Source organism: Microbacterium sp. PI-SA-G (genome assembly GCF_057215335.1).
Window position 1 is genome coordinate 2,812,431 of sequence record NZ_CM170103.1, and the last position, 113,133, is coordinate 2,925,563.

Here is a 113,133-nt window from a genome sequence, read left to right on the forward strand (position 1 = left end):
TGAACTACTCCATCAACCCGTGGATGGAGCCGACGAAGCCGACTGACACCGCCCGGGCCGTGGAGCAGTGGCAGAAGCTGCACGACCTCTACGTGGAGCTGGGTCACGAGGTCGAGCTCATCGAGCCGCTGGCCGACTACCCCGACATGGTCTACACGGCCAACGGCGGATTCCTCATCGACGGACGCGCGTACGTGCCGAAGTTCCGGTTCGAGCAGCGCGCCGGCGAGGCCCCCGCGTTCGCCGACTGGTTCCGCGCGGCCGGCTACGACACCGTCATCCCCGAAGAGGTCAACGAGGGCGAGGGCGACTTCCTGCTCGTCGGCGACGTGATCCTCGCCGGCACCGGCTTCCGCTCGACCGGCGACAGCCACCGCGAGGTCGGCGAGGTCTTCGGCCGCGAGGTCGTCTCGCTCACCCTGGTCGACCCCCGCTTCTACCACCTCGACACCGCCATCGCGGTGCTCGACCCGGTGCAGGGCATCGGCAACGGCGGCCCCGAGCGCGCGAACATCGCCTACCTGCCCGGCGCCTTCGACGACGCCAGCCGCGCGATCCTCGAGGAGCGCTTCCCCGACGCGATCCTGGTGTCGGATGACGACGGTTCGGTGTTCGGGCTGAACTCGGCGAGCGACGGCTACAACGTCGTCATCTCGCCGCGTGCCACCGGCTTCGAGAAGCAGCTGCGCGAACGCGGCTACAACCCGATCATGGTCGACCTCTCCGAGCTGCTGCTCGGCGGCGGCGGCATCAAGTGCTGCACGCTCGAACTGCGTGGTGCCCAGTGACCCACGTCGCGCACAACTACCACCCGCTGCCCGTCATGATCGCCCGGGGCGAGGGTGCCTGGGTGACCGATGTCGAGGGCAAGCGCTACCTCGACCTGCTCGCGGCGTACTCGGCGGTGAACTTCGGCCACCGGCATCCGGCCATCGTCGCCGCGCTCACCGAGCAGCTCGGGCGCGTGACGCTCATCAGCCGCGCGTTCGAGAGCGACCGGCTCGAGCCGTTCGCCGCCGCGCTCGCGAAGCTCGCGGGCAAAGACCTCGTGCTACCGATGAACACCGGCGCCGAAGCGGTCGAGACCGGCATCAAGGTCGCCCGCGCCTGGGGCTACCGCGTCAAGGGCATCGCCGAGGGGCGTGCGCGCATCGTCGTCGCCGCAGGCAACTTCCACGGACGCACCACGACGATCGTCAGCTTCAGCGACGACGACTCGGCGCGTGACGACTTCGGTCCGTACACGCCGGGGTTCGACGTGGTGCCGTACGGTGACGCCGAGGCGATCGCCGCCGCGATCACCGACGACACCGCGGCGGTGCTGATCGAGCCGATCCAGGGCGAGGCGGGAGTGGTGATCCCGCCCGAGGGATACCTGCGCCGCATCCGCGAGATCTGCGACGACAGAGGCGTGCTGTTCATCGCCGACGAGATCCAGGCCGGCCTCGGTCGCGTCGGTGAGACGTTCGCGTGCGACCGCGAGGGCGTCGTGCCCGACCTCTATCTGCTGGGCAAGGCGCTCGGCGGCGGCATCCTTCCCGTCTCTGCGGTCGTCGGCAACGAGGACGTGCTGGGCGTCATCCGCCCGGGCGAGCACGGCTCGACGTTCGGCGGCAACCCGCTCGCCGCGGCCGTGGGGCTGCGTGTGGTCGAGATGCTCGAGACCGGCGAGTTCCAGGAGCGCGCGCGAGCGCTCGGCGCTCACCTTTCTGCCGCACTCGAGCCGCTGATCGGCGACGGCGTCACCGCCGTGCGCATCGCAGGACTGTGGGCGGGCGTCGACATCGACCCCGCGAAGGGCACCGGGCGCGAGATCGCCGAGAAGCTTCTCGCTCGCGGTGTGCTCGTCAAGGACACGCACGGCCAGACGATCCGCATCGCACCGCCGATCGTGATCCGCGCGACCGAGCTCGACTGGGCCGTCGAGCAGCTGCGCGTGGTGCTGGCGGCGTAACGCATGACATCGCGAATCACCCCGTCGAGGCTGCCTCGACGGGGTGATTCGTTGTTCGGGCCGGGGGCCGGGTCACTGCGCGGTGAGTGTGCCGTTCGTGGGGGCGAGCGTGTACGTGCGGCTGTGCCCGGGCGCGGTGAGGGTGAACGTGTCGCCCGGTTGGATGTTGTCGATCGTGCAGGCCCCGTCAGCGCGGGTGGTGCAGGTGTTCGTCCGGCCGAAGGTGGTGACGGTGTTCACGACGGTGCGTGGCGCCGCGTGGATCGTGATGCCGCGCGGGAGCGCGCGATTCGGCGTGGCGAACAGGGCCGATGTGAGCGGGGGAGTGAACACGAGGGTGCGTGTCGCGTTCTCCGTGGGGTTGGCCGGCAGGTAGCTGGTCAGCGTCACGCTCGTGCCGGCGGGCAGAGGCTCGGCGAGGGTGAGTGTGAACTCGCCGGTGTTGCGGTTCGCGGATGCTTCGGCGAACCGCCCCTGGTGGCCGGGAACGTCGATCTTCACGTCATGGGACGTGGTCGTGACACCCCGGATGGTGGTCGCGGTGACCTCGATGATCTGGATCGGGCTGCCGGCGGTCGTGGTGATGTCGGCCACCGGGGCCGGGGGTGCGGGCACGGCGGCGAGCGTGACCTCGGAGCTGACCCTCTTGTCGCCGTTCGTGACGACCAGCTGTGCGGCGCCCTGTCGGGCGGCTGGGTTCGCCGTGACGGTGAAGGTTCCGTCGGCGGCCGTGATGACCGGTTCGCTGAACGGCTCGCCTGTTCCGGTCGAACCGGAGCGCGCGGGGTCCAGACTGAGGATCTGCGCCTGCGCTCCGGCCACAGGGGCACCGGACTCAAGCGCGACCTTCCCGGTCACGGTGCGGCCGGTGGTGGTGAGCGCGGTCAGCACGAGCGGGTCCGGAACCGCAGGCATGTCGGCGATCCAGGCGAAGTGCTGACCGGTCGACGTGTATCGATCGGACGGGGTCGAGGCCGTGGTCAGCTCGAATGTCGCGTTCGGAACCCGGTCGGCGTCGTTCGGGGCCAGACGCAGGAACGTGGTGCGGATGCTGTCGGCGCTGGAGACTGCGGCCGGAAGCGCATCGCTGTCGCATCTCCACATGCCGACCGCGTTGACGCGGGTCACGCAGCGGGCGGTGGCGGCGCCGTCGGTGATGGTGACGTACTTCCCGGGTGCTCCGGTGCCCGTGATCGCTGTGAACGGGGCGATCTTCTGCTCTGACACGGCGCCGGTCTTCGACACGACCGGTGACGTGATGCGCCATGGAGCAGACACCGTGGTGGCCGGCAGCCTCGCGATGGTGTCGGCCATCGTCACCCGCGGCACCCTGTACCCGCTGGTGGTGGTGTTGTACTTCGGCATCGCCGGGTCGGTGCTGTCGTTCTTGGTGAACAGCACCGGTTCGAGCACGTTCCGATAGGCGGGGAACATCGCATCCGACGGGCGGGACTGGCCGTAGAACGCGGCCGGATCGAACGGGATCGATGTCGATTTCGCCAGTGTCGAGGTGTCGGTCGGAGGAACGTACTTCCACCCGGGGGTCTTCTCGATCAGCGCGATGCAGGCTGCCGACCCGACGATGCTCACCGAGCATCCGGCGATCAGCGCTTTCTTCACGACCTCGCCGCGCTTCGAATCCCAGACCTCGTGCACCCACCGGTTGCGGAAGTCGACGTAGGTCTGCCCGCCGTTGATCTCGGCGACCGCCTTGGCGTACAGAGCGTTCGTCTGTGCGAATCCCCATGACTCCAGCTCGGCGACCTGCGTCAGCGTCGTCTGCTGGATCTGCTCCTTGGCCTGCGCCGCCCACAGCGGCTCGACCCCGTCACCGGAGTACCCCGCCGCCAACGCGGCCATGTCGATCCGGGACTGCGCGTACGCGGACCGGAACATCACCTGCTTCACCGCTGTCGCTGTCGCCTGGCCCTGCGCTTGGCCGATCGCCGTCGCCATCTTCCGCATCAGCTCCACCGCCGGCACCTGATACGCCGCTGCGACCTGCTGGTCCACGGTCCACGGCGTGTTCAGCTCCGCCTGCGCGAACGCCACATCCCACGCCGCCTGGATCGACAGCGTCGCCGCCGCCGCGGGCGGGAAAACGAGCCCCGCAGCTCCCAACATCGCACCCCAGAGCGCCCGGTAGATCTTGCCTTCGCCGGGCTCCACCGAGAGCAGCTGCGCCAGCGCCTGGAACGCGATCGTCGGGCCGCCCAGCTCGCTCACCGCCAGCGATGCCACCCCGAGCGCCGCCGCCGCCTTCTGCACGTCGGACGCGTCGTTCCGGAACGCCTCCACCAGTCCCAGCACCGCCAGTGGGGCGTTCGCGAGACTCCCCGCGTGGGAGCCGAACGCCTCGGTCACCCGCGACATCCCCGGCATCGCCGAGGCCGCCGTCTCACGCAACGGCGCCGACTCCATCGTGCCCTCCACGGAGCCGCCGGGCACGCGTGACAGATCCAGCTCCTCCACCGCGACGCCCGTCGCCGCGTGCTCCAGAGCCCTGCGCACGACATCCTCCATGGAGCCCTCGGTCAGTGACGACGCGTTCGCTGCACGCCCGACCTTCTCCCGATACGAGGCCGCGTCGGCGTCCGACACGGCGGTGGCGGTCTGGGTGTCGATGCTGCACAGCAGGCACAGGTCCGTGGAGCCACCCGACGTCCCCGGTGCGTCGGGTGCGTCGCCCCGGCCTTCGCTGTGGGTCCATGCCTTCGGGGCAGACAGCGTTCTCGCGTGCGTCTCGGGGACCAGGGGGCGCGCAGCCAGGCGCGACGACGTGAGCGGGTCTGCGTAGTCGGCGGCGGTGACCTGCGACCATTCGACGCCGGGGGCTCGCTCGGTCAGCCATACGCGGTGTGTGCCCTGCACCAGTGGGGTCGGGTCCGCTGTGCGGAACACCTCGGCCTCGGCCTCAGCCTGCGCCCAGTGCATGGCATTCCCGGTGTAGGTCGGACGGGGTGAGACGTACCCCAGGCTCCGGACGGCGACGTCCTCAGTGAAGGCGGCGGTCGTCGCGGCACTCCTCGCTTTGAGCACCTTCGCCAGGTCGCGGCGCTCGCTCGCGCTCGACGCGGATTGCAGCATATGCCGGCATAGCCCCTTCCGCGCACCATGGCGGGGTTCTCGTAGATGTTGGGCACTGATCCCGGGGGTCGGTCGCTCGCTGGCCGAGTCTGGTGCGCAGCGTAGAGGTCCGCAAATGTGCCCGTCGTGTAGAGCTCTTCGCGTGGCGTCGAGACGCGCACCGTCCTTCGTGTGGTCCCCCCGGGATGGCGCAGGAACACGTCGAGCGGGGTGGCTACCGTACCCGGTGAAAAAGCTCCCGCGGCGTTGTGCAACGAGTGCACGAGCTCATGCGCGAAAGCGATGGTTCGGGGAACCGCGATCGGGCGCCCGCCGGAACCGTCGGCGGCGACGCCCGTCCACATGCCGACAACGTGCTCGAAGTCGAAACTCAGCACGCTCGCCGTGCCGTCCGTGGCGTCTTCTGGGAAGAGCGGAACGGTCCGGAGAGCGCCCGGGATCCTGGTCGGCATGATCAGTACCGTGATATCGGACTCGATCGCGCTGGGCCCGGTGACGTCGACGAAACCCAGATCTGTGCCGGGTATCCGTACGTCGGCCAGGTTGGCCAGGAACGACCTGCCCGCCGCGCTCGATGAGATCTCTGCGAGCATGGCCTTCGTCTGCGTGACGTACCCCGCGAACGCCGCATCCGACAGGGCGGTGTTTCCGGAGCGATCGTCGGGGTGCGTCTTCGGTGTCGGAGCCGTGTGGTCGGCGACGGCGATGCCTTTGGCCACGACGCGCGCGCGCACCTGGAACTTCTCCGCTGCCTCGGGGGTGCGCCGGTCGAGCGCTCCCTCGGGGAGCGTCAATCGACGAAGGTCTCCGACGGCGCTTTTCGCGATGGTGGAGTCGAGTGCAACGGGAGCGGCGTGCGCCGACACGGGCGTGATCAGGGAGAGGAGCAGACTCAGCGTGACGACCACCACCGACATCCGTCGGGCCGATGGTCGAGAGGGAAGGGACGCGGCACTCATCAGGGCTCCTCACTTCAGGCCCCGCTTCCGGAACGAAGCGAAGGTTCCTGTACTGAGCGCAACAATAGGGGCGTCGGAGTGGCCTGTGTCGATATCCCGGAATGCGTTCGGGGCTCACAACGCTGGGGCGCGAATGCGCCTCACAGGAGGAGCCGCGCCGGTGAGATCGACCTGGATTCGGGCTTGTCGCCAGTCGTACAATGCCCGGGGGACACTCCAGTTCTCCCCGACGAACAGATCGAACGAAGGCGATGGTCTCATGACAACTCAAGGAATTCGAGGCAGCGCGCGAGCGCGTGCGGTCGTCGTGGCCACGGTCCTCGTCGCCGTCGCGCTTCCCGTCGTGGCCAATCTGCCGGTGTTCTCGAGCGTCGCCTGGGTCTTCTGGATCGCGGCACTGATCCTCATCATCGGGGCTCTCGTCGTGGCTCTCACCGTGATCGCGAGGTCTCGTCCGCCCGGACGCTCTTCCAGGCATTCCTGACCCCGACGACAGAACCGCCCCGCAGCTCACTGAGCTGCGGGGCGGTTCGTCGAGACGTGTGCGGAGTGCCTACTCCGGGGCGCCGTTGGGGTCGAGCAGCTTGAGGGTGTCTTCCTCGGCCGGGTTGTCGGCCTGCAGCTGGCCCTCGGTGGTGTCGTCACCGCCGAGCGGGGTCGGGCTGTCGTCGGGGCGGCTGGCGTCGCCCTGGATGGCGCCGTTGGTGGCGTCGCCCTCGGAGCTGTCGCCCTGGATGGCTCCGTGCGGAGAGTCACCGTGCGAGCTGTCGCCCTGGATGGCGCCGCCCTGGCTGCCTCCCTGACTGTCGTTCTCGCTCTCGGGGGTGCCGACGCCCGGGGCGCCCTCGGCCGGATCCTGCGGGTGGGGTGTCGTGTTCTCGTCCATGCGGCGAGCGTAGCCCCGACCCCACCCCGCGCGCAGGGGCTTGACACGCGCGCGGGGTCGGGAATCGCGGATGGTCAGCGCGCGGAGTCGGCTTCGCTGCTGCTGCTAGTGGCCGTGCTGTCATCCGGCACCGGCGGGCCGTCGACGGATGCCGGGGCCTCGGTGTCGGACGCCGTCGACGCGGTCATCGCCGGTGCGACGGGCAACCCCAGACGCTTCTGCAGCGACCGCACCCACCGCGGCTGTGCGCCGCTGAGCAGGCCGCGCTCGTCGCGCGACTCGACCTCGAGCCCGTAGTAGTCGCCGATCTTGTCGATCAGCTGCGCGCGCTCCGCCCGTGCGTATGCCCGGCGCTCGCGCGTGAAGGCGAAGAACGTCGACCAGCAGATCAGCAGCAGCACGACGCTGAACGGCAGGGCGATCGTGATCGCGGCGGTCTGCAGCGCGGTGAGTCCGCCCGCCAGCAGCAGCGCGATCGCGAGCGCGGCAGTGACGACGACGAAGAACGTGCGGATCCAGCGCTTCGGGTCCTGCTGGCCGCCCGAGGCGATCATGCCCATGACGAGCGCACCCGAGTCGGCCGAGGTGATGAAGAAGATCGCGATGAGCAGCACCGCACCGAGGGTCACGATCAGCGAGCCGGGAACCTGCGCAAGCAGTTCGAACAGGGCGCCCTGCAGGTCGACCGAGCCGTCGTCGGTGAGGGTGCCGGGGTTCTGCAGTTCGAGCGCGAGGGCAGAGCCGCCGAGCACGGCGAACCACAGGATGCCGAGCAGTGTCGGCACCAGGATGACACCGGCCACGAACTGACGCACGGTGCGGCCCTTCGAGATGCGGGCGATGAAGATGCCGACGAACGGCGCCCACGAGATCCACCAGCCCCAGTAGAACGAGGTCCACTGCGACTGCCATTCCTCGCCGGCGGCGCCCTGGAAGGCGCTCACGTTGAACGACAGGCCCACGAAGTTCTGCACGTAGTAGCCGATCGACTGCACGAAGTCGCGCAGCAGGAACTCGGTCGGGCCCATCACCAGCAGGTACAGCACGAGGAGCCCCGCCATCACGAGGTTCGCGTTCGAGAGCCACTTCATGCCCTTCGTGACGCCGGAGAGCACCGACATCAGCACGAACACCGAGATGACCAGGATGATGATGACCTGCGTCGTCTGGTCGGGCTTCGCCAGGCCCGCGGAGCTGAGTCCGGCGCTGATCTGGATGACGCCGAGGCCGAGCGAGGTCGCGACGCCGAAAAGCGTACCGACCAACGCGATCACGTCGATCGCGTGACCCCATCCGCCCTCGACGACACGCTTGCCCAGCAGCGGCTCGAGCGTCCAGCGGATCGAGATCGGACGCCCCCGGCGGTGGATGGCGTAGGCGAGCGCGAGGCCGATCACGACGTAGATCGACCAGGCGTGCACTCCCCAGTGCAGGTAGGTCTGTCCGAGCGCGGCCTGGGCCAGCTGCTCGGGAGTGCCCGTCACGCCAGGGCGCGGTGAGACGAAGTGGCTGAGCGGCTCGCTGACGCCGTAGAACACCAGGCCGATGCCCATACCGGCGGCGAACAGCAGCGAGAACCACGACATGAGGGAGAACTCGGGCTCGTCGTCATCCTTGCCGAGCTTGATGTCGCCGAAGCGGCTGAAGCCGAGGAACAGGCTGAACGCCACGAACACCGCGGCGATGAGCACGTAGTACCAGTTGAAGGCGTTAACGATCGTGCTCTGGATCGCACCGAACATCTGCTCCGCCAGGTGCGGGGCAGCGAGCGTGAAGCCGACGAACACGATGATGATGGCGGTCGCGGGCCAGAAGACCCAGCGCTGAACGGCGGGCAGCGCGCGACGGGGGCTCTCGGTCGTGTCATCGACGCCGACCGCGGCATCCGACGGCGATGCGGTGTTCTCGGAAGCGCTCATCCATCAACGGTATATCGACGACGCCCTCGCGTCAGATCGACGGCGCGTCAGGCGACCGGCGTCTCAGTCCTTCGGCCAGTCCTTCGGCTTCGCGGAACGGATCGGCGTGGTCACGGCGGCCTCGTCGCTGAACTCGACCGGCTCGACCTCGTCGATGATGCTCAGCGGCCGCGTCTCGTCGAGCGTCAGCAGGAACCGTCGGTCCTCGCGGCGATGCACGCGCCCCGACGTGAACACCCAGATCAGGCCGATCGCGCAGGCCACGAATCCGGCGGTGCCGCCGAGCATGATCGCCGCCCGCGGTCCGAAGGCGTCGGCCACCCACCCCGCGATCGGGGCGCCGACCGGCGTCGACCCCATGATGACGGCCATGTACAGCGCGAGCACGCGCCCGCGTAGCGCCGGGTCGGTGGTGATCTGCACGTAGCCGTTCGCGGTGGTCAGCAGTGTCACGATCATGAACCCGGTGAACATCAGCGTCACGGCGTACGACGCGTAACTCGGCATCATCGACGACACGAACGCGGCGACGCCGAAGCCTCCGGCCGCGAAGATCACCACGCGCACCCGGGCCCGTTCCCGACGGGCGGCGAGCAGGGCGCCGACGAGCGACCCGATCGCCAGGATCGAGCTCAGCACGCCGTAGCCGTCGGCGCCCGCGCCGAACTCCAGCGCCATGGTCGAGGCGAAGATGGGGAAGTTCATACCGAACGCTCCGATGAGGAACACCGTCACGAACACCACGCGCAGGTCGCTTCGCCCCCACACGTACCGGAATCCGGCGGCCAGACCGCCGCGGCTGCGGTTCTTCAGCCGTGGCGCGAGCAGCTCGCGATGCAGCATCAGCAAAGCGAGGATCATCGCGAGGAAGGTCGCGGCGTTCACGATGAACACCCATCCCGACCCGATCGCCACGATCAACAGGCCACCGACCGCGGGCCCGATCATGCGCGCGAGGTTGAAGGATGCCGAGTTCAGCGCCACCGCGTTCGAGGTGTCTCCCGACGAGACCATGTCGGACACGAAGGCCTGGCGCGCGGGGGCGTCGAAGGCGTTCACGATGCCGAAGCCGAGTGCGAACGCGAACATCATCGGCAGGGTCATCAGCCCGTTCAGCAGCAGCACGCCGACGGCGATCGCGAGGCCGAGCAGTGCCGACTGCGTCAGCATGAGGATGTGCCGTCGGTCGAAGCGGTCGGCGACGAGTCCGGTCAGGCTCACGAGCACCAGGGGAGGGCCGAACTGCAGTGCCATCGTGACGCCCATCGCGGTGGCGTCGTTGTCGGTCAGCTCGGTCAGGACCACCCAGTCCTGTGCCGTGGCCTGCATCCATCCGCCGACGTTCGAGACGAGGGCGCCGGCGAACCAGATGCGGTAGTTGATGTTCGCGAACGAACGGAACATGGAGCTCATCGGTCGGTCACCCGTCGCATCAGAGCGCTGGCGGCGCGGAGCGTCTCGAGCTCTTCGTCGGTGTAGTCGAGTTCGCGGAGCATGTCGGCCAGCAGTGCGTCGCGGCGCAGGATGGTCTCGACCACGATCTCGACACCGGCTTCGGTGATGTCGACCTGCACGCGTCGACGGTCGTCCTCGTCGGGGGTGCGTGCGACGTACCCCTGCTCCTCGAGCCCGTTGACGGTGCTGGTCATCGACGGTGCCGTGACGCGCTCGTGCTCGGCGAGGGCGGAGATCGTGCGGCGGCCGTGCATGCGCAGCGTGCCGAGGACCGCGAGCTGCGCATCGCTCATCGCGTCGGTCACGCGCACATGGCGCAGGCGGCGGGCCAGGCGGAACGTGGCCATGCGCAGTTCCGTGGCGGTTAGCGTGAGGGAGTCTTCGGTCGCAGTCATTGATTAGATAGTCTATCTAACCTTTCCATCGGAGGGAAGGCAGAATGGACGGGTGACCGCACCCCTCGCTCTCGAACTCGCCGTCCAGGATGCTGCCGGAGTGCGCGTCGCCGCCGCCGTCGGTGCCGCCCGCGTCGAACTCGCCTCCGCCCTCGCACTGGGTGGGCTGACGCCCTCACTCGCCACGCTCGAGATCGCGATCGAGGTTGCTGCAGCGCTCGGGGGCGGGCCGGATGTGCACGTGCTCGTGCGCCCCCGCGCGGGCGACTTCCACTACGACGACGACGAGATCGCCGTCACGGCGCGCGACATCCGCCGGGCGATTGAGGCCGGCGCGGCCGGTGTCGTCATCGGCGCCCTCGACGCGGACGGACGCCTCGACGTCGACGCGATGACCCGGTTGCGCGATGCGGCGCTCGACGCCTCGCCCGCGGCATCCATCACCCTGCACCGCGCGATCGACGTGACGGCCGACCCCCTCGCCACGCTCGCCGCGGCGCGCGAGCTCGGACTGCAGCGGGTGCTGACCTCCGGGGGCGCCTCGGTCGCGATCGACGGCATCGACACGCTGCGCGCCCTGATCGCCGCTGCCGACGGCGCGGTCGAGATCATGGCGGGGAGCGGAGTGGATGCAGCGAGCGCCCCCGCGCTCGCCGCGATCGGCATCGACGCGCTGCACTTCTCGGCCAAGCGCACCGTGCTCGCGCAGAGCGGCGTGAAGATGGGGTCGGCGGCCGACGGAGTGGGCGGCTACGAGGTGACCGACCTCGCGACGGCGCGCGCGGTGTGCGCGGCACTGGGCCGCTGAGCGTCGTCGTCGGTAGGCTCGCAGCGTGACCGACACGCGCGATTTCACGGATGCTCACGGCATCACCATCGTCTACGACGTGCATCCGGCAGTGGGCACTCCCCGCGGCGTGGTGCAGCTGCTGCATGGGGTCGGCGAGCACGCCGGCCGCTACGGGGCGCTGATCGTGGCGCTGGTCAACGCCGGCTTCCACGTGTACGCCGACGACCATCGCGGACACGGCCGCACCGGCATCCTGCAGCACGGCGGACCGGAGCGGCTCGGACGCCTCGGCAAGGGCGGCATGCGCGCGACCGTCGACGCGATCTGGCAGCTCACCGGGTTCATCCGCGAGGAGCACCGCGACCTGCCGCTCGTGCTGCTCGGACACTCGTGGGGATCGTTCCTCGCGCAGATGCTCGTGAACGACCATCCCGACGCCTGGGATGCCGTCATCCTCTCGGGCACGGCGCTGCGGATGCCGGGCTCGCTCAACTCCGCGCCGCTGAACGCGCGATGGGCGGGACCTGACGCGACCGGGTACGAGTGGCTCAGCCGCGACGCGGCGATCGGGGAGCAGTTCGGCGACGACCCGCTCACCACGAACGAGCCGCTGCTGAAGCTGTTCGGTCCCGTCGAGGCCGCCAAGCTCTACGGGCGTCCGCGCAAGAACCTGCGTGCGAAGCGTGCCGGCACCGACCTGCCGATGCTGCTGATGGTCGGCCGCGACGACTCCGTCGGCGGACCCCGCAGCGTGCACAAGCTGGCCGAGGAGTACCGCACGCGCTCGGAGCTCAGCGACATCACGACGCTGGTCTACCCCGATGCGCGTCACGAGATCTTCAACGAGCTGCAGCAGGACGAGGTGCGCGCCGACGTGCTCGCCTGGCTCGACGCGCGGTTCCCGGCGCGCTGAGGGCTCGCTTCCCCGGGCTGGTGTGGCGCTGCCGTGCCGGCGGGAGGGGACGCGAGTGGTCGCATCTGCTCGCGTATAGCGGCCATGTGTGACCCCTGCGACGCCGCCGACCACCCGATATGACGCGGTGTGACGCGGGGTGAAGACGTATGACGCGCGGGGGTCGGCCTGCGCGTCGCCGGTCATAAATTCACACCATGGGTTTCGAGGACGACTGGCGCGACTGGCACGCGTCACGGGAGCGCTACGCGGGGGCCGAGTACGGTCCGGCATCGCTCGAGTCGACGAACTGGCTGATCACGCTGCCCTCCGCGGTCGACGGCATTCCCGGACTCTGGGCGCGGACGGATGACGGCGGCATCCGCGGCACCGAGCTCGGGGTCGAGGGGGCGAGCGTCGCGCTGCACGGCGCCGACACCCTGCGGCTCGGGCGGCGGGAGCTGCGCGTCTTTCCGCGCGACGAGCTGGTGGCGCTGCGGGTGTTCAACCCCGGCCGGCCGCAGCGCGAGCGCTTCAGTGGGATCGACGCCTATCGTCCGGACGAGGCATGGCGGCTGCCCGCGGTGTTCGAGCAGACCCCGGACGAACGGATCACGTTCACCGCGGTCGACGGGCGTGCGCACGACTCGCCCATCGCCGGACGGCTGCGCTTCACGTTGTGGGGGAAGGAGCTGCGGCTGGCGGTCACGCGCGGCGCGCAGGGCGGGTTGAGCGCCGTGTTCGGCGACGGGACGAACGGGCAGGAGACGTATCGCTTTCGCTTCCTGCCCATCGACGAGCCGACGGATGACGGCACCGCGGTGGTCGACTTCAACCGCGCGTACCTGCCGCCGTGCGCGTTCTCGGATCAGTTCATCTGCCCGCTGCCGCCGACGGAGAACCGCATCTCGGCGCCGATCAGGGCGGGCGAGCGGGCGGTCGTGCTCGGACGATGACGGCCGTTCGCCGTGCCGGTCGGCGGGGCGCGGCTTAAGCTGGATCCGTGCACGGAGAATTCAAGGTCCCAGGGGGAAAGCTCGTCGTCGTCGACCTCGATGTCGAAGACGGACGGATCGCGCGATTCCGACTGGCGGGAGACTTCTTCCTCGAACCCGATACGGCGCTCGACGCGATCAACGACGCCGTGAACGGGTTGCCGGTCGAAACGGATGCCACGGGCATCGCCGCCGCGGTCCGCAGTGCGCTGCCCGAGGGGGCGCAGCTGCTCGGCTTCACGCCCGAGTCGGTCGGCACCACGGTGCGCCGCGCACTCGTGACCGCCCCCGGCTGGCGCGACTTCGACTGGGAGGTCGTGCACGACAAGGCTGTGTCTCCGCAGATGAACCTCGCTCTCGACGAGGTGCTCACCTCGCGTGTCGGTGAGGGGCGCCGCCGCCCCACGCTGCGCATCTGGGAGTGGGACGGATCGGCCGTCGTGATCGGCTCGTTCCAGTCGTACCGCAACGAGGTCGATCCCGAGGGCGCCGCCCGCCACGGGTTCGACGTGGTGCGGCGGATTTCGGGCGGTGGCGCGATGCTCATCCCCGCCGGACAGATCATCACGTACTCCCTCTACGTTCCGGCGTCGCTCGTCGGCGGCATGACGTTCGCCGACTCGTACGCGTTCCTCGACGACTGGGTGCTTCAGGCGCTGCGCTCGCTCGGCATCGACGCGATCTACCAGCCGCTCAACGACATCGCGAGCCCCTCGGGAAAGATCGGCGGCGCCGCGCAGAAGCGCCTCGCCAACGGCGGAGTGCTGCACCACGCGTCGCTGTCGTACGACCTCGACGGACAGGTCATGACCGAGGTGCTGCGCATCGGCCGCGAGAAGCTCAGCGACAAGGGCACGACCTCGGCCGCCAAGCGCGTCGATCCGCTGCGCAGCCAGACCGGCCTCACGCGCGACGAGATCATCGAGCGCTTCATCGCGACGTTCCGCTCGCTGACGGCCGCCGAGACCGGTGAGATCTCGGCAGACGAGTATGCGGAGGCCGAAGCCCTCGTCGAGTCGAAGTTCGCGACCGACGCATGGCTGCATCGGGTGCCGTGACCGTCGCATCGACGGGATCGGACGCGGCGACAGGAGCGGCGGCCGAGGCGCCGACTCCGGCCGCGGTCGGGGCCGTCTCGATCATCGAGGGCGACAATCTCGCCGTCGCCACCAGCCTGCCGTCGGCGTCGTTCGCGCTGGTGTACCTCGACCCGCCGTTCAACACCGGTCGGACGCAGGAACGGCAGGTCGTGACCGCGCGTCGGTCGTTCACAACTCAGCAGGAATCGGGCGAGCCGGGGGCGGATGACGCCTCAGGCGCCGAAACGGCGTCAGATCTGCTGAGTACTGAACGCACCACCGGCGAGCCCGCGCCGCAGACCGAGGTGCGACACGGCTTCCACGGGCACCGGTATGAGCGCGTGCGCGGCATGCTGCGGGCGTACGACGACCGCTTCGACGACTACGGCACGTTCCTGATGCCCCGGTTGGAGGAGGCCTGGCGGCTGCTCGCCGACGACGGCACCCTGTACCTGCACCTGGACTACCGCGAGGCGCACTACGCCAAGGTCATGCTCGACGCCGTGTTCGGGCGCGACTCGTTCCTCAACGAGCTCATCTGGGCCTACGACTACGGCGCCAAGTCGCGCAGCCGCTGGCCCACCAAGCACGACACGATCCTGGTCTACGTGAAGAATCCGCGCGCGTACTTCTTCGACTCCGAGGCCGTCGACCGCGAGCCGTACATGGCGCCCGGCCTGGTCACGGCCGAGAAGGCCGCGCGCGGCAAGCTGCCGACCGACGTCTGGTGGCACACGATCGTGCCGACGACCGGGCGTGAGAAGACCGGGTACCCGACGCAGAAGCCCGAGGGCATCCTGCGGCGCATCGTGCGCGCTTCGAGCCGCCCGGGTGATCGGGTACTCGACCTCTTCGCCGGCAGCGGCACGACCGGCGCCGTGGCATCCGCCCTGGGTCGCGACGCCGTGCTCGTCGACGACAACCCGGAGGCGATCCGCGTCATGCAGCAGCGGATGCCGCACGCCGAGGTCTCGCGCGCGGAGTGACGCGGCGCCTCACGCCACCCGATACGCCCGGTACAGCACCGTGTTCGCCTGACGTCGGGCGGCCGCCACGAACAGGCTCCGCTGCAGATCGGCGAGCGCAGGGGCGGCGGTCTCGACGGCGACGGTCGTGCGGAAGTAGTACTCGCGCGGGTCGACGTCGTCGCCGCGGCGCAGGCGCTCGAGTACATCGGGCTCTCCGGTGCGCAGGCCCTTCGCATGCAGCAACAGGAGCGTGCCGCCCGTGGTGCGGGCGGAGTAGCGACTGTCGATCTCGATCGTGCCGTCGGGGCGCACGATCTGCCAGTCGGCGCCCCCGGGAAGGATCTCCGCCTCGATATCTCCGGTGATGCGTCCGCCGAGGATCGGCACCACCCGGCGGTGCCCCGCGCTGGTTCCGGAGTGGTCTTCGAGCGGCGCGAGGTCGACGCTGACGTCGAACGCAGGGGTGAGAGCGGGCGCGGGAAGCGCGTCGTGGGGGCCGCCGCCCGGCGCACTCATCGGGCGGGCGTGAGCGACGGGCGCTCGTTGAGGACGGCGGGCAGGAAACCGGCGGCGGTCTTGTAGCCGGTGGCGATCTGCTCGCGTTCGGCGTACGGGATCACCGCGTCGATGTCGTCGAACCCTTCGGGGGCGCGCTCGTGGGCGAGCTGCATGACGCGCTCGGGTCCGGTCGCGCGGGTGCTGGCGAGCAACGCGGTCATCGCCGGTCGCCGGGCCTCCTCGTACCGGGCGAGGGCCCGGTCGATCGAGGCGCTGTCACCGCCGTCCGCCTGCGCGGCGGCCAAGTGGAAAGCGAGGGTTCGGGCGTCGAGGATCGCCTGCGAGCCGCCGTTCGATCCGTTGGGATACATCGCGTGCGCGGCGTCGCCGAGCAGCGTGGTGCACCCGAACGTCCACTGCGGCAGCGGGTCTCGGTCGACCATCGGGTACTCGAGGATCTCGTCGGCCGCGGCGATCGCGGCCGGGACGTCGAGCCAGTCGAATCGCCAGTCACGGAACAGTTCGGCGATCGGCGCGGGGTCCACGGCGCGGTTCCAGTCGGCGTCCCCGGTGCCACCGACCCGGCGTTCGGCGATGAAGTTCACCGGCATCCGCCCGTCTGCATCGGCGTCGCCGAGCGGGTAGGCGACGAACTTCTGCTCGGCGTCTCCGGCCATGATCATGGTGCGTCCGTCGAGAAACGCGGGAATGCGGGTCACGCCGCGCCACAGCGTGAGACCGCCCCAGGGCGGTGCGCCTTCGGCGGGGTAGCGCAGGGCGCGGAGGGCGGAATGGATGCCGTCGGCACCGATGATCACGTCGGCCGTGTCGTCGACCGTGCCACTGCTCGTGGCGAAACGCGCTGTCTCGGTGCCGTCCGGGTTTGAGGTGATGTCGATGAGCCGGTAGTCGAGTCTGATCGGTTCGGCCAGACGTTCTTCGGCGAGGTCGCGCAGGGCGAGCTGCAGCCGCCCGCGGTGCACCGACAGCTGGGGCCAGCGGTAGCCGGCGGCGATCCCGCGCGGCTCGCGCCAGACCGGCTGACCGTGCCTGTTGTAGTACGCGAGCGTGCGCGGCTCGACTCCGAGCTCGGCGATGCGGTCGGCCACGCCGAGTTCCGTCAGCTCGCGCAGCGCGTGGGGGAGCAGGTTGATGCCCACTCCGAGCCCGCGGATCGCGGTACTGCGCTCATACACGACGACATCGTGCAGTCCTGCCTCGTGCAGGCTGACCGCGGCCGCGAGCCCGCCGATGCCTGCGCCGACGATGATGATCTTCATCGATCTCTCCTGATCTCCGCCCCGAAGGGCTGCTGGGTGAAGGGGTGTGCGCGGTTCAGCCCGCGGTGTGCACGATCTGACCGGCGACGATCGTGACGGCGGTCCCGACGCTGATCAGCGCCTCGGTCGGAACGGCGAACGGATCGACCGTCGACACGACGACATCGGCCCGGGCGCCGACGCGCAGCATCCCGCCATCGCCCAGCACCAGCTCTGACGAGCCGCTCGTGTACGCCGCGAGTGCCTCGGTCAGGGTCAGACGCTGCGAGGCGTCGAGGGGTTCGCTCGGCCTGCCGTCGGGACCGGGCAACGTGCGATTCACGGCGACGTGGATCGCGAGCCACGGATCGGCGGGCGAGACCGGCCAGTCCGACCCCATCGCGATCTGGGCGCCGCTGTCGACGATGGCCCGGAAGGGGTACCCCGCTCTCATCCGCTCTTCTCCGATCATGGGCACGACCGCGGGGTCCACCGACGCCCACAGCCCCTGGATGTTCGCCGTGATGCCGAGGGGGCCGAAGCGGCGTGCGTCGTCGGGATGCACCATCGACAGGTGCGCGAAGTGATGGCGCTGGCCCGGGCCGTTGGCGCGGCGAGCGGCCTCGACCGCCGCCAGCGCGACGCGTATGCCGCGATCGCCCATGATGTGCAGGTGCAGGGCGAAGCCGACCGCGTCGAGCGACACGACGAGAGCGTGCAGGGCTTCGGCGTCGATGTGCAGCTCGCCGCTTCCGGCGTGGCTGCAGTACGGCTCGAGCAGCGCCGCGGTCTCACCGTGCGGCACGCCGTCGACCATCGCCTTCACCGTCGACGTGTCGAAGCCCGCGGCGGCATTCGCCGCACGGAGCCCCACGAAGCGCTCGACGAGGTCCGGCACCTGGTCGGCCGTCGTTCCCGCCGGAACCCAGAGGGCGCCGGAGGTGCGGCTGCGCAGCGTGCCGTCGGCGATCGTGGCCAGGTAGGCACCCGTGCAGTCGGCCTTGCCGTTGTACTCGCCGAGGATCGCCTCGTGCCATCCGGTCACCCCGAGCGTCCACAGGAAGTCCTGTGCGTTCAGCAGCCCGGCAGCGATGTCGGCGTCCGTCGACGGCGGGATCACCCGGCCGACCAGCTCGGCCGCCGTCTCGTTGAGGTAGCCGGTCGGCTCCCCCTGCTCGTCACGGTGGATGTGTCCGTTCGGCGGGTTCGGAGTGTCGCGGTCGACGCCGGCGATCTCCAGCGCGCGGGAGTTGACCCACAGGGTGTGATGACCGGCGTCGCTCACTGCGACCGGACGATCGGCGACGATGGCATCGAGCATCTGCCGCGTCGGATGCGGGAACAGCTCGTGGCTCCACCCGCCGCCGGTGATCCATTCGGGGCCGCCGTCGGACGCCGTGTCGGTGTCGGCCCGAGCGATCAGCGCCAGGGTCTCGTCGACCGACGTGGCCCCGCTCAGGTCGCAGCTGAGTCGCTCGACTCCGGCGAACGCGGCATGGATGTGCGCGTCGACGAAGCCGGGGAGGATGCCGCCGCCGGCTGCGTCCACGATGCGCGTCTCGGGTCCGGCGAGAGCGCGGACGGCGGCGTCGGTGCCGATCGCGAGGATGCGCTCGCCGCGGAGCGCCACTGCTGTGTCGGCCGTGGAGATGCGGCCGTCGAACACGTGGCCGCCGACGATGCACATGTCGGCTGTGGGAAGGGAAGTCATGGCCGTACTCCTCGTTCTGCGGCGGGGGCGCCGGGGTGCTGTGGGGTGGTCGGGATCATCGAGGTCATCGTCTTCGCGCCGGGCTCACACGACCCGGAACACGCGGATCACGACCTGGTCGTCGCCGGGGCGGGCGTAGCCGATGAACTGCGACTCGGCGAGCCAGCGCAGCTCGGCGGCATCCGTCTGGAAGACGAACGCGGTCCGGTAGTAGAGGTCCTCCTCGCGGGGCGTCTCACCGCCCTCGAAGGACTCGATCGCTGCAGCGTTCGCCCGCCAGTACCCGCGATTGACGACGTCTACCACGTGGCCGTCGATCTCGATCAGGTACCTCGCGTCGAGCTGTGTGGTCACGCCGTGATCGACCCACCAGTCACCGCCGCCCGGGAGGACGACGCCCTCGGCACGCGGCCCGGTCACCCGACCCCCGGTGATCGCGGTGAGATGCAGTTGCCCGCCCTCGCCCCGACCGATCCGGCGCGGAGGCGCCACATCGACCTGCAACTCGAAGCAGTACTCCAACGCGGGTGTCATCAGCTCGGATTCGGTCATAGCCAGCTCCTCAGAGTGCGTCTGTCTCGTCCGATCGTAGGGATCGGCGTGGTGCGTGCGGGGATGCGGCGCTGCGGCACCCACCCCGCGCGGGGGATCGAATCCAGCAGCACGCGGGTGTACTCCGCCTGCGGGTCGTCGAGTACGGCGCTCGTCTGGCCGTGCTCCTCGATGCGACCGTCGCGCATCACCACGACCTCGTCGCACAGACGCCGGACCACGGTGAGGTCATGGGTGATCATGAGCAGAGCCACGCCGGTGTCTCGGCGAATGTGCTCGAGCAGCGCGAGGATCTCGACCTGAGTGGTCACATCGAGCGCGGACACCGCCTCATCGAGCACCAGGATGCGGGGCTCGGCCGCGAGAGCGCGGGCGATGGCGACGCGCTGCCGTTGTCCGCCCGAGAGCGAACGCGGGCGCGCGTCGAGCAGGTCGAGGTCGAGGCGCACGGCGTGCATGAGCGCCATCACGCGGTCGTCTACGTCGTCGCGGCTGTCGGAGCGGCGATGCACGCGCACCGCCTCGGTGAGGCACTGCCGAACGGACTGCCGACGGTCGAGCGACTGATAGGGATCCTGGAACACCATCTGCACGGTCTTCGCTCGGGCGCGCCGCTCGGCGTCGGAGCGCGCCGGTGTGCTCCAGTCGCCGCCCTCGACCTGCACGGTGCCGGCGTCGGCACGCTCCAGCCCGCAGATGATGCGGGCCGTGGTGGACTTCCCCGAGCCGGATTCCCCGACGATGCCGAGCGATCCGCCTGCCGCGAGCGCGAAGCCCACCCCGTCGACAGCGGTGAGGACCTCGTGCCCGGCACCGTGCGCCGCCCGGACCCGGAACGACTTGTGCAGGTCCTGAACCTGCAGCACGATCTCGTCCGCCGGATCGGCCACGGTCGCGAGGACATCGACCGTCGGCGCCGCGGTGTCGAGCGACGCCGACATCAGGATGCGGGTGTACTCGGCCGTCGCATCCTCTCGCATGGTCGCGGCCTGCAGGGTCTCGATAGTGCGGCCCTGCTTCATGACCACCACGCGGTCGCACACGGCGCCGGCGAGCGCCAGGTCGTGCGTGATGAACAGCAGCGAGAGATCGCGGTGCCGCCGCAGATCGCCGATCACGGCCATGACCTCTTCCTGCGTGGTGACGTCGAGCGCGGTCGTGATCTCATCGGCGAGCAGTAGCCGCGGGTCCATCGCGAGCGTCGACGCGATCATGACACGCTGCAGGAGTCCGCCCGACAGCTCCGCCGGGCGCTGTCTCAGCCGACGCGTGGGGGAGGGTACGCCGACCTCGTCGAGCAGGTCGAGTGCGGTCCGCTCGGCGGAGTCGCGGGTGGCGCCGCCGACGGTGACGAGGGCCTCGGTCAGGAAGTCGCCGATCGTGCGCAGCGGATTGAGGTGTGCACGGGGCGTCTGGAACGCCATGCCGATGCGGTGCGCACGCAGCTCGCGGCGACCGCGCTCGTCGAGGGCCGCGAGATCCTGCCCCTCGACGGCGATGGTGCCTGCCGTCGTGAAGTCCGCCGGAAGCAGACCGGCGATCGCCCGCACGCTGAGGGTCTTGCCCGAGCCCGATTCGCCGACCAGGCCGACCGATTCGCCGAGGCCCACCTCGAGCGTGCAGTCATGCACGAGCGTGCGCGGACCCGCGGGGGTCGGCATCGCGATCTCGAGGCCGCGCAGCTGCAGTACCGGTGCTGTCATCGTTCCTTCTCCTCTGCCCAGGTGGTGGCGCGGGCGCCGATGATGCCGACCGCGAGCACCGTCACGACGATCAGCAGCGCGGGGAACAGCGACTGCTCCGGGGCGCCGGCGAGGATCGCCGCCTGCCCGCCCGCGATCATGGAGCCCCAGCCGGCGGCGGGCGGCTGCTCGCCGAGGCCCAGGAACGAGATCGCGGCGAGGTCGAGCATCGCGTATCCAAAGCCGACCGTCGCCTGCGCGGCGACGAGGGGGATCAGTGCGGGCACGAGGTGACGGAAGCAGATGGCGGCGCTCGAGACACCCTGCACCCGCAGCGCGGCGATGTACGGCCGCCCGAGTTCGCGCGACGCAGCGCTCTGGGTGAGTCGGGCGACGACCGGGATGTACGCGATCGACAGCGCGACCACGGGTGCCACGAGGCCCTTCCCGAACATCGCTACCGCGAGCACCGCGAGGACGAGACCGGGGATGGCGAAGATGACGTCGATCAGACGGCCGATGGAGCCGCGCACGATGCCGCCGAACCAGGCCGCGGTCAGCGCCAGGGTCATGCCGAGAGTCGTGGAGAGCACGACGACGATCACGGGCGCGATGATGCTCGATGACGCTCCTGCGAGCACCCGCGACAGGATGTCACGGCCCAGGTCGTCGGTGCCGAAGAGATGGTCGAGCGAGGCGGATCCGTTCGTCGGGCCCGCGTACAGCTGATCCGGCGGGTACGGGGCGAGCCAGCGCCCGGCCACGACGATCACGGCGACGAGTGCCAGCACGACGACCGCGATGACGACGAGCGGATCCCGCTGTGCGAGCCGACGGGTGGCGGTGGGGATGCGCCCCGCGGCGAGCTGACCGACGCTCATGCGCTGCTCCTTGATCGTGTGGAGGTGGATGCGGAGTCGGGGTCGATGGCCGCGCCGAGGAGATCGGCGATCGCGTTCAGCACCACGAACAGGGTGACCAGCAGCAGCGACACCACCTGAACGACGGGGAGGTCCTTACGAGCGGCGGCCTCGGTGAGCAGCGATCCGATGCCGCCCAGACCGAACGCCTGCTCGGCGATCGCCGATGCCGCGAACAGCCCGGCGATCGTGGTGCCGGAGACCGCGAGGATCTGCGGTGCGGCGTTGTGGAACACGTGGCGACGAAAGACCCGATTCCAGGGGATGCCACGCACGCGCGCGGCCTCCACATGCTCGGAATGCAGCTGCGCGACCAGAGCGCTCCGCGTCACCCGGCTGATGTAGGCGATGAACATCAGCGCGAGCGAGACCGCCGGCAGCACGAGGTGCCACAGGCGATCGAGGCCCTCCCGCCCGGCTCCGAACGTCGGGAACCATCCGAGCGAGGTCGCGAAGATCCAGATCAGGAGGATCGCGACGATGAACGTCGGCAGCGCCATCCCGAGGGAGGTCGTGACCGAGACGGCCATGTCGGTCCGGCGGCCGCTTACGGCGGCGAGGATGCCGGAGCCCAGGCCGAACACCGCGATCAGTGCGGTGGTCAGAAGGACCAGCTGGAACGTCACGCCGAAGCGTGCGCCCACGAGCTCCGCGACATCGGTCTTGTAGACGAAGGAGCGACCGAAGTCACCGGTGAGCACGCCGCCCAGCCAGTGCAGGTACTGCAGCCAGACGGGGTCGTCGAGTCGGTACTCCGCACGGATCGCGGCGACGAGCTCGGGGGTCGGACGAGCGCCGCCCGCCAGCGCTGACACCGGGTCGCCCGGCGTCAGCAGCAGCGCCGAGAAGATGATGACGCTGGCGAGGAACAGGGTGAGCACGAGGCCGCCCACCTTGCCGAGCACTGTCCTGATCATGTCGGATCCCGTCCGTCGTCCGGCCGTCTCACTCGCCGCCGAGGCGCAGCGCCCAGGGGGAGCTGTAGATCGCGACGGAGGTGGTGATGCCGGTGAGGTCGTCGGACAGGTAGGTGAGGTGGTGCGCGCCGGCGAGCGTGACTTGCAGCTGGTCGGCTGCGAAGATCTCCTGCGCCTTCACGAAGGCGTCGGCGGCCGAGGCGGGGTCGACGGCGGTGCGGGCGGCCTGCAGGTCGGCCGTGACCTCATCGTTCGCGTACCCGGACCAGTTGAAGATCCCGCCCATCTCGGCCGGCAGCATGAACAGCTGCGGATACCCCAGCACACCGGGCACCTCGAGGTATCCGACGGTGGACACGAAGTCGATGCCCGCCCGCAGCTCCGGCGAGTAGAACAGCGCCCCGAAGTCGGCAGGCTGGCGTTCGTCGATCGTGACCGTGAGACCGATGTCCTTCGCCGCGCTCTGCACGATGGCGGCGGTCTGCGCGAACTCCTTCGCGCCGGCAGGGATCGCGAGCACCAGCGGCACCGAGGTGTCGATGCCCGATTCGGCGATCAGCTCCTTCGCGCGTTCCAGGTCGACCTCGGGAGACGGCAGGGCGTCGTAGGCCTCCTGGTAGGCGTCGCGCGCCTCCATGCCGCTCCACACGAACGGCGGCACGATCGTCTTCTGCACGTCTCCGAGACCCTGCAGCACGGTGTCGATGTAGACGTTCCGGTCGATCGCGAGGCTGAGCGCCTGCCGTACGCGTGGGTCGGCCGCCGCGCTGTCGGCCGAGGTCGGACCGAAGCTGTACGAGGCGGTGGACGGCCCCACGATCAGACGTCCGTCACCCTCGCCCTCGAAACTCTGACGCGATCCGGGCGGCACGTTGAACGCCCCGTCGATCTCGCCGGCGGTGAGGGCCGACGTCAGCGTCGCGCCGTCGGTGACGAACACGAAACGGATGCGCTCGGTGAGCGGAGCGCCGTCCCAGTAGTCCGGGTTGGCGACGACCGAGATGTCGGTGCCGGGGTTCCACTCCTCGAGCCGGTACGGCCCGGCGCACAGGAGGCCGCCTCCGGAGGTGCCGAGGTCCTGCCCCGCGGTGTCGCCGAACGCCTTGCTCATGACGGCGCCGCCACCGCCGCCGAGAGCGTCCCGGAAGGTGGTGTCCGGCGCCATGAAGCGCACGAGCACGGTGTCGTCGTCAGGTGTCTCGATGCTCGAGATCAGTGCGAAGGCGGCGTACCACTGCGATTCCGGGGTGCGGTTGCGGTCGAGGCTGTACGCGACGTCGGTCGCGGTGACGGGCGTGCCGTCCCAGAAGGAGACCCCGTCGCGCACCGTGATCTCGAATGTGACCGGGTCGATCCACTCGGCGGTCTCGGCGATGCCGGCCTCGAGCGAGAAGTCCGGCTCGACGGTGAGCAGGCTGTCGCAGAGGTTCGGGATGATGACGTTGGCTGAGGAGGCCGGGTCGAGCGTCTGCGGCTCGCCCTCGACGACGGCCCAGGTGACCTCGTCGACAGGAGTGGTCGCCGCCGGCAGGGAGGCGACCAGTGCGGTCGGATCGATCTGCTCGGCGGTCTCGTTCGTAGTGGTGCGCGGGGCGCAGGCGGTGGCGGCGAGAACGGTCGCGGTCGCCAGGGCGGCGATGGCGGTGAACCGGCGTCGGGTGGTGCGGGTCATGTCGGGTCCTCTCGGGTGCGTGCAACAGAGGTGGTGCTGGACGTGCAGAGGTGGTGCGGTGTGGTGCGGGAGTGGTGCGGTGTGGTGCGGGTATGTGCGGTGTGGCGGGGAAGGGTCAGCGGACGACGAAGACGCGGATGCAGATCTGCTCGTCCTCGTCGCGGGCCAGGCCGATGAACTGATTCCGGGTGAGCCACGTGTGTGCCGGGGCATCCGTCTGGAACACGGGTGCGGTGCGGAAGTACGGCTCACCCTCGTCGTTTTCGCGGTAGTAGCCGCGGTTGAGGATGTCGATCGCCGATCCGTCCTCGGCGCGCAGCAGGTAGCGGGCCTCGAGCTGCGCCGTGCCGTCGCGCTCGACGGCCCAGTCGCCGCCGCCGGCCAGCACGGTGCCCCGGAGCAGGGGGCCGTCGACCGTGCCGCCGGTGATGGGGGTGAAGGAGAGCACCTCGTGGGGGCCGCGACCCAGGTGGATGTCGGCGTCGACGTCGACGCGGATCTCAAAGGCGTACTCGAGGATCGGGTCGGGCAGTGCGGATTCGGTCATGACAGATCTCCTTGCAGAACGGGAAGGCGGAGGACGAGGCCGAGCGGCCCGCCCACGACGAGATGCTGGCGGTTCGCGGCGGTCGCTCCTCCGGCCCACGGGTCGGCGCCCGTTCCGGTCTGAGGGAGGAACTCGGGGTAGTCGCTGCTCGAGACGTGCAGTCGCAGGCGATGTCCGGCGGCCACGCGGTAGCCGACCTGCCCCAGGTCCAGGTCGATCGTGGCGGGGGAAGCCGCGTCGCTCAGTTGACGCTGGCCCCGGGCGATGCGCAATGCGGTGCCGTCGGGCGAGACATCGAGCAGCCGGAGGAACAGATCCATCACCGGACCGTCGGAGCGAATCGTCGCGGTGGCGGTCACGGGCCCCGCGAGGTCGAGGTCCGCGGCGAGCGGTGCGGAGGTGAAGACGAGCACGTCGTCGCGGTCGCCGATCAGTGCCTCGTCGGGGAGCTCGAGAAGGAACGAGAACGCGTCATCAGCGCTCGACGGCACGAGGTCGGCGGGGTCGTGCGTCCAGGACATCTCGGTCGCTTCTGCAGCTGCAGCATCCTTCGTCAGTCGACCCTGGGCGGTGGCAGTCAACTCGCTCGTGCGGATGCCGGCTGGCGGCCAGGATGCGTCGATGCGGTCCTCGCGCGTGCCGGCGAGGTTCCAGTGCACCGGGGGGATGTCGGCGGGCGAACCGTTGCCCCGCAGATACACCTCGAAGAAGGCCAGCGCCGGGTCGAGAGTGCGCGGCAGCAGTGCGCGCACCTGGTCGTCGGTGCGCTCCGCGACGCGATCCTCCGCAGTGTCGAGCAGCTCGTAGCCCTCGTGATCGATGGACTCGATGCGCAGGTGGTGGTGCGCCGCCCACGCGGGGTGCTTCTCGATCTCGGCCACGTCGGCCCACGAGAGGGGCGAGCAGTTGTCCCACCAGCCGATCGTGTGCAGCACGGGGATGGACCGAGCCGCGAACGGCGACCCGAGCGGGAAGCGCGGCAGGTGCACCGGCCGGGGGTACCACTGGTCGTACGAGATCGAGCGCTCGCCGGCAGTTGCGAGGAACTCCTCGACCTGCGCGGCGAAGTCCCGGCGGGACCAGTCGGGCTCCCAGAGGTAGGTGTCGTTGCCGTGGAAGTGGCTGACGGGATACAGGTAGGTGATCGCCCACTCGACGTTCGACACGCGCTCACCTGCGATGCGGCGCACGGGCTCGCCCAGGGCGGTCCCCGTCACACGGGGTGCGATCGCCTTGAGCGCCGGGTGGCCGCTGGCCGCCGCCGCCCACTGCGTGTAGCCGTAGTAGCTGTCGCCCCACATGACGATCCGTCCGTTGGACCATGGCTGCTGCACGATCCAGTCGAGGGTGTCCTCGCCGTCGCGCACCTCGTTCACGAAGAGCATCGCCTCGCCCTCGGAGCGGAATTTGCCGCGCACGTCCTGCGCGACGACCCGGTAGCCGTGGGAGAGGAAGTGCTCCGCGATCAGCGGAATGAACGTGTAGCCCCCGCTCTTGTCGTACGGCAGTCGGATCAGGACCGTGTCGCCGGGAGTCACATCGCCGCCGGCATCCGGCAGGTAGAGGTCTGCGGCGAGGAGCACTCCGTCGCGCATCCGGACGCGGGCGGGGCGTGCGAGGTCGCTCTCCGGTGCCGCCGAGATGCGGGTGTAGCGGTCCATGTCTCTCCTTCGGAACGTCGGCGATGCGGTCGCCGCGTCGCTCGATGAATCACAAGCTAGGTCCGTTCCGGTTAATAGTCAAGTCAGACTAGACTAAAAACTTCGAAACAGATCGAGCTATCCTGCTGAGGCAGGGACAGGGGGAGCAATGGCACGTCCAACGGTGGCGGCGGAACGCCGCGACCAGATCATCGACGCCACGTTGCAGACAGTGGCCCAGCACGGCATCGCCGGCACGTCGCTCGACCGCATCGCGGAAGCCGTCGGCATGTCGCGGGGTCATGTGCGGCACTTCGTCGGCAACCGCGACCAGCTGCTCGCCGAGACCGCACGCCGCGTCTTCTCGGACGAGAGCGGGCAGCTGACGATCCTGCCGGACGACGTCTCGACCTTCACCCAGGCGCTGGACTTCCTCTTCGGCGAGGACTTCACGCGGTCCGATGCCGAGAACGCCGTCGTCCTCGGATTCGTGGAGCTCTCGCGCACGAACCCGGAGATTGCCGAGGTTCTCGCAGAGGCCTATGCGCGCACGCGCACCACGCTGGCCGGCTTCGCGGTCGCCGCCTACCCGCAGGCCGACGCCGAGACGTGCGCGCTGGTCGCCGACGGCACTCTCTCGGCCGCGCTCGGCAACGTGTTCATGGGCGACTTCGATCCTGACGTGGTCCGCACGGCGCGCGTGCGGCGCGCGTTCGAGAAGCTGCTCGCCGTGCTCTGACGGGCCTCCGGCCTCACGCCACGTAGATCTTCCGCAGTGTCTCGCTGACCTTCCATACGGTCTTCTGACCTGCCGCGAGTCGCACGACCGCCCCCGGACCGACGGCGAGGTCGGGCAGTGTCGGGTCGTCGAACGCGATCGTGGCGTGCCCGCTGAGCACGACGAACACCTCGTCGGCCTCCACATCGGTCGCGGTGCCGGGCGTCATCTCCCACACGCCGACCTCGACACCGCCGACGTGCGCGAGCGTCTGCACGGCGGTGGTGGGCGCTCCGTCCACCACCTCGGCGGCGGGGAGCGGTTCGTGCGTGAGTGCGAGGGCCGCGGCATCCACTCCCGTTCCGGGCGTCAACAGGCTCACGAGTCGAAGCCCATGCCCACGGCGTCGAGGGTCTTCAGGAACAGGTTGCGCTTGCCCTCGTTGTGGTCGGCGCGGTCCATCGCCGCGCGCACGAGGTTCACGCCGATCGAGGCTGCAGGCTCGGGTGGGAACGGGATCGGCTTCTCGCGCACCATCCGCAGTGCGGTGCGCTCGGTCTCTTCGCCCGACAGCTTGTCGAGCATCACGTCGCCGGCGAAGCGCGCAGCGCCCACCCCGAGCCCGGTGAATCCGGTCGCGTAGGCGACGCGTCCTTTGCGGGCGGTGCCGAAGAACGCGCAGAAGCGGCTCGACGAGTCGATCGCGCCGGCCCACCGGTGTGTGAAGCTGAGGCCCTCGAGCTGCGGGAACGTGGTGAAGAAGTGCGAGGCGAGTCGGCGGTGGCTCTCCATCCGGTCCTCGTACGCGGGGCGGATCTTGCCGCCGTAGTGGTAGACCGCGTCGTAGCCGCCAAACAGGATGCGGTTGTCGGCGCTGAGTCGGTAGTAGTGGAACTGGTTCGCGCTGTCGGCGAGGCCCTGACGATTCGACCAGCCGATCGAGGCGAGCTGCGCCTCTGACAGCGGCTCGGTCATCAGCACGTAGTCGTAGACGGGGACGGTCATCAGGCGATTGCGTCGCAGGAGCGCCGGGAAGGCGTTGGTGGCCAGCGCCACGGCATCCGCGGTCAGACTGCCGCCCTCGGTGACGAGCGTGACGGCCGAGGATCCGTCGCCCTCGACGCGCCGGACCAGGCTGTGCTCGTGGATCTCGACGCCCAGCTCGACGGCCACGCGGGCGAGCTCGAGTCCGAGCTTCGCCGGGTGCACGAGAGCGCTGCTGTCGCGTTCCCACGCGCCGGCGAGGAACGTGTCGGAGTGCACCTCGGCCTGCACGGCCTCACGATCGAGGAAGCCCTCCTCGTCACGCAGCCACTCCACCTGATGCGGTTCGACGGCGACCGCGAGCTGCCCGGTGCGCTCGAACTCGGCGTCCATGCCGTAGCGGGCGACCGTCTGCTCGATGCCGTCGAGGTTCGCCAGCCCCATCTCCTCGAGCCGGTCGATCTCCTCCGGCCAGCGGGTGAGTCCGTTCTCGTGTCCGTGCGTGAGACTGGCCTCGCAGAATCCGCCGTTGCGTCCGGACGCCGCCCACGCGATGCGCGACGCCTCCAGCAGCACGACGCTCCGCTCGGGGTCGCGTTCCTTCGCGCGGATGGCGCTCCAGAGTCCGGCGTATCCGCCGCCGACGATCGCGAGGTCGGCGCGCACGTTGCCGGTGAGGGGCGGATGCTCCGGACGGGCGACGTCGTCGAGCCAGAACACGCGCAGGGCGGTGTCGCGCAGCGAGGCGTCGATGACGGACTCGGCCGGTCGCCGGCGTTCGAAGACGGTGGTTCCCATGATCACTCCGATGTGCGGGGGTGCGCGCTCAGCGCGTGCCCCAGTTGTAGAGGTCCTTGTAGAGCCCGGCGTAGAGCAGGCTCTCGGTGTGCGCGATGCCGGGGATGGCACGGATGCGCGAGGCGATCAGGTCGATCAGATGCTGGTCGTCCTCGCAGACCGCCTCGACGAGGATGTCGAAGGTGCCCAGCGTCACCACCACGTACGCGAGCTCGGGGATCTTGGTGAGCTCCTGCGCGATCTCGCGCGGATCACCGGTCACGCGGATGCCGATCATCGACATGCGATGGAATCCGAGCTGCATCGGGTCGGTCACCGCGACGATCTGGATGATCCCGGCCTCGGTCATCCGTTGCACCCGCTGACGGGCCGCGGCCTCGCTGAGTCCCACGGCGCGGCCGATCTCGGCGTAGGGACGGCGGCCGTCCTCCTGGAGGAGTTCGACGATCTTCTTCGAGACGTCGTCCAGCGCGGGCTGCTTCTGCGTGCTCATATGTCGATATTGACAGGTATGGACGGTCTAGGCAACTGATTCAGTCGTCAGAAGCGAGAAGTTCTTTTGATTTCGTTTCAGGATGGCTAGCATGAGGCGCATGCGCACAGACTCCGGAACGACTGCTTCTCTGCAGACTGCCTCTCGACCGACTCTGCAGAACTTCATCGGGGGACGATACGTCTCGGTGCGCGGGTCGGGCACGCTTCCGCTGATCGACCCCGCGACAGAAGAGGAGTACGGCGCGCTGCCCCTGTCGGACGAGAGCGATGTGGATGCTGCGTACGCCGCGGCATCCGCTGCCTTCCCGCTCTGGCGCGACACGACGCCCGCCGATCGTCAGCTGGCGCTGTTCCGCATCGCCGACGAGATGCTCGCTCGGACCGAGGAGTTCGCCGACCTCGAGTCGCAGGACACCGGCAAGCCGCGCGCATCGCTGGTGGACGACGAGATCATGCAGTCGATCGACCAGTTGCGGTTCTTCGCCGGCGCCGCCCGCAGCCTCGAGGGCCGCGCGGCGGGGGAGTACCTCGCCGGGCACACCTCGTTCGTGCGGCGCGAGCCGATCGGCGTGATCGGCCAGGTCACGCCGTGGAACTATCCGCTGAACATGGCGGTGTGGAAGATCGCCCCGGCGCTCGCCGCAGGCAACACGGTGGTGCTGAAGCCGGCCGAGTCCACGCCGCTGACGACGCTGCTGCTCGCCGAGATCGTCGCCCTGCACACGCCCGCGGGGGTGCTGAACGTCGTGCTCGGCGCCCGCGAGACCGGCGTCGCCCTGGTCGAGCATCCGACGCCGCAGATGGTCGCCATCACCGGGTCGGTGCGGGCGGGCATGGCGGTGGCGCGCTCGGCGGCGAACGACGTCAAGCGCGTGCACCTCGAGCTGGGCGGCAAGGCGCCGGCGATCGTGTTCGCCGATGCAGTGGTCGAGAAGGCCGTCGAGGGCATCGTCGCCGGCGCGTTCTTCAACGCCGGGCAGGACTGCACCGCGGCCACCCGGGTGCTGGTGCACTCGTCGATCCACGACGAGGTCGTCGCGGCGCTCGTGGAGCGGACGCGGACCCACGCCCGCACCGGCGGTCCGCACGAGGAGGGCGTGCTGTACGGGCCGCTCAGCAGCGCCGCGCAGCTCGCGCAGGTGCAGGGCTTCATCGAGCGCCTGCCCGCGCACGCGACCGTCGAGACCGGCGGACGGCGTCAGGGCGAACAGGGCTACTTCTTCGAAGCCACGATCGTGTCGGGGCTGCAGCAGGACGACGAGGCCGTGCAGGGCGAGATCTTCGGACCCGTGCTCACCGTGCAGTCGTTCACCGACGACGCCGAGGCGCTCGAGATGGCGAACGACGTGCCCTACGCGCTGGCGTCGTCGGTGTGGACGACCGACCATGCGCGCGCGATGCGGTTCTCACGCGACCTGGACTTCGGCTGCGTATGGATCAACACCCACATCCCCTTCGTGTCGGACATGCCCCACGGCGGGTTCAAGCACTCCGGGTACGGCAAGGATCTGTCGCAGTACGGATTCGACGACTACACCCGCATTAAGCACGTGATGAGTGCCTGGGGGTGAGGTGGGGTGCGGCGGATGCTGCGGCTCAGGACGTCACGCCGGAGCGAGGGGCTTCACGCGGCGGTGTTCGGCGAGGGTGAGGCCGGGGCGCTCTTCCACTCGCGTCGCGCCGTCGGCGATCCAGCCGTTACGGGCATAGAAGGCGTCGGCGCGGGCATTGCCGTCGAGCACCCAGAGGTGCGCCGCGGCGTGCCCGGCGTCGATCAGGCGCTGTTCCGCCGCGGTCAGCAGGGCGGCACCGACGCCGGTCGACCACGCGGACGGGTCGGCATAGATGCCCCAGACCTCGCCGGTTGTGCGGTGGGCGCCGCTTTCTGAATCCCCAGACGCTGGCGCATCGCGGGAGGCGCCGAAGGAGGCCCAGCCGAGGAGCGTGTCATCGCGCACTGCGACGAGGGTGCCGAGAGTCAGCGGATCCGGATCGGTGAGGATGCCGCGCCACCGCTCGGCCCGGTCGTCGATCGAGAGGGAATCGAGGAACGCCTGGTCGATCAGGCCGCGGTACGCCGCCTGCCACGCACGCACATGGATGCCGGCGATCGCGTCGGTATCGCCGAGCGCGGCGGGTCGGACGGTCATGACTGACATGCGATCACTGTAGGGGGCGGCAGTCATGGGTGGGGTCGCCTGCGCTGGATGCTGTATATCGGGATACTGGTTGTGAGCTGGGTTTTTCGGGTCTGAATGTCGGTGGCCCCGGGTTGACTGGGGGTATGAACAGCACTGCGGAGATCTTGGAGCGGGTCGTCGCCGACCTCGCTCGGGTCGTCGATCCGGGTGCTGTGGGCGCGCTGTCGAACGATGACCGGATGCAGGTGCTGCGACTGGCGGGAGAGGCGCAGCGACACCTGGATGCGGTCGTGGTGGAGACGGTCGCGACGGCCCCCGGCGGGGCCGGTGATGGGTCGTTGTGTGCGGGGTTCGGGTGCCGGAGTATGAACGAGTTGCTGCAGCGGGTGCTGCGCACCGATGCGTTCGGGGCCGGGCGGGTGGTGAAGGCCGCCCGCGCAGTTCACCGGGAGGCGAACCTGTCCACGGGTGGGATGCAGCCGGCGCGGTGGCCCGCGTTGCTGGAAGCGTTGCTGGATGGGACGATCGGGATCGCGGGGCTGCTCGCCGCTGTCGGGCCGATCGACGCCGCGCACCGCCGGATCGGGGACGACGCGCGGTGGCGGGCGGATGCCGAGCTCGCGAGCCTCGCGCGAGGACTCGTCGCGGCGGACGACGATGGAGCGGTTGACGATGATGTCTCGCCGAGTTGTCCGCCAGCGACGCCCGAAGACTTGCGGTTGTTCGCGCGGGTGATGCTGGCATATCTCGACCCGGACGGTCCCGAACCGTCAGACGATACGGCGATGCGGGGTCGTGGGGTGCGGTTCGGGCGGGAGAAGAACGGTCTCATCCCCCTGCACGGGGACCTGCTGCCCGAAGTCGCCGCGCAGATGCAACGCATCTGGGACGCGTACCTGAACCCGAAGGTCGACGGGCCACCCTTGCCGGGCGTGCACTTCGCCCCCTCCGACAGCAGCGCCGCCGACGCCGCCGCGGACGACGACTTCGCGGAGGGGTGGGTGAAGGACCCCGACTTCGACCCCGACAAACTGCCCTCCGGTGACGCCGGCGGGATGGTCGACACCCGCTCCCGCGAACAGAAACAGCACGACGCCCTCGCCGCGGTCCTCGGGATCGCCGCCCGGCATGACGAGATGCCGAAACTCGGCGGTGCCGCCCCCACGCTGGTCGTGTCGGTCACCGCGCAGGACTACGCCACCGGACGCGGGTGGGCGCACTTCGACGGGATCGACACCCCCGCATCCACGTCCACCGCCGCACACACCGCCTGCGGCGGAAGCGTGCAGCGAGTGCTGTTCGATCCCGAGGGGCGGATCATCGGCATCGGGGTCACCGACCGCATCTTCACCGCCCACCAAAGACGCGCGATCACCCTCAGAGACAAGGAATGCCTCATCCCCGGATGTCACGTCTCCGCATCCTGGTGTGAGATCCACCACGTCCAGGAACATTCACGCGGCGGGCCGACCCACACCGACAACGGTGTCGCCCTGTGCTGGCACCACCACCGCACCCTCGCTACGTCCGGGTGGGAGATCCGTATGCACAACGGCACCCCACACGTTCGCGGACCTGCGTGGTGGGACCCCGCACGACGATGGCGCACACCACGCCCGAACCTGACCCTCGCCGCATGAACGGGAGACGTCCGTCGTGCACTCGCAGCAGCAGCGTGCCGGCACCGAGCAACCCGGGGCCGCACGCGGCGCAGCCCGCTTGTCATGTTCGCGCAAAGCCCTCAACAGGTGCGACTCGATGTGCCATGCTGGGGCGGACCGACCCGGGGGGATCGACAGGATGACACGGCCGTTGGCAGGACCTCAGACGCTGCTGCGCACCTTGAACAGTCGGGCCATCCTCGAGGTGCTCGCCCGCAACGGAGCCCGCACCCGGTCCGAACTCATGACGGCGACCGGTCTGTCGCGCACCGCCGTGACGCAGGTGCTCCGCATGCTCGAGAGCACCGGCGCCGTCGTGCCGGCCGGTGTCGATCGTGACACCCGGGGTCCGGCCGCGGGTCGCGTGGCGCTGCATCCTCACCTCGGATACGCCGCCGCGATCCACGTCGACCATCACGCCGCGCATGTCGTGCTCGTCGATGCCACGGGCGCCGTCCGGGCCGAGCAGCACGGCGATTTTCACACGAACGACGACCGCGTCGCGTGCATCGCGGCCCTGGTGACCGAATGCCGCCGGACGGCTCCGGGACCGCTGCACACGGCCGTCATCGGGATGCCCGGGGCGGTCAGCCCCGATGGCGGCATCCGCGACGAGCAAGGGCCCGACGGCGGCACCTTCCACAGCGCAGTGTCGGCCGCGCTCGCCTGCGAGGTGCGCATCGAGAATGACGTGAATCTCGCCGCCCTCGCCGAACTCACCGAAGCCACCGCCTCGACCCTGTCGAGCTTCGCGCTGCTGCTGCTCGTCGACGACGGCATCGGCGCGGGCATCGTCATCGACGGCGCACTGCATCGCGGCGCCGCCGGACTCGCCGGCGAGATCATGTACCTGCCGCAGTCTCCGCTGCCCATCGGCGCTCCGGTGGTGAGCGACGCGGTCGTCAGCGATCTCGCGCTCGTGCACGGAAGTGACCCGAGACTGTTCCTCGGCGATCACCTCGAAGCCGCCGCACAGGGCGACGAGGCTGCACTGAAGATCATCGGCGAGCTCGCCCGACGGCTGGTGCTCATCGCCGGAACGATGACCCTCGTGTTCGACCCCGAGGCGTTCATCCTCAGCGGCGACGCCGCGCACCCCGTCTTCGTCGAGGCCGTGACCCGCGTGGCCGAGGAGTTCGCGTTGCTGCTGCACGTGCGCTTCCTCGTCGCCGCCTACGGGGTCGAGGCGCCGCTGGTCGGCGCCGTCCGCGAAGCCACCGTGGGGCTGCGCGCCCTGCTCCTCACCCGGGTGCTCGCACCATGAGCCAGACAGGAGTCGACGGTGACTGATCCCATCGACGTGACTGATCCCGCGAACCTTGCCGCCCCCTCGGACCTCGCCGCCCCCTCCGACCTCGCCGACCGCCTCGGACTCGGCCCGGGCGCGAGAGCGATCATCCTCAACGCTGACGACTTCGGCATGTGTCACGCGGCCAACACCGCGATCATCGAACTGCTCGACGCCGGCCGCATCGACTCCGCGACCGTGATGGTGCCGTGCTCCTGGTCGCCCGAGGCACTTGCCTTCGCCGCCTCGCGCACCGACCTCGACGTCGGGGTGCACCTGGTGCTCACGAGCGAATGGACCCGCTACCGGTGGCGTCCTCTCACCGGTGTGACCGCGCAGACCCTCGTCGACGCTGAGGGCTACTTCCCGCGTGACGTGGTCGCGGTCGAGCAGGGCGCCGACGCGGGCGAGGTCGCCGCCGAACTCACCGCCCAGTTGCAGGCTGCCCTCGACGCGGGCGTCGACGTGACGCACCTCGACAACCACATGGGCTCGGTGTACGGGCTCGCGACCGGACGCGACTTCCTCGAAGAGGTCTTCGCCCTCGCCGCGCAGCACGGGCTGCCGTTCCGGCTGCCGCGCCGCATGGACAGCATGGACAGCGTCGGCCGTGGCGGCGACGCGCAACTGCAGGCGACGCTGGATCGGACTTCCGCGACCGCTCAGGCCTTCGGCGTCGAGATCATCGACCGGCTGTGGTCGCATGCGTTCGAACTGGTCGGCGCCGGAACGGCCGCTGAAGAGACCTACGAGCAGGTGCGCGACGGTTTCGTGGCGCTGCTGCGGGCCGTGCCCGCCGGAGTCACCGAGGTGTACCTGCATCCGATGGTCGACGGCGACGAGCTGCGCGCCGCCGTCGACTACGGCGCGGCCAAACGCGAGTTCGAGCGGCGACTGCTCGCCGACCCGGTCGTGCACCAGGCCATCGCCGACGAGGGGCTTGTGCGCATCGGTTGGCGCGCGCTGCGCGATCTGCAGCGCGGAGTGCAGCGATGACGACGGAGCGCACGAGCCTGACCGCGCGTCTGCGTGACCGCCGCCTCGACGCCGCGCCCACCCGCAGGCAGACGATCGCGTTCGGGGCATCGGGTTTCCCGACCCAGCTCATGATTCAGACGTTCTCGGCCTTCATCGTCTACTTCTACGTCTCACACCTCGCCGTGCCCGCCGGGTGGGTGGCGATCGCGATGATCGCCCACGGCATCCTGAACGCACTGCTCAACCCCGTCGTCGGGGCGCTGTCCGACCGCATCCGCACACCGTGGGGCCGTCGAATCCCGTGGATCGGCATGGGGATCGTGCCGCTCGTCATCGCCTTCGCGCTCGTCTGGATGCCGCCGGAGCTGCCGGCCGCGGGCCTCATCGCCTGGTTCCTCGTCGTGGTCGCCGTCTATGACGTCGCGTTCGTGGTCGTCGTGCTGAACATCTCGGCGCTGTTCCCCGAGATCTTCCGCACGACCGAGGAGCGGTCGCGGGGCAACGTGCCGCGCCAGATCTTCGCCATCCTCGGCATGGTGCTGGGCACGGCCGGGGCGCCCGTGCTCTACGACTCGATCGGCTGGGCCGGCATGGCGATCGTGCTCTCCACGGTGTGCCTGGTGCTGCTGGTGTGGTCGTTCTTCGGCGGCATGATCGAGCGCCGCGTGCCCGAGGCCGCGTCCGAGGCGATGCGCTGGGGCGACCAGCTGAAGTACACGTTCACGAACCGTGCGTTCGTTCCCTACGTGCTCGGCTCGCTGTTCATACAGACCTCGATCGCCGTCATCCTCGCTTCCGTGCCGTTCTACGTGCGGTACTCACTGAACGCGTCGGAGGGCGAGGGCAGCCTGCTGCTGGGTGCGATCTTCGTCACCGCGATCCCCTCGATCGTGCTGTGGAGCGCCGTGGTCCGCCGCACTGCTCCGCGCACCGCGCTGCTGTGGAGCGTCGCCGTGTTCGGCCTCGCCGTGCTCGCCTACCTCGCGCCGACGACCGTGCTCGGCGCTGTACTGGTGGGCGTCGCGGTCGGCGTGGGCGTCGGTGGACTGCTGCAGCTGCTCGAGGTGATGCTCGGTCAGATCATCGATGAAGATGCCGTGCGCACCGGGCACCGCCGCGAGGGCGCGTACTTCGGCGTCAACGGGTTCGTCGTGCGCGGATCCGTCGTGCTGCAGGCGGTCGTCGCAGCCGTCGTGCTCACGGCATCCGGCTTCGACGCGACGCTCGGCGATGCCCAGCCCGACAGCGTCGACGGCGGCATCCGAATCATGCTCGCCGTCATCCCGGTGGGATTCACCGCGATCGCCTGGCTGTGCTTCTGGGCGTACCCGATCCGCACCCGCGACGTGGTCGCATCGCCCGAACAGCAGCGGGCCTGAACCGCGGCGCGCCGGACAGCTGCGCGCCTGACGCGTCAGGCGCCCGCGGCCTGGCGGGCTTCCCAGCCGGTGCGCACCATCTCGTCGACGGTGTAGCGCATGGTCCAGTCGAGGTCGCGGGCGGCGAGTTCGCCCGTCGCGACGATCCGGTCGGGGTCGCCGGGGCGGCGCGGGCCGATCTCGGGCGTGAAGTCGATGCCGGTCACGCGGGCGACGGCATCCATGATCTGCTTCACGCTCAGGCCGTCGCCCGAGCCGAGGTTGTACGCCGGCTCGATCGGTTCGCCTGCGGCCAGTCGCTTCGCGGCGGCGACGTGCGCGGCGGCGATGTCACCCACGTGCACGTAGTCGCGCACGTTGGTGCCGTCGTCGGTCGCATAGTCGTCGCCGTTGATGCGCGGCGTGCGGCCGGCGATCAGCGCCTCGAACACGATCGGGAACAGGTTGTGCGGGCTGACGTCGTAGACCGTGGGGTCTGCCGAGCCGACCACGTTGAAGTAGCGCAGCGAGGTGTGCCGCAGCGGGGTCTCGGAGTCGGCGGTCGCAATTCCCTGGTCACGCAGCAGCCACTCGCCGATTAGCTTCGACTCGCCGTACGGGCTGGCGGGCTTCTTCGCGGTCTCCTCGACCACGAGCGGCACATCGGGCGTGCCGAACACCGCGGCGGACGACGAGAAGACGATGTTCGCGACGCCGGCGGCTTCCATCGCCTCGAGGATCACGCGGGTGCCCTCGACGTTCTGCGCGTAGGTGTGCAGCGGTCGCTGGACCGAGACGCCCGCGTACTTGTACCCCGCGACGTGGATCACGCCGTCGGCGTCGTGATCGCGCAGCGCGTTCTCGACGAGCGCGCGGTCGAGGATGCTGCCCTGCACGAACGGCACGCCCTCGGGCACGAACGACGCCACTCCGCTGGACAGGTCGTCAAGCACGACCGGGGTCAGCCCGGCATCCGCGAGAGCGCGAACCACGTGGGCACCGATGTAGCCGGCGCCGCCGGTGACGATCCAGGACATTGCGTTCCTCTCCTGCCGCACCTCACGGGCGGCTCCGTCAGCCATTCTCTCAGGCGTCGCGGTGCGCGCCCGCCGACGGCACCACCGTGAACAGGTGCGGTGCGGCGAAGCCGCGGTCGGCGAAGGCGCCTGTCACGGCATCCGACACCGCATCCACCGACGCCTGCTCGATCAAGGCGATCGCCGCACCGCCGAAGCCGCCGCCGGTCATGCGGGCGCCGATCGCTCCCGCGGCGAGGGCCGCCTCGACCGCGGTGTCGAGCTCGGGAACCGAGATCTCGAAGTCGTCGCGCATCGATGTGTGCGAGGCGACGAGCAGATCGCCGATGGCACGCGCTCCGTCCTCGCGCAGCACGCGGACGGTGTCGAGCACACGCTGGTTCTCGGTCACGATGTGCCGCACCCGGCGGAAGGTCACGTCGTCCATCAGTTCTTCGGCGCGGGCGAGGTCGTCGACCGCCACATCGCGCAGGCTCGAGACGCCCATGATCTCGGCACCCCGCTCACACGACGCGCGGCGCTCGCGATACCCGCCGGTCGAGTGCGCGTGCTGCACCTGGGTGTCCATGACGAGGATGGCGAGCCCGGCCGGAGCCGCGCCGACGACGACCGGCTGAGCCTCGAGCGAGCGGCAGTCGAGGAAGATCGCGGCATCCGGCTCGCCCAGCATCGACGCCATCTGGTCCATGATGCCGGTGGGAGCGCCGACGGCCTCGTTCTCGGCGCGACGGCCGACACGGGCCAGGGCGACGCGGTCGAGGCCGGTGCCCCAGACGTCGTTCAGAGCGGATGCCGTGGCGCCCTCGATCGCGGCCGACGACGAGAGCCCCGCGCCGACGGGCACATCGGAGGCGATCGCGATGTCGACGCCGAAGGAGTTGTCCGCGCCGGAGGGGGCCGCCAGCTGCAGTGCCCAGGCCACACCGAGCGGGTACGCGGCCCACTCCGGCACTGCCGGCGCGGAGCCCTGTGGGGTCGGGAATAGAGTGTCGAGCTCATCCAGTCCGACCTCGACGACGTCGGAGTCGAAGGTCGAGGTCACGCGGATGCGCCGGTCGTCGCGGCGGCCGACCGCGGCCACCGTGCGATGCGGGATCGCGAACGGCAGCACGAAGCCCTCGTTGTAGTCGGTGTGCTCGCCGATCAGATTCACGCGGCCCGGGGCGGACCACAGTCCGTCGGGCTCGTGCCCGGTGACCTCGAGGAAGAGTGCGCGGGCGGCGTCTTGAGCGGCGGTCGCGTGCGAGAGGGGAAGGGTCATGTGGAGATCTCCTCGTCAGTGTGGGAGGCGCCGTCGGCGCGGGCGATCGCCTCGCGGATGCGTGCGGCTCCCTGTTCGGGGGCGATCTCGGCGGCCCACGCCCACATGGCGGCCTCCGACCCGGCGAGGAACTTGAGCTTGTCGGCGGCGCGGCGCGGGCTGGTGAGCTGCAGGTGCAGCCGCACCGAGTCGCGTCCGACGTGCACGGGCGCCTGATGCCAGGCGGCGATGTACGGCGTGGGCGTGTCGTAGAGCGCGTCGACGCCGCGCAGCAGCCGCAGGTACAGCGGGGCGAGCTCGTCGCGCTCCTCGGTCGTGGTCTCGGCGAAGTCGGGCACATGCCGATGCGGCATCAGGTGCACCTCGAGAGGCCAGCGGGCGGCGAACGGCACGAACGCGGTCCAGTGCTCGCCGCGGAACACGACGCGCTCCGACCCCTGCTCGAACTCCAGGATGCGCGCGAACAGGTCGGGTGCCGTGCGGTCGATCGAGTCGAGCAGGCGGGTCGTGCGCGGGGTCACGTACGGGTAGGCGTAGAGCTGCCCGTGCGGGTGCGGCAGGGTGACGCCGATCGCCTCGCCGCGGTTCTCGAACGGGAAGACCTGCTCGACGCCGGGGAGCTGCGAGAGAGCCGCGGTGCGGTCGGCCCATGCCTCGATGACGGTGCGTGCACGGGTCACGGACTGCGTGCCGAACGATCCGGAGTGCTCGGGGCTGAAGCACACGACCTCGCAGCGTCCGACCGAGGTGCGGGAGCGACCGAGGCCGAGGGCTGCGAGATCGTCGAGTCCGCGGGGCGGGTTCGACGCGGCGGGGGCGGTGCCCAGCGCCTCGACGAGGGCGGGACCGAACGCGGGGGAGCGGTTCTCGAACACGGCGACGTCGTACATCGACGGCACCTCCGACGGATTGGTCGGCGTCTGGGGCGCGAGCGGATCCGCGTCGGCGCCGGGCATCATGACGCGGTTCTGGCGGTTCGCGGCGACCGTGATCCAGTCGCCCGTGAGCACGTCGAGACGCATGCTGGCGGTGTCAGGGCGCGGGGCGAGGGTGCGGGCGTCGACCGCGCGCTCGGCGCCGAGCGTGGTGTCGGGGTCGTCGTAGTAGATGATGTCGCGGCCGTCGGCGAGGACGGTCGACCGCTTGACGATGCCGGCGCTCAGCGACTCGGTGCGCAACTCAGGTGATTCGGGCGTGTTCACGTAAACATGGTACGCACAGCACCGTGGTAACGTCAACATTGCTGAATTGCGAACGGGATCGAAGCGGGGGATGCGGTGGGTGACGACAACACGCGCACCGGTGCGGCTCCCCGTCGCAGCGGGGTCGGATCAGGCCGCGTCGGATCAGGCCGCGTCTCGATGGCGATGGTCGCCGTCCGCGCCGGAGTTTCGGGGCAGACGGTCTCGCGCGTCGTGAACGGCAGCCCGCGGGTCGACCCTGCCACGCGTGACCGCGTCGAGCGCGCTATGGCCGAGCTCGGCTATCGACCGCACCGGGCAGCCCGAGCCCTGCGCACCGGGCGATCGCAGACGATCGGCCTGGTCGTGACGACCCTCGCCACCGCGGGCAACTCCCTCATGCTGCAGGCCACGGCCGAAGCCGCTGCGCGACGAGGATACGCGCTCACCGTCGTCACCGCGGGCGACGACGTCTCGGGTGCGTTCGAGCGCCTCGCGGACCAAGAGGTCGACGGCGCGATCGTGCTCAATGAGGCGTCAGCGCTCGTTCCCGCCGCCGATCGCCCCGCGGGGCTGCGTCTCGTCGTCGTCGACGCCCACCCCGACGGCGACCTGCGCGCCGTGCACAGCGACCACGCCGGGGGTGCAGCCGCGGCCACGGCGCATCTGCTCACGCTCGGGCATGCGGTCGTGCACCACCTCGCCGGCCCCGCCGACTCGTTCGCCGCGGCGGAACGCGAACGCGGATGGCGAGAGGCGCTCCAGGCTGTCGGCGTCGACGCGCCTCCGGTCGTCCGCGGCGACTGGGGTTCGGACTCGGGTTTCACGGCGGGCGATGCGCTCGCGGAGGCATCCGCCGTGTTCTGCGCCAACGATCAGATGGCGCTCGGACTGCTCCGCGCCCTCGCCGAACGGGGTCGCCGGGTGCCGGAGGACGTCAGCGTGATCGGGTTCGACGACGTGCCGGATGCCGCGCACTACCGTCCACCGCTGACCACGATCCGGCAGGACTTCGTCGCGCTGGCGCAACACGCCGTCGCCGCGCTGGTCGCCGACATCGAGGGCGAGATGCCGCGCGACGCCGAGGTCGTGCCGACTGTTCTGGTGGAGCGGGCGAGCACCGGAAGCCTTCGGCCCTAGACCGCGACTCCCCGCCACCCGCCCCGCGCGCGCACCGTGACCGCGGTCACCCCGACGAGGTCCGCCGGTGCTGCGGCTTGCCGGATGAGCGCCGCCGCAGTGGGCAGGGCGATCGTCGACCGTGCCGACAGCGGCAGCACGTGCAGCGTGACCGTACTCTCGGCGGTGATCCCGGCGTCGCGCACTGACACGCGCCAGAGGGTGCCGTCCCAGAACCGATCGTCGACGGTTTCGTCGTCCACGCGCAGCTGAGCGACGTCACCGCGCCACTCGATCTCGAGCACGGCGTCGTGCGCGGCATCCGTCGCCCAGGCGGGCACCGCGAGAGTGTGCACCGCCGCTGCGGACTCGAACGCGGCGGCGTCGGGAGCCCGGTGCCGGCGCCCGCCGAAGCCGTAGTCCGCGGGGACCTCGCCAGCCGTGCGCACGACGTCGAGCGCGACCGCCGCGCACACCGGGACCGCTCCCTCCGACAACGCGGCGGACTCCACCGCGCACGGAGTCCAGGCGCGGGTCGCCGGGTCGTATCTCTCGATCTCGACCGCATCCGACGGGCTGCGCACCCAGAGCGTGCGGCCGTCGTCGGCGAGCTCCGCGTCGGTCCGCAGCAGGTGGCGCTCGCCGTCGATGTTCTCGTGCACCCACAGGCGGGCGGCGTCGGCGGCGGGGAGCACGAGGATGTCGAGCCCGCCCGCGTCGATCGGCGCATCGCCCGGTTCCACCACGGTCGCCGCCGCCGAGCCCACCGCGAGTTCGACCGGGATGCCGGCATCGGCGACCAGCACAAGAGTCGGAGTCCGCTCGTCCAGGAGCGTGAAGGCGGATGCCGTCGCCCACCGCACCACGCTGCCGCCGATGCGCAGACCCACCGGCCAGCGTGCGAGCGTGCCGGCAGGGACATCCACCGCCTGCGACGGGACCGTGACGGGCCCGTGGTCGAACTCGAGCCGTAGCTGCACCGCGCGCACCGGCTCGAGCCTCTCGTACGGCTGATGATGCGAGATTACGACGAACCCCTCCACGCCGTCGGAGCGCAGCGCCCACCGCAGCGTCTCCCGATCCCGACTGCTCGCGGGACGCTGGTCGGGCAGCGTCGACGTCATCCCGGCCAACCGATCGCCGAACGCCGACAGGAACGTGTGCTGCGCCCGCAGCAGCGCCGCGCTCTCACCCACGCTCCCGGACTGATCGATCGGTGCGTGGAAGTCGTAGCTGAACTCCGGGAGATCGTTCGGATACCCGGTCGCCTGCGTCTCCTGCAGGCCCGGCCCAGGGTTCCGCCCGCCCGCGAACATGTAGTACCCCTGCCACGCCGAACCGTTGCCGATCTTCGTGTGCGCGAGGGCGGCGATGTCCCGCGCCGCGAGCACCGGACGGCGGTGGTACGCGGTGGCCATGCCGCTGCCCAGCTCGCAGGTCGCGGGCGGGAACCTCGGTCGATCGCGTCCAGGAGCGGCGAGTGGAGCGGGGGCCGACGCGGGGGCAGCGTCGGCGCTCCCCAGCGCCGCCCGCACGTCGGCGCCGACGCCGGGGTCGTCCCACTCGTGCGACGGCACGAAGTGCGACCGGAACGTGTCGTCCCACGGCTCCTCGGGGTCGAGCCAGAACCCGTCCGCATAGCCGCTGAACACGGGGAACACCTCGCCCGCCGGCAGCTCGGCCCCGCCCCATCCCGTCGCCGTCCACAGCGGTGCGGTGATCCCCGCCTCCCGGGCGAGGCGCGCGAGCGTCGACAGGTGCTGCGGCTGATCGTAGAGTTCGTTCTCGAGCTGGATCGCGATGATCGGGCCGCCCGGCGAGGCGCGTCCGGCAAGGGCGGTCGCGAGCTGGCCGAACCATTCGCGCACCAGCGTCAGGTAGCGCGCATCATCGCTGCGGTGCACGACGTCCTGCTCCTGCACCCAGTCAGGGAATCCGCCGTTGCGCGCCTCGCCATGCGCCCACGGACCGATGCGCAGCACGAGCTCCAGCCCGGCATCTGCGCACTCATCCACGAACGCGGCGACGTCAAGACTCCCGTCGAAGCGGGGCTCGCCGCGCCGCGGCACATGATGCAGCCAGAAGACATAGGTCGAGGCGACCGTGATGCCGGCGGCGCGCATCTGTCGCAGGCGCTCGGCCCAGCGGTCGCGGTGGAGCCGGCTGTAGTGCAGCTCGCCCGAGACCGGGATCCACCCCGCGCCGTCGCGCAGAATCGCCCGGTCTGTGACGGTGATCCCGTGCGCCGACTCGTCGGCCCGCGGCATCCCGGCATCGCGCGCCGGAATCGGCCACGGCCGGTGTCGCGCCGTCAGGACCCGGGCCTCGTGCGCCGCGCTCATTCGACCTCGTGCCCGAGGTCGGGCCGCGCGACGAACCGCACCGTGGCATCCGTCATGGTCTCGAGCTCGACCACCACGACCTCGTTGCGACCGGCGCGGGTGACGGGCCCGGGTACGTACAGCGTGCGCTGCGGCCCGCGACGCCAGTAGCGCCCGAGGAAGAACCCGTTGATCCAGGCGTAGCCCTTGCCCCAGCCCGTCGTGTCGAGGAAGAGGTCGGCCGCCGCGTCGAGCGCGAACGTCGCGCGCAGCCCGGCGGGTCCGGCCACGTGCCCGCCGACGACGCCCTCGGCGTGCACCGGGGCTTCGGCGACGACCGTGGCGAGCCCCGGTACGTCGATCGTGCGCACGTGCCACGGCCCGGGCATCGGACGCCCGGAGAGCGTCGGCGTGCCGATCAGCCCCTTGTGCTCGCCGATGCGCGCGTCGTAGTTCACGCGCCCGGTCTCCTCGACGCGCAGGCGCAGCTGCCGTCCTGCGGGCAGTGCGAGCGCGAGGTCGCCGGTGGTGCGCTGCAGCGTGCCGACCGCTCGGCCGTCGACCGCGACCCAGGCGAGGTCGCGCACCTCGGCCGCGAGCACGACGGCATCGTCGGTGTCGAGGCTCGTCGTGTACTCGGCCAGGACCACGTCGGCACCGAGATCGTCCATCGAGGGAGGCGCGTCGAACGTGCCGCGGTCGGTCGACGCCCGCGGCAGCGGATCACCGACGCTCTCGAGCGCGACCGACAGCACGGGAGCGTCCACCGCGATCGGCAGCGGGTCGGACGGCACAGGCGCATGGCGGGCGATGACCTCGCGGAAGGCGTGGAACTTCTCGGTCAGCTCGCCGGATTCGCTGATCGGCGCGTCGTAGTCGTAGCTCGTGACCAGCGGCAGGTAGCGCCCCGAGTCGTTCGCCCCGGCGGTCAGCCCGAAGTTCGTGCCGCCGTGCACCATGTAGATGTTCACCGATGCGCCCGCGGCGAGCAGCAGCTCGAGGTCGGCCGCACTGTCGGCGAAGGTGGTCGTGTGGTGCTTCTCGCCCCAGTGATCGAACCAGCCGCACCAGAACTCCATGCACATCAGGGGTCCGGTGGGCTGATGCTCCCGCAGGGTCGCCAGCCGTTCGGCGATGCGCGAGCCGAACGATCCCGTCGTGTGGAGCCCTTCGTGGGCCCCGTTCTCGAGCATGTGCGGAACCGGCTGATCGACCTGGGTGAGCGGGACCGTGATCCCCGCCGCGCGCGTGAGGCGGATGAGCTCGCCGAGATACGCCGTGTCGTCGCCGTACGCGCCGTACTCGTTCTCGATCTGCACCAGGATCACGCTGCCGCCGGTGTCGATCTGCCGCGGGGCGATGATCGCGTTCACCCGTTCGAGGTAGTCCGTGACCGCCGCGAGGTAGCGCGGGTCCGAGCTGCGCAGCCGCACGGTCGGGTCGGCGGTGAGCCAGGTGGGCAGGCCCCCGTTGTGCCACTCGGCGCACACGTACGGCCCGGGCCGTACGATCGCGTGCAGCCCCTCCGCAGCGATCAGGTCGAGGAACAGCCCGAGGTCGTTCGGGCCCGTGGCGTCCCACTCTCCGCGGATCGGCTCGTGCGCGTTCCACGCGACATAGGTCTCGATGGTGTTCAGCCCCATGAGGCGCGCCTTGCGGATGCGGTCCCGCCAGAGGCCGGGGTGGATGCGGGTGTAGTGCATCGCCCCCGAGATGATCTGCAGCGGGGAGCCGTCGAGCAGGAAGTCCGTGTCGCCGATCGCGAACCGGGAGGTCATGCGGTGTCCTTTCGAAGAGAGTGGATGCCGTCGTCGGCGTCAGTGCACGAGTTCCGACCCGCGTGCCGGCCCGTCGCCGTCGAGACGCCGGATCGCGCGGAGGGACCGGGCCACGAACGCGGCGATGCGGTCGGCGCCCTCGATGCGGAAGTGCGTGTCGTCGGCGAGGCCGTCCGGCCACGCGGCGGTCTCTCCCGGAGCGAAGTGCGAGAGCAGACGCCGGGACGCGTCGTCGCCGAGGTCTTCGTAGAGCCAGGTCGTGAACGCGGTCAGGTCGATCAGGGGGGGCGTCGATCTCGTGCGCGAGGTCGCGGACGGCGTTCGGGTAGTCGCCGTGGGTGGGCGTCACGTGACCGGCGTCGTCGAACCACCGGCGCTCGCACGAGGTGCACAGCACCGCGGTGGCTCCGCGCCCGCGCACGTCGGCCACCATGCGCCGCAGCTTCTCCGTGTAGCCGCCGCGCGCGGCGAGCTCGGGGCGCTTCTGATCGTTGTGCCCGAACTGGATCACCACGACGTCGCCCGGCACGACCGCGTCGAGCAGGGCATCCCACACGCCCGACTCGCGGAACGACGCGGTCGTCGCGCCGCCCACCGCGCGGTTGTGCACCGGCGCACCGAGGTGCTCCTGCAGAAAGTGCCCCCAGCCCGACATGGGCGTCTCGGCGGGTGTCATCGGGGCGACGGTGGAGTCGCCGGCCAGGTGGTACGTCGTCATCGAAGTGTCCTCGAACGGTCGGCGCCCCTCGTCGGGCGCGCGGATCTGTGACAGCAGTCTGTCACGGATAGCGCTTTCCGGCATCGACGATCTAGGCTGGATGCTCCCGGCGACGTCGGGCATGCCACCGACGGAGGTCTCATGCGATTCGATGCGGATCAGCCCGGCCGGCTCGCCCTGCGATGCCGCACGGAGGCCGTCACCGAGGCGGGCGGGGGTGTCGACACCGGCACCGTCGCGGAGTACGTCTACGACTCCGACGCGGACCGAGCGGAGTCGCCGCGCCCGTATCTGCGGCTGCGCACGTTGTCGGGCGTCGAGGTGACGGGGCATCGTCCGCCCGACCACGTCTGGCACACCGGGCTGTCACTCGCCCTGCCCGTCGTCGGCCCGCACAACTTCTGGGGCGGACCGACCTACGTGCATGGCGAGGGATACCTGCCGCTGGCCAACAACGGCACGCAGCGTCATCGCTCCTTCGCCCCCGTCGACACTCCCGTCGACACCCCGTCCCGCCTGGTCGAGCTCCTCGACTGGAGATCCGAACGCGACGCCCCGGTGCTCGCCGAGCGGCGCACGCTGACCGCCCGGGTGATCGACGAGCAGACCTGGGCGCTCACCTGGCGCAGCGAGCTGCGCAACGTGTCGGGCGCCGACCTGGTGCTCGGCTCGCCCGCCACGAACGGTCGCGAGGGCGCAGGCTACGGCGGCATCTTCTGGCGCGGACCCACGTCGTTCACCGGCGGGGCAATCGTCCGACCCGACGGGCCGGCCGGTGATGCCGCGTGCGGTGAGCCCGCCCCCTGGCTCGCCTTCGTCGCCCCGGATCGCTCCGCCGGCGTGCTCATGCTCGACGCGGGCGTGGAGCGGGATCCGTGGTTCGCGCGCACCGCTGAGTACGCCGGTCTCGGACCCGCGCCGTTCTTCGCCGCGGAGCGGACGCTCGCGGCGGATGGAACACTGGTGCTCAGCGCTGCCGTCGTCGTCGGTGCGGCCGATGTCGCCGCCCTCGCCCCCACCGTCGGTGCCGCGCTGGTGGCCGAGCTCCGCTCCCACGTCGACACCCCGGAGGATGCCGCATGACCACCACGCTCCGCTGCGCCCTGATCGGCACCGGCGCCGTCGCGCAGCTGCATGCCCGAGCGGTGCAGGCGCATCCGCATGCCCGACTCGTCGCCGTGAGCGATCTCACCCGCGGCGCGGCGGAGCAGTTCGCCGAGACCTGGGGAGGGCCCGCCGTGCACGACTCCCTCGACGAGATGCTCGCGGCGGAGCATCCCGACGTCGTCCTCATCTGCACACCGCCCGGCGTGCACCGGGAGCAGACCCTGGCCGCGCTTGCCGCGGGGGCGCACGTGATCGTCGAGAAGCCGCCGGCGCCCTCGCTCGACGAGCTCGACGAGATGCGAGCCGCGGCGCGCGCGGCCGACCGGCAGCTGGCGGTCGTCTTCCAGCAGCGCACCGGGACCGCGGCCGCCCACGTGCGCCGGCTCCTTCAGGAGGGGCTGCTGGGCCGCCCGCTCATCGCGGTGTGTCAGACGCTCTGGTACCGCGACGCCGACTACTTCGCCGTGCCGTGGCGCGGCCGGTGGGAGACCGAGGGCGGCGGCACGACGCTCGGCCACGGCATCCACCAGCTCGACCTGCTCGGGTTCCTGCTGGGCGATTGGGCGAGCGTGCAGGGTCGGCTCTGGCGGCTCGATCGCGAGACCGAGACCGAAGACGCCTCGACGGCGACCATCACCTTCGCCGACGGCGTGGTCGCCCAGGTCGTGACCAGCGCCGTCTCACCGCGGCAGACCAGCTCGATCCGGCTCGACACGCAGAAGGCCACCGTGACCGTCGACCATCTTTACGGTCACGGGCACGAGAACTGGCAGATCACGCCGGTTCCGGGATTCGAGGCCGATGCCGAGGCCTGGCGATTGCCGGATGCCGAGGAGCGCAGCGACCACGCCCCGCTCCTGCGCGACGTCTTCGATGCACTCCTGAGCGGCGCACCGCTGCCCGTGACCGCCGACGAGCCCGCGCGGGCGATCGAGCTCGTCGCCGCCATCTACGCCTCGGCCGCGGCGGACGGCGCGGTCGTCACGCCGTCCGACCTGGCGACGCATCCCACGCACCGCCGGGGCTTCGCGAGCCCGGTCACCGATATGCGGCACGTCACGGATGGAAAGCGTTTCCCGTCAGCTCTTGCATCACCGGACGGCGCGTAGTACTTTTGCGGGCAAGCGCTTTCCGAAGCGCATCTGCGTCATCACAGCACACACGGACAAAGACGGTTCGCGGCGCATCCGAACGCGGACAGAGAGGACAATGATGTTCAAGAAGAAGAGGGTCATCGCTGCCGTCGCCCTGGCGACCGGAGCGGCCCTGGCGCTCGCCGGCTGCGCGAGCGGAGCGGCCCCGGCGGAGTCGTCGTACGACCCCGACGAGAAGGTCTCGCTCAACTTCACCTGGTGGGGCAATGACGACCGTGCCGCACGCTACAACCAGCTCATCGAGAAGTTCAACGAGGAATACCCGAACATCACCATCAACGGGCAGTTCACCGACTTCCCGAGCTATTGGGAGAAGCGCCAGACCGAGGCGGCCGGCGGCGGTCTGCCCGACGTGTGGCAGTTCTCCGACAGCTACCTGCGCCAGTACGGCCAGCCCGGCTACGTGCTCGACCTCGAGACGGTCAAGGACTACATCGACTTCTCGACCTTCGACGACTCGCTGCTGGGCACCGGTCAGCTCGAGGGCACCCAGTTCTCGCTGCCGACCGGCTACAGCGCGTGGGCGAACTTCGTCAACGACGACCTCGTCACCGCCAACTCGCTCACCCCGCCCGAGGGCGGCACGAGCTTCGACGACTTCTCGGACTGGATGGCCGACGTCACCGAGCAGACCGGCGGAGCCGTCTACGGCGGCACCGACGTCACGCAGCGCATCCAGACGTTCGAACTGGTGCTGCGCGCCGACGGCAAGAACCTGTACACCGACGACGGCAAGCTCGGCTTCACCGAAGACGAGCTCACCGAGTTCTGGGAGTCCGGCCAGGAGATGCGCGACGGCGTCGCCATCCCGCAGAGCAAGCTCGAGGAGCTCACGCCCAAGTCCGGCTTCGGTGCCGGCCTCACGGCGACCGAGACCAGCTGGAGTAACTTCCTCGGCGGCTATGTCGCCGACTCGGGTGCGACGTCGATCTCGCTGATCGCCCCGCCCACCGCCAAGGAGGGGTCGAAGGACCTCTACCGCCAGGCCGGTCTGCAGATGGCCATCTCGGCCGACACCGAGCACCCCGAGGCCGCGGCCATCTTCCTCGACTACGTCGTGAACAGCCCTGAGGCGGGCGAGATCTTCGGCACGACACTGGGCTTCCCCGCGTCGACGTCGAAGCTCGACGGCGCGGTGCTGGAGGGTCAGGACAAGCAGGTCGCGGACTACCTCGAGTCGGTCGAAGACCGCATCGGCGAGGCCCCGCCCATCCCCGTGGTGGGCTACGGCGCACTGGAGCAGAAGTTCTGGGACCTCGGCAAGGCGCTCGGTCTGGGCGCGATCTCGGTCGACGACGCCGTCACGCAGTTCTTCGCCGAAGCGAACGTCGTCCTCGCCGGCTGAGCCGACGACAGGACTGACAGGACCGACAGGACCAGGAGACATCATGGCAACGGAATCGGGCGCTCTCACAGCGCGGAAGACGACAGCGCAGCGAAGAGCGGCCGATGCCGCTCCCGGCCCGGCGGGCGACCGCCGGGCCGGGGGCACCGGTTCCCGACGGCGCGGCGTCTCGCTGCGTCGGCGCGAGAACGCGGCGGGGTATCTGTTCCTGTCGCCCTGGCTGATCGGCTTCTTCGTCCTCACGGCCGGGCCGATGCTGTACTCGCTGTACCTCGCGTTCACGAACTACAACATCTTCTCGCCGCCGCAGTGGATCGGACTCGGCAACTTCGAGCGCATGATGCAGGACGAGGTGTGGTGGGGGTCCGTGCGCATCACGCTGGTCTACGTGCTCGTGGGCACGCCGATCAAGCTGGCCGCCGCCCTCGGCGTCGCGATGCTCTTGAACTACCGCAGCCGCGGCACCGGATTCTTCCGTTCGGCGTTCTACGCCCCGTCACTGATCGGCGCGAGCGTGAGCATCGCGATCGTCTGGCGGGCCATGTTCTCCACCGACGGACCCGTCGACGGCACGCTCAGCTTCTTCGGGATCGACATCGGCGGCTGGGTGGGTGTTCCCGCGCTCATCCTGCCGATGATGATCCTGCTGGCGGTGTGGCAGTTCGGCGCCCCGATGGTGATCTTCCTCGCCGGTCTCAAGCAGGTGCCGCAGGAGCTGTACGAGGCGGCGTCGGTCGACGGCGCCGGTCCCTTCCGCAAGTTCCTCAGCGTCACGCTGCCGATGCTGTCGCCGGTGATCTTCTTCAACCTGCTGCTCGAGATGATCCACGCCTTCCAGATCTTCGCCTCGGCGTACATCATCGGATCCGGCACCGGCGGCCCGGCCGGAGCGACGAACTTCTACACCGTGTACCTCTACACACGGGCCTTCACCAACTCGCAGATGGGGTACGCCTCGGCGATGGCCTGGGCACTGCTGCTCGCGGTCGCCGTGATCGCCTTCGTCATGTTCCGCACCTCGAAGTCGTGGGTGCACTACGCAGGAGACAACCGATGAGTGTGACGGATCAGGACACGATCGCGGTCGTCCTCCCTCCGGGGGCGAAGGTGCCGCCACGACGCCGGTTCCGCAAGCGGAGCACAGGACAGACCGTCGCCTGGGTGATCGCGATGATCGTGCTGACGGCGATCATCCTCTACCCGCTGGCGTGGATGTTCTCGGCCTCGTTCAAGCCGACGGCGGAGTTCGGCGCCAATCAGGGCTTCTTCCCCGAGAACCCCACGATCGACAACTACTTCAAGGTGCTCGAGGGCATCGGCGGGGTGCCGCTGTGGCAGTTCTTCCTCAACTCGTTCCTGCTGGCGATCGGTTCGGTCGTCGGAACCGTGATCTCGGCCTCGCTCGCCGCCTACGCCTTCGCCCGGGTCAAGTTCGCCGGCGGGGGAGTGTGGTTCGCGATCATGATCGGCACGCTGCTGCTGCCGTTCCACGTGCTGATCATCCCGCAGTACATGCTGTTCCGCTCGCTCGACCTGGTCGACACGTTCGCCCCACTGCTGGTGGGCAAGTTCCTCGCCACCGAGGCGTTCTTCGTGTTCCTGATCGTGCAGTTCATCCGCGCGCTGCCGCGTGACATGGACGAAGCGGCGCGCATCGACGGCTGCGGTCACGGGCGCATCTACTGGTCGATCATCCTGCCGCTGATCAAGCCGGCGCTGGTGACGGCATCGATCTTCGCGTTCATCTGGAGCTGGAACGACTTCCTCGGTCCGCTGCTCTACCTGAACTCCACCGAGAACTATCCGCTGCCGCTGGCGCTGCGGGTGTTCAACGACCAGACGAGCACGTCCGACTACGGCGCGACGGTCGCGGTCTCGGTGCTGGCACTGCTGCCGATCCTGCTGTTCTTCATCGTCTTCCAGCGCTTCCTCGTCGAGGGCGTGTCGACGCAGGGGCTGAAGGGATGAGTCGGGCATCGCGGCGGCGTCAGGCCGTCGAACCCGACGGCAGCGTGCTGCGCTGGCCGGGCGCGCGGGCGAAGTTCGCGCTCCTCGGCGAGGTGCTCTGGGTCGGGGTGCTGATGGCGATCGCGAGTGTGCTGATCGTCACGTGGCCGGCCGCGGTCGCCGCGGGCGTCTCGCATCTGCGGCGTTTCCTGCACGCCGAGGCGACGCCCGCGAGCGGGTTCTTCCGCGACGTGTGGAAGGCGCTTCCAGGTGGGATCGTCGTGGGCGCCGCATCCGTGCTCCTCGGCGCCCTGGTCGTCGTCGATGTGGCGCTCGCGGCCGGGGGAGCGATTCCCGGAGGCGTGCCGGCGGCGGTCGTGGCCGCGCTCATCGGAGTCGCAGCGCTCGTGCTGACAGTGGTCGCGGCGAGCACCTGGATGCCGGGGGCGCGCTGGCTGGACCTGCTGCGGCTCGCGCCGCGCGTGGTCGCGAGCGATCTCTCGGGCGCCGCGTTCACCGTCGCGGGGCTCGGCTTGGCGGGTGTCATCACCTGGCAGTTCCTGCCCCTCGGCATCCCCGCGCTCGGGCTCGTGGCGTTCGCGCTGGTGGCGATCTCGGAGCGCCGTCTCGTGCGCGCCGGCGTCGACGCGCACTGACGATCCCGCCCCATCCGCTCTGGTGAGGTTGCGCCTCACCCGGAATTCTGCTTAGACTCACCCCATCGGAAAGCGCTTACCGAGGTCGGCGCACAGACAGAAGGAACGACAGTGTCAGACACGATCACGCTCGCTGAAAGCACGCCGACCGCCGCCACCCGCCCCCAGGTGCGCGAGATCGGGATCATCATGAACGGCGTCTCGGGGCGCATGGGCTACCGTCAGCACCTGGTGCGCTCGATCCTCGCGATCCGCGACCAGGGCGGCATCGAACTCCCCGACGGCACCCGCATCACCGTCAAGCCGATCCTCGTCGGACGCAGCGAGCACAAGCTCGCCGAGCTCGCCGCCCTGCACGGCATAGAGGATTACACCACCGACCTCGACGCCGCGCTGGCGGATCCCCGCTGGGAGATCTACGCCGACTTCCTGGTGACCAAGGCCCGCGCCTCCGCGATCCGCAAGGCCATCGCCGCCGGCAAGGCGATCTACACCGAGAAGCCGACCGCCGAGTCGCTCGACGAGGCACTGGAGCTGGCACGTCTCGCCCGCACCGCCGGGGTCAAGACCGGCGTCGTGCACGACAAGCTCTACCTGCCCGGTCTGCAGAAGCTCAAGCGCCTGATCGACTCCGGCTTCTTCGGACGCATCCTCTCGGTGCGCGGCGAGTTCGGCTACTGGGTCTTCGAGGGCGACTGGCAGCCCGCGCAGCGCCCCAGCTGGAACTACCGCACCGAGGACGGCGGCGGCATCATCGTCGACATGTTCCCGCACTGGAACTACGTGCTCGAGAACCTCTTCGGCGAGGTCAAGAGCGTCTACGCGCAGGCTGCCGTGCACATCGCCGACCGCTGGGACGAGAACGGTCAGCACTACACCGCCACCGCCGAAGACGCCGCGTACGGCATCTTCGAGATCGAGGGCGGCATCATCGCCGAGATCAACTCCAGCTGGACCGTGCGCGTCAACCGTGACGAGCTCGTCGAGTTCCAGGTCGACGGCACCCACGGATCCGCGGTCGTCGGACTCTTCGGCGCCAAGATCCAGCCCCGCAACGCCACGCCCAAGCCCGTCTGGAACCCCGACCTCGAGGACTCCCACGACTACGACGCCGACTGGCAGGACGTGCCGACCAACGACGTGTTCCTCAACGGCTTCCGCCAGCAGTGGGAGGAGTACCTCACCTCCTACGTCGAGGGCACCGACTACCCGTTCGACCTGCTCTCGGGCGCACGCGGCGTGCAGTTCGCCGAGGCCGGGCTGACCTCCACGGCCGAGGGGCGCAAGATCGCGCTGTCGGCTCTGACCCTGGACTGAGGCCGTGAGCACTCTGCGACTCCTCGACCCGAGCGGGGCGGTGACCGATGCCGCACTGAACGAGGGCGGCTCGTTCACGCGCCCGGCATCCGCCCTGCAGAGCCGCGTGGCCTATGCCGCCGCGCACGTGGTGCCGAAGGTCCACGCCGACAACACCCCGGGTCAGCCCGCCGACATCGACTGGGATTCGACGCTCGCCTTCCGCCGCAACGTGTACTCCTGGGGGCTCGGCGTCGCCGACGCCATGGACACCGCTCAGCGCAACATGGGACTGGATGCCGCGGCCACCCGCGAGCTCATCTCGCGCAGCGCCGAGGTCGCCCGCGAAGAGGGCGGCTCGGTCGTGGTCGGCGTCAACACCGACCACATCGACGAGACGCACATCTCGCTCGAGCGCGTGATCGACGCGTACACCGAGCAGCTGCACTTCACCGAGGAGCAGGGCGCCGGACCCGTGCTGATGGCCTCGCGCCACCTGGCCCGCGTCGCGACGAATGCCGACGACTACCGCCGCGTGTACCGCGCGGTGCTGCAGTCGGCGAGTGTTCCGGTCGTGCTGCACTGGCTCGGCACTGCCTTCGATCCCGCGCTCGCCGGCTACTTCGGCGCAGAGGACTGGCAGACGGCATCCGAGGTCCTTCTCGAGGTGATCGGCGAGAACCCCGGCAAGGTCGCGGGTGTGAAGATGAGCCTGCTGAACGCGGAGTCCGAGATCTCAGTGCGCGAGCGACTCCCCGAGGGCGTGCGGATGTTCACCGGCGACGACTTCAACTACGTGAGCCTGATCGCCGGGAGTGGTCGCGAGAGCGAGAACGGGACCGCAGCCGCGCGCGGATACTCCGACGCGCTGCTCGGCGCGTTCGCGGCGATCACGCCGGTGGCATCCGCCGCGATCCAGGCGCTGGATGCCGGAGACCCCGACGAGTACCGCCGCATCCTCGGCCCGACCGAGGAGCTCAGCCGTCAGGTGTTCGCGGCGCCGACGTTCTACTACAAGACCGGGGTGGCGTTCCTGGCGTGGCTCAACGGGCACCAGCCGGCGTTCCAGATGGTGGGCGGCCTGCACTCCGCACGCAGCCTGCCGCACCTGAGTCGCATCGTCGAACTCGCGAACGCGTCCCTCGCCCTCGAGGATCCGGAGCTCGCGCGCGAGCGCTGGCACGGGATGCTCCGACTGAACGGAATCGACGCATGACCTCCCCCGATCCCCGCCTGTCGATCAATCAGGCCACGATCAAGCACGCCGACCTCGCCACCGCGCTCCGCGTCACCGCAGACGCCGGCATCCAGGCGATCGGCCTATGGCGCGAACCGGTGAACGCGGTCGGCCTCGACGTCGCGGCGCGGATGCTGTCGGACTCCGGTCTGCGTTTCTCGACGCACTGTCGCGGCGGCTTCTTCACCCTGCCGACCGGGCTGGAGCGCGACGCGGCGCTCGACGACAACCGCCGAGCGATCGAGGAGACCGCGACCCTCGCCGCCGCGGGCGCCGACGGGTCGACCGCGGTGCTGGTGCTGGTCGCGGGCGGTCTCCCCGAGGGCTCCCGCGATCTGATCGGCGCGCGTGAGCGCGTGCGCGACGCGATCGGTGACCTGGCTTCCGACGCGAAGGCGGCCGGGGTGACGCTGGCGATCGAGCCGCTGCATCCGATGTACGCCTCCGACCGGGCGGTCGTCTCGACACTCGGGCAGGCGCTCGACATCGCAGCGGACTTCGACGCGGATGTCGTGGGCGCGGCGGTCGACACGTTCCACATCTGGTGGGATCCGCAGGTGCTCGACCAGATCGCCCGCGCGGGCCGTGAGGGTCGCATCGCGACGTACCAGGTGTGCGACTGGAAGACACCGCTCGCGGCGGACGTGCTGCTGTCGCGCCACTACCCGGGCGAGGGCGTGATCGACTTCGGCTCGCTGACCCGCGCGGTGATCGCGACCGGCTACGACCGCGACATCGAGGTGGAGCTGTTCCACGCCGACATCTGGGCGGATGCTCCAGAGAACGTCGTCCGCCGCACCGCCGAGGCGTTCAGTGCCGCCGTCTCGCCGCATCTGCGCTGAGAGGATGAACGCATGACCACGATCCGACCGGGGCTCTGCTCGGTCACCTTCCGCACCCTCACACCCGAGCGCATCGTCGCTCTGGCGGCCGACGCACGGCTCGAGGTGATCGAGTGGGGTGCCGACGAGCACGTGCATCCGGGCGACCTCACCCGTGCGCAGGCGGTGGCGTCGATGACGACCGACGCCGGGCTCGCGGTCTGCTCGTACGGCTCGTACTTCCGCTGCGGCGTCGACGAGTCGCTCACGCCGATCCTCGACAGCGCCGAGGCCCTCGGCACCGATCGGGTGCGCATCTGGGCCGGGCCCGTCGGGTCAGACGAGGCGACCGACCGGGTACGGGCCGAGACCGTCACGCGGCTGCAGCAGGCGGCGTCCGAAGCCGCGGCGCGCGGCATCCGCCTGGCGCTCGAGTTCCACTCCGGCACGCTCGCCGACACCGCGCCGGCCACCCTCCGCCTGCTGGGCGAGGTCGACCACCCCGCCCTCTCGACGTACTGGCAGCCGACCGTCGGCGCCTCGGTCGACGCCGTGGTCGACGAGTACCGCGCGATCGCCGCGCACACCAGCGCCGCCCACGTCTTCTCGTGGTGGCCGGCACACGAGCGACTGCCGCTGCGCGCGCGCGATGCGCTGTGGACGCGGTTCTTCGCCGAGGCGCTGTCGGCACCGACCCCGCCCCGCGATGCGCTGCTCGAGTTCGTGCCCGCCGACGACCCGGCGCTGCTGGCCTCGGAGGCCGCGTCGCTGCGCTCCTACCTCGGGCTGACGGAGTGAACCGCATGGTGCCAGTAGGCTCTGGGGCATGAACGCCTCGACGTCGCCCGGCGTGGGCTCCCCTCCGACGCGTCAGGCGCGTGCGGCCAAGGGAGCCGCTCCCACCCTGCACGACGTGGCGCGCGCGGCCGGGGTCTCGCTCGCCACGGCCTCCCGGGTGCTCAACGGTTCCGAGCGCAAGGTCGCCGAGTCGTTCCGCGATCGCGTCGAAGCCGCCGCGAGTGAGCTGGGCTACACTGCCAACGTGTCGGCGCAGGCGACGGCCCGCGGCACGTCACCGGTCATCGCGCTGCTGGTGGCCGACATCGCCGACCCGTATTTCGGCATGATCGCGTCGGGCGTGGCCCGCGGTGCCGACGAGCAGGGCCTGGTCGTGACGATCGCGATCACCGAGCGCGACCCCGCCCGTGAGGCGCGGATCGTGCGGGCGCTGCGCGGACAGCGACCCCAGGGACTCATCCTCGCCGCCTCCCGCACCGGCGGGCCGACCGAGGCCGAGACCGCCCGCGAGCTCGCCGAGTACGCGCTCCGCGGCGGGCGCACGGTCGCGTTCGGACCGGACGGCGCCGGCGATCGACGCGTCGAGATCGACAACCGCGGCGGCGCCGAGGCGCTCGGTCGCCGGATGGCGGAGCTGGGTTACCGCTCGGCGGTGCTGATCGGCGCGGCCGAGGGTGTGCGCACCTCGGATGAGCGTCTCGTCGGATTCCGCGAGGGCTTCGAGGCGCTCGGCGGCACGGTCGACCGCGTGCTGCGCGGCGACTTCCGGCGCGAGTCGGGATCGGCCGTGATGGCCGCGGCACTGACCGACGGGGTCGCCGCGGGCACGCTGGTCTTCGGCATCAGCGACGTGGTGGCCATCGGCGCCATGTCGGCGATCCGCGACGCCGGGCGCATCATCGGAGGTGACATCGCGGTGTGCGGTTTCGACGACGTGCCCTCGAGCATCGACGTGACGCCCGCGCTGACCACGGTGCGCGTGCCGCTCAGTGAAGTCGGCTATCAGGCCTTCCGTGCCACGATCGACGCGGACTGGCAGCAGCCGCCGCTGCCGCTCGAGGTCATCGTGCGAGAGAGCACTCCGCAGACCACGCCCGAGACAGTCGCGTGACGCGGGTCGTCCTCGCACCCGACAGCTTCAAGGGCACGATCACGGCCGCCGATGCCGCGACCGCGCTGGCAGACGGCTGGGCCACGGTCGAGCCGACCGCCGAGTTCGTGCACCGCCCGATGGCGGACGGCGGCGAGGGCACGGTCGCGGCCTTCGAGGCGGCGATCCCCGGCGCGCGACGGATGCCGGTGGCGGTCACCGGGCCCGCAGATGCTCTCGTGCACACCTCCTGGCTGCTGCTGCCGGCCACGGCCGACGCGGCGCACGGCACTGCGGTGGTGGACCTCGGCTCGACGTCGGGCATCGAACTGCTCGATGAGCTTCGCCCGTGGGATGCCGACACCTCGGGCTTCGGTCAGGCCATCGCCGCAGCCCTCGATCACGGCGTCTCGCGGCTCGTTCTCGGCATCGGCTCGAGCGCCTCGACCGACGGCGGCACCGGCGTGCTCTCGGCGCTGGGCGCACGGTTCCTCGATGCCGACGACGTGCCGGTCGCGCGGGGCGCGCGGGGTCTGGCCGACATCGTCTCGGTCGACCTCAGCGGGCTGCGCGCGGCCCCCGACGTGCGGGTGCTCACCGACGTGACGAATCCCCTGGTGGGCCCGCGCGGAGCGGCGGCGGTGTTCGGCCCGCAGAAGGGGCTGCGCGCCGCCGACGACATCGCCCTGGTCGACGACGGCCTCGCGCGCCTGGCAGCGCTGCTCGGACTCGATGCCGCGCTCGCCGGCAGCGGCGCGGCGGGCGGCACGGGCGCGGCGCTCGTGCGCTGGGGCGGCGTGCTCGCCCCGGGCGCGGCCGAGGTCGCAGAGCTCATCGGACTCCCCGAGGCAGTCGCCGACGCCGACGTGGTCATCACGGGCGAGGGCTCGTACGACGGGCAGTCCGACGACGGCAAGGTGCCGTCGTTCCTCGCCGCCCTCGCGACGGCTGCCGGGTCACGACCGATGCTCGCGGCGGGGCGCATCGCCGACGATGCCGACACGGCGCTGTTCGCCGCATCCGCCTCGCTCACCGATCTCGCCGGCTCATCGCACGCCGCGCTCACCGACCCGGCGCGCTGGCTGCGCGCGGCCGGTGCCGCGCTCGCCCGCGGGCACTGAGCCCACCCCCGAAAGGGAGCCGGCGGGTCAGCCGCCGAGTGCCGCCGACACCACCGCGCGGGCCTCGGCCTGCACCTCGGCGAGGTGCTCCGGTCCGCGCAGGCTCTCGGCATACAGCTTGTAGACGTCTTCGGTGCCCGAGGGTCGCGCGGCGAACCACGCATGCTCGGTCTGCACCTTCAGCCCGCCGATCGCCGAGCCGTTGCCCGGTGCGTGCGAGAGCTTGGCGGTGATGTCCTCGCCGGCCAGCGTCGTCGCCGACACTGACTCGGGCGTGAGCTTGCCGAGCGTGGCCTTCTGCTCGGGGGTCGCCGGAGCATCCACCCGCTGGTAGGCCGAGGAGCCGAACGCGGCCTCGAGCTCGGCGTAGCGCTCCGACGGGGTCTTGCCCGTCACCGCGATGATCTCGGCGGCGAGCAGGCAGAGCAGGATGCCGTCTTTGTCGGTCGACCAGACGGTGCCGTCCTTGCGCAGGAACGACGCTCCCGCCGACTCCTCGCCTCCGAAGGCGACCGAGCCGTCGAGCAGACCCGGCACGAACCACTTGAACCCGACGGGCACCTCGAGCAGCCGACGTCCGAGCGACTCCGCGACGCGGTCGATGATCATCGACGACACCAGGGTCTTGCCGATCGCCGCATCGCGCGGCCACTCGGTGCGGTGCGAGAACAGGTAGTCGATGGCGACCGCGAGGTAGTGGTTCGGGTTCATCAGCCCGGCGTCGGGGGTGACGATGCCGTGCCGGTCGGCGTCGGCGTCGTTGCCGGTGAGCACGTCGTAGTCGCCCTTCTTCGCGACCAGCGAGGCCATCGCCGAGGGGGAGGACGGATCCATCCGGATCTTCTCGTCCCAGTCGAGCGTCATGAACCGCCACGTCGGGTCGACCTCGGGGTTCACGACCGTCAGCTCCAGGTCGTAGACGTCCTTGATGAGCGCCCAGTACTCCACCGACGCCCCGCCCAGCGGGTCGGCGCCGATGCGCACACCCGCGCTGCGGATCGCGTCGATGTCGATGATGGATGCCAGGTCGCGCACGTACGCGTCGCGGAAGTCGTAGCCCGTGATCGCGTCCCAGTCCACGTCGGCGAACCGCTCGCGCTTCACGCCGTCGAGGCCGTTCGCGATCAGCTCGTTCGCGCGGTCGGCGATCCAGCCCGTGGCATCCGTGTCGGCCGGTCCGCCGTGCGGGGGGTTGTACTTGAAGCCGCCGTCGCGCGGCGGGTTGTGCGAGGGGGTCACGACGATGCCGTCGGCGAGGTCGGTGTTGTCTCCGCCTGGGACCTGAGCGGGGCGGATGGCGCGGTTGTACGTGAGGATCGCGTGGCTCAGCGCCGGCGTCGGCACGTACGAGTCGCGGGCGTCGACGCGCACGTCGACACCGTTGGCCAGCAGCACCTCGATCGCGCTGCGCTCGGCGGGCAGCGACAGGGCGTGCGTGTCGCGGCCGAGGAACAGCGGACCCGTGATGCCCTGCGCTGCGCGGTAGTCGACGATCGCCTGCGTGGTGGCGAGGATGTGGTTCTCGTTGAAGCTGCCCGAGAGCGACGAGCCGCGGTGGCCGCTGGTGCCGAAGGCGACCCGCTCGGCGGCGACATCAGGACGCGGGATGCGGTCGTAGTAGGCGGCGATCAACTCGTCGACATCGATGAGGTCAGTGTCCTCCGCGGGGAGGCCGGCTCGGCTCGTCATGCACACAGTCTGCCCCCGATCGCGCTCCAGGCGAAACTTCGATCGGGCCTTGCGCACAGAGGGCTAAGGTGAAACGCGTGACTGAACGCCGCACCTACAGCTACCTCGGCCCTGCCGGCACCTTCACGGAGGCGGCACTCGAACAGGTCGCCGAGGCTCGCGGGCAGGAGTGGCGCTCCGTGCACAACGTCGGCGAAGCGCTGGCCGACGTGCTCGAGGGGCGCAGCGACGCGGCGATGATCGCGATCGAGAACTCCATCGAGGGCGGCGTCTCCACCACGCAGGACGCCCTGGCGACTCTGCCGGGACTGCGCATCATCGGCGAATACCTCGTGCGCGTGAACTTCGTGCTGGTCGCTCCGCGCGGCACCACGCTCGACCAGGTCGAGGTCATCGCGGCGCACCCCGTGGCGTATGCGCAGTGCCACGGCTGGCTCGGCGCGAACGTCGCCTCGCACTCGCACATCCCCGCCGCGAGCAACGTGGCCTCGGCGATCGGCGTGCTCGACGGCACGCTCCCGGCGCAGGCGGCCATCGCGGCCCCAGGCATCGTGAACCACTACGACGTCGAGGTGCTCGCCACCGACATCGGCGACAACGCTCAGGCCGTCACCCGCTTCGTGCTCGTCACCCGCACGACCGCGCCCCCCGCGCCCACCGGCGCCGACAAGACCTCGCTGATCGTCGAGCTGCCCCACGACCACCCGGGGTCGCTGCTCGAGATGCTCGAGCAGTTCTCGACCCGCGGCATCAACCTGTCACTGATCGAGTCGCGGCCGATCGGCGACGCCCTCGGCCGCTACCGCTTCGTGATCGACGCCGACGGGCACATCGAGCACGAGCGCATGGCCGATGCCCTGCTCGGCATCCGCCGGTTCAGTCCGCGCGTGGTGTTCCTGGGCTCCTACCCGCGCGCCGACCGTCAGATCGTGCACTACCCCGAGCGCTACGCCGACGACATCTTCGTCGAGGCGCGCGACTGGCTGCGCGGCATCCTCTCGGGCGAACCGACCGACTAGCCCCCGCCTCCCGTCCCGTCTCGGGCGGGTGCCTGGCGCGAATTCAGACCGCGCTCACCGTCACCACGGCGCGCTTGAACTCCGGCATCGCCGAGTGCGGGTCGATCCGGTCGCTGGTGAGCAGGTTCGCGCTGGCGGCATCGGGGTAGTGGAACGGCAGGAAGACGGTGTCGGGGCGAATGTCCACGGTCAGCTCGGCGCGTGCCTGCACGGCTCCGCGCGCGTTCGAGAGCCGAATGCCATCGCCCTCGACGATGCCGTGCCGCCGGGCGGTCGCGGGGTGCAGCTGCGCGACCAGTGCCGGCCGACGCTCGGTCAGCTCGGCGACCCGACGCGTCTGCGTGCCGCTCTGATACTGCTCGAGCAGGCGTCCGGTGACGAGGGCCAGCTGATCGGCGGTCGCGGTCTCGTGCGCCCCCACCCGCACGGACACGAGCTTGGCCCGTCCGTCGGGGTGGGCGAAGCGGTCGGCGAACAGGCGCGGCGTGCCGAGGGTGCCGACGGGGAACGGCCAGTATGCCTCCACGCCCAGGTCGAGCAGGGCGTGACTGAGCCCGGAGTAGTCGGCGCGACCTCCGGCCGATGCCCGCGCGAGCTCGTCGAACACCACGGCGGGGTCGAGGCTCCAGGTGCCGGGCGCATCGAGGCGCCGGGCCAGCTCGGCCATGATCCACAGTTCGCTGCGTGCTCCGGCGGGACCGTCGAGGGCGCGACGGCGCCGCAGCACCCGGCCCTCGAGGTTGGTCATCGTGCCCTCCTCCTCGGCCCACTGCAGCACCGGCAGCACGATGTCGGCCATGCGGGCGGTCTCCGAGAGGAAGAAGTCCGAGACGACGAGCAGGTCGAGACGTCTCAGCGCCTCGCGCGTGGTCGACACGTTCGGCGCCGACACCACCACGTTCGAGCCGTGCACGAGCAGGGCGCGGACGCCACCCGCCAGCCCTGCGCTCTGCAGCAGCTCCACGGCGGGCACGCCCGGTCCGGGGATGACATCGGGGTCCACACCCCAGACCGCCGCGACCGCCGCACGCGCGGCGGGGTCGGTGATCGAGCGGTAGCCGGGCAGCTGATCGGCCTTCTGCCCGTGCTCGCGGCCGCCCTGTCCGTTGCCCTGGCCGGTGAGCGTGCCGTAGCCGCAGCCGGGGGTGCCGGGGAGTCCCAGCAGCAGTGCGAGGTTGATCGCCGCGGTGGCGGTGTCGGTGCCGTCGGCGTGCTGCTCGACGCCGCGTCCGGTCAGGATGTACGTCGAGTCGGATCGCGCGAGCATTCGCGCCAGCTCCCGGATCGTGCCCGCGGGCACCCCGGTCTCGGTCTCGGCGCGCTCGGGCCACCACGACGACACCGAGCGGCGCAGTGCGTCGAGACCGGAGGTGCGCTGTGCGACGTAGCCGGCGTCGTGCAGCTCCTCGGCGAGGACCACGTGGATCAGTGCCAGCAGCAGCACCAGGTCGCTCCCGGGCACCGGCTGCAGGTGCAGCCCCGCCCCGTCGGCGCACAGCCGCGCGGTCGAGCTGCGCCGAGGATCCACGACGATCAGACCGCCGCGCGCCCTGGCTCCCTGCAGGTGCGACACGAACGGCGGCATCGTGTCGCCCACGTTCGAGCCCAGCAGCAGGATCGTCTCGGCGGTGTCGAGGTCGGTCAGCGGGAACGGCAGGCCGCGGTCGAGGCCGAACGCGCGGTTCGCGGCCGCCGCGGCCGACGACATGCAGAAGCGGCCGTTGTAGTCGATGCGTGAGGTGCGCAGCGCGATGCGGGCGAACTTGCCCAGCTGGTAGGCCTTCTCGTTCGTGAGACCGCCGCCGCCGAACACCCCGATCGCGTCGGCGCCGTCCTCCGCCGCGATCGCGGCGAGTCGCGCGGCGATCAGGTCGAGCGTGGTGTCCCACTCCGCCGGATGCAGGTCGCCGTCGTCGCCGCGCACGAGCGGCGTGGTCAGGCGCCCGCTGTCGGCGAGCAGCTCGGCCGAGGTCCAGCCCTTCTTGCACAGGCCTCCACGGTTGGTGGGGAACTCGCGTCCGGCGACGGTCACCGGCAGGGCCCCGCCGACGGTCGGGGTCAGCGTCATCGCGCACTGCAGGGCGCAGTACGGGCAGTGCGTGTCCGTCATGCCGTCGCCCCCGCATGCGAGAGCAGCAGTTCCGAGATGCGGGCGCGGCATCCGCCGCAGCCGGTGCCGGCTCGCGTGCATGCCCCGACTTCGGTCACCGTCGAGGAGCCCCCGTCGATGGCGTCCTCGATCTGCCCCGCGGTGACCGCGTTGCAGATGCAGACCGTGGCATCGCGTCCCGTCGCCGCGGTGGTGACCGCATCGGCGTCGTCGAGACGCAGCAGCTGCGAGCGGTCGGCGGGCAGCTCGCCGCCGCGCAGATACAGCACGCTCAGCTCGGCGGCGGTGCGCGGCATCCCGACCGAGACGAATCCGGTGAGGATGCCGTCGCGCGTGGCCATCTTCACGTAGGTGCCGTGCTCGGGGTCTGCCCACACCGCGATGCCCGGTGCGTCCTCGCCCGCCGGCACCGGGGCGAACGGGTCGGCAGAGACGTCGCCGGCCGAGGCGATGTCGACCAGCTCGCCCTTGAGGATCACGATCCCGGGCGGCTCCTCGGCGAACGCGTCGGGGTGGGATGCATCGAGGTGGGCCCCGATCTCCGCGCTGAGCGACGCGGCGAGCCAGCTGGCCTGGCGCCATCCGGGGCCGACGAGCCCGTGCGGCCCGCCGGGCACGTGCCGGTCGTGCCGATGCCGCTCGGGGTCGGCGACGTGCGCGCAGTCCCCGATGGCGTGGATGCGCGGGTCGGACCACGAGCGCAGGGCGCTGTCGACGAGCACGCCGTTGCCGACGCGCAGACCGGCCTCCTCGGCCAGCTCGGTGCGCGCGCGCACCCCGCACGAGAGCACGAGCAGATCGCCCTCGATGCGCTTGCCGTCGGAGCTCACCAGAGCGCGGAAACGCCGGATGCCGTCGCCGTCCTCCGGCGCGATCACCGCCTCGGCGCGGGTGTGGGGCACGAGCGCGATGCCGGCCTGCGCCAGGGCGCCCGAGAGGATGGAGGCCGACCCCCGGTCGAGCTGGCGCGGCATGGGGATCGGGCCGAAGTGCGCGACCGCGGGGACGGCGCCGGCATCGGCGAGCAGCATCGCGAGTTCGATGCCCAGCACGCCGGCGCCCAGCACCACGACCCGGCCGCCGCGCGCGACGACCTCGCGCACGTGGTCGGCGTCGGCGACGTCGCGCAGCACGCGGACGCCCGCCGTGAGTCCGGCGTCGAGCCCGGCGCCGTCGGGCGCGTGCACATGCAGTCCGTCGAGCGTGGGGATGATCGGACGCGCGCCGGTCGCGAGCACGAGCCGGTCGTACTCGACGGTCGTGTCATCGGCGAGCACCACGCTCTGCGCGTCGCGGTCGATGCGCTGCACCCGGGCTCCGAGCCGCAGCTCGACGCCGGGCAGATCCGCCGCGGTGACGAGCGTGAGCGCATCGGCTGCGACCTCGCCTGCCGCGTACTCGGCGATCAGGACCCGGTTGTACGGATCGATCGTCTCGGCGCCGAGCACCGTCACGGTCGCCAGCCCCGCCGCGATGAGCGGCAGCAGTTCCTCGGCGAGCCGGATGCCGACGGGCCCGGCGCCGATGACGACGATGCGCTCGGTCATCAGATGCGGTGTCCGGCGAGCGACGCGCGGGGCACCGCGTAGACGAGGGCCGTCAGGACCAGCAGCACCACGTAGGCGCCGACGAACCCAGCGAACGCCGGCGCGTACGAGCCCGATCCGCTCTTGGCCGCGGCCAGCACCTGGGGGATCACGAAGCCGCCGTAGGCGCCGATCGCCGAGATCAGGCCGAGTGCTGCGGCGCCCTTGCGCTGGGTGCTCACGGCGAGGGCGTCACCGGCGGTGGCCGCACCGCGGGCGGCGAAGACGTTCGGGATCATCCGGTACGTCGATCCGTTGCCGACACCGGCGGCGACGAACAGCAGCAGGAAGCATCCGAGGAAGAGCGGGAAGCTGCTCGTCTCGAGGGTGAGGAGCAGCGAGAGCGCACCGACGATCATCAGCGAGAACGCCGCGATCGTCATTCGAGCACCGCCGAACCGGTCGGCCAGCCGGCCGCCGTAGGGGCGGGCGAGCGAACCGACGAGCGCCCCGAGGAATGCGAGAGACAGCGAGGCGCCGCCGACCTGGAACGTCGAGAACTCGGGGAAGCTGTCGGCGATCAGCTTCGGGAAGACGCTGGCGAAGCCGATGAAGGAGCCGAACGTGCCGATGTAGAGCAGCGACAGCACCCACAGGTGCGGTTCGCGCAGTGCCGCAGCCGCCCCGGCGAAGTCGGCCTTCGCCGACGACAGGTTGTCCATGTGGCGCCACGCGCCCCACACGGCGAGCAGGATCAGCGGCACCCACATCCAGCCCGCGAACGAGAGGTTGAAGGTGAACGCGGCGGTGAGCGAGACGACGATCGGCACCGCGAGCTGCGCGACCGAGGTGCCGAGGTTGCCGCCGGCGGCGTTGAGTCCGAGCGCCCAACCCTTCTCCTTCTGCGGGAAGAAGTACGTGATGTTCGCCATGGAGCTGGCGAAGTTGCCGCCGCCGAAACCGGCCAGCGCCGCGACGATCAGCAGGGTGCTGAAGGGCGTCTCCGGATCCTGCACGACGACGCCGAGCAGGATCGCCGGGATCAGCAGCAGGAGTGCCGAGACGATGGTCCAATTGCGGCCGCCGAAGCGGGCGACCAGGAACGTGTAGGGGAAGCGGAGTGTGGCACCGACCAGGCTGGGCAGCGAGATCAACCAGAAGGACTCGGTCGTGCTGAGGGTGAACCCCGCGTCCGGCAGGAGAACGACGACGATGCTCCACAGCTGCCAGATGATGAAGCCGAGGAACTCGGCGAAGATCGACCAGCGCAGGTTGCGGCGGGCGATCGAGCGGCCCTCGTCCGCCCAGAAGGTCGGATCCTCGGGGTTCCAGCCGTCGATCCACCGGCCCGGGCGTCGGGTGAGGATGACGGAGTCGACGTCGACGCTGCTTTTTCCGGTGATCTGAGACATCGCGGCTCCTGGCGTTCGAGAGGAAGAGTGCTCTGAACCTAGGGCGCGCGTGTTGCGGGGTCGCGCGGCTGCGATTTCCGGGCGATTACTTTTCCATCACATCGGCGGGTGCCGCGTGTGAGGGGTCTTCGGGGCGGTGCGTCAACGGGTCGACCAGGTGCGTGCGAGCTCCGTCACGCGGGCGACGGCGGCCTTGGCGTCGTCGCGGCCGCCGGCTGCTCGCCCCGCGGCGAGCCCGACGAGGAACGCGCTCAGGGGTGCCGCCGGGCGCGCGACGCCGTGCGCCACGTCGCGGGCGAGATCCAGGATCAGGGCCGTGTCGATCGCGTCGCGGTCGAGGTCGAGCGCCGTGCAGACGGCGGCGGTCCAGTCGTCGAGGGCGGCGGGGGGAAGGTGCGGCTGCGGCTGTTCGGTCATGTCGGGTCCTCCTCAGGGGTTTCGCGGGGGCGGGTCGCGGCGCGGGCGCGCTCGAGATCGTCCCACGTGTCGACGTCGGTGGCGACGTCGCCGCCGGGGATCGCGGTCACGGTCAGGCCCGCGAGCAGGGCACGGATCGAGGCGTCGCGGCCGTTGTCGGGGAGGGCTGCGACGGCGGCCCGCAGCGACGCCGTGCGGTAGCGGCCGATCAGCCACTGCATCCGTCCGTCGGCATCGGTGAGGCAGACGCCGTCGACATCCGATTCAGAGATGTCAGCGCCGGCGAGGGGTGGATGCTGCCGCAGCAGCGCCACCGCCGCGGCGGCGCGCGGGACGTCGGCGGCGAGGACGTAGACCTCGGCCTGGTCCTCGTCGTCGATCACGCTGAGTCCGGCGGCGAGCCCCGCGACGGGGCCCCCGAACACAGGTGTCTCGCGCACCCAGACGACCGGGGCGTGCACGGGGGAGGGCGGCCCGACCACGACCACGGGTTCGCAGCCGGCGACCGCGGCGACGGCGTGATCGAGGAGGGTGGCTCCGTCGACCACGAGCTGCGGCTTCGCGGCACCGCCGAGGCGCGTGGCGCGGCCCCCGGCGAGGATGATCGCGGCTGTCATGGGAGCAGCATCACGTCGACGAGATCGCCCGGCGCCACGGCCGACACGGCGGTGGGAATCACGATGTACGCCTCGACGCGGGCGAGCCCGGCGGCGAGATGCACTCCGGTGCTCGCCGGCCGCACCGTCCACGCGGCCGGATCGGTGCGGTCGAGCACCGCCGGTACATACTGTCGGCGTCCGGGCGCGGCACTCCAGCCCGCGGCCGCGGCGATCCGCAGCATCGGACGTGCGAGGTGGATCCGGCCCTGCAGCGCGAGGAGTGCCGGCCGCACGAACGCCTCGAACGACACCGCGACACTGACCGGATTGCCCGGCAGGCCGAACACGAGCGCGTCGCCGATGCGTCCGAACGCCTGGGGGCGACCGGGCTGCATCGCGACCGACACGAAGGTCAGGCGATCGCCGAGCACGTTGCGGACGACCTCGTGCGCGCCGGCGCTCACACCGCCCGACGTGATGATGGCATCCGCGCCTCGGTCGACCAGGGCCCGATTCAGGGCGGCGTCGAGCGCGGCATCCTGATCCGTCACGGTCTCGACCGACACGACCTCGGCACCCGCGTCGGCGCACAGCGTCGCCAGCAGCACCGAGTTGGCGTCCGGGATCCGTCCCGGCGCGAACTCTTCTCCGGGGGTGGCCAGCTCGGTGCCGGTCGAGATGATCGCGACGCGCGGGCGGCGGTGCACGCTCACGCGATCGACTCCGGCGGCGGCGAATCCCGCAGCCTGCAGAGGGCCCATCACGGCGCCGGACTCCGCAAGCTGGTCTCCGGCCCGCAGCTCCTCGCCGCGGCGACGGATGTGCGCTCCCGGTCCGCGCGGAGCCGCGATCACGGTGGCCGATGTGGTGGAGCCGGCCAGCCCGTCGCGCGTGTGCTCGAAGGGAACGACCGCGGTGGCGGTCGCCGGAACGGGCGCGCCCGTCATGATCCGTGCGGCCTCGCCGGGGCGCAGCACGGGCGTCTCGACGGAGCCGGCAGGCAGGTCGGCGACGACGCGCACCGCGACCGGATGCTCCGCGGATGCCGCGGCGACGTCGTCGTGCACGACCGCGAACCCGTCCATCGCCGAGTTGTCGAACAGCGGAACGTCGACGCGCGCGTGCACGGGGCTGGCGAGCGTGCGTCCGATCGCCTCGCGCAGCGGCACCGACTCGGCGGAGACGGCGACCACCGATGCGAGCACCGACGCGAGGTGATCCTCTACCGTCGTCAGGGCGGCGGAAGCGGCGGGGGTGGAGCGCATGCAGTCAGCGTACGCGGCACGACGATCACCCCGCGGTCGATGTGACCGGGGGTGTCGCTGACGTGGTGTCGGGCCTGCGGCTCAGTGCTCGCGGAACAACGGCCAGTCGCTGCCCGGCGTCATGCGCGCGTGCAGGGCGCCCTTCGCCGAGGCGAGGGTGGGATACGTGCCGGCCGAGGCATCGGCTCCCGCCATCGTGACCCGGTATCCCTCGTCGTCGTGGCGGATGCTTCCGACCACGCCGTTCGGTCCGTAGGCCACCCAGAGTGCGAGCGTGGTGGTGGTCGTGGTGCTCATCGTCGAACCCCCTTCTTCTGCCGCCGACCCTACGCCGCTCCCCGCCCGTCCGCCAGGGGTCGAGGCATCCCGCCCGCCGAGTCGCCGAGTGCACGGCATCCCGCCCGCCGGACCACCGAGTGCACGGCATCCTGCCCAGTGCACGGGGTATTCGCGTGAAGAAGCCGTGCACTCGTTGCGAACCCGTGCACTCGGCGACGGGAGATGGAGAAAGAGGGGGGCGCTACAGCGCGGCGGCGACCAGCTCGAGGGTCTGGGCGCGGCCGGATGCTGACGCCATCGGCTCCGCGTCGTAGGCGCCGGCCACGGGGGAGAGCATGACCTCCTCGACGCCGTACCGCGTCGCGAACTCACGAACCTCGGCGGCGACGGACTCGCCCGTTCCCACGAACCAGCGCGCACGGGCGTCTTTCACGACCTGTTCGGTGGCGGCATCCGCTTCGGCGACCGTGGCAGCGGCGGCTTCTTCGACGGTCTCGAGCGCCGTGAGGGGCTTGTTCAGGCGCAGGCGCGACATCATGCGCAACTGGGGCAGTGCGCGGGCCTCGGCCTCGTCGGCGGTGGGCGAGGCCACGACGTTGACGGTGAGGAACGTGCGCGGCTCGGGGTGCTCCTCGCTCGGACGATAGCCCGTGCGGTAGAGGTCGAGCGCGCGCTCGAGTCCCTGACCCGAGAAGTGATTCGCGAACACGTACGGCAGTCCGTGCGAGGCGGCGAGCTGCGCCGAGTAGTCGCTCGAACCGAGCAGCCAGACCTCGGGGGTGCCGGTCGCGGCGGGGGTGGCGCGCACCGTGTATTCGCCGCCCGAGGTGAAGCGCAGCGTCGCGCCGTCGCCCGACACGAGCGCGGCGATGTCCTGCACATGGCGCGGGAACTGCTCGACGTCGCTGTTCGTGCCCGACTGGCGCAGCAGCTGCGTGATGACCGGATCGCTGCCGGGGGCGCGGCCGAGTCCGAGGTCGATGCGTCCGGGCGCGATGGCCTCGAGCGCGGCGAACTGCTCGGCGACGATCAGCGGAGCGTGGTTGGGCAGCATCACCCCGCCGGAGCCGAGACGGATGCGTCCGGTGCGTGTCGCGGCCGCGGCGATCAGCACGGGCGGCGTGGTCGACGCGACGGCCGGCATGTTGTGGTGCTCCGCGAACCAGTAGCGGCGGTATCCGAGCCGGTCGGCGGCCTCGGCGAGAGAGAGCGAGGACGCGATGGCCTCGGAGCTGGACTGACCGGTGCGCACGGGCACGAGGTCGAGGACGGAGAGGGCGACGTCATTCATCCCCGAATGCAACCCGCGGGCGCGGTGGGGCATTCCCGCCGCGCCCGCCGGATGCGCCTCGCGACCGGGGACAGTGCGCGATCAGGCGGCGACGGGGGTCGCCGGCGTCGTGCGTGCGGCGAAAGCATCGGCCAGCGAACGGCGGGCCAGGCGATAGCGGATGTGCCAGGCGGCGCTGTAGTTCTGCTCGGGGAGTTCGAGGAGCAGGGCGCGTTCGTCGTCGCCGAGTCCGTCGCGGGTCGCCTCGCGCAGGAGATCGTCGCGGGTGGCCGGGTATTCCATGCCGGCGAGGAAGCGGTCGAGTGCGGGCGAGAGAGGCATGAGATCTTCCTTTCGGTCGGAGGGTGCGGGTGGCGGAGGGATGCCTCAGGGGCCGGCGCAGTGCACCGGCCCCTGAGGCGGGGGTCAGGCGTCGATCGCCTGGCGCTGTTCGGTCGACTCGACAGTGATCTTGCGCGGCTTCGCGCGTTCGCTGACCGGGATGATCACCGACAGCACACCGCTCTCGTACGAGGCGCTGATGCCGTCGAGATCGACTCCCTCGCCGAGCGTGAACTGGCGCAGGAACGAGCCGGCGCCGCGTTCGCGGGCGAGCCAGCGCGCGCCCTCACGCGTGTCGGCGGTGCGCTGTGCCCGGATGGTGAGCTGTGCGCCGTCGAGGTCGACGTCGATCGAGCCCGGGTCGGCGCCGGGCAGGTCGGCGTGCAGGATGTAGCGGTCGCCGTCGCGGTAGAGGTCCACCGGCATGAGCCGGGGTGCGCGGCCGGAGTCCAACACGCTCGCGGCGAAGCGGTCGAGCTGACTGAACGGGTCGAAGGTGAGTGCCATGAGTGTCTCCTTTCGTGCGGCCCCTGAGGGCGGGATCGAGATGCTGGAATCTGCATCTCGTGCTGTATATTTTTTATAGAACGAACGAAGATGATCTGCAAGTCGATCAAAGGAAATTTTCAGCATGGCTCAGCGGAACTCGCAGACGCCGCTCTACGGCATCGCCGTCGCGGCGCAGCTCGTCGATCTGCCCGAAGCCACGCTGCGTCTGTTCGAGAGCAAGGGACTGCTCAATCCGGCCCGCAGCGACGGAGGCACCCGGCGCTACAGCGACGACGACATCGATCGCCTCCGCCGTGCGGCGCAGCTGCGCAGCGACGGGCTGAACATCGCAGGCATCGGCCGGGTGCTCGATCTCGAAGACGAGAACGCCGGTCTGCGCGAGGCCCTCGACGAGGAGTGATCACGGGGCACGGCGCTACGCTTCCCCCATGGATGCCGGGATCTTCTATGTCCTCGTCGGAGCCGTCGCCGTGGCGGCGGTCGCACGCTGGCGGGGGTGGCCGGCACCCCTGCTCGTGACGGTGGTGGCGCTCGCGGCATCCTTCCTGCCCTTCGTCCCCGACCTCGACATCGACGGACACCTGCTGCTGAGCCTGGTCCTGCCGCCGCTGCTGTACTCGGCTGCGCTCGACGTGTCCTTCGTCGGATTCAAGCGCAGCCTGCCGCAGATCCGACGGCTCGGCATCTGGCTGGTGCTGCTCACCGCGGTCGCCGTCGGGTTCGTCGCCTGGTCGATCATGCCGGCGCTCACCCTGCCCGGCGCGCTGCTGCTCGGCGCGATCGTCGCCCCGCCCGACGCGGTGTCTGCCGCCGCGATCGGGCGTCGACTCGGCCTGCCGCGACGCATCATGACCGTGCTGTCGGGTGAGAGTCTCATCAACGACGCGACGTCGCTCACGCTGTACCGGGTGTTCGCAGCGATCCTCGCCGGGGCCACGGTCTCGGTCTGGGGCGGAGTCGGGCAGTTCCTGCTCGCCGTCGTGATCGGCGTGGTGATCGGCCTGATCTTCGGGGTCGTGGTGCATCAGCTGCGCATGCGCATCAGTGACCCCGTCGTGATCGGCACGTTCGGACTCCTCGCGCCGTTCGGCGCCTACGCGATCGCCGAGCATCTGCTGGGCTCCGGCGTGCTGGCGGTCGTCGCGATGGGGCTCTACGTCGGATTCAACTCGCCGCGCACCGACTACACCACCCGTCAGCAGGAGAAGCCGCTGTGGCTCTCGGCCGATCTGCTGCTCGAGAGCTTCGTGTTCGCCTACATCGGACTGCAGTTCCCGCGCGTGCTGAGCGACCTCGGCAGCGAATCGGTCGGGCGCATCCTGCTGCTCTCCGGCGCGGTGCTGCTGGTCGTTCTCGTCGTGCGGCCGCTGTACATCTATCCGACCAGCGCGTGGGCCAACTTCCAGGACCGCCGACGCCTCGCCCGCATGGACCGCGGCATCGCGTCGGGCGTCTTCGACGAGCGGCGCAAGAAGTCGCGCCGCTGGGGGCAGCACAGCACCGAGGAGCTGCGGTCGCAGATCGTGCGCGATCGCATGGCCGGGCTGCAGCTGACGTGGAAGGACAGCGCCGTCATCTCGTGGGCGGGGATGCGCGGGGTGGTCACCCTCGCGATCGCGCTCGCCGCAGCCGACCTCGCCACGCTCGACGCCGAGGCCTCGCATGCGATCGTCGTCGTGGCGTTCGTCGTCACGGTCGGCACGCTGCTGCTGCAGGGGTTGACGCTGCCGATGCTCATCCGCGCGCTCGGCATCGAGGGCGACGTCGACGAGCACGACGACGCGCGGGCCCTCACCGCGGTGCGGGAGAAGAGCCGCGAGGCGGGTAAGGCGTATCTCGCCCAGAAGCGCGTGGAGTGGGAGGAGAAGTACGGCGAGGTCGACCTCGGGGTGTTCGACGCGTTCACGAAGCGCATGAGTCGGGTCGAGCAGGACACGGATGCCGCGCAGGAGGTCGAGGATGCCGTGCCCCGCCCGTCGTACGAGGACCTGGTCGCGCTGTCGAAGGGATGGCTGCAGGTGCGTCGCGAGATCCTGCTGCAGGAGCGCGACTCCGGCGACCTCGACGAGGAGCTCATGCGCGAGCTGATCGCCGCGATGGATGCCGAGGAGCTCGCGCTCGACACCCGCGGTGCGACGCGTCAGCCCGGTCGCGCGTAGCGCGCAGCATCCCTCGCCCCTCGCCCCCTTTTTCCCCTTCTCCCTGGCGCCGAGTGCACGGGATGCTGCCGAGTGCGCGGATTCTTCGCGCGAACTTCCCGTGCACTCGGCGCCACGCCGTGCACTCGGCGACCACGAGGGTGGGCGCGGCGGCTGCGGAGGGTGCGGTCAGCGGGTGCTGGCGGGCTCCGGCGAGGTGGAATCGGATGCCGCGGCATCCGTCTCGTCGTCATCCGAGTCGTCCGCGAAGGGGAGTCCCTCGCGCGGCGCGTTGTAGAGCTCCTCGTCGAGGATGCCCTCGCGCTTGGCGACGATCGTCGGGATCAGAGCCTGGCCCGCGACGTTCACCGCGGTGCGGCCCATGTCGAGGATCGGGTCGATCGCGAGCAGCAGACCGACGCCCTCGAGCGGCAGACCCAGGGTCGACAGCGTGAGCGTGAGCATCACGACCGCGCCCGTCGTTCCGGCGGTGGCGGCCGAGCCGACGACCGAGACGAGCACGATCAGCAGGTACTGCACGAGGTTCAGTTCGATGCCGAAGAACTGCGCCACGAAGATCGCCGCGATCGCGGGATAGATGGCCGCGCAGCCGTCCATCTTCGTGGTCGCGCCGAACGGCACCGCGAACGAGGCGTACGAGCGCGGCACGCCGAGGTTGCGCTCGGTGACGCGCTCGGTGAGGGGCAGCGTGCCGATCGAGGAGCGGCTGACGAACGCCAGCTGCACCGCGGGCCACACGCCCGAGAAGTACTGCGTGATCGACAGGCCGTGGGTCTTGACCAGGATCGGGTAGACGACGAACAGCACGAGTGCGAGACCGGCGTAGACCGCGATCGCGAACCATCCGAGCGAGGCCAGCTTCTCCCAGCCGTACTTGATCACGGCGGCGCCGATCAGGCCGAAGGTGCCGAGCGGGGCGATGCGGATGATCCACCACAGCACGCGCTGGATGACCTTCAGCAGCGACTCGGTGAACGCGAGGAACGGCTCGGCCTTCTTGCCGGCCTTGAGGGCGGCGATGCCGACGGCCGTGGCCACGACGATGACCTGCAGGATGTTGAAGCTGACGCTCGAGGTGAAGGCGCCGTCGGTCTCACCGGGCGACGTGCTGACCGAGAGCCCGAGGAAGTTCTGCGGGACCAGGCCGAGCAGGAAGTTCCACCACGTGCCGACCGTGTACGGGTCGCCCGTCTCGAGGCCTTCGCCGGCGCGGTTGCCGGGCTGGATGACGAGCCCCAGCACGATGCCGATCGTCACGGCGATGAACGCGGTGATCGCGAACCACAGCAGCGTCTGGCCGGCGAGGCGGGCCGCGTTCTGCACGCGACGCAGGTTCGAGATGCTCGCGACGATGGCGGTGAAGATCAGCGGGACGACGGCGGCGCGCAGCAGTGTGACGTACGAGCTGCCGATCGTGTCGAGGGTCGCCGACAGGCCGTTCGGGTTGTCGGCCGTGGCTCCGAGCTGACGGCCGATCAGACCGGCGGCGACGCCGAGGACGAGGGCGGCGAGGATCTGGAAACCGAACGAGGTCAGCAGTTTCCGGATCGGACCGCGGGTGTCGGGCGCCTTCTGGGCGCGGACAGAGGTGCTCATGGTGGGGAACTCCAGAAGAAGAGGCGTCGGCGCACCGAATGCGCGCCATAACGCCTAACGCTACGAGCGCCGATTCATTCCGAGGCGCGAGATGACGAAGGATGACGCTCCGTCGGGTATCTCCGAGGTGACCTGGGCCCCTTGCAGGTAACCGCGGGCGGGTGGGTAGCGTCACACCGAATCTGCAGGAACGAACGGAGAAACCGATGAGAATTCGCGAAAGACTGGTCGCCATCGCGGCGGTCGGCATGGTGGGAGTGGCGGTGCTCGCCGGATGCTCGAGTGCGAGCACTGCTCCGGCGGCGAGCACGGCTGCGGCCGAGGAGAAGACCGAGACGGTCGGTAACGACCCGTACTACAAGCTTCCGGAGGTGCCGAGCTTCGAGGTGACGAGCAGCGACGTCGAGGACAAGGCGGCGTTCGAGCTGCCGCAGTTCTCCGGTGTGTTCGGAGTGCCCGGCGGTGAGGACGTCTCGCCCGAGCTGAGCTGGTCGGGATTCCCGAAGGAGACCAAGAGCTTCATCGTCTCGATGTACGACGCCGACGCTCCGACGGGCTCGGGCTTCTGGCACTGGGTGGTCTCGGGCGTGCCCGCGAGCGCGACGTCGCTGCCCGTCAACGCGGGTGCCGCGGGGGGAGCCGGTCTGCCGGCTGGTGCGACGATGCTGACGAACGACGCGGGTGTACCGCAGTACATCGGCGCCGCACCGCCCAAGGGATCGGGCCAGCACCGCTACGCGATCACGGTGACGGCGCTCGACGTGGACCGCGTCGAGGTCCCGGCGACCGCGTCGCCGGCGCTGCTCGGCTTCATGGCCGGATCGCACACGATCGCCCGCGGAACGCTCACCGCGTACGCGGGGGAGTGACAGATACGACAGCCCCCTCCGTCGCCGAGGCGAGGGAGGGGGCTGTCGTGTGTGCTGACGAGGTCAGCCGGCCATGCAGGTCTCGACGTTCTCCTGGATGATCTTCGTGGTGAGGTCCTTGTCGGCCTCGTCCTTCTGCTTGTCCTCGCCGTTGGCGATGTAGGTGAGGGTCTCGTTGCTCAGCTCGGAGTCGACGAGAGCGTCAGCGAGGCAGGAGGCGACTTCGTCGGTCGCGAGGTCACCCTGACCCTGCTCCTCGAAGACCTGCTGGATGCCGGTGGCGACGTCGTCGGAGGTCGGACGGCTGGCGCCGCTGCAGGCGGCGAGCGAGAAGGCCAGAGCTGCGATGGGCAGGGCCATGAGGAGGCGGGAAGAGCGCGTGGTCCGGTCGGAGAAGATCATGAGTCCACGCTAACGGTTCACAGCTGGCTAATAGATTCCGATATATGGGTAGAGATGCCCTCGGGGCGTCACTGACGTGTCGGGCGCTGGCTCTGTCACGATGTGCACATGTTCACAGTGACGACGAACGACGTTCCCGGCTACCGCATCACCCAGGTGCTCGGCGAGGTGATGGGGCTGACCGTGCGATCCACCGACTTCGGCCAGGGTTTCACCGCTGGGTTCCGCTCGCTCGGCGGCGGCGAGATCCCCGAGTACACGCAGGTGATGTACGAGGCGCGTCAGGTCGTGATGGGGCGCATGTGGGAGCAGGCCGTGCAGCGCGGCGGAAACGCGGTGGTCGCGATGAGATTCGACGCCGGATCGATCGCGAACTTCAGCGAGATCTGCGCCTACGGCACCGCCGTGGTCGTGGAGCCTCTCGCCCCGGCATCCGCTCCTCCGGCATCCGCGCCCCCTCGCGCCTGAGGCCGCGCGCCCGCAGGTGTCACGAATGGCCGCATCCCACGCGCGGATGCGGCCATCTGCGTCCCCTCCTCTGGGGGCGGGTGTCACGAATGGCCGCTCTGCGCGCGGGGTTGCGGCGTGTTGCGACCCCTCCCGACGCGAACCCACTGCACCACCTCAGCGCGCGAGCACGAGCAGCTCGCCCACCTCGCACTGCAGCGCGTCGCAGATCGCCCGCAGGGTGGAGTAGCGGATGGCGCGTGCGCGGTCGTTCTTCAGGACCGACAGATTCACGATGCTCACGCCGACCAGCGCACTGAGCTGCGTGAGCGTCATGCCGCGCTCGGCGAGCAACTCGTCGAGACGGCAGTGGATGCCGGTGAACTCCTCGTCGTTCTCGGCGGGGCTCATACCAGCCCCTCGGTCTCGCGCTGCAGCCTGTCGCCCACGCCGAAGGCCGTGCCGATCACGCCGATGACGAACGCGGCGAGCACGAACGTGAACGGCTGGATGGTCATCACGGTGTTGTCGATCGCGTTGTCGGTCACGATCGAGACGGCGGCGTTGGCGAGCATGTTGTCGAAGAAGACGGTGGCGGCGTAGCCGAGCAGGCCGACGATGCCCGCGGTCATCACGAGCACCGTGTTGCGGCGGCCGAAGACGCGGCCGCGGAGGATGCCGCGGGAGAGCAGCACGAGGCATCCGATCACCGTGACGATGGTGAGGATCAGGAGCACCTGACCGATCACGCCGGGAACGATCGCGATCGGTGTGAGCTGCGGGGCGGTGAGGATGCCGCGGTCGAGGCCCATCGGCACGGTTCCGGCCCCGTCGGCGAGTGCGACCTCGACGTCGGTGTCGACGAACTCGACCGCGACCGGAACGTTCGTCCCGCGCACGAGCTCGACGATGCGGATGACCGCGGCCGTGCTGATGGCGGCGGCGATGATGAAGCCCGCGATAGCGAAGCCGATCAAGGCGCCCGAATCTCCTTTGGACAAAGTGGTCTGCGGTGCGGTGTTCACGATCGCTCCTTATCGATAGTCGTTGTTAGCGATAAACGTTAAGATAACGAGAATCGATAACGAGGTCAAGGCGAATCCGCCCGAACGCGGCCCCGGCACCCCTCGCGCTATGCCGACGGCGAACACGGGCATACCTGCCGTTCACGGTGGTTACTCTCGATGTACAGGCGCGAGAAGCGTCTTCGCCCCCGTGCGAATAAGGAGTCACAGCATGTTCGAGAGATTCACGGACCGAGCCCGTCGTGTGGTCGTCCTCGCCCAAGAAGAGGCGAAGATGCTCAACCACAACTACATCGGAACCGAGCACATCCTGCTCGGTCTCATCCACGAAGGCGAGGGTGTCGCCGCCAAGGCGCTGGAGTCCCTGGGGATCTCCCTCGACGCCGTGCGCGAGCAGGTGCAGGACATCATCGGCCAGGGTCAGCAGCAGCCGACCGGGCACATCCCCTTCACCCCCCGCGCGAAGAAGGTGCTCGAGCTCAGCCTCCGCGAGGCACTGCAGCTGGGTCACAACTACATCGGCACCGAGCACATCCTGCTCGGTCTCATCCGCGAGGGTGAGGGAGTCGCCGCGCAGGTGCTCGTCAAGCTCGGCGCCGACCTCAACAAGGTCCGCCAGCAGGTCATCCAGCTGCTCTCCGGCGCTCCGGGCCGCGAGCCCGCCGCCGTCGGCGCGCAGAGCAACGACACCCCCAGCGCCCAGGGCGGCTCGCAGGTGCTCGACCAGTTCGGTCGCAACCTGACGCAGGCCGCGCGCGACAACAAGCTCGACCCGGTGATCGGGCGCGAGAAGGAGATCGAGCGGGTCATGCAGATCCTCTCTCGCCGCTCCAAGAACAACCCGGTCCTGATCGGTGAGCCCGGCGTCGGCAAGACCGCCGTCGTCGAGGGCCTCGCTCAGGCGATCGTCAAGGGCGATGTGCCCGAGACGCTGAAGGACAAGCAGCTGTACTCGCTCGACCTCGGCTCTCTCATCGCCGGTTCCCGCTACCGCGGTGACTTCGAGGAGCGCCTGAAGAAGGTCACCAAGGAGATCCGCACGCGCGGCGACATCATCGTCTTCATCGACGAGATCCACACCCTCGTGGGTGCGGGTGCCGCCGAGGGCGCGATCGACGCCGCCAGCATCCTCAAGCCGCTCCTCGCCCGCGGAGAGCTGCAGACGATCGGTGCGACCACGCTCGACGAGTACCGCAAGCACTTCGAGAAGGATGCAGCGCTCGAGCGCCGCTTCCAGTCGATCCAGGTCGCGGAGCCCAGCCTCCCACACACGATCAACATCCTGAAGGGCCTGCGCGACCGGTACGAGGCGCACCACAAGGTGCAGATCACCGACGGCGCGATCGTCGCGGCATCCAACCTCGCCGACCGCTACGTGTCGGACCGGTTCCTGCCCGACAAGGCCATCGACCTGATCGACGAGGCCGGCGCACGCCTGCGTCTGTCGATCCTGTCGAGCCCGCCGGAGCTGCGCGAATTTGACGAGAAGATCGCCAAGGTCCGCGAGCAGAAGGAGATCGCCTCCGAGGAGCAGGACTTCGAGAAGGCCGCGTCGCTGCGCGACGAGGAGAAGAACCTCCTCGCCGAGCGCCTGCGCCTCGAGAAGCAGTGGCGTTCGGGTGACGTCGCGACCCGTGCGGTCGTCGATGAGGGCCTGATCGCCGAGGTGCTCGCTCAGGCCACCGGCATCCCCGTGTTCAAGCTCACGGAAGAGGAGTCCAGCCGACTCGTCTTCATGGAGAAGGCCCTGCACCAGCGCGTCATCGGTCAGGAGGAGGCCATCGCGGCTCTCTCCAAGACCATCCGTCGCCAGCGTGCCGGACTCAAGGACCCGAAGCGTCCCTCGGGCTCGTTCATCTTCGCCGGCCCCACGGGCGTCGGAAAGACCGAGCTGGCCAAGGCGCTCGCGGAGTTCCTCTTCGACGACGAGGCCGCGCTGATCTCGCTCGACATGAGCGAGTTCGGTGAGAAGCACACCGTCTCGCGTCTGTTCGGTGCCCCTCCCGGATTCGTCGGGTTCGAAGAGGGCGGACAGCTCACCGAGAAGGTGCGCCGCAAGCCGTTCAGCGTGGTGCTCTTCGACGAGATCGAGAAGGCCCACCCGGACATCTTCAACTCGCTCCTGCAGATCCTGGAAGAGGGTCGTCTGACCGACGGCCAGGGTCGCGTGATCGACTTCAAGAACACCGTGATCATCATGACCACCAACCTCGGTGCGCGTGACATCGCCGGAGGCCCTGTCGGATTCCAGCTCGAGGGCAGCAGCTCGACGACCTACGACCGGATGAAGGGCAAGGTCAACGAGGAGCTCAAGCGCAACTTCAAGCCCGAGTTCCTCAACCGTGTCGACGACATCATCGTGTTCCCGCAGCTGTCGAAGCAGGAGCTCGTGCAGATCGTCGATCTGTTCACGAAGCGCCTCGGCGAGCGTCTGCTGGACCGCGACATGACGATCGAGCTCTCGCAGTCGGCCAAGGAGCGTCTCATCGAGATCGGGTTCGACCCGGCCCTCGGTGCCCGCCCCCTGCGTCGCGCGATGCAGCACGAGATCGAGGACCGTCTGTCGGAGAAGATCCTGCACGGCGAGCTCAACGCCGGCGATCACGTGAAGGTCGACGCCGAGAACGGGGAGTTCCTGTTCGAGCATGGCCCGCGCGGAGACAAGGTCTCCGTCGGCGTGAACACCGGTGGCGAGATCTCGGCCACCCCCGACCTGGCGGTCGCCAGCGGGGAGTGACCTCGACGTCACACCAGAAGGGGCGGATGCTGCGGCATCCGCCCCTTCTGTGTTTCTCGCAGCTACGGGTTCTAGGGTTGACGTGTGAGTGAGTACATCGTCCGACCGGCGCGCAGCGCCGATGTCACCGGCATCCGGAGCCTGTTGCAGCCGATGGTCGAACAGCGCATCCTGCTCGGCAAGGATCTCGCGGTGCTGTACGGCTCGGTGCAGGAGTTCGTGGTCGCCGAGGCTGACGGAGAGCTGATCGGATGCGGCGCGCTGCACGTGATCTGGGAGGACCTCGGCGAGGTGCGCACGCTCCTGGTGCGGGCGGACTGGCTGCACCACGGCGTCGGACGGGCGATCGTCGACCGGCTCGAGCAGACGGCGGCCTCGCTCGGACTGTCGCGGCTGTTCTGCCTGACGTTCGAGGTGGAGTTCTTCGGGCGCCGCGGGTACACGCCCATCGGCGAGCAGGTCGTCGACCCGGATGTCTACTCCCAGCTGCTGCGCAGCGGTGACGCCGGCGTCGAGGAGTTCCTCGATCTCGCGCACGTCAAGCCGAACACGCTCGGCAACACCAGGATGCTGAAGCAGCTGAACTAACCTGGACACCATGCCTCGCCAATCCGCTGCCGTCTACCGCCGGCGGAGAATCGTCCTCTTCGGCGGTCTGATCGTGCTGCTCGCCGCGATCGGCGTCGGCGTGTGGCTGCTCGTGGCGCAGCCCTGGGCGCAGGCCGCCGGATCGCCCTCGCCCACGTCGTCGGCCTCGCCCACGCCCAGCGGCACGCCGTTCGCCGACCCCGCGTCTCCGCCGCCGGCAGCCACGGACTCGCCCGATGCCGAGACGCCCGAGACCCCTGAGGCGCCCGAGACGCCGGCGCTCGTGGCCTGCGCCGCGCGCGACATCGAGGTGACCGCGGTCACCGACGCCGAGACCTACGCCGACGGAGCGCTGCCGAAGATCTCGATCTCGCTCACCAACCGCGGCTCGACCGACTGCACCATGGACGTCGGGTCGACCACGCAGGTCTTCACCGTCATGAGCGGGTCGGACGTCTGGTGGCGATCGACCGACTGCCAGGAGAACCCGAGCAGCATGATCGCGACGCTGACCGCCGGCACCACGGTCACCAGCAAAGAGCCGGTGACCTGGGACCGCACGCGGTCGAGCGTCGAGAGCTGCGCCGCCGAGAATCGTCAGCGCGCGCCCGGCGGCGGTGCCTCGTACCACGTCGAGGTCTCGATCGGCGGGTTCAGCAGCGTCACGTCGAAGCAGATCCTGCTGTACTGACCCGCGGATCCGCTCGCAGTTCGAAGCATTTCGGCGATGCGGCCTTCGAATAGCAGAGACATCATGGCGTTCTGCTTCGGATGGTTCTGATTTCCCGCGTATTCACCGGAGAGGGCTGACAGGCCTCGTTCTTTGGGATACCATGGGGTGACTCTCGGGAATACGCGGCACATGCCATCCCCAGTGGCGTCGAATTACAGCGTCCCCAGCGCTTCGACACTCGCCGTTCGAGAGTCCGAGGGCCCTCTCGAGTACCCCAGTCCCCACTGTGAGACTCGAGAGGGCCCCTATTCTTTGCCCGGCCAGCGCGCGCGGGCCTGCTTCTGCGTGCCTAAGCTGGACGCATGGCAGCGAAGAAGGCGAAGTCCGCCAAGAACAAGCCCGCCCCCGAGGAGTTCCGCTCTGAGGCGCTCGCGCAGGCACTCGAGAAGCAGGACATCGCCGCCGTCGCCCTGGCGCTCCGCAACGGCATCACCGTCGTTCCGCTCATCTCGCCCGGCGCCCGCGACAACCCCTTGGACAGCGGCGAGGTCTGGACCTATCGCGACCGCGCCACCGGCAGCCTCGTGCTGCTGCTGTTCAGCGACGCCAGGAACAAGCCCGCCAACCTGCCGCCCGGGGTGGGAATCTACTCGGCGGACTGGCTGCGCGCGTTCCTCACCACGCACGGCGACAAGATCGCGACCGTGTTCCTCGACATCGCCGGCCCGCACCCGATGCAGGCGCCGCCCGATGAGCTGCTGAAGGCGCTCGAGCTCTAACCCGTCGGCGCGCTCAGCGAGCGGCCCGCTCAGAACGGCGGGATGTCGCCCTCCGGTCGGCGCGAGGTGTTGCGCGAGCGGACGTCTTCGAGCGCGGCGCGCAGCGTCTTCGATCGATCGTCGACGACCTGCTCGTATCCCAGGCGCGCGGCCTCGGATCGACGTTGAGCGGCCTGCGTGACCGGACGGATCTCACCCGCGAGGCTCAGCTCGCCCACGGCGGCAACTGTACGCGGCACCGACCACTGGCTGATCGACCCCGCGACGGCGATCGCGATCGCGAGGTCGGCGGCCGGCTCGGTGAAGCGCACCCCGCCGACGGTCGAGACGTAGACGTCGAGGTTGTTGGTGATGATGCCGGCCCGCCGCTCGAGGATCGCCAGCACCATCGCCACGCGCGAGGAGTCGACCCCGTGCACGATGCGACGCGGGTTCGGCGCGGTGCTCTTGACGGTCAACGCCTGCACCTCGACCGGCAGAGCGCGGCGGCCCTCGAGCGAGATCGCCACGCACGTGCCCGGCTCGGTGGCACCCTGCGAGAGGAACAGACCCGAGGGGTCGGGCACCTCGGCGATGCCGTCGCCGGTCATCTCGAAGCAGCCGACCTCGTCGGTCGGGCCGAAGCGGTTCTTCAGCGCACGGATGAAGCGCAGCGACGTCTGGCGATCGCCCTCGAAGTGGCAGACCACGTCGACCAGGTGCTCGAGCACGCGGGGCCCGGCGACCTGGCCGTCTTTGGTCACGTGACCGACGAGGATGACGGGGAGCCCGCGTTCCTTCGCGATGCGGATGAGCGTCGATGCGACCTCGCGCACCTGGCTCGGCTGCCCGGCGGCGCCGTCGATCAGCGATGACGAGACCGTCTGCACGGAATCGACGATCACCAGCTGCGGCTTCACCTCGTCGATGTGACCCAGGATCGTGGCGAGGTCGGTCTCGCTCGCCAGGTACAGCTCGTCGTGCAGCGCCCCGGTGCGCTCACCGCGAAGGCGCACCTGCGCGGGGGATTCTTCGGCGCTGGCGTAGAGCACACGCCGCCCGCCGCGGGCCGCTTGGGCTGCGACCTCGAGCAGCAGCGTGGACTTGCCGACGCCGGGCTCGCCGCTGAGCAGGATGGCGGCTCCCGGGACGATGCCGCCGCCGAGCACCCGGTCGAACTCGCCGACCCCGCTTGAGCGCCGCGGGGCGTCGAGCGTCGTGATCTGCGTGATCGGGCGTGCCGCGCGATCGGCGGTGGGGGGCAGCGCGGTGATCCGCTGCAGGATGCCGGTCTTCGCCGCCTGCTCCTGCACGGTTCCCCACTGCTGGCACTCGCCGCACCGGCCGACCCACTTCGGCGTCGTCCATCCGCATTCGGTGCAGACGTACGCGGGCGGAGCGGGTTTACGGGTGGCCATGCAATCAGGCTATCGGCGGCATCCGACATCCCTATCGGCGCGGGCATTATTCACGGCCGAATCGCTCTGTGGGCGCAGGACCCCCGGGGATAATGGAGACATGGCCAATGGCGGGCCCGTCTGCGGGCCGATCTCCTCGTTCTCTCGGGTGCGTCTCCTGCACGCGCTCTTCGAGGGCAGCACCGCGGAGACCCGCCCCGAGCGCACGCTCGGCGAGCTGTGCGAGGCCACCGGACTGCACGCCAACACGGTGCGCGAGCACCTGCAGCGGCTGATCGAGGGCGGCTACGTCATTCCCGCCACCGAGCACCGCACCACCCGTGGCCGCCCGCGCACGCTGTACCGCGCGGCGACCGGAGCAGCCGACGCCTCCAGCCCCATCGCTCGTGACAAGGTCAGTGCGGCCGCCCGCCGCGGAGACCTGTTGCGTCGCGTGGCGCCGGGCGCGGCATCCGTCCTCGGTCGCGACGCGACCTACCAGCTGGACGCCCTGATCGAACACTTGGAGGAGAGCGGCTTTGAGCCCGTCGTCGACGACGAGCAGCTGACAGTCGATCTCAGCCCCTGCCCGCACGCCGCGGGCCGCCCCGAAGACCGTCCGATGCTGTGCACCGTGCACCTGGGCCTCATGCAGGGGGTGCTCACCGAAGCCGGTGGGCCGCTCGCCGCCGAGGCCGTGCGTACCACCGCCCTCCCGGCGGACTGCACCGTGCAGCTGCGACAGACGGAGATGACCGCCGCCTAGGCGATCGTCGTTCACCCACGGCCTGCGTCCCGACGACGCTGACAGGCCGATGTTCGGCGTGACCTCACGCCGAGGAACAGGAGTGGCCCCATGGAATGGCTCGACCCGCTGATGCTGTCGCGGTGGCAGTTCGGTCTGACCACCGTGTACCACTACCTGTTCGTGCCCCTGACGATCGGCATGGCGCTGGTCGCCGCGATCTTCCAGACCGCATGGGTGCGCACCGCCAAGGTGCAGTACCTGCACCTGACCCGCTTCTTCGGCAAGATCTTCCTGATCAACTTCGCCATGGGCGTGGTCACCGGCATCGTGCAGGAGTTCCAGTTCGGCATGAACTGGTCGGACTACTCGCGCTTCGTCGGCGACGTGTTCGGCGCCCCGCTTGCCTTCGAGGGACTGCTGGCCTTCTTCTTCGAGGCGACGTTCATCGGGCTCTGGATCTTCGGGTGGGACAAGCTGCCGCAGAAGCTGCACCTCGCCACGATCTGGTGCGTCTCGATCGGCAGCATCCTCTCGGCGTACTTCATCATCGCCGCCAATGCGTTCATGCAGAACCCGGTCGGCTACATCTACAACCCCGAGACGAACCGCGCCGAGCTCACCGACTTCTGGGCGCTGCTGACGAACCCGGTCGCGCTCGCCGCCTTCCCGCACACGATCTTCGGCGCGCTGATGTTCGCCGCCGGAGTCATCATCTCGGTGTCGGCGTGGCACCTCGCTCGCGGGCAGCACCACGACACGATGCGCATCTCGCTGAAGTTCGGCCTGTGGGCGATGCTCGTCTCGACGGCGGGCGTGATGCTCACCGGCGACCAGCTCGGACTCGCGATGTACGACGCGCAGCCCATGAAGATGGCCGCGGCCGAGGCGACCTTCAACACCGTCTGCGGGTACGACGCCTCGTTCAGCGTGTTCACCCTCGGCACGCCCGACGGCAGCTCGGAGCTCTTCTCGATCCGCGTGCCGTACCTGCTCTCCGTGCTGTCGACGCACTCCTTCGACGCCTGCGTGCACGGCATCAACGACCTCAACGCGGAGTACACGCAGACCTTCGCCGACACCGGGATCAGCGACTTCGCACCGATCCTCTGGATCACGTACTGGGCGTTCCGCTGGATGATCGGCCTGGGCATGGCCGCCGCACTCGTCGCCGTGATCGGACTGTGGCTGACCCGCAAGAACGCCAAGCGGGAGCCCGCGCCGTGGATGTGGAAGCTCGCGATCTGGTCGTTCCCGCTCGCGCTGTTCGCCAACATCATGGGCTGGGTCTTCACCGAGATGGGCCGGCAGCCGTGGATCGTGTTCGGGCTCATGACCACGCAGGACGGCGTCTCGCCGGGCGTCTCGGGCCTCGAGGTGCTGATCTCCCTGATCGCGTTCACCGCGATCTACGCCAGCCTCGCCGTCGTGGAGATCCGCCTCATCGTCAAGGCCGCCCAGAAGGGGCCGGACACCGCCGAGCAACCACACGACGAGACGGCCCAGCTGCCGTCGGTCGTCTACTGAGAGAGGACGTCGCATCATGGATCTCGCCACGCTCTGGTTCTGGATCGTCGCCTTCTTCTTCGTCGGCTACTTCGTGCTCGACGGCTTCGACTTCGGCGTCGGGATGTCGCTGCCGTTCCTCGGCAAGGACGACGTGTCGCGTCGCCAGGTGATCAACACGATCGGCCCGGTCTGGGACCTCAACGAGACCTGGGTGATCGTCGCCGGCGCCGTGCTGTTCGCCTCGTTCCCCGAGTGGTACGCCACCCTGTTCAGCGGGTTCTACCTGCCGCTGCTGCTGATCCTGCTCGCGCTGATCCTGCGCGGCGTCTCGTTCGAGTACCGGCATCAGCGGGAGTCGGCGGCGTGGAAGCGCGGCTTCGACCGGATGATCGTGATCGGCTCGGCCGTGCCCGCCTTCCTCTGGGGCGTCGCGTTCGGCAACATCGTGCAGGGCGTCGCGCTGGATGAGAACCACATCTACGTGGGCGGCTTCTTCGCGCTGCTCAACCCCTATGCGCTGCTGGTCGGCGCCACGACGCTGCTGCTGTTCTTCCTGCACGGCGTGCTGTTCGTCGCGCTGAAGACCGACGGAGCGGTGCACGCCGACGCGCGCCGCCTCGCCGCCCGCATCGCGGTGCCCGTCGTGCTCGCCGCCGCCGGAACCGTGGTGTGGACAGTGCTGCTCGCGATGCAGCGCGAGGCGCCGCTGCTGTGGCTCGTGATGGGCACGGGTGCCGCCGCGGCGGTCAGCCTGCTCGCGGCGGTGTGGATGTCGCTGCGCGGACGCGACGGACGGGCGTTCTTCGCCGGCATGCTCACGGTGCTGTTCGCCGTGGTGATGCTGTTCTCGGCGCTGTTCCCGTACGTGATGCCGTCGACCATCGACCCGGCGTACAGCCTCACGATCCAGAACGCCTCGAGCACCCCGTACACGCTGACCATCATGAGCTGGACGGCCGTGATCGCGCTTCCGCTCGTGCTCGCGTACCAGAGTTGGACATACTGGGTGTTCCGCAAGCGGGTCACCCGCGCATCGATCGAGGGGGCACCGGCGCACGCGTGAAACCCGTCGACCCGAGACTGCTGCGATACGCGCGTGCCGCGAGGGGCTTCCTCGCGGCATCGGCGCTGATCGGCGTGGTGCAGACCGCGGTGACCGTCGCCTTCGCCTGGCTGCTGACCGACGCCGTCACCGGAGCGCTTGCCGGCCGCGACGTCACGGCGACCCTGCTGACACTGCTCGCGGTGGCGCTGCTGCGCGGAGTGCTGATCGCCGCCTCCGATGCCGCGGGCACCCGCGCCGCCGCCCGGACCGGGATGCAGCTGCGCGCGGCGCTGATCCGCGCGATCGGCGTGCTCGGACCCGGCTGGCTCGCCGACCGCAACCGCACCGCGCTCGCGGTCACCGCCGGGCACGGGCTCGAGGCGCTCGACTCGTACTTCGCGCGGTACATTCCGCAACTCGTGCTGACCGTGATCGCGACACCGGTGCTGCTGGTCGTGATGTGGTGGCAGGACTGGCCGAGCGGACTGACCGCGGCGATCACGCTGCCGCTGATCCCGCTGTTCCTCATCCTGATCGGCATGGCCACCCGCACGGTGCAGCAGAAGCAGTGGCAGACGCTGCAGCGGCTCGCCGTGCGCTTCGCCGACACCGTGCAGGGGCTCGCGACGCTGCGGCTGTTCGGTCGCGAGCAGCGGGCCGCCGACCGGATCGAATCGACGTCGGACGACTACCGCCGCGAGACGATGAAGGTGCTGCGATTCTCGTTCCTGTCGGGGTTCGCGATGGAGCTGCTGGCCTCGCTTGCGGTCGCGCTGATCGCGGTGGCGGTCGGCTTCCGGCTGCTGTCGGGCGACCTGTCGCTCGAGGTCGGGTTGTTCGTGCTGCTGCTGGCGCCCGAGGCGTTCCTGCCGATCCGCCAGGTCGGGGTGCAGTTCCACGCTGCGGCAGAGGGCGTCGCGGCGACGGAGGACATCTTCGCGGTGCTCGATGAGGCGGGGAGCCGGGGGTCTGCCGTTCACAATTCAGCAGAAACGCGTGCGGATGGCCGGTTCGGGGGCTCGGAGGCGGCGGACGGCGGCGTTCTTGCTGAATTGCGAACGCCCGGGGCGGCGCTCGTCGTCGAAGATCTGCGCGTGCGCGACCTGCCGACCGTGTCGTTCCGCGCTGAACCCGGCACGATCACGCTGATCGAGGGGCCGAGCGGCGGGGGCAAGTCGAGCCTGCTGGCGGCGTTGCGTGGCGCTGCCGAGTTCTCGGGCGAGGCGCTGTTCGACGGCGCCGATGTGCGCGCGCTCGATCCGGCCGCATGGCTCGCGTGGGCCGGCCAGAACCCGGGACTGTTGCGCGGGACGATCGCGGCGAACGTGGCGCTCGGGGATGCGGAACCCGATGCCGAGCGGGTGCGTGCGGCGCTGCACGACGCCTGCGCCGAAGGGCTGGATGCCGCGCTCGAACTCGGTGTGCAGGGGAGCGGGCTCTCGGGCGGACAGGCGCAGCGCGTCGCCGTCGCCCGGGCGCTGTACCGGCACGCGGGTGATCCGCGCCGCGTGCTGCTGCTCGACGAGCCCTCGAGCGCGCTCGACCCCGAGACCGAGGCGCGCCTGTGGCGGTCGCTCCGACAGCGGGCGGATGCCGGCGCGCTGATCGTGCTCGTCTCGCACCGCCGGACGGCGCGGGAGATCGCCGATCACGTCGTGACGCTGGGGGTGAGCGTATGACCCGTCCGGGTGGTGCGGACGCCCGGGGCGCGCGGGCGACGCGCGTCGTTGAGGTGCTGCGGCTGGCGCAGCCGCCCGTACGCCGGTTCCTGCCGGGGCTGGTGTGGGGCGTGCTGTCGGCCGCAGCCGCGGTGAGTCTGCTCGCCGTGAGCGGATGGCTGATCGTGAGCGCCTCGATCGTCGACTCACTCGTTCCGCTCTCGATCGCCGTCGTCGGGGTGCGATTCTTCGCGGTCTCGCGAGCGGTGACCCGATACCTCGAACGCCTCAGCGGGCACGACGCGGCGCTCCGGCAGCTGGCATCCACCCGCGCCGACATGGTGCGCCGGCTCATCCCGCTGTCGCCGGCCGGGCTCGGGTCGACCGACCGCGGCCACGTGCTCTCGGCTCTCGTGGACGACGTCGACAATCTGCAGAACCTGCCGCTGCGCGTGGTGCAGCCGCTCGCGGTCGCCGGGGTCGTCGTGCTCGGGGCCGTCGGCTTCATCGCGTTCGTCTCGCCCGTCGCCGCCCTCGCGCTCGCCGCCTGCCTGGTCGTCGCCGCGGCTGCGGCGATCGGCATGGGGTGGCTGTTCGGATCCCGCGCCGAGGCGCAGGTGTCGGCCCGCCGCGCGGAGCTGTCGGCGGCGCTCGTCGACTACATCGGCACGCTCGACGTGCTGCTCGCGTACGGCGCCGAGGAGCAGGCGCGGGCGCGGGTGACCGACGCGGATGCCGCGCTCCGCCGCGTCGTGACCCGAGCCTCGCTCGCGCAGGCCGTCGCAGCGGGTGTACTTTCGGCGGTCGCGGGGGCGGCATCGGTGTGGGCGCTCGCCGCCACAGCTCCCGGACTCGCCACGGGCGCGATCGACGGTCCGTGGCTGGCCGTGGTCGTGCTGGTGCCCATGGTCGTGTTCGAGGTCTTCGGCGCGGTGCCGGTGGCCGCGGCATCCTGGCGCAGTGTGCGCGCGAGCGCCGAGCGCATCGTCGACGTGCTGCCCGAGCGGATGCCGGCGGAGCTGCGGCCCGACGCCGGGGGAGAGGCGCTCGCGGGGCTCGGCTCGGGCACCCCCGGGCTGCGACTGCGCGATGCGCGGGCGACATGGCCGGGCGGCGTGCCGGCGCTCCGCGGGGTCGACCTCGAGCTGCAGCCGGGGGAGCGCGTGCTCGTGTCGGGGCCGAGCGGGTCGGGCAAGAGCTCGCTCGCGGCGGTGCTCGTGGGGTTCCTGCGCGTCGACGGCGAGTACACGCTTGGCGGCGTGGATGCTGCTGCGCTCTCGGGACCCGCGCTGCGTGGCGTGGTGGGGCTGTGCGAGCAGAGCCCACAGCTGTTCGACGAGGACATCCGCCAGAACCTGCTGTTCGCGCGCGACACCGCGACCGACGCCGAGCTGCTCGACGTGCTCGACCGGGTCGGGCTCGGGGCGTGGGTGCGTGCGCGGGGCGGGCTCGATGCGCGGGTCGGCGACCGTGGCGCGCTGGTGTCGGGCGGGCAAGCACAGCGCATCGCGCTGGCCAGGGCACTGCTGCGCGGGTTCCCGGTGCTCGTGCTCGATGAGCCGACCGCGGGCGTCGATCCGGACGCGTCCGAGGCGCTGCTGCGTGACCTGTTGCACGCGGCGGGGGAGCAGTCGGTGCTGCTCGTCTCGCACGTCGAGCCCCCCGCAGGCACGGTCGATCGCGTCGTGCGGCTGGAGCGCGGACGGACGGTCTGACGCGCCGCCGCGGCCCCGCCACTGCGCGGCGCTGGGTGAGAGGTCAAGAACGGTCGCGTGGAGGCTGCGGGACGCGGCAGCGAGTGACCCCTCAGGCCGAGAAGGATCAGCTGTAGAGCGGGGTCGGGGGCTCCATCACGATGCCCTGCGCCTCGAACGCGCGGCGGCGCTCCTCGATGCGGCGGTGCATCTCGACCTGCGCCTGGTCCACGAACTCCGGGTCGAGCGCCACGGTCGGCGGGTGCTGGTCGCCGTGGTTCGCGGCGATGTAGGCGTCGAGCTCCGGGCCGGAGGTCCACGACGTGATGAGGGCGTAGCGCGGGGCGCTGCCACGGTGCCACACCGCGTGCCAGAAGCGCTGCGTGTCGACGATGATGCGTGAGCCCGCGCCGAGCGGCAGGCGGATCTCGGTCGCCGGATCGAACCGGTCTGCCCGGAGGATCAGCATCGACTCCGTGTCATCCGTCAGGTTGAAGAACCCGCGCACCACCCAGCCGCTTCCCTCATCGTTGAGGCGGTTGTTGTCGTCCTGGTGCAGGTTGTAGATCGCGTCGGCGTACTCGTTCGGCTGCAGCTCGATCACGCGGCACCGGCCCACGTCGACGCCCGGCTCAAGGGCGCGGCGCTGCAGGACCGGCGCGAGCGCCACCTGCGACGGCACCCAGACCCCGGCCTTGTCGGTGCGCGGCGGGGTGTGGTTCCAGAATCCGTTGCACTCCACGGCGCCGGCATAGCTGGCGAGCGGCGCGAAACGGGTGATGCCCGACGAGCGCCAACCGACGTACTCGAGGTCGAGCCATTCGACGGGGTCTCGCGACTGGTCGTGGTCGTCGAGGACGACGTATCCGGTCTCGGCGAGTGCTGCGGAGGTGACGTAACCCATCGTGGAGCATCCTTCCGTCGGGTGCTGAGGCCATCCTAATTCGAACCCCGTCGCGGGCGCTCTCGCCGGCACCGTGCAAATGGGTCAGCGCGCAGGCGGCGCCCCGATTCGCGCGTCGGCCCGCTCTCGCGTAAGCTGTTCCGCGGTGACGTGTCCGAGCGGCCGAAGGTGCAACTCTCGAAAAGTTGTGTAGGGTAACCCCCTACCGTGGGTTCAAATCCCACCGTCACCGCCATGGAAACCCCCTCCTCGTGAGGGGGTTTTTCCGTATCCGGGGTGGGGCGTGGCGCATCGCTCGGGACGCGAGCTGTGATCAGTCCCCGGCATCCATCCAGGAGTCGAGCTCGGAGGGGTGGGTGAGGCGCCACCACGAGGTGGGTGGGTCGATGTTCCCCGTGATCGTCACGGGAGCGGTGACGGTGTTCGGGCCGGCTGTCCAGGTGACGCTTCCGACGACCGTGCCGTCGCGGTAGGTGGGCGGGGTCTCGATGTCCATCGTCACCTCGATCGGCGTATCCGACCAGGTGAGGATCGACGGGCTCTCCGCGATGACGAGCGTGGCGGTGGATCCCCAGGGCGTCGAGATCGACCCGACCTCCTGGCCATCGGTCGCGACGGGCACCGGGTGGAAACCGGAGCGGATGCTTTCGAGTGTGGCGATCACGGTGGCGTTCACCGAGTCGCGTGTCGGTCCCCCGAGGACCACGCCGGTGACCGCGAGCGGGTCGGCCGCACCCACGTCGAGTGTGGCCGTGTACAGCAGGCTGTGTGTGCCCTCGCCCAGGTTCCCGGTCTTCAGTCCCGTGATCCCGGCGGTGCCGAGGAGGCCGTTGGTGTTGTTCAGCTGGCCGGCGCCGGGGATCGAGACCGATGGGGTCGCGACGATCTGCGCGATCGCCGGATGCGCGGCGGCGAGCTTCGCGATGGCCAGCAGGTCGGCGGGCGTGCTCGTGTTGCGCGGACTGATGCCCGTGGGCTCCGTGATGGTCGTTCCGGTGAGCCCGTGGGATGCGAGCCAGTCGCCCGTCGCGCCGAGGAACGCGTTCTGCGATCCGAAGATCCGTGTGGACAGCGCCTCGGCGTAGTTGCTGGCGGAGGGGATGAGCATGGCGGCCAGGGCATCACGGAGCGACATCGAGGTACCGGCGGGCATCGGAGCGATGGTCGCGCCCTGCACGTAGTACTCGTCGTAGAGATCGTGGTCGGACTCGCCGAAGGTGATGGTCGGTCCGGGGTCATCGGCGGAGGCGAGCGGCGCCGCATCGAGGATCACGAGTGCGGTGATGATCTTGGTGATGCTCGCGATGGGGAGCGGTTCGCCCGTTCCCGTCGCCGACCATATCCCGCTCGCGCCCTCGCCCAGATAGGCGTCGGCGCCGGCGATGCTGATCGCTGTTGCCGCCGCCGGGGGTGTGGCGATCGCAGCTGCGTCGCCGACCGGGGCCTGCGGTGTGCGCGTGGTCACCACCGGCGGATTCACCGGTGCCGTGAGGGCCCACCCGATGTAGCCGCCGGTCACGGCCAGCAGCAGGACGATGCAGACGGCGGTGATGATGAGCCCTCGTCGCCGGCGTCGTCTGCGCACCGCGGGATCGATCCGATCCCCGCTGAACTCCTGCTCGTGCGCCAAGAGCTCCGCGAAATCAGACAAGCCATCCGCCGACCGATCGCGAGCCGTCATCGAGAGCCCCTCATCGCGCCCCACCTGTCGCTCGTGATCCTCAGGAAAGGCCATCATCGCGGATGTCCACAGCTTCCGGTATCGGCCTTTCGGCGGACACGTTGATAACATTATCAAGATCGCGATCACTGATAACCTTATCGTCATGCGTGACGCTCTCGACAATCCGTTCAGCCCCGGGTCTGACACGATCCCGGAGGTCTGGGCCGGGCGCACCGAACAGTTGAGCGATTGGCGGTACGTGGTGCGTCCGCGCCGGCTCGCAGGCCTTCCCGAACGCGGCCGAACCATCCTGGGCGAGCCCGGTCTGGGGAAGTCCACCCTCGTCCGGCGCATCGCTCAGGAGGCGAGCCGGGCGGGCGACTGGGTCACGCCTCAACTGCGAATCCCGGCGGGTGCTGATCCGCTCAAGCTCGTGGCCGAGGCCGTGCTCGCACTTGCAGCCGACGCGGGGCTTCCCGCGTCTCGTGAGAAGCGCATCGGCGACGCGATCGCTCGTGTGCAGGCGGTCGCCGTCTCGGGTATCGCCCTCACCCTCCGTGGTGCCGAGGGGCGCGAGCCGTATGCGGCCCTCACCGATCTGCTGGTCGAAGTGGGTCTGGCCGCGATCGCGCGGGGGTCGGTGATCGCGCTGATCCACGTCGACGAGATCCAGAACATCACGGACGAGAAGGCGCTCTCGCAGCTGCTCATCGCGTTCGGCGATGCGCTCACGCACGAGGTGGAGATCGAGGTGCCCGGCGGCGCGCGGGTCCGTCGCTCGTTGCCGATCGCGGTCTATCTCACCGGTCTGCCGGACTTCGAGGACATGGCCGGCGCCCGGAAGGGCGCCACCTTCGCGCGCCGTTTCAAGACCACCACCCTTTCGGCCATCGACGACGAGGATCTTGCAGAGGCGCTGCAGGAGTTCGTCCTCGACGGCTGGGAGGTGCCGGACGGCGAGGGCGGCTCCGCCCGGGTGCGGATGGAGCCCGATGCGGCCGCACTCATCGCCGGCCTCTGCCGCGGTGAGCCCTTCCTGTTCCAACTGGCCGGCGAGCAGGCGTGGTACGCCGGAACGACCCCGACGATCACGGCGCAGCAGGTGCGGCGTGGCTGGCGAGGCGCCCAGCGCGAGGCGACCGCTCACGTCGAACGGATCCTCGAGCGACTTCCCACTCGTGAGCGCCAGCTCCTCCAGGCGATGGCTGAACTGCCCGCGGCCGAACGCACCGCCACACGCATCGCCCAGGCCATGGGGTTCTCGAAAGTGACGGACGTCGGACCCACCGCTCAGCGTCTCGACACCGTGCGCGGCATCATCGACCGCGGCAAGCCCTACTCGTTCCGGCATCGCGCGGTCGAGGCCTACCTCACCAGCGACTGGCCCAACGCCTGACGACCCGCCGGCACGGTCGCGCGAAGAATCCATCCGTCCGCCGTCTTCTCCGACTCCAGCTGCCCCTCGCACTGCGCGAGCCGTTGCCGAGCACGCCTCAGGCCGCGCCCGCCCAGCGACCCGGAACCCTGCTCGGATGCGGCGGCGGGACCGACGTTGGTCACGACGAGCTGGATGATCTCGGAGCCGTCGAGCACCTCGATGGATGCCGACTGCGACGTCGGCGCGTGCTTGATGATGTTCGTGACCGCCTCGATCATCGTCTCGGTGAGAGCCCGCTCCGTCGCAGGCTCCACGTCGATCGCGAGGCTCGGCGTCGAGACGTGCGTGGGGATCCCGGCGTCCTGCAGGAGTGACCCCAGGGCGGCGGCAGCCTGCACGACCTTGCCGTCGTAGCGGCTGGAATGGACGTGCGGGCCTTCGGTCGCGGTGTCACGCATGAGCGAGAGGAGCGAATGGATGCTCTGCAGCGCCTGTCCGGCGGACGCCTCGATCGTGGCGAGCGACACCTCGCGCGCGGCGTCGTCGGGCTGCAGCGGCAGCGCCCGCGCATGGAAGAGGATGAGCGTGAGGTCGTGCGCGATGCCGTCGTGGAGCTCATCGGCGATGCGCTCCTGGTCCTCGCGGGCGATCGCCTCGAGGTCACCGGCGATGCGAGCCCGTTCCGCGACGAGGAAAGCCTCGCGCGCGGCCACCAGGCGGAACGCGACGCCTGCGAGGAACGCGATCACCGCGATGCCCGTGATGCCGTAGATCCCGCCCGCCGCGAGGGTCGTGCTGTTGACGGAGATGTAGGTCGTCAACACGCCCAGCAGCAGCGCATGCACGACGATCACCCACGGCGCACACGTCGCCGCGACCAGGCCGAGGGCGACGGCGAGTTCGAGCAGGTCTCCGCCGCTTCCGGTGAAGAGGATCCCCACGGAGGTGATGAGCATGACGATGACGGCGGCGGTCATCGGATGCCAGGCGAACGCGGCGAGCCCGACGGAGAACGCGATGGAGAGCAGGTCGTTCCGCGTGAACTCCTCACCGGCGACGATGAACCCGATCGAGACGACCAGCAGCACGCCGACGACCAGGAGCAGCAGCAGACGAGCGACCGGGTGCAGGGAGCGTTGCGACCAGAACGCCTGCGAGCGCAGCATCCGTCCGACAGAGGCGCGGGCGGCGAAGAGCGGTTCGCGGCCCGCGCGCGGGCCGACGATCGATTCAGCCACAGATACCCAGGACCCGGCAGAGCCAGTCCCCGATGTCGGCGTTCGACTCCGCGATGACGCGGGTGAGCACGTCGACACCGTGCATGACGATGAGTCCCACGCTGGTCTCCTTCACTCGGGCTGCGACCGGCACGAGATGACCGGCACCGCGAAATCCTGGCTCCACCCTACGAGGCATGCTCTCGTGGTCACGAAATCATGGCCCCAGGGCTAGAGATCAGAGCGGATCCCCGCGATACGGTGGGCGAGTGACTGAGGTCGTGCGCGTTCTCGTCGTCGACGACGAAGCTCTCGTCCGACACGCGCTGCGTGCGTTCATCGCCGACGACGATCGCGTCACGCTGGTCGGTGAGGCGACCGACGGCTCGGAGGTCGTGGAGGCGTGCAGGGCCGCGAGACCCGACGTCGTGCTGATGGACATCAAGATGCGCGAGGTCAGCGGCGTCGAGGCGACCCGGCTCGTGCTGGAGTGGAACCCGCGCTGCCGCGTCGTGGCACTCACGACCTTCACCACGGAGTGGCGCGCGCTCGAGGTGCTGCGCGCCGGAGCCTGCGGGTATCTCGTGAAGAACTCGACCCCGGGCCAGATCATCGACGCCATCGTCGCCGCCCACGCGGGCGATCGCATCGTCTCACCGGAGGTGCAGGAGAGGTTTGTGCGAGCGGCGATCGAAGCCGGTGACGTGCACTTCTCTGACGGGCCCACGCTGAGCGATCGCGAGCGACAGGTCATCGAGCTGATCGCGCAGGGGCTCTCCAACGCCGAGATCTCCGACGCGCTGCACTACGCCGAAGGCACGGTGAAGGCCGACATCCGCCACATCAACCATCTGTGGGGTGTCGAGAACCGCCTGCAGATCGTGCTGCGGGCGACAGAGCTCGGCATCATCACGCTCTGACCCGGCGGCGTCGTCGCGGGGGCCGCAGCGGTCCACGAAGGATCTGTAGCCCTGGGGCCACGAAGCACGTCGATGTCTTGCTCGCTCGCGCGGGCGGCGCACACCATGGAGGTATCTTCGCCCCACGCGGAGTCCGACCGCATCCACTGCGGCGCGAGCAGAAAGACGACCATGCCCCAGACCCTCAGTCAGCGCCTGACGCTGGTTCTTCCGCTCCTCGGCGTCGCGTTCCTGCTGCCATCGATGATCCTGCCCATGCATTTCGCGGTCATCGCCTGGGGCCTGGCTATGATCAGCTTCCTCGCCGCTCTCGCCTGCGCGATCGTCGCGCGGCGCGCGACGCGAATCGAGGGTCGCAGGGCCTCGTACCAACACCTGGCGTCTTAGGCGTCGGTTCCGGACACGCGGCGGTATCCGTCGCCGTGGGCTTCGACGGCCCCGGCCTCGACGAAGGCGTCGATCCAGCCGCCCATCGGCCACTCGCCCCAGCGCTGGGCGAACAGGGAGCCGTTGCGCAGGATGTCGTCGAGGTGGCGCCACGGAGGGGATCCGGCGGGATGCCACTGGTGATACGCGTGTGCGCCGCCGACCCATTGCAGCCCGACGCCGAGTGAGCGGGCGCGCCGACCGAGGTCGGTGTCTTCGGCGCCATACCCCTCGTACACCTCGGCGAAGCCGCCGATGCGCGTCCACGTCGCGGGGGTCACCGCGAACGACAGCGACCAGAACAGGTTGAAATCGTCGTCGCCGGCGCGAACCACCGCGTCTTCCGGCGGCAGCGGACGCACCGGATGCGGGCGTGTGTGAGCCTGCAGCTCGTCAGGCGTCGCGGGGCGCTGCACGCTCTCGAGGTACGTCACCGGCCCGCAGAGGAGGTCGGCGGGATGCAGCGTGGCGGCCTCGATGTACCGGTTCAGCAGCTGCGCTCCCGGGAGGCAGTCCACGTCGAGGAACACCAGCAGGTCGACGCCGTGATCGAGCGCGAGGGCCGCGGCCGCGTTGCGCGCAGCCCCCACGCGCAGGCCGTTCGGCCCCGGTGGCACATGCACCCACGTCACGCCGTCGGTGACGGGAGGAGCATCGGCGTCGAGCCACGCCTCTATGCGCACGACATCGATCCCGGGCGTCGGCAGCTGGCGCAGGAAGCGGCGCTGGCGGTGCAGATGGTCGAGGCGGTTGGCGGATGCCGGTGTGATGACGGCCACGCGCGTGGTCATGACGCCACCTCCGCGACGGCGGCGGCGGCGCGGGCTGCGGCGCCACTCACGTGCCATCCGCTCCATCGGGGTGTGGATGCGGCGGCGTGGCGGACGAGTTCCACCACCTCCGCCGGTGACGCGTCAGCCGATCCGGTCTGCGCGAGCCCCTGCGCCGCGAGCACGCGGGCGGTGGCCTCCTGCTCGGCGAAGGGCCGCTCCTGCGCGAGCACGACAGCCCGGGCATCGGCGGCGGCGAGGTCGGCGATGCCGTTCTGACCGGCTGCACTCACGACAACGGTGGCCCGGCACAGCAGCGGCCAGACGTCGTCGATCCGGTCGTCGGCACCGGCCCCGGCGGTGTCGACGATCCATCCCTCGGCCCTGAGCAGCCGGGTGGTCTCGGCGAGCCGCGCCGCGTCGAGCGTGCGGCTGAGGAACAGCACGCGGCGCTCCCCGGAATCGTCGGTGCCGCCCTGGTCGCGGGAGCGCCCGTCGTAGCGCGAGACCGCCCCGACCCGGCGGACGCGGTCCTCGCGTTCGGCGAGCTCGACCGACTCGATCGTGTCGGGCGCCCACGGGGCGAGGATGCGGTCGGCGAGATCGTACCCGAGACGGTGGGGCGCATCGGTGCGCTCTCCCGGCTGCGCGAACACGACCGTCGGCACCCCGAGCAGACGCGTGAGGACGGTGACTTCGACGCTGACGTCGACCACGAACGCCGAGACCGGATGCTGGGCGATCCAGGTCGCGATCGCCGCGAGGCGCTCCTGATGACCGGGGTGGCCGACCGGCGCCCAGTGCAGGGCGCCGCCGGCGGTGACGTCGCCGAGCTCGTTCGCCTCGCGGCGCACGCCATCGGATCCGACGACCGGGTCGGCGTCGAAGGGCAGCTGCACCCAGGTCGTCCGGTCGGCGAGCTCTGCGGGGCGCGGCAGGCTCGAGAACACCGTCACGTCGTCGTCGCTGAGGTCGGTGCCGAGATGAGGTCGGATCGCCTGCATCCGCGTCACGTGCCCCCACCCGTGGTGGTGCACGTACCAGCCGATCACGCGCCCACCGCTTCGTCGACGTCGGCTGTCGCCATGACGCCGTGGGCCGACACGGTGAGGACCCGTTCGATCTCGCGGTGCCGTCGATCGAGCGAGTAGCGGGCTGCGGCGGCCGCGCGCACGCGCTGGCGGTTCAGCCCGTCACTCGATCCGGCGGCCAGCGCCGTCGCCGCGCGTGCGAGAGCGTCGACGTCGGCGGCGGGCACGATCGCGGTGCCGGGGAGTCCGGCGAGCACTTCGCTCGTGCCGCCGGAGTCGAACGCGACCACGGGCGTTCCCGTCATCAGCGTCTCGGCCATGACCAGGCCGAACGGCTCGGACCACACCGGGGTGACGAGAACAACCGAGGCCGCTCCCACGAGGTCGCAGAGTTCGGGCTGACGCAGCGGTCCGACGTACTCGATGCCGTCGCCGAGGCGGGGTTCGATCTCGCGCGCGAAGTAGGCGGCGTCGCCGACCCGGCCCGCGAGTTTCAGTCGAGCGCCCGCGCGGCGGGCGGCGAGGATAGCGAGGTGCGGCGCCTTCTCGGGCACGATGCGCCCGAACCAGACCCAGCTGCCTCCGCCTTCGCCCACACTCCACTGCGCGGTGTCGACGCCGTTGGGGAAGACGAACGCGTCGACACCCTCGGCCGACCACGCCCGCGCGGTGTACTGGCTGACGGCGAGGAAACGGTGCGGGGATGCCCCGTCGAGCGCGTTCGCGGCGACCACGATGTCCGCCAGCGGCGGGGTGTGCAGCGTCGTGACGACCGGCACTCCCGTGTCGCGGCTCCAGAGGATCGGGTCGCCGTGCAGGCTGTGGTTGTCGACCACGTCGACCCGAGTCTCGGCGGCCGAGATCCAGTCGCGCACCCGATCGAACGTGTCGGTGAGGAGCCGGCGGTGGCCCTCGGGGAAGTCGGTGTCGGAGGCGTCGTGGGTGCGATGCCAGCGCGGACTCGGCAGGTGCAGGTCGATGTTCGCGCCGAGGAAGTCCGATCCCTCGGCGGCGCAGAGCTGCACGTCGTGGCCGTGGTGACGCAGCCAGCGCACGCGGTTCCAGACCACGGCCTCCAGACCGCCGGCGTGGGGCTGGCGCAGAGCATGACGCTCCGGGGCGACGACCAGGATGCGCAGTCGTTCGGCCGTGCTCACGCGCGGACTCCGGCGGGCGCTGCGGCCGAAAGTGCGGCGACGACGGTGGCGGCGTCGATGGCGGCGGCGTACAGGTCGGCGTGCGCCTCGCGTATCGCCGCACGCTGGGCCCGTCGATCGATCCACCGCTGTGCAAGCAGAGCGGGGCGCTGCGGCGACGTGCGCGTCCCGACCGAGAGTCGCACCGCGTCGGCGAGCGTCTGGGCGTCGTCGAGGTCGATGATCGCGAAGTCCTCGGGATGCTGCGCCCTGATGTGCCCGACGTCGGTCCCGGCCACGCGGACCCCGAGATCGTGACACAGCTCCACCCAGCCTGAGTGCGTGCCGTGGGTGTACGGCAGGACGAACAGATCAATGCCTGCGAGCCAGGTCTCGATCTCGGCGTCGCTCAGATGAGGGGTGCGGCGCACGCGGACCGCCGGATGCGCGTCGGCGGCAGCGGTGACCCGTTCAGCGGTCTCGTCGCTGCGCACGCGCTCGTTCATCAGCACCTCGAACTCCACCGGAATACCGGCTGCGGTGAGCAGCGCGGCGGCCGCGGTGGCCGCGTGGACCGCGCGCTCGGCGTCGATGTTGGGACGCAGGTCGCGCAGGTGGATCCCGACGCGGATGACGTCGCCAGCGGACGGCCGGGGAGTGACGGCTCGATCGAGCAGGGCAGTATCCAGCAGCGTTGGATGCGGGAGCACCCGGCTCTCGCGCTGCCACCTGCGCTCGATCTCGGCGGCCGTGTCGGCGGTGAGAGTGAGCAGGTGGTCGGCCGCGGGCACGATCACGTCGAGCAGTGCCCGGTAGTCGCCCTGGTCGATCAGCTGCGGGTTGTCGAGGTCGTGCACGGTGTAGACGATGGGGCGGCCGACCCGACGCGCGGCGTCGAGCGCGTCACCGAGCTCCTCGGGCGAGAACGACTCGATCCCGAAGTGCACGTGCAGCACGTCGTAGTCCTCAGCGTGCGACTCGAGCCATCGAGCGGTCAACGCCACCGGCGGCCACCACTGCCCCGCGGGGGCGCCGGGAACGGGAGGGTTCGGCAGAACGCGCACCCGGTGTGTGTCGGTGATCGCGCGCACATAGGGGTGGACGGCCGGAATCGAGCAGACGCGGATGAGGGCGGGTTCGGTGACGATGTGTTTCTCCGTTGGAAGGGCTGAAGTCCTGACGTGCGCGTATCGCGGTCACGAAGACACCGCAGTGCAAGGGGGGCGCAGGACTGATGAGATCGAAGGTATACGTTCGTATCATGACGCATGATCCTGAACTCGGCACAGCCGTTGCGCCGGTCGGTTCGCAGGTGCTAGCGCGGCGTCAGCACTATTCGGAGTTCTTCGGACTCGATCCTCTGCCCGAGCGATTCGGCGTCGCGCTGGGCAATTGCCAGGCCGAGTCGCTGCGCCTGGTGATGGATGCTCCCGAGCACCGCTTCGTGCGGGTGCCTCCCGTGCACGAGATGGATGCCGCCGAGACCGCGCGCCTGCATGAGATCGTCCGTCTCGCCGCCACCGTGGTGACGCAGCCGATCCGCGACGACTATCGCGATCTGCCGCTGGGAACGCGTCAGATCGCCGCCGTCACGGATGCCCGCGTGCTGACCGTGCCCCCGGTGCGCTTCGGTGGGCTGCATCCGTTCCAGGCCGCCATCCGCGTGCCCGGCGTCGAGGGCGACCCGCCGCTCGTGGCGTATCACGACGTGCGTACGCTCGCAGCGGCCGCCGGTATTCCGGTCGTCGCCGCGCTGGATCCCGTGGCGGTCCGGGCCGTGGGCGAGATGTCGCTCGACAGCCTCCGCGAGCGCGAGCAGAAGGCCGACGTTCCGGTGACGGACCTGTTCGACGCGGTCACGACCGATCACATGCGTACGATCAATCACCCGGGCAACGCCGTGTGGGTGCCGCTGGGTGCCCGCGTGCTCGAGATGCTCGGCCATGGCGGCGCTCTGACCGACCCGGGCCGGCCGCTGCTGGATTCCGTGCAGGCGCCGATCGAGCCCGCGGTCGTCGAGGCGTGGTCACTGCCCGACGAGCCGCGCGCGCACTGGATCGTCGAGGGTGCTGCGGTCGACGATGCGGAGGTGCGCGCCGCGCATCTGGCCTGGTACGCCGCGCACCCCGCCTTCGTCGACGCTGCGCTCACACGCCTGGCTTCGCTTCTCGACGTGTGGCGGGCCCGGTGAGCGGAACGCCGCAGCTGCTCGTGCACTCGGGTGAGCACGGGGTGGCGATGTACGCCCGCGACATGGCCGCCGCGGTGCGTGCCGTGCGGCCATCGATCGAGGTCGTGGATGCGGCGGATCTCAACGCCGCCGATCTCGACGCTGCGGCCGATGACGGCAGTGCGCTGCACGTGCACTTCACGGATCGCCTGTGGGGCGACTCTCCGGAGAAGGCGGCGCAGGCGTTCGGTCTCATCGCCGCGCGTCGGCCGGTCAGCGTCACGCTGCACGACGTGCCGCAGGCATCCGACGGCGAGCGCAATCTCCCGCGTCGGCGCGCGGCGTATGCCGCCGTGGCTGCGGCGGCGCGCGGCGTCGTGGTCAACAGCGAGCACGAACACTCGCTGCTGCGCGAGGAGGACGTGTGGTCGGGGCCGATCACGAGCATCCCTCTTCCGGTCGCGCTGCAGGCCGAGGTGCCGCGGGCGACGCCGGACGACTCCGTCGCGGTGCTCGGCTACTTCTATCCCGGCAAGGGGCACGATGAGGCGGCTGTTGCTGCGGCCGCCGCGGGGATCGCGAAGCTGACCGTCCTCGGGAGGGCCTCCGACGGGCATGCCGCCGATCTCGAGGAATTCGTCCGACGTGCCGGCGCCCTAGGCGTCGCGGTCGAGGTGACCGGCTGGCTCGACGACGACGAGATCGCCCGACGAGGCCGTGCCGTCTCAGTTCCGGTGATCGCGCACCGGCATGTCTCGGCATCCGGCTCTCTGGCCTCGTGGATCGGCTGGGGCCGGCGACCTGTCGCCGTGCGCAACCGCTACATCGACGAGATGGCGGCGCTGCGCCCCGGTACGCTACAGACCGTCGACGAGTCCGATCTCGCGCGCGCGGTGCGCGACGCCGCCATGCGACCCGCGGCGACCTGGCATGGGATGACGCAGCTGCCCCAGTCGTGGACCGAGGTGGCCGAGGCGTACCTGCGCTGGTGGGACGGGCTGCGCCGATGACGCGGCCCCGCGGGGTCGTCGGCAACCGGTGGGACGCGCTCGACGGGGTCGCGCCCGAGGTGCTGCCGCGGGTGTCGGTGATCGTCGCGCACTACGACCAGCCGGCGGAGCTGGCCCGGACCCTGCATGCGCTCGCCGCGCAGGACTATCCGCGCGAGCTCCTCGAGATCATCGTCGCGGATGACGGCTCTGCGGGCGAGATCTCGGTCCCGAGCGGCGTCACTCTGGTCCGGCAGGAGGACCGCGGCTTCCGCCTCGCCGCGGTGCGCAACCTCGGCGTGCGCGCGAGCAGCGGTGACGTGCTGTGCTTTCTCGACGCGGACACCACCCCGGAGCCGGGTTACGTGCGCGCGCTCACTCGGCTTCCTGCGCTGCTTCCCGACGCCGTCACCGTCGGACGCCGGCGGCATGCGGACTTCGCGGGCATCGACCCGCAGGTGCCGGTGATCGACGCGGCATCCGGCCGTGAACTGGCGGAGCCGGCCTGGCTCGCGGAGGAGTATGCCCGCAGCCGGAACCTGCGTGACGCCGACGACCGCTCGTACCGCTTCGTCATCGGCGCGGTCATCGCCTGCTCGCGAGAACTGTTCGACGAGGTCGGCGGATTCGACGAGTCCTTCACCTCGTACGGAGGAGAGGACTGGGAGTGGGCGCATCGGATGTGGCAGTCCGGTGCCGTGCTCGCCCACGTGCCGAGCGCGGTCGCCTGGCATGACGGCCCCGACTGGGCGGCGCGCGACAGCGCGGGACTCGAGCGCGCGAACGCCCAGACCATCAGACTCGTCTCGTCGATTCCCGTGACGGGCTCCGCGGCGCGAGGTCTGCTGCCGCAGGCGCCGGACCTCGTCGTGAGACTTCGCGGCGCCCACACGCCTGAGGCCCTGTTCGTGGCGGTCGACTCGCTTCTGGCCGCGTTCCCGCGGGCGCGGGTGGTCGTCGATGCGGAGGTCAGCGCCCTGGCGGGCGACCCTCGCGTGGTGGTCGGTGGGGCGGAGCCCGACGCCCGCGTGATCTGGGAGCTCGAGCATCCGATCGTCGTGCTCGAACCGGCGTGGATCATCGAGTGCGTCACCCGGCTCGGTGCGGGGGATGTCGGCACCGTCGAACTCGTCTCCGCCGAAGGGTCACCGCTGGGCGTGCTGCGCTCGCGGCGCGCGACGCATCGCGCTCGGCGATGGGGCACGGCGGAGGGCTTCGAGACGCAGCGGGTGGAAGCCGTCGGTGTGCACCCGGTCGGTCCCGCTCCGCGGGTGGAGGCGTGGGTCGGCGGATGGGGCGGACCCGACGCGTTCTGCTGACACCTCGGGAGGTCTGCGGTCAGAGGGTCCACTCGCCGGGGCGGATGAACGGGGGTTCCGCCTCGGGCTGAGTGAGTCGGGCGTGCTGCACGGTGATCACGACTTTCGTGAACGGTGCGACGAGCACGCTCACGGTCTTGTCGCCTCCGTGCAGATGGACGAAAGTCGGCTGCGATCTCGACGCCGATTCGAACTGGTCCATGAGTTCGACGAGGTCGCAGTCGGGAGCGAGGGTGAATTCCTTGCCGTCGATCTCGACGCGCGCTCGTCTCTCGGTCGGGTGTGTCGGGTGCACTCGAACACCATACAGGTGAATGTAAAAGCTGCCTAGTATCAAGATCGTCTAGCAACTTCACGGGTGACGGATTTCTGCGGAACGAGCCTCTGCCCGTTAGTCAAGGCCCGATGTGACAGCGCTCGGCATGCGTATGACCGAAGGCATGAACGACAACTCTTCCCCTCGACGAATCCGCACCGACGACACCACAGGGGGTGTCTGACATGTGCGGGATCGCCGGCGTCGTCAACGGCTGCATCGACAACCACGACGAGCTGCGGCGGGAGTTGTCGAGCGACACGCGGTTCCGCTCGCTCAGCGACCGAAGCGAGGTACCCACGGCGGCGATCGCGTGATCGAGTACATCCTGCCGCTGCGCTGGGGCGACGATGCGGGGCTCGACGAGCTCACGGACTACCTGCGTCAGCTGCGTGACTGGGCGGATGTGACGGTGGTCGACGGGTCGGATCGCGAGCGCTTCGCCAGGCACGCGCGGGAATGGGCGGACCTCGTGCGCCACATCCCCGTCGACCCGGCGCGAGCGGAGCGGAACGGCAAGGTGCGCGGCGTGCTCACCGGGATCGCCCTCGCGCGTCACGAGCACATCGTCATCGCCGACGACGACGTGCGCTACGACCGGGAAGCGCTCACAGCCGTCGTCTCGGATCTCGGATTCGCCGCGCTCGTGAAGCCGCAGAACCACTTCGTGCCGCTGCCGTGGCACGCCCGCTGGGACACGGCGCGCACGCTGCTGAACCGCGCGCTCGCCGGCGACTATCCGGGCACGTACGCGCTGCGCCGCTCTGCCCTGCGTTTCAGCGGCGGGTACGACGGCGACGTGCTGTTCGAGAACCTCGAGATGGAGCGCACGATCCGGGCCGCGGGCGGCGTCGTCAGCGACCGCCCGGACATCTTCGTCGTGCGCCGCCCGCCGACAGCACACCACTTTCTCTCGCAGCGCGTGCGTCAGGCGTACGACAGCCTGGCGCAGCCGCGACGGCTGGTCGTCGAAACCGGCATCCTGCCGATGGTGTGGATGCTGCGCCGGCACCCCGGGTCGCTCGTGCTGCTCGCGCTCGGGGTCGTCGCGCTGGCCGAGCGCGGTCGGCGCCGAGCCGGAGGGCGGGCGGTCTTCCCCGCCACCGCTGCACTGTGGGCGCCGCTCTGGGTCGGCGAGCGCGCGGTGACCTCGTGGATCGCGATCGGTGCGCGGGTGCGGGGCGGCGTACGGTACGGCGGTCGGCGGATGCGCGTCGCCGCGCACAGTCCGCGGCAGATCGCGCGACGGGTCGCCGCGATGCGCAGGGCCGACACCGCCGTCTGACCGGTGCCCGGCCCGCGGGAGCCGCTCACTCGTGCTCGGGCAGGATCGGCGACGACCAGCCGGGATCCCGTCCGAGCTGCGTGGCGCGGGCGACCGAGGCGGCGCCGAAGCGATCACGCAGGGTGTCGAGCACGGTGTCGAGGCGTTGCTCGTCGCCCCAGTCGATCGGCAGCTCGGGCGGCACGCGGTCGGCGTGATCGAGGTGCGACAGCGAGATGCCGATGAGGGTGATGCCCCGCTCGGCGATCTGAGGCTGAGCCGTGGCGAGCAGCGCACGGGCGACGGTGAGCAGGGTCGCCGTGCGGTCGGTGGAGGCGCCGACCGTGCGCGAGCGCGTGGCCCGGGTGAAGTCGCCGAAGCGCAGGCGCAGCACGACCGTGCGGCACACGCGCTCGCCGTCGCGCAGTCGGCGGGCCAGTCGATCGACGATCTGGGTGAGGATCAGATCGAGCTCCTCGGGTGGGCGCGGACGACTGCCGAGGGCCCGCTGCGACCCGATCGATCCGCGGCGGCGGGTGGTGTCGACCGGACGCGGGTCGCGCAGCCGCGCAAGGGCGTGGAGGTGTGCGCCGACCGCCTTGCCCAGCAGCTTCTCGGCCGTCGCCGCCTCAAGTTCGGCGAGCTGGCCCACCGTGCGGATGCCGAGCCCATGCAGCTTCTCGGCCGTGACGGCGCCCACACCCCACAGCCGCTCGACCGGCAGCGGCAGCAGGAACGCTTCTTCGCGCTCGGGCTCGACCACGAGCAGTCCGTCAGGCTTGCTGACGGCGCTCGCGACCTTCGCGAGGAACTTCGTCCGTGCGATGCCGACCGAGATGGGGAGGCCGACCTCGACCCGCACGCGTTCCCGCAGCCGCGCGGCGACCTGTTCGGGTGTGCCTGCGATACGCCGGAGACCGCCGACTTCGAGGAACGCCTCGTCGATCGAGAGCCCTTCCACGAGCGGCGTCGTGTCGCGGAAGATCGTGAACACGTCGCGGCTGGCCGCCGAGTACGCCTCCATGCGCGGCGGCACGACCACGGCATCCGGACACAGCTGCAGCGCCTGCCGCCCGCCCATCGCGGTGCGCACCCCGCGAGCCTTCGCCTCGTAGCTCGCTGCTAGCACCACTCCGCCGCCGACGATGACGGGTCTGCCCCGGAGGGCAGGGGCGTCGCGCTGCTCGACCGAGGCGTAGAACGCGTCGAGATCGGCGTGCAGCACCGTCGCCTGATCGCGCATGCCGCCTCCTCTCGTCGTGGTGATGGTCGCACGGCCCGCCGACATCGCCCGTGCGGGAGTCAGCGCAGGTACGCGTCGACCATCAGTGCGCCGCGGATGTCGCGAAGCCGGTCGACGATGCGTCCGACCCCGCGGGCGCTCACCGTCGACATCTGCAGATCGTGCGGTCCGAGCGGTTCGAGCGCGCCGGTGCGCACCCGCACGACCTCCCATCCGGCACCGCGCAATGCGCGGTCCTTGCGGCGGTCGGTCTCTTCGCGCTTTCCGACGTGCTCGAGTCCGTGCCGGCCCACGGTGTCGTACTCGAGCGCGACGCGGAGCTCGGGCAGCAGGATGTCGGGCCAGACCTCGGTGTGGCGGAAGAACGGGCGCACCACCTTCACCGCGTTCACGCCCGCGGTGAAGACCAGGCGCTCGGTGAGGGCCGCACGCAGTCTCTGCTCGGCGGCGGACGCCGGTTTCGGGGCGCAGGCGCTGAGGAACGCGGTCCCCTTCGGCACATCGGGCGTCTTCGTGCAGAGGGGCGGCGCCGCCTTGCGTGGCCGCGCCGGGATCGCTCGCGCCTCACCCAGCACGACCGGCTGCGGGCGGGCGAGCGCCGAGCACTCCGGGCACCACGCCGAACGTCGACGTACCCGCCCCGGTCGCTCGCGCTGCTCGGTCGGCGTCGCCGCGAACCGGTGCCCCATGCCGCACTCCCAGCACAGCAGCACGTCGGCGGCCAGCGGCACTTGCGACAGCGCCACCCCGTGGTTGAGCTCCGGGTGGTACTGCCGGATCAACTCCGGGTACGCCGACCACCCCGACCGGAACGCGCCCACCTCATAGGGCACGTCTCTGCCGCGCGAGAACTGCCTTCTCGCCCACCACTGCTGCACCGGCTCCGCCACGACGCCGACGATAACCGCGCCGACCGACATTCGTCCGGCCGCGCAAACGAACCCCTGGCGGTGTCCGGGGTGCGGACTATGATCGTCCCGGCATCATCGGATCGATCGTGCCCGGCTCAGCGCACAGGCGACGACGTCGATGACAAGCACGACGAAGGATGCCGCGTGAACCAGGGAAGCTCGACGAACCCGTGAACGAGGTCAGGGTCATGAGCCCGCGCGACCAGGCCACAGGTCTCGTCGTCGCGTTCGTCGCCGTCGCCGCGTTCGTCGTGCTGCGGGTCGTCGTGGCGCTCAACGGCCACGAGCCGCTCGCGCTCGACATCGGGTGGAACGACCTGATGGACGACACGTTCAACGAGCCGGGGCTGGTCGTCGCGTGGGTGCTGGCCGTGGTCGGCGGCACGATCGGCATGGTGCTCGTCGGGCTCCTGCTCATCGGCCTGCTGCTGTGGCGCCGACGACGGGGGGATGCCGCGACCCTCGCGATCGCCATGATCGTCGTCGTGGCGATCGGCGCCACCATGGCCGCGGTGATCGGTCGCACCCGCCCGGCCGACTCGCTCGCCGAGAGCGTCGCCACCTCGTTCCCGTCAGGGCACACGGCGGTCGCGACGACCGTCGCTCTCATCCTCGCTCTGGTGCTTCGGCGCTGGTACGTCTGGGTCCTCGGCGCGCTCTGGGTGCTCGCGATGATGTGGAGCCGCACCTATCTGCACGCCCACTGGCTGAGCGATGTGGTCGCGGGCCTGCTCGAGGGCATCGCCGTCGCCCTGCTGGTGTGGGTCACGGTCGGGGTCGTGCGCCGCCGCCACGCCGCCCGTGCCGTCAGCGCCGCATCCTCCGACATCCCGTCCTCCGACATCTCTTCTTCCGACTCGCGGTCACCCGGCCTGCGGTCTCACGACACACCGATCGAAGGCTCCGGCACACCATGACCTCCTCTTCCTCGCCCGCCTCGACCGCTCGTGCGGCCCAGGACTCCTCGGCCTTTCGCATCGCCGCGCGGATCGGCTACGTCGTCCTCGGCGTCCTGCACATCCTGATCGGCGCCATCGCCATCTCGATCGCCACCGGCGGGGGCGGCGAGAACGCCGACCAGGGCGGAGCGCTGCAGCAGATCCAGCAGTCACCCGCGGGTGTCTTCCTGCTGTGGGTGATCGTGCTCGGACTCTTCGCGCTCGCGATCTGGCAGATCGCCGAGGCCATCGTCGAACGCGAGCCCGACCGCAAGAAGCGCTGGGGCCTGCGCCTCAAGTTCCTCGGCACCGCGGCGGCGTACCTGGCCATCTCGGCCACCGCCGTCGTCTACGCGCTGGGCGGTCAGTCGCAGTCGTCCGACTCGTCGCAGTCGTTCAGCGCGCGCCTGCTCGCGGCACCCGCGGGCGTCGTGCTGCTGGTGCTGGTCGGGCTCGGCGTCGCCGCAGTGGGCATCGCGTTCATCGTGCGCGGCATCACGCAGGCGTTCACCAAACACCTGAACCTGCCGGCGGAGCCTGCGCGCAAGGGCATCATCGCCTTCGGCACGGTCGGCTACATCGCCAAGGGCATCGCCGTGGGCGTGGCCGGCATCCTGTTCGTGGTGGCGGCGCTGACGCACGACCCCGAGGCCGCGGGCGGTCTGGACGCCGCTCTGCGCGCGCTCGCCGGACTCCCGTTCGGTGCGGTGATCCTGTGGGTCGTCGGGGCGGGTCTGGCTCTGTACGGCCTGTTCTGCTTCGCCCGCGCCCGCTACGCCCGGATGTGACCCCGCCCGGGGCGCAGGGTTAGCGGGTCGAGCGCTCCCACGCCTGGGTGGCCATCTGCACGGCATCCCACGGGGAGCCCAGCGGGGGCGTGTACGACAGATCGAGCTCGCTCATCGCCGCCACCGTCATGCCGTGATGCAGCGCGGTCGCGTAGGTGTCGACGCGCTTCGCGATCTCGGCACCGCGGGCGCCCACGAGCTGTGCGCCCAGGAGACGGCCGTCGCGGGTGTCGCCCGTCACGCGAATGCTGATGGGCGTCGCTCCCGGGTAGTAGCGCTTGTGGTCGTCGGCGACCGCGGTGTGGCTGTGCGGCGAGAATGCGGCGGCCGCTTCGTGGTCGCGCAGGCCCGTGCGCGCGGCCACGACATCGAACACCTTCACCACCTGCGTACCGAGGCTTCCCGTGAAGCGGGTGTCTCCACCGATCGCGTTCTCGCCGGCGACGCGACCCTGCTTGTGGGCCGTCGTGCCGAGGGGAAGGTAGGTGACCCCGAGCAGACGGTGGTGGGTGACCACGCCGTCGCCGGCTGCCCACACGTGCGGCAGGCCGGTGCGCATGCGCTCGTCGACGACGACCGCACCCCCGGCACCGGTCTGCGCACCTGCTGCGGTCAGGAGCGAGGTGTTCGGCCGGACTCCGACGACGACGAGCACCACGTCGGCACGGCGCGAGAAGGAGGCCTCGTCGCGGCTGCCGGCGACCACGAGTCCTCCCGTGTCGCGCGCGATCGCGTCGACACGCGTGCCGGTGATCACCTCGACGCCGTGCCGGGTGAGTTCGTCGTGCACGAGCGAGCCGAGTTCGGGATCGAGGGTCGAGAGCACTTCGGGTCCGCGCTGCAGCTGCGTGACCCGAAGGCCGCGCACGGTGAGCGCCTCGGCCATCTCGAGGCCCACGTAGCCCGCTCCGACGATGATCGCCGTCTCAGGCTGGTGCTCGTCGAGGTACTTCTCGAGCGCGAAGGTGTCGCCCATCGAGTGCAGCAGGTGCACGCCGTCGTCGGGGCCGAGCTGGTCGAGCCCCGCGATGCCGGCGGTGGAGGGCGATGCCCCGGTGCCGACCATGAGCTCGTCGTACGCGATCGTGGATTCCGAGCCGTGCGCGTCGCGCACGGTGATGCGGCGATCGTCGACGTCGATGCCGGTGGCGCGAGTGTCGAGCCGCAGAGTCATGCCCGTGGCCTCGAGGTCGGCATGGGTGCGGTGGGCGAGCGACTGCCAGGGCTGCACTTCTCGCGAGAAGTAATAGGGGATGCCGCAGATGGAGTAGTTCGGGTAGGCGTCGGCCACGACGACGGTGACATCGACGGACGGGTCGAGTTCACGGGCGCGTAGGGCGGTGGAGATTCCGGCGTCGCTTCCGCCGATCACGACAAGGTGCATGGGGGGCCTCTCAGGACTGCTTCTCGAGCTGCGGGGGAACGACGACGTCGCCCGCTGTGCGGGCGGCGGACGGGTAGAGGAACAGCAGCACGGCGAGGCCGATCGCCGCGCCCAGGAGCTGGGCCACGACGAATGGGACGACGGATGCCGGGGCGATGCCCGCGAACGTGTCGGTGAACATGCGGGCGACGGTCACCGCGGGATTCGCGAACGAGGTCGAGCTGGTGAACCAGTACGCCGCCCCGATGTAGGCGCCGACCGCGGCAGCCGTGGCCGATCCGGTGCCGGTGCGAGCGAGCGCGAAGATCAGCAGCACGAGCCCTGCGGTCGCGACCACCTCGGCGATCAGGTGAGCACCGGTGGCCCGGGCGTTCGTCGAGAATGCGGGGGCGGACTCGAACATCGCGCCCGCGAGCAGCGTGCCGCTGATGCCGCCGAGCACCTGAGCCAGCACATACGGTGCCAGGTCGCGCAGCGGAAGGCCCGTTCCGGCGCGACGGCCCAGCAGCCAGTCCGCGACCGACACCGCCGGGTTGAAGTGCGCGCCCGACACCGGCCCGAGCATCAGGATCAGCACCGTCAGCCCGAGCGCCGTGGCGAGGCTGTTCTCGAGCAGCTGCAGGCCGATGTCGTCGGGAGACAGGCGCTGAGCCGCGATCCCCGAGCCCACGACGATCGTCACGAGCAGGCCGGTGCCGAGGAACTCGGCCGCCGCTCGACGCAGCAGGGGAGGGCGGGCGGTGGTCGAGGGTGAGGGGATGTCGAGGTTCATGTCGAGGTTCATGTCGCCTCATCTTGACCTGGGCACGGTAGTACAGTCAAGATTGAGACAATGAACGTTGAGAGAAATGACGAGCTGGTGGCGCGCGCTGCCCGACATGCGGCGCTCGGTGACCCGTCGCGCCTGCGCATCGTCGATCTGCTCACCTGGGGAGATCTGTCGCCGACCGAGGTCCGCCTCGCGCTGGGCCTTCCGTCGAACCTCGTCACCCACCACCTCAACGTGCTCGAGTCCACGGGAATGGTGTCGCGCTCTCGCTCCGAGGCCGACAAGCGGCGCAGCTACGTCCGTCTCAGTGACGATGCGCTTCACGGACTCACCCCCGGAGGCGCCGAACGCGTGACCCGAGTGGTGTTCGTCTGCACCGCGAACTCCGCCCGGTCGCAGTTGGCCGCAGCGCTGTGGTCGGCGCGCAGCGGCATCCCCGCGGCATCCGGCGGAACGCACCCCGCCGACCGGATCGCTCCCGGCGCGATCGCCGCCGCCGATCGCCACGCATTGGCACTGCCCGACCGACCCCCGCGTGCCCTGGAGTCGGTGGTGACCGCCTCGGATCTCATCGTCACCGTGTGCGACAGCGCCCATGAAGAGATCGGCGCCCACGAAGAGATCGGCGCCCACGAAGAGATCTCTGCGCATGAACCGACGAGTGTCGCCGGG

Annotated in this window: 104 protein-coding genes and 1 tRNA gene (2 of these 105 running past the window's edge); 53 read left to right on the forward strand and 52 right to left on the reverse strand. The window is 70.3% G+C overall.

What is annotated here, in order from left to right:
• Both ddaH and rocD read left to right on the forward strand, forming a co-directional pair.
• Positions 1-788: the 3' portion of a dimethylargininase gene (gene ddaH, locus AC2D10_RS13840; RefSeq protein ID WP_484711852.1), read on the forward strand. Its footprint begins 88 nt before the window's first position; 788 of the gene's 876 nt are visible here — the last part of the coding sequence; its start codon lies off the left edge, out of view; its stop codon occupies positions 786-788.
• On the forward strand, positions 785-1,954 hold the full coding sequence (gene rocD / locus AC2D10_RS13845) for an ornithine--oxo-acid transaminase (protein ID WP_484708480.1): 1,170 nt from the start codon (positions 785-787) through the stop codon (positions 1,952-1,954). Before ddaH ends, rocD begins: the two co-directional genes overlap by 4 nt.
• Before the next feature lie 72 nt (positions 1,955-2,026).
• On the opposite strand, the gene AC2D10_RS13850 is transcribed toward rocD, so the two are convergent.
• Positions 2,027-5,041, reverse strand: a complete 3,015-nt coding sequence (locus AC2D10_RS13850; RefSeq protein WP_484708481.1) for a hypothetical protein — start codon at positions 5,039-5,041, stop codon at positions 2,027-2,029.
• A gap of 1,218 nt (positions 5,042-6,259) precedes the next feature.
• Here AC2D10_RS13850 and AC2D10_RS13855 point away from each other — a divergent pair.
• Positions 6,260-6,484, forward strand: coding sequence for a hypothetical protein (locus tag AC2D10_RS13855; RefSeq protein ID WP_484708482.1), 225 nt, complete (start codon positions 6,260-6,262; stop codon positions 6,482-6,484).
• A 69-nt stretch (positions 6,485-6,553) separates the two neighbouring features.
• Here the strand turns inward: AC2D10_RS13855 and AC2D10_RS13860 are convergent, their stop codons facing one another.
• The 4 genes from AC2D10_RS13860 to AC2D10_RS13875 form a co-directional block, all read right to left on the reverse strand.
• A complete protein-coding gene (locus tag AC2D10_RS13860; RefSeq protein WP_484708484.1) occupies positions 6,554-6,886 on the reverse strand; it encodes a hypothetical protein in 333 nt (110 codons plus the stop codon).
• A gap of 74 nt (positions 6,887-6,960) precedes the next feature.
• The gene (locus AC2D10_RS13865; protein ID WP_484708486.1) at positions 6,961-8,805 is read right to left on the reverse strand and encodes a BCCT family transporter; all 1,845 of its coding nucleotides are present in this window, start codon (positions 8,803-8,805) and stop codon (positions 6,961-6,963) included.
• A gap of 63 nt (positions 8,806-8,868) precedes the next feature.
• A complete protein-coding gene (locus AC2D10_RS13870; protein ID WP_484708488.1) occupies positions 8,869-10,209 on the reverse strand; it encodes an MFS transporter in 1,341 nt (446 codons plus the stop codon).
• 5 nt (positions 10,210-10,214) lie between these two features.
• Entirely contained in the window at positions 10,215-10,655 is a 441-nt protein-coding gene (locus tag AC2D10_RS13875; protein ID WP_484708489.1) for a MarR family winged helix-turn-helix transcriptional regulator, read from the reverse strand.
• A 52-nt stretch (positions 10,656-10,707) separates the two neighbouring features.
• On the opposite strand from AC2D10_RS13875, the gene AC2D10_RS13880 reads away from it, so the two are divergent.
• The 5 genes from AC2D10_RS13880 to AC2D10_RS13900 all read left to right on the forward strand — a co-directional run bounded on the left by AC2D10_RS13880 (position 10,708) and on the right by AC2D10_RS13900 (position 15,397).
• Entirely contained in the window at positions 10,708-11,463 is a 756-nt protein-coding gene (locus AC2D10_RS13880; protein WP_484708490.1) for a copper homeostasis protein CutC, read from the forward strand.
• A gap of 25 nt (positions 11,464-11,488) precedes the next feature.
• Positions 11,489-12,358: an alpha/beta fold hydrolase gene (locus AC2D10_RS13885; RefSeq protein WP_484708491.1), complete on the forward strand. Its 870-nt coding sequence runs from the start codon at positions 11,489-11,491 to the stop codon at positions 12,356-12,358.
• A 197-nt stretch (positions 12,359-12,555) separates the two neighbouring features.
• A complete protein-coding gene (locus tag AC2D10_RS13890; protein WP_484708492.1) occupies positions 12,556-13,293 on the forward strand; it encodes a DUF1684 domain-containing protein in 738 nt (245 codons plus the stop codon).
• A gap of 47 nt (positions 13,294-13,340) precedes the next feature.
• Entirely contained in the window at positions 13,341-14,390 is a 1,050-nt protein-coding gene (gene lplAB / locus AC2D10_RS13895; protein WP_484708494.1) for a lipoate-protein ligase LplAB, read from the forward strand.
• Positions 14,369-15,397 (forward strand): DNA-methyltransferase, encoded by a 1,029-nt coding sequence (locus tag AC2D10_RS13900; RefSeq protein WP_484708495.1) that lies wholly within the window; start codon positions 14,369-14,371, stop codon positions 15,395-15,397. Before lplAB ends, AC2D10_RS13900 begins: the two co-directional genes overlap by 22 nt.
• Before the next feature lie 9 nt (positions 15,398-15,406).
• On the opposite strand, the gene AC2D10_RS13905 is transcribed toward AC2D10_RS13900, so the two are convergent.
• The 10 genes from AC2D10_RS13905 to AC2D10_RS13950 form a co-directional block, all read right to left on the reverse strand.
• Complete coding sequence (locus AC2D10_RS13905; RefSeq protein ID WP_484708498.1) at positions 15,407-15,895, reverse strand: DUF3237 domain-containing protein; 489 nt, start codon at positions 15,893-15,895, stop codon at positions 15,407-15,409.
• The gene (locus AC2D10_RS13910) at positions 15,892-17,157 is read right to left on the reverse strand and encodes a flavin-dependent oxidoreductase (RefSeq protein WP_484708500.1); all 1,266 of its coding nucleotides are present in this window, start codon (positions 17,155-17,157) and stop codon (positions 15,892-15,894) included. Before AC2D10_RS13910 ends, AC2D10_RS13905 begins: the two co-directional genes overlap by 4 nt.
• A 55-nt stretch (positions 17,158-17,212) precedes the next feature.
• Positions 17,213-18,847, reverse strand: coding sequence for an amidohydrolase (locus tag AC2D10_RS13915; RefSeq protein WP_484708502.1), 1,635 nt, complete (start codon positions 18,845-18,847; stop codon positions 17,213-17,215).
• An 84-nt stretch (positions 18,848-18,931) separates the two neighbouring features.
• On the reverse strand, positions 18,932-19,399 hold the full coding sequence (locus AC2D10_RS13920) for a DUF3237 domain-containing protein (RefSeq protein ID WP_484708504.1): 468 nt from the start codon (positions 19,397-19,399) through the stop codon (positions 18,932-18,934).
• Complete coding sequence (nikE, locus tag AC2D10_RS13925; protein ID WP_484708506.1) at positions 19,396-21,102, reverse strand: nickel ABC transporter ATP-binding protein NikE; 1,707 nt, start codon at positions 21,100-21,102, stop codon at positions 19,396-19,398. The genes AC2D10_RS13920 and nikE overlap by 4 nt, the downstream gene beginning before the upstream one ends.
• Positions 21,099-21,962: an ABC transporter permease gene (locus AC2D10_RS13930; protein ID WP_484708508.1), complete on the reverse strand. Its 864-nt coding sequence runs from the start codon at positions 21,960-21,962 to the stop codon at positions 21,099-21,101. The genes nikE and AC2D10_RS13930 overlap by 4 nt, the downstream gene beginning before the upstream one ends.
• Positions 21,959-22,918, reverse strand: a complete 960-nt coding sequence (locus AC2D10_RS13935) for an ABC transporter permease (protein ID WP_484708511.1) — start codon at positions 22,916-22,918, stop codon at positions 21,959-21,961. Before AC2D10_RS13935 ends, AC2D10_RS13930 begins: the two co-directional genes overlap by 4 nt.
• Positions 22,919-22,946: 28 nt before the next feature.
• Complete coding sequence (locus AC2D10_RS13940; protein ID WP_484708515.1) at positions 22,947-24,590, reverse strand: ABC transporter substrate-binding protein; 1,644 nt, start codon at positions 24,588-24,590, stop codon at positions 22,947-22,949.
• 115 nt (positions 24,591-24,705) lie between these two features.
• Positions 24,706-25,137: a DUF3237 domain-containing protein gene (locus AC2D10_RS13945; protein WP_484708518.1), complete on the reverse strand. Its 432-nt coding sequence runs from the start codon at positions 25,135-25,137 to the stop codon at positions 24,706-24,708.
• On the reverse strand, positions 25,134-26,798 hold the full coding sequence (locus tag AC2D10_RS13950) for a CocE/NonD family hydrolase (protein WP_484708521.1): 1,665 nt from the start codon (positions 26,796-26,798) through the stop codon (positions 25,134-25,136). The genes AC2D10_RS13945 and AC2D10_RS13950 overlap by 4 nt, the downstream gene beginning before the upstream one ends.
• A 148-nt stretch (positions 26,799-26,946) precedes the next feature.
• Here AC2D10_RS13950 and AC2D10_RS13955 point away from each other — a divergent pair, with 148 nt between their 5' ends.
• Positions 26,947-27,516: a TetR/AcrR family transcriptional regulator gene (locus tag AC2D10_RS13955; protein ID WP_484708524.1), complete on the forward strand. Its 570-nt coding sequence runs from the start codon at positions 26,947-26,949 to the stop codon at positions 27,514-27,516.
• 13 nt (positions 27,517-27,529) lie between these two features.
• Here the strand turns inward: AC2D10_RS13955 and AC2D10_RS13960 are convergent, their stop codons facing one another.
• The 3 genes from AC2D10_RS13960 to AC2D10_RS13970 are packed head-to-tail and all read right to left on the reverse strand — an operon-like array spanning position 27,530 to position 29,770.
• Positions 27,530-27,877 (reverse strand): cupin domain-containing protein, encoded by a 348-nt coding sequence (locus tag AC2D10_RS13960; protein ID WP_484708527.1) that lies wholly within the window; start codon positions 27,875-27,877, stop codon positions 27,530-27,532.
• Positions 27,874-29,277, reverse strand: coding sequence for an NAD(P)/FAD-dependent oxidoreductase (locus tag AC2D10_RS13965; protein ID WP_484708530.1), 1,404 nt, complete (start codon positions 29,275-29,277; stop codon positions 27,874-27,876). Before AC2D10_RS13965 ends, AC2D10_RS13960 begins: the two co-directional genes overlap by 4 nt.
• A 28-nt stretch (positions 29,278-29,305) precedes the next feature.
• Positions 29,306-29,770 (reverse strand): Lrp/AsnC family transcriptional regulator, encoded by a 465-nt coding sequence (locus tag AC2D10_RS13970; protein ID WP_484708533.1) that lies wholly within the window; start codon positions 29,768-29,770, stop codon positions 29,306-29,308.
• 100 nt (positions 29,771-29,870) lie between these two features.
• Here AC2D10_RS13970 and AC2D10_RS13975 point away from each other — a divergent pair, with 100 nt between their 5' ends.
• Complete coding sequence (locus AC2D10_RS13975; protein WP_484708535.1) at positions 29,871-31,343, forward strand: gamma-aminobutyraldehyde dehydrogenase; 1,473 nt, start codon at positions 29,871-29,873, stop codon at positions 31,341-31,343.
• Positions 31,344-31,376: 33 nt separating this feature from the next.
• Here the strand turns inward: AC2D10_RS13975 and AC2D10_RS13980 are convergent, their stop codons facing one another.
• Positions 31,377-31,931: a GNAT family N-acetyltransferase gene (locus AC2D10_RS13980; RefSeq protein ID WP_484708538.1), complete on the reverse strand. Its 555-nt coding sequence runs from the start codon at positions 31,929-31,931 to the stop codon at positions 31,377-31,379.
• A 125-nt stretch (positions 31,932-32,056) separates the two neighbouring features.
• Here AC2D10_RS13980 and AC2D10_RS13985 point away from each other — a divergent pair, with 125 nt between their 5' ends.
• The 4 genes from AC2D10_RS13985 (at position 32,057) to AC2D10_RS14000 (ending at position 37,219) form a co-directional block, all read left to right on the forward strand.
• Positions 32,057-33,553: an HNH endonuclease signature motif containing protein gene (locus tag AC2D10_RS13985; protein WP_484708541.1), complete on the forward strand. Its 1,497-nt coding sequence runs from the start codon at positions 32,057-32,059 to the stop codon at positions 33,551-33,553.
• A gap of 172 nt (positions 33,554-33,725) precedes the next feature.
• Positions 33,726-34,838, forward strand: coding sequence for an ROK family transcriptional regulator (locus AC2D10_RS13990; protein ID WP_484708543.1), 1,113 nt, complete (start codon positions 33,726-33,728; stop codon positions 34,836-34,838).
• Positions 34,839-34,856: 18 nt separating this feature from the next.
• Complete coding sequence (locus AC2D10_RS13995) at positions 34,857-35,858, forward strand: polysaccharide deacetylase family protein (RefSeq protein ID WP_484708545.1); 1,002 nt, start codon at positions 34,857-34,859, stop codon at positions 35,856-35,858.
• Positions 35,855-37,219: an MFS transporter gene (locus tag AC2D10_RS14000; protein WP_484708548.1), complete on the forward strand. Its 1,365-nt coding sequence runs from the start codon at positions 35,855-35,857 to the stop codon at positions 37,217-37,219. The genes AC2D10_RS13995 and AC2D10_RS14000 overlap by 4 nt, the downstream gene beginning before the upstream one ends.
• A gap of 35 nt (positions 37,220-37,254) precedes the next feature.
• Here AC2D10_RS14000 and galE read toward each other — a convergent pair whose 3' ends face one another.
• From galE to galT, 3 genes are read right to left on the reverse strand one after another with little or no spacing between them, the layout of a single operon-like run.
• Complete coding sequence (gene galE, locus AC2D10_RS14005) at positions 37,255-38,235, reverse strand: UDP-glucose 4-epimerase GalE (protein WP_484708552.1); 981 nt, start codon at positions 38,233-38,235, stop codon at positions 37,255-37,257.
• A 49-nt stretch (positions 38,236-38,284) separates the two neighbouring features.
• Entirely contained in the window at positions 38,285-39,496 is a 1,212-nt protein-coding gene (gene galK / locus AC2D10_RS14010; RefSeq protein WP_484708554.1) for a galactokinase, read from the reverse strand.
• Positions 39,493-40,698 (reverse strand): galactose-1-phosphate uridylyltransferase, encoded by a 1,206-nt coding sequence (gene galT, locus AC2D10_RS14015; protein WP_484708556.1) that lies wholly within the window; start codon positions 40,696-40,698, stop codon positions 39,493-39,495. Before galT ends, galK begins: the two co-directional genes overlap by 4 nt.
• A gap of 159 nt (positions 40,699-40,857) precedes the next feature.
• Here galT and AC2D10_RS14020 point away from each other — a divergent pair, with 159 nt between their 5' ends.
• The gene (locus AC2D10_RS14020) at positions 40,858-41,817 is read left to right on the forward strand and encodes a LacI family DNA-binding transcriptional regulator (RefSeq protein ID WP_484711853.1); all 960 of its coding nucleotides are present in this window, start codon (positions 40,858-40,860) and stop codon (positions 41,815-41,817) included.
• Here AC2D10_RS14020 and AC2D10_RS14025 read toward each other — a convergent pair.
• Together AC2D10_RS14025 and AC2D10_RS14030 are read right to left on the reverse strand one after the other, a co-directional pair.
• Positions 41,814-44,138: a beta-galactosidase gene (locus AC2D10_RS14025; RefSeq protein WP_484708557.1), complete on the reverse strand. Its 2,325-nt coding sequence runs from the start codon at positions 44,136-44,138 to the stop codon at positions 41,814-41,816. The two genes, AC2D10_RS14020 and AC2D10_RS14025, sit on opposite strands and share 4 nt — an antisense overlap.
• The gene (locus tag AC2D10_RS14030) at positions 44,135-45,895 is read right to left on the reverse strand and encodes a glycoside hydrolase family 35 protein (protein ID WP_484708559.1); all 1,761 of its coding nucleotides are present in this window, start codon (positions 45,893-45,895) and stop codon (positions 44,135-44,137) included. Before AC2D10_RS14030 ends, AC2D10_RS14025 begins: the two co-directional genes overlap by 4 nt.
• An 859-nt stretch (positions 45,896-46,754) precedes the next feature.
• Between AC2D10_RS14030 and AC2D10_RS14035 the strand changes: the two genes are divergently transcribed.
• The 12 genes from AC2D10_RS14035 to AC2D10_RS14090 all read left to right on the forward strand — a co-directional run bounded on the left by AC2D10_RS14035 (position 46,755) and on the right by AC2D10_RS14090 (position 59,185).
• Positions 46,755-47,696 (forward strand): DUF6807 domain-containing protein, encoded by a 942-nt coding sequence (locus tag AC2D10_RS14035; RefSeq protein ID WP_484708560.1) that lies wholly within the window; start codon positions 46,755-46,757, stop codon positions 47,694-47,696.
• Complete coding sequence (locus tag AC2D10_RS14040; RefSeq protein ID WP_484708561.1) at positions 47,693-48,829, forward strand: Gfo/Idh/MocA family protein; 1,137 nt, start codon at positions 47,693-47,695, stop codon at positions 48,827-48,829. Before AC2D10_RS14035 ends, AC2D10_RS14040 begins: the two co-directional genes overlap by 4 nt.
• A gap of 100 nt (positions 48,830-48,929) precedes the next feature.
• Positions 48,930-50,219 carry an ABC transporter substrate-binding protein gene (locus AC2D10_RS14045; RefSeq protein ID WP_484708563.1) on the forward strand — a complete coding sequence of 430 codons (1,290 nt, stop codon included), beginning with the start codon at positions 48,930-48,932 and terminating at the stop codon, positions 50,217-50,219.
• A 43-nt stretch (positions 50,220-50,262) separates the two neighbouring features.
• Entirely contained in the window at positions 50,263-51,276 is a 1,014-nt protein-coding gene (locus tag AC2D10_RS14050) for a carbohydrate ABC transporter permease (RefSeq protein WP_484708564.1), read from the forward strand.
• Positions 51,273-52,187: a carbohydrate ABC transporter permease gene (locus AC2D10_RS14055; protein WP_484708566.1), complete on the forward strand. Its 915-nt coding sequence runs from the start codon at positions 51,273-51,275 to the stop codon at positions 52,185-52,187. Before AC2D10_RS14050 ends, AC2D10_RS14055 begins: the two co-directional genes overlap by 4 nt.
• On the forward strand, positions 52,184-52,822 hold the full coding sequence (locus tag AC2D10_RS14060; RefSeq protein WP_484708567.1) for a hypothetical protein: 639 nt from the start codon (positions 52,184-52,186) through the stop codon (positions 52,820-52,822). Before AC2D10_RS14055 ends, AC2D10_RS14060 begins: the two co-directional genes overlap by 4 nt.
• A 189-nt stretch (positions 52,823-53,011) precedes the next feature.
• Positions 53,012-54,139: a Gfo/Idh/MocA family protein gene (locus AC2D10_RS14065; protein WP_484711854.1), complete on the forward strand. Its 1,128-nt coding sequence runs from the start codon at positions 53,012-53,014 to the stop codon at positions 54,137-54,139.
• A gap of 4 nt (positions 54,140-54,143) precedes the next feature.
• Positions 54,144-55,334, forward strand: a complete 1,191-nt coding sequence (locus tag AC2D10_RS14070) for a dihydrodipicolinate synthase family protein (protein WP_484708568.1) — start codon at positions 54,144-54,146, stop codon at positions 55,332-55,334.
• Entirely contained in the window at positions 55,331-56,197 is an 867-nt protein-coding gene (locus AC2D10_RS14075) for a sugar phosphate isomerase/epimerase family protein (RefSeq protein WP_484708569.1), read from the forward strand. The genes AC2D10_RS14070 and AC2D10_RS14075 overlap by 4 nt, the downstream gene beginning before the upstream one ends.
• Before the next feature lie 12 nt (positions 56,198-56,209).
• Positions 56,210-56,974 (forward strand): sugar phosphate isomerase/epimerase family protein, encoded by a 765-nt coding sequence (locus AC2D10_RS14080; protein WP_484708571.1) that lies wholly within the window; start codon positions 56,210-56,212, stop codon positions 56,972-56,974.
• A 28-nt stretch (positions 56,975-57,002) separates the two neighbouring features.
• The gene (locus tag AC2D10_RS14085; RefSeq protein WP_484708572.1) at positions 57,003-58,085 is read left to right on the forward strand and encodes a LacI family DNA-binding transcriptional regulator; all 1,083 of its coding nucleotides are present in this window, start codon (positions 57,003-57,005) and stop codon (positions 58,083-58,085) included.
• A complete protein-coding gene (locus AC2D10_RS14090; RefSeq protein ID WP_484708573.1) occupies positions 58,082-59,185 on the forward strand; it encodes a glycerate kinase in 1,104 nt (367 codons plus the stop codon). Before AC2D10_RS14085 ends, AC2D10_RS14090 begins: the two co-directional genes overlap by 4 nt.
• Positions 59,186-59,212: 27 nt before the next feature.
• Here the strand turns inward: AC2D10_RS14090 and pgm are convergent, their stop codons facing one another.
• Positions 59,213-60,874, reverse strand: a complete 1,662-nt coding sequence (gene pgm, locus AC2D10_RS14095; protein ID WP_484708575.1) for a phosphoglucomutase (alpha-D-glucose-1,6-bisphosphate-dependent) — start codon at positions 60,872-60,874, stop codon at positions 59,213-59,215.
• A 68-nt stretch (positions 60,875-60,942) separates the two neighbouring features.
• Here pgm and pheA point away from each other — a divergent pair, with 68 nt between their 5' ends.
• Positions 60,943-61,893: a prephenate dehydratase gene (gene pheA / locus AC2D10_RS14100; RefSeq protein WP_484708576.1), complete on the forward strand. Its 951-nt coding sequence runs from the start codon at positions 60,943-60,945 to the stop codon at positions 61,891-61,893.
• A 43-nt stretch (positions 61,894-61,936) separates the two neighbouring features.
• Here the strand turns inward: pheA and AC2D10_RS14105 are convergent, their stop codons facing one another.
• The 10 genes from AC2D10_RS14105 to AC2D10_RS14150 all read right to left on the reverse strand — a co-directional run bounded on the left by AC2D10_RS14105 (position 61,937) and on the right by AC2D10_RS14150 (position 71,620).
• Entirely contained in the window at positions 61,937-64,003 is a 2,067-nt protein-coding gene (locus tag AC2D10_RS14105) for a molybdopterin oxidoreductase family protein (RefSeq protein WP_484708577.1), read from the reverse strand.
• A complete protein-coding gene (locus AC2D10_RS14110) occupies positions 64,000-65,550 on the reverse strand; it encodes an FAD-dependent oxidoreductase (RefSeq protein ID WP_484708578.1) in 1,551 nt (516 codons plus the stop codon). Before AC2D10_RS14110 ends, AC2D10_RS14105 begins: the two co-directional genes overlap by 4 nt.
• On the reverse strand, positions 65,550-66,941 hold the full coding sequence (locus AC2D10_RS14115; protein ID WP_484708579.1) for an MFS transporter: 1,392 nt from the start codon (positions 66,939-66,941) through the stop codon (positions 65,550-65,552). Before AC2D10_RS14115 ends, AC2D10_RS14110 begins: the two co-directional genes overlap by 1 nt.
• 141 nt (positions 66,942-67,082) lie before the next feature.
• A complete protein-coding gene (locus tag AC2D10_RS14120; RefSeq protein WP_484708581.1) occupies positions 67,083-67,358 on the reverse strand; it encodes a DUF6457 domain-containing protein in 276 nt (91 codons plus the stop codon).
• Positions 67,355-67,975: a molybdenum cofactor guanylyltransferase gene (mobA, locus tag AC2D10_RS14125; RefSeq protein WP_484708583.1), complete on the reverse strand. Its 621-nt coding sequence runs from the start codon at positions 67,973-67,975 to the stop codon at positions 67,355-67,357. The genes AC2D10_RS14120 and mobA overlap by 4 nt, the downstream gene beginning before the upstream one ends.
• Positions 67,972-69,222, reverse strand: coding sequence for a molybdopterin molybdotransferase MoeA (locus tag AC2D10_RS14130; protein ID WP_484708585.1), 1,251 nt, complete (start codon positions 69,220-69,222; stop codon positions 67,972-67,974). Before AC2D10_RS14130 ends, mobA begins: the two co-directional genes overlap by 4 nt.
• An 81-nt stretch (positions 69,223-69,303) precedes the next feature.
• Complete coding sequence (locus tag AC2D10_RS14135) at positions 69,304-69,519, reverse strand: methyltransferase (RefSeq protein ID WP_484708586.1); 216 nt, start codon at positions 69,517-69,519, stop codon at positions 69,304-69,306.
• A gap of 223 nt (positions 69,520-69,742) precedes the next feature.
• Positions 69,743-70,792 (reverse strand): LLM class flavin-dependent oxidoreductase, encoded by a 1,050-nt coding sequence (locus AC2D10_RS14140; RefSeq protein ID WP_484708588.1) that lies wholly within the window; start codon positions 70,790-70,792, stop codon positions 69,743-69,745.
• A gap of 81 nt (positions 70,793-70,873) precedes the next feature.
• Positions 70,874-71,113, reverse strand: coding sequence for a DUF2795 domain-containing protein (locus AC2D10_RS14145; RefSeq protein WP_484708589.1), 240 nt, complete (start codon positions 71,111-71,113; stop codon positions 70,874-70,876).
• A gap of 84 nt (positions 71,114-71,197) precedes the next feature.
• Positions 71,198-71,620 carry an Hsp20/alpha crystallin family protein gene (locus tag AC2D10_RS14150; RefSeq protein ID WP_484708590.1) on the reverse strand — a complete coding sequence of 141 codons (423 nt, stop codon included), beginning with the start codon at positions 71,618-71,620 and terminating at the stop codon, positions 71,198-71,200.
• A 124-nt stretch (positions 71,621-71,744) separates the two neighbouring features.
• On the opposite strand from AC2D10_RS14150, the gene AC2D10_RS14155 reads away from it, so the two are divergent.
• Both AC2D10_RS14155 and AC2D10_RS14160 read left to right on the forward strand, forming a co-directional pair.
• Complete coding sequence (locus tag AC2D10_RS14155; RefSeq protein WP_484708591.1) at positions 71,745-72,023, forward strand: MerR family transcriptional regulator; 279 nt, start codon at positions 71,745-71,747, stop codon at positions 72,021-72,023.
• 28 nt (positions 72,024-72,051) lie between these two features.
• Positions 72,052-73,782, forward strand: coding sequence for a cation:proton antiporter (locus AC2D10_RS14160; protein ID WP_484708592.1), 1,731 nt, complete (start codon positions 72,052-72,054; stop codon positions 73,780-73,782).
• 168 nt (positions 73,783-73,950) lie between these two features.
• Here AC2D10_RS14160 and AC2D10_RS14165 read toward each other — a convergent pair whose 3' ends face one another.
• A complete protein-coding gene (locus AC2D10_RS14165; RefSeq protein WP_484708593.1) occupies positions 73,951-75,378 on the reverse strand; it encodes a dicarboxylate/amino acid:cation symporter in 1,428 nt (475 codons plus the stop codon).
• Between the two features lie 206 nt (positions 75,379-75,584).
• Here AC2D10_RS14165 and AC2D10_RS14170 point away from each other — a divergent pair, with 206 nt between their 5' ends.
• Positions 75,585-76,247 carry a YbhB/YbcL family Raf kinase inhibitor-like protein gene (locus AC2D10_RS14170; RefSeq protein WP_484708594.1) on the forward strand — a complete coding sequence of 221 codons (663 nt, stop codon included), beginning with the start codon at positions 75,585-75,587 and terminating at the stop codon, positions 76,245-76,247.
• Positions 76,248-76,310: 63 nt separating this feature from the next.
• Here AC2D10_RS14170 and AC2D10_RS14175 read toward each other — a convergent pair whose 3' ends face one another.
• Positions 76,311-76,649, reverse strand: coding sequence for a hypothetical protein (locus AC2D10_RS14175; RefSeq protein WP_484708596.1), 339 nt, complete (start codon positions 76,647-76,649; stop codon positions 76,311-76,313).
• A gap of 108 nt (positions 76,650-76,757) precedes the next feature.
• Here AC2D10_RS14175 and AC2D10_RS14180 point away from each other — a divergent pair, with 108 nt between their 5' ends.
• Positions 76,758-77,117 (forward strand): YbjQ family protein, encoded by a 360-nt coding sequence (locus AC2D10_RS14180; RefSeq protein WP_484708597.1) that lies wholly within the window; start codon positions 76,758-76,760, stop codon positions 77,115-77,117.
• 156 nt (positions 77,118-77,273) lie between these two features.
• On the opposite strand, the gene AC2D10_RS14185 is transcribed toward AC2D10_RS14180, so the two are convergent.
• Both AC2D10_RS14185 and AC2D10_RS14190 read right to left on the reverse strand, forming a co-directional pair.
• Complete coding sequence (locus AC2D10_RS14185) at positions 77,274-77,507, reverse strand: helix-turn-helix domain-containing protein (RefSeq protein WP_484708600.1); 234 nt, start codon at positions 77,505-77,507, stop codon at positions 77,274-77,276.
• The gene (locus AC2D10_RS14190; protein ID WP_484708601.1) at positions 77,504-78,121 is read right to left on the reverse strand and encodes a hypothetical protein; all 618 of its coding nucleotides are present in this window, start codon (positions 78,119-78,121) and stop codon (positions 77,504-77,506) included. Before AC2D10_RS14190 ends, AC2D10_RS14185 begins: the two co-directional genes overlap by 4 nt.
• 211 nt (positions 78,122-78,332) lie before the next feature.
• Here AC2D10_RS14190 and AC2D10_RS14195 point away from each other — a divergent pair, with 211 nt between their 5' ends.
• The 4 genes from AC2D10_RS14195 (at position 78,333) to AC2D10_RS14210 (ending at position 82,898) form a co-directional block, all read left to right on the forward strand.
• A complete protein-coding gene (locus AC2D10_RS14195) occupies positions 78,333-80,858 on the forward strand; it encodes an ATP-dependent Clp protease ATP-binding subunit (RefSeq protein ID WP_484708603.1) in 2,526 nt (841 codons plus the stop codon).
• An 84-nt stretch (positions 80,859-80,942) separates the two neighbouring features.
• Complete coding sequence (locus AC2D10_RS14200) at positions 80,943-81,446, forward strand: amino-acid N-acetyltransferase (RefSeq protein ID WP_484708605.1); 504 nt, start codon at positions 80,943-80,945, stop codon at positions 81,444-81,446.
• Positions 81,447-81,456: 10 nt separating this feature from the next.
• Complete coding sequence (locus tag AC2D10_RS14205) at positions 81,457-82,137, forward strand: hypothetical protein (protein WP_484708607.1); 681 nt, start codon at positions 81,457-81,459, stop codon at positions 82,135-82,137.
• A 344-nt stretch (positions 82,138-82,481) separates the two neighbouring features.
• Complete coding sequence (locus tag AC2D10_RS14210) at positions 82,482-82,898, forward strand: dehydrogenase (protein ID WP_484708608.1); 417 nt, start codon at positions 82,482-82,484, stop codon at positions 82,896-82,898.
• A 29-nt stretch (positions 82,899-82,927) separates the two neighbouring features.
• Here the strand turns inward: AC2D10_RS14210 and radA are convergent, their stop codons facing one another.
• A complete protein-coding gene (gene radA / locus AC2D10_RS14215; protein ID WP_484708609.1) occupies positions 82,928-84,295 on the reverse strand; it encodes a DNA repair protein RadA in 1,368 nt (455 codons plus the stop codon).
• A 100-nt stretch (positions 84,296-84,395) separates the two neighbouring features.
• Here radA and AC2D10_RS14220 point away from each other — a divergent pair, with 100 nt between their 5' ends.
• The 5 genes from AC2D10_RS14220 (at position 84,396) to cydC (ending at position 90,946) form a co-directional block, all read left to right on the forward strand.
• Positions 84,396-85,040, forward strand: coding sequence for a helix-turn-helix domain-containing protein (locus AC2D10_RS14220; protein WP_484708610.1), 645 nt, complete (start codon positions 84,396-84,398; stop codon positions 85,038-85,040).
• 90 nt (positions 85,041-85,130) lie between these two features.
• Positions 85,131-86,546: a cytochrome ubiquinol oxidase subunit I gene (locus AC2D10_RS14225; protein WP_484708611.1), complete on the forward strand. Its 1,416-nt coding sequence runs from the start codon at positions 85,131-85,133 to the stop codon at positions 86,544-86,546.
• A 16-nt stretch (positions 86,547-86,562) separates the two neighbouring features.
• Positions 86,563-87,591, forward strand: a complete 1,029-nt coding sequence (gene cydB / locus AC2D10_RS14230) for a cytochrome d ubiquinol oxidase subunit II (protein ID WP_484708612.1) — start codon at positions 86,563-86,565, stop codon at positions 87,589-87,591.
• Positions 87,588-89,252 carry a thiol reductant ABC exporter subunit CydD gene (gene cydD / locus AC2D10_RS14235; protein ID WP_484708613.1) on the forward strand — a complete coding sequence of 555 codons (1,665 nt, stop codon included), beginning with the start codon at positions 87,588-87,590 and terminating at the stop codon, positions 89,250-89,252. Before cydB ends, cydD begins: the two co-directional genes overlap by 4 nt.
• Positions 89,249-90,946: a thiol reductant ABC exporter subunit CydC gene (gene cydC / locus AC2D10_RS14240; RefSeq protein WP_484708614.1), complete on the forward strand. Its 1,698-nt coding sequence runs from the start codon at positions 89,249-89,251 to the stop codon at positions 90,944-90,946. Before cydD ends, cydC begins: the two co-directional genes overlap by 4 nt.
• Positions 90,947-91,052: 106 nt before the next feature.
• Here cydC and AC2D10_RS14245 read toward each other — a convergent pair whose 3' ends face one another.
• Positions 91,053-91,829 (reverse strand): hypothetical protein, encoded by a 777-nt coding sequence (locus AC2D10_RS14245; protein WP_484708615.1) that lies wholly within the window; start codon positions 91,827-91,829, stop codon positions 91,053-91,055.
• Positions 91,830-91,973: 144 nt separating this feature from the next.
• On the opposite strand from AC2D10_RS14245, the gene AC2D10_RS14250 reads away from it, so the two are divergent.
• Positions 91,974-92,064: transfer RNA gene (locus AC2D10_RS14250), tRNA-Ser, on the forward strand.
• A 78-nt stretch (positions 92,065-92,142) separates the two neighbouring features.
• Here the strand turns inward: AC2D10_RS14250 and AC2D10_RS14255 are convergent.
• The gene (locus AC2D10_RS14255) at positions 92,143-93,480 is read right to left on the reverse strand and encodes a D-alanyl-D-alanine carboxypeptidase family protein (protein WP_484708617.1); all 1,338 of its coding nucleotides are present in this window, start codon (positions 93,478-93,480) and stop codon (positions 92,143-92,145) included.
• Between the two features lie 175 nt (positions 93,481-93,655).
• Here AC2D10_RS14255 and AC2D10_RS14260 point away from each other — a divergent pair, with 175 nt between their 5' ends.
• On the forward strand, positions 93,656-94,888 hold the full coding sequence (locus AC2D10_RS14260) for an ATP-binding protein (protein ID WP_484708619.1): 1,233 nt from the start codon (positions 93,656-93,658) through the stop codon (positions 94,886-94,888).
• Here AC2D10_RS14260 and AC2D10_RS14265 read toward each other — a convergent pair.
• A complete protein-coding gene (locus AC2D10_RS14265) occupies positions 94,858-96,108 on the reverse strand; it encodes a sensor histidine kinase (RefSeq protein ID WP_484708620.1) in 1,251 nt (416 codons plus the stop codon). The two genes, AC2D10_RS14260 and AC2D10_RS14265, sit on opposite strands and share 31 nt — an antisense overlap.
• 248 nt (positions 96,109-96,356) lie before the next feature.
• On the opposite strand from AC2D10_RS14265, the gene AC2D10_RS14270 reads away from it, so the two are divergent.
• Positions 96,357-97,007: a response regulator gene (locus AC2D10_RS14270; RefSeq protein WP_484708622.1), complete on the forward strand. Its 651-nt coding sequence runs from the start codon at positions 96,357-96,359 to the stop codon at positions 97,005-97,007.
• A 171-nt stretch (positions 97,008-97,178) separates the two neighbouring features.
• Positions 97,179-97,394: a hypothetical protein gene (locus AC2D10_RS14275; protein WP_484708623.1), complete on the forward strand. Its 216-nt coding sequence runs from the start codon at positions 97,179-97,181 to the stop codon at positions 97,392-97,394.
• Here the strand turns inward: AC2D10_RS14275 and AC2D10_RS14280 are convergent.
• The 4 genes from AC2D10_RS14280 to AC2D10_RS14295 are packed head-to-tail and all read right to left on the reverse strand — an operon-like array spanning position 97,391 to position 101,434.
• Positions 97,391-98,224, reverse strand: coding sequence for a glycosyltransferase family 2 protein (locus AC2D10_RS14280; protein ID WP_484708624.1), 834 nt, complete (start codon positions 98,222-98,224; stop codon positions 97,391-97,393). The two genes, AC2D10_RS14275 and AC2D10_RS14280, sit on opposite strands and share 4 nt — an antisense overlap.
• Positions 98,221-99,255: a glycosyltransferase gene (locus tag AC2D10_RS14285; protein ID WP_484708626.1), complete on the reverse strand. Its 1,035-nt coding sequence runs from the start codon at positions 99,253-99,255 to the stop codon at positions 98,221-98,223. Before AC2D10_RS14285 ends, AC2D10_RS14280 begins: the two co-directional genes overlap by 4 nt.
• Complete coding sequence (locus AC2D10_RS14290) at positions 99,252-100,391, reverse strand: glycosyltransferase (RefSeq protein WP_484708627.1); 1,140 nt, start codon at positions 100,389-100,391, stop codon at positions 99,252-99,254. The genes AC2D10_RS14285 and AC2D10_RS14290 overlap by 4 nt, the downstream gene beginning before the upstream one ends.
• On the reverse strand, positions 100,388-101,434 hold the full coding sequence (locus AC2D10_RS14295) for a glycosyltransferase (protein WP_484708628.1): 1,047 nt from the start codon (positions 101,432-101,434) through the stop codon (positions 100,388-100,390). Before AC2D10_RS14295 ends, AC2D10_RS14290 begins: the two co-directional genes overlap by 4 nt.
• A gap of 197 nt (positions 101,435-101,631) precedes the next feature.
• Between AC2D10_RS14295 and AC2D10_RS14300 the strand changes: the two genes are divergently transcribed.
• Genes AC2D10_RS14300 through AC2D10_RS14310 form a run of 3 tightly spaced genes read left to right on the forward strand, consistent with a single transcriptional unit; the run spans position 101,632 to position 104,848 of the window.
• Positions 101,632-102,561: a WcbI family polysaccharide biosynthesis putative acetyltransferase gene (locus AC2D10_RS14300; protein WP_484708629.1), complete on the forward strand. Its 930-nt coding sequence runs from the start codon at positions 101,632-101,634 to the stop codon at positions 102,559-102,561.
• Entirely contained in the window at positions 102,558-103,550 is a 993-nt protein-coding gene (locus AC2D10_RS14305) for a hypothetical protein (RefSeq protein ID WP_484708630.1), read from the forward strand. The genes AC2D10_RS14300 and AC2D10_RS14305 overlap by 4 nt, the downstream gene beginning before the upstream one ends.
• Positions 103,547-104,848, forward strand: coding sequence for a glycosyltransferase family 2 protein (locus AC2D10_RS14310; protein WP_484708631.1), 1,302 nt, complete (start codon positions 103,547-103,549; stop codon positions 104,846-104,848). The genes AC2D10_RS14305 and AC2D10_RS14310 overlap by 4 nt, the downstream gene beginning before the upstream one ends.
• A gap of 19 nt (positions 104,849-104,867) precedes the next feature.
• Here the strand turns inward: AC2D10_RS14310 and AC2D10_RS14315 are convergent, their stop codons facing one another.
• Entirely contained in the window at positions 104,868-105,143 is a 276-nt protein-coding gene (locus AC2D10_RS14315) for a hypothetical protein (RefSeq protein WP_484708632.1), read from the reverse strand.
• 206 nt (positions 105,144-105,349) lie between these two features.
• Here AC2D10_RS14315 and AC2D10_RS14320 point away from each other — a divergent pair, with 206 nt between their 5' ends.
• Positions 105,350-105,481 (forward strand): hypothetical protein, encoded by a 132-nt coding sequence (locus AC2D10_RS14320; RefSeq protein ID WP_484708633.1) that lies wholly within the window; start codon positions 105,350-105,352, stop codon positions 105,479-105,481.
• Complete coding sequence (locus AC2D10_RS14325; RefSeq protein ID WP_484708634.1) at positions 105,478-106,449, forward strand: glycosyltransferase family 2 protein; 972 nt, start codon at positions 105,478-105,480, stop codon at positions 106,447-106,449. The genes AC2D10_RS14320 and AC2D10_RS14325 overlap by 4 nt, the downstream gene beginning before the upstream one ends.
• Positions 106,450-106,474: 25 nt before the next feature.
• Here the strand turns inward: AC2D10_RS14325 and dinB are convergent, their stop codons facing one another.
• Both dinB and AC2D10_RS14335 read right to left on the reverse strand, forming a co-directional pair.
• A complete protein-coding gene (dinB, locus tag AC2D10_RS14330; protein ID WP_484708635.1) occupies positions 106,475-107,671 on the reverse strand; it encodes a DNA polymerase IV in 1,197 nt (398 codons plus the stop codon).
• A 59-nt stretch (positions 107,672-107,730) separates the two neighbouring features.
• Positions 107,731-108,561, reverse strand: coding sequence for a zinc-ribbon domain-containing protein (locus AC2D10_RS14335; protein WP_484708636.1), 831 nt, complete (start codon positions 108,559-108,561; stop codon positions 107,731-107,733).
• A gap of 209 nt (positions 108,562-108,770) precedes the next feature.
• On the opposite strand from AC2D10_RS14335, the gene AC2D10_RS14340 reads away from it, so the two are divergent.
• A complete protein-coding gene (locus tag AC2D10_RS14340; RefSeq protein ID WP_484708638.1) occupies positions 108,771-109,499 on the forward strand; it encodes a phosphatase PAP2 family protein in 729 nt (242 codons plus the stop codon).
• Positions 109,496-110,308: a DUF1206 domain-containing protein gene (locus AC2D10_RS14345; RefSeq protein WP_484708639.1), complete on the forward strand. Its 813-nt coding sequence runs from the start codon at positions 109,496-109,498 to the stop codon at positions 110,306-110,308. Before AC2D10_RS14340 ends, AC2D10_RS14345 begins: the two co-directional genes overlap by 4 nt.
• 19 nt (positions 110,309-110,327) lie before the next feature.
• On the opposite strand, the gene AC2D10_RS14350 is transcribed toward AC2D10_RS14345, so the two are convergent.
• Both AC2D10_RS14350 and AC2D10_RS14355 read right to left on the reverse strand, forming a co-directional pair.
• Positions 110,328-111,692 (reverse strand): FAD-dependent oxidoreductase, encoded by a 1,365-nt coding sequence (locus AC2D10_RS14350; protein ID WP_484708641.1) that lies wholly within the window; start codon positions 111,690-111,692, stop codon positions 110,328-110,330.
• A 10-nt stretch (positions 111,693-111,702) separates the two neighbouring features.
• The gene (locus AC2D10_RS14355) at positions 111,703-112,476 is read right to left on the reverse strand and encodes an MIP/aquaporin family protein (protein ID WP_484708643.1); all 774 of its coding nucleotides are present in this window, start codon (positions 112,474-112,476) and stop codon (positions 111,703-111,705) included.
• A gap of 48 nt (positions 112,477-112,524) precedes the next feature.
• Here AC2D10_RS14355 and AC2D10_RS14360 point away from each other — a divergent pair, with 48 nt between their 5' ends.
• Positions 112,525-113,133, forward strand: the 5' portion of a protein-coding gene (locus AC2D10_RS14360; RefSeq protein ID WP_484708644.1) for an arsenate reductase/protein-tyrosine-phosphatase family protein. It continues 120 nt past the right edge of the window; the window shows 609 of its 729 coding nt (coding positions 1-609); the start codon lies at positions 112,525-112,527; its stop codon lies beyond the right edge, outside the window.

Bases quoted from the DNA above. Each gene is read 5' to 3' on its own strand.
- AC2D10_RS13920 (WP_484708504.1), bottom strand. From the start codon at position 19,399: ATGACCGAATCCGAGCTGATGACACCCGCGTTGGAGTACTGCTTCGAG.
- nikE (WP_484708506.1), bottom strand. From the start codon at position 21,102: ATGACAGCACCGGTACTGCAGCTGCGCGGCCTCGAGATCGCGATGCCG.
- AC2D10_RS14140 (WP_484708588.1), bottom strand. From the start codon at position 70,792: ATGAATGACGTCGCCCTCTCCGTCCTCGACCTCGTGCCCGTGCGCACC.
- AC2D10_RS14350 (WP_484708641.1), bottom strand. From the start codon at position 111,692: ATGCACCTTGTCGTGATCGGCGGAAGCGACGCCGGAATCTCCACCGCC.
- AC2D10_RS13950 (WP_484708521.1), bottom strand. From the start codon at position 26,798: ATGGACCGCTACACCCGCATCTCGGCGGCACCGGAGAGCGACCTCGCA.
- AC2D10_RS14000 (WP_484708548.1), top strand. From the start codon at position 35,855: ATGACGACGGAGCGCACGAGCCTGACCGCGCGTCTGCGTGACCGCCGC.
- AC2D10_RS14225 (WP_484708611.1), top strand. From the start codon at position 85,131: ATGGAATGGCTCGACCCGCTGATGCTGTCGCGGTGGCAGTTCGGTCTG.
- AC2D10_RS14345 (WP_484708639.1), top strand. From the start codon at position 109,496: ATGACCTCCTCTTCCTCGCCCGCCTCGACCGCTCGTGCGGCCCAGGAC.
- AC2D10_RS13855 (WP_484708482.1), top strand. From the start codon at position 6,260: ATGACAACTCAAGGAATTCGAGGCAGCGCGCGAGCGCGTGCGGTCGTC.
- mobA (WP_484708583.1), bottom strand. From the start codon at position 67,975: ATGACAGCCGCGATCATCCTCGCCGGGGGCCGCGCCACGCGCCTCGGC.
- AC2D10_RS13860 (WP_484708484.1), bottom strand. From the start codon at position 6,886: ATGGACGAGAACACGACACCCCACCCGCAGGATCCGGCCGAGGGCGCC.
- AC2D10_RS13945 (WP_484708518.1), bottom strand. From the start codon at position 25,137: ATGACCGAATCCGCACTGCCCGACCCGATCCTCGAGTACGCCTTTGAG.
- AC2D10_RS14210 (WP_484708608.1), top strand. From the start codon at position 82,482: ATGGCAGCGAAGAAGGCGAAGTCCGCCAAGAACAAGCCCGCCCCCGAG.
- cydC (WP_484708614.1), top strand. From the start codon at position 89,249: ATGACCCGTCCGGGTGGTGCGGACGCCCGGGGCGCGCGGGCGACGCGC.
- galE (WP_484708552.1), bottom strand. From the start codon at position 38,235: ATGTCCTGGATCGTCACCGGCGGCGCCGGCTACATCGGTGCCCACGTG.
- AC2D10_RS14145 (WP_484708589.1), bottom strand. From the start codon at position 71,113: ATGCCTCTCTCGCCCGCACTCGACCGCTTCCTCGCCGGCATGGAATAC.
- AC2D10_RS14020 (WP_484711853.1), top strand. From the start codon at position 40,858: ATGGCGATGGTCGCCGTCCGCGCCGGAGTTTCGGGGCAGACGGTCTCG.
- radA (WP_484708609.1), bottom strand. From the start codon at position 84,295: ATGGCCACCCGTAAACCCGCTCCGCCCGCGTACGTCTGCACCGAATGC.
- AC2D10_RS14170 (WP_484708594.1), top strand. From the start codon at position 75,585: ATGAGAATTCGCGAAAGACTGGTCGCCATCGCGGCGGTCGGCATGGTG.
- AC2D10_RS14085 (WP_484708572.1), top strand. From the start codon at position 57,003: ATGAACGCCTCGACGTCGCCCGGCGTGGGCTCCCCTCCGACGCGTCAG.
- AC2D10_RS14175 (WP_484708596.1), bottom strand. From the start codon at position 76,649: ATGATCTTCTCCGACCGGACCACGCGCTCTTCCCGCCTCCTCATGGCC.
- AC2D10_RS14275 (WP_484708623.1), top strand. From the start codon at position 97,179: ATGCCCCAGACCCTCAGTCAGCGCCTGACGCTGGTTCTTCCGCTCCTC.
- AC2D10_RS14035 (WP_484708560.1), top strand. From the start codon at position 46,755: ATGCGATTCGATGCGGATCAGCCCGGCCGGCTCGCCCTGCGATGCCGC.
- AC2D10_RS13935 (WP_484708511.1), bottom strand. From the start codon at position 22,918: ATGATCAGGACAGTGCTCGGCAAGGTGGGCGGCCTCGTGCTCACCCTG.
- AC2D10_RS14185 (WP_484708600.1), bottom strand. From the start codon at position 77,507: ATGAGCCCCGCCGAGAACGACGAGGAGTTCACCGGCATCCACTGCCGT.
- AC2D10_RS14150 (WP_484708590.1), bottom strand. From the start codon at position 71,620: ATGGCACTCACCTTCGACCCGTTCAGTCAGCTCGACCGCTTCGCCGCG.
- AC2D10_RS14110 (WP_484708578.1), bottom strand. From the start codon at position 65,550: ATGACCGAGCGCATCGTCGTCATCGGCGCCGGGCCCGTCGGCATCCGG.
- AC2D10_RS14245 (WP_484708615.1), bottom strand. From the start codon at position 91,829: ATGGGTTACGTCACCTCCGCAGCACTCGCCGAGACCGGATACGTCGTC.
- AC2D10_RS14040 (WP_484708561.1), top strand. From the start codon at position 47,693: ATGACCACCACGCTCCGCTGCGCCCTGATCGGCACCGGCGCCGTCGCG.
- AC2D10_RS14105 (WP_484708577.1), bottom strand. From the start codon at position 64,003: ATGACGGACACGCACTGCCCGTACTGCGCCCTGCAGTGCGCGATGACG.
- AC2D10_RS14060 (WP_484708567.1), top strand. From the start codon at position 52,184: ATGAGTCGGGCATCGCGGCGGCGTCAGGCCGTCGAACCCGACGGCAGC.
- AC2D10_RS14165 (WP_484708593.1), bottom strand. From the start codon at position 75,378: ATGAGCACCTCTGTCCGCGCCCAGAAGGCGCCCGACACCCGCGGTCCG.
- cydB (WP_484708612.1), top strand. From the start codon at position 86,563: ATGGATCTCGCCACGCTCTGGTTCTGGATCGTCGCCTTCTTCTTCGTC.
- AC2D10_RS14340 (WP_484708638.1), top strand. From the start codon at position 108,771: ATGAGCCCGCGCGACCAGGCCACAGGTCTCGTCGTCGCGTTCGTCGCC.
- AC2D10_RS13865 (WP_484708486.1), bottom strand. From the start codon at position 8,805: ATGAGCGCTTCCGAGAACACCGCATCGCCGTCGGATGCCGCGGTCGGC.
- AC2D10_RS13985 (WP_484708541.1), top strand. From the start codon at position 32,057: ATGAACAGCACTGCGGAGATCTTGGAGCGGGTCGTCGCCGACCTCGCT.
- AC2D10_RS13975 (WP_484708535.1), top strand. From the start codon at position 29,871: ATGCGCACAGACTCCGGAACGACTGCTTCTCTGCAGACTGCCTCTCGA.
- AC2D10_RS14220 (WP_484708610.1), top strand. From the start codon at position 84,396: ATGGCCAATGGCGGGCCCGTCTGCGGGCCGATCTCCTCGTTCTCTCGG.
- pgm (WP_484708575.1), bottom strand. From the start codon at position 60,874: ATGACGAGCCGAGCCGGCCTCCCCGCGGAGGACACTGACCTCATCGAT.
- AC2D10_RS14045 (WP_484708563.1), top strand. From the start codon at position 48,930: ATGATGTTCAAGAAGAAGAGGGTCATCGCTGCCGTCGCCCTGGCGACC.
- AC2D10_RS14205 (WP_484708607.1), top strand. From the start codon at position 81,457: ATGCCTCGCCAATCCGCTGCCGTCTACCGCCGGCGGAGAATCGTCCTC.
- AC2D10_RS13955 (WP_484708524.1), top strand. From the start codon at position 26,947: ATGGCACGTCCAACGGTGGCGGCGGAACGCCGCGACCAGATCATCGAC.
- AC2D10_RS14355 (WP_484708643.1), bottom strand. From the start codon at position 112,476: ATGAACCTCGACATGAACCTCGACATCCCCTCACCCTCGACCACCGCC.
- AC2D10_RS14050 (WP_484708564.1), top strand. From the start codon at position 50,263: ATGGCAACGGAATCGGGCGCTCTCACAGCGCGGAAGACGACAGCGCAG.
- AC2D10_RS14080 (WP_484708571.1), top strand. From the start codon at position 56,210: ATGACCACGATCCGACCGGGGCTCTGCTCGGTCACCTTCCGCACCCTC.
- AC2D10_RS14160 (WP_484708592.1), top strand. From the start codon at position 72,052: ATGGATGCCGGGATCTTCTATGTCCTCGTCGGAGCCGTCGCCGTGGCG.
- AC2D10_RS13890 (WP_484708492.1), top strand. From the start codon at position 12,556: ATGGGTTTCGAGGACGACTGGCGCGACTGGCACGCGTCACGGGAGCGC.
- AC2D10_RS14065 (WP_484711854.1), top strand. From the start codon at position 53,012: ATGAACGGCGTCTCGGGGCGCATGGGCTACCGTCAGCACCTGGTGCGC.
- AC2D10_RS13875 (WP_484708489.1), bottom strand. From the start codon at position 10,655: ATGACTGCGACCGAAGACTCCCTCACGCTAACCGCCACGGAACTGCGC.
- galK (WP_484708554.1), bottom strand. From the start codon at position 39,496: ATGACCCTTCCCCTCTCGCACGCGACCGCCGCTCAAGACGCCGCCCGC.
- AC2D10_RS14120 (WP_484708581.1), bottom strand. From the start codon at position 67,358: ATGACCGAACAGCCGCAGCCGCACCTTCCCCCCGCCGCCCTCGACGAC.
- AC2D10_RS13970 (WP_484708533.1), bottom strand. From the start codon at position 29,770: ATGAGCACGCAGAAGCAGCCCGCGCTGGACGACGTCTCGAAGAAGATC.
- AC2D10_RS14155 (WP_484708591.1), top strand. From the start codon at position 71,745: ATGGCTCAGCGGAACTCGCAGACGCCGCTCTACGGCATCGCCGTCGCG.
- AC2D10_RS13915 (WP_484708502.1), bottom strand. From the start codon at position 18,847: ATGACTTCCCTTCCCACAGCCGACATGTGCATCGTCGGCGGCCACGTG.
- AC2D10_RS13930 (WP_484708508.1), bottom strand. From the start codon at position 21,962: ATGAGCGTCGGTCAGCTCGCCGCGGGGCGCATCCCCACCGCCACCCGT.
- AC2D10_RS14025 (WP_484708557.1), bottom strand. From the start codon at position 44,138: ATGAGCGCGGCGCACGAGGCCCGGGTCCTGACGGCGCGACACCGGCCG.
- dinB (WP_484708635.1), bottom strand. From the start codon at position 107,671: ATGCGCGATCAGGCGACGGTGCTGCACGCCGATCTCGACGCGTTCTAC.
- AC2D10_RS14115 (WP_484708579.1), bottom strand. From the start codon at position 66,941: ATGTCTCAGATCACCGGAAAAAGCAGCGTCGACGTCGACTCCGTCATC.
- AC2D10_RS14260 (WP_484708619.1), top strand. From the start codon at position 93,656: ATGCGTGACGCTCTCGACAATCCGTTCAGCCCCGGGTCTGACACGATC.
- AC2D10_RS13980 (WP_484708538.1), bottom strand. From the start codon at position 31,931: ATGTCAGTCATGACCGTCCGACCCGCCGCGCTCGGCGATACCGACGCG.
- AC2D10_RS13850 (WP_484708481.1), bottom strand. From the start codon at position 5,041: ATGCTGCAATCCGCGTCGAGCGCGAGCGAGCGCCGCGACCTGGCGAAG.
- AC2D10_RS14135 (WP_484708586.1), bottom strand. From the start codon at position 69,519: ATGAGCACCACGACCACCACCACGCTCGCACTCTGGGTGGCCTACGGA.
- AC2D10_RS13870 (WP_484708488.1), bottom strand. From the start codon at position 10,209: ATGTTCCGTTCGTTCGCGAACATCAACTACCGCATCTGGTTCGCCGGC.
- AC2D10_RS13940 (WP_484708515.1), bottom strand. From the start codon at position 24,590: ATGACCCGCACCACCCGACGCCGGTTCACCGCCATCGCCGCCCTGGCG.
- AC2D10_RS13910 (WP_484708500.1), bottom strand. From the start codon at position 17,157: ATGAAGATCATCATCGTCGGCGCAGGCATCGGCGGGCTCGCGGCCGCG.
- AC2D10_RS13965 (WP_484708530.1), bottom strand. From the start codon at position 29,277: ATGGGAACCACCGTCTTCGAACGCCGGCGACCGGCCGAGTCCGTCATC.
- AC2D10_RS14280 (WP_484708624.1), bottom strand. From the start codon at position 98,224: ATGACCACGCGCGTGGCCGTCATCACACCGGCATCCGCCAACCGCCTC.
- AC2D10_RS14055 (WP_484708566.1), top strand. From the start codon at position 51,273: ATGAGTGTGACGGATCAGGACACGATCGCGGTCGTCCTCCCTCCGGGG.
- AC2D10_RS14320 (WP_484708633.1), top strand. From the start codon at position 105,350: ATGTGCGGGATCGCCGGCGTCGTCAACGGCTGCATCGACAACCACGAC.
- AC2D10_RS14195 (WP_484708603.1), top strand. From the start codon at position 78,333: ATGTTCGAGAGATTCACGGACCGAGCCCGTCGTGTGGTCGTCCTCGCC.
- AC2D10_RS14310 (WP_484708631.1), top strand. From the start codon at position 103,547: ATGACGCGGCCCCGCGGGGTCGTCGGCAACCGGTGGGACGCGCTCGAC.
- AC2D10_RS14130 (WP_484708585.1), bottom strand. From the start codon at position 69,222: ATGCGCTCCACCCCCGCCGCTTCCGCCGCCCTGACGACGGTAGAGGAT.
- AC2D10_RS14180 (WP_484708597.1), top strand. From the start codon at position 76,758: ATGTTCACAGTGACGACGAACGACGTTCCCGGCTACCGCATCACCCAG.
- AC2D10_RS14300 (WP_484708629.1), top strand. From the start codon at position 101,632: ATGACGCATGATCCTGAACTCGGCACAGCCGTTGCGCCGGTCGGTTCG.
- AC2D10_RS13900 (WP_484708495.1), top strand. From the start codon at position 14,369: ATGGCTGCATCGGGTGCCGTGACCGTCGCATCGACGGGATCGGACGCG.
- AC2D10_RS14075 (WP_484708569.1), top strand. From the start codon at position 55,331: ATGACCTCCCCCGATCCCCGCCTGTCGATCAATCAGGCCACGATCAAG.
- AC2D10_RS14030 (WP_484708559.1), bottom strand. From the start codon at position 45,895: ATGACCTCCCGGTTCGCGATCGGCGACACGGACTTCCTGCTCGACGGC.
- AC2D10_RS13905 (WP_484708498.1), bottom strand. From the start codon at position 15,895: ATGAGTGCGCCGGGCGGCGGCCCCCACGACGCGCTTCCCGCGCCCGCT.